Origin of the sequence: Microcoleus sp. B3-D2, assembly GCF_036705345.1 — a bacterium.
Lineage (GTDB): Bacteria > Cyanobacteriota > Cyanobacteriia > Cyanobacteriales > Microcoleaceae > Microcoleus.
This window is the reverse complement of sequence record NZ_JAUBUG010000007.1, coordinates 1-82,671: the sequence shown is the minus strand read 5'-3', so window position 1 is coordinate 82,671 and position 82,671 is coordinate 1. Positions and strand designations below refer to the sequence as shown.

At 46.5% G+C, this 82,671-nt stretch carries 67 protein-coding genes, 1 tRNA gene and 1 pseudogene; 32 read left to right on the top strand and 37 right to left on the bottom strand.

Annotated elements, in window-relative coordinates:
• Window positions 1–700, top strand: a 700-nt coding sequence (locus QUB14_RS04495) for a tetratricopeptide repeat protein (RefSeq protein ID WP_333297085.1), incomplete at its 5' end; no start/stop codon positions are given.
• Window positions 701–725: 25 nt separating this feature from the next.
• Here the strand turns inward: QUB14_RS04495 and QUB14_RS04490 are convergent.
• Together QUB14_RS04490 and QUB14_RS04485 are read right to left on the bottom strand one after the other, a co-directional pair.
• Window positions 726–1,661 (bottom strand): DUF1350 family protein, encoded by a 936-nt coding sequence (locus tag QUB14_RS04490; protein WP_333214577.1) that lies wholly within the window; start codon window positions 1,659–1,661, stop codon window positions 726–728.
• 99 nt (window positions 1,662–1,760) lie between these two features.
• Entirely contained in the window at window positions 1,761–2,579 is an 819-nt protein-coding gene (locus tag QUB14_RS04485) for a hypothetical protein (RefSeq protein ID WP_333214579.1), read from the bottom strand.
• A 434-nt stretch (window positions 2,580–3,013) separates the two neighbouring features.
• Between QUB14_RS04485 and QUB14_RS04480 the strand changes: the two genes are divergently transcribed.
• The 7 genes from QUB14_RS04480 to QUB14_RS04450 all read left to right on the top strand — a co-directional run bounded on the left by QUB14_RS04480 (window position 3,014) and on the right by QUB14_RS04450 (window position 8,838).
• The gene (locus QUB14_RS04480; RefSeq protein ID WP_333062727.1) at window positions 3,014–3,232 is read left to right on the top strand and encodes a DUF3285 domain-containing protein; all 219 of its coding nucleotides are present in this window, start codon (window positions 3,014–3,016) and stop codon (window positions 3,230–3,232) included.
• A 206-nt stretch (window positions 3,233–3,438) separates the two neighbouring features.
• Window positions 3,439–3,975, top strand: coding sequence for an rRNA maturation RNase YbeY (gene ybeY / locus QUB14_RS04475; protein WP_190737469.1), 537 nt, complete (start codon window positions 3,439–3,441; stop codon window positions 3,973–3,975).
• A 161-nt stretch (window positions 3,976–4,136) separates the two neighbouring features.
• Entirely contained in the window at window positions 4,137–4,649 is a 513-nt protein-coding gene (locus QUB14_RS04470; RefSeq protein WP_190662636.1) for a diacylglycerol kinase family protein, read from the top strand.
• Between the two features lie 178 nt (window positions 4,650–4,827).
• Window positions 4,828–5,415: an aminodeoxychorismate/anthranilate synthase component II gene (locus tag QUB14_RS04465; RefSeq protein WP_333214582.1), complete on the top strand. Its 588-nt coding sequence runs from the start codon at window positions 4,828–4,830 to the stop codon at window positions 5,413–5,415.
• Between the two features lie 429 nt (window positions 5,416–5,844).
• Window positions 5,845–7,131 carry an RNA-guided endonuclease IscB gene (gene iscB / locus QUB14_RS04460; protein WP_190741180.1) on the top strand — a complete coding sequence of 429 codons (1,287 nt, stop codon included), beginning with the start codon at window positions 5,845–5,847 and terminating at the stop codon, window positions 7,129–7,131.
• Between the two features lie 87 nt (window positions 7,132–7,218).
• Window positions 7,219–8,001: an MBL fold metallo-hydrolase gene (locus tag QUB14_RS04455; RefSeq protein WP_333214585.1), complete on the top strand. Its 783-nt coding sequence runs from the start codon at window positions 7,219–7,221 to the stop codon at window positions 7,999–8,001.
• Between the two features lie 165 nt (window positions 8,002–8,166).
• Window positions 8,167–8,838, top strand: a complete 672-nt coding sequence (locus QUB14_RS04450; protein WP_333214587.1) for a fasciclin domain-containing protein — start codon at window positions 8,167–8,169, stop codon at window positions 8,836–8,838.
• Window positions 8,839–8,976: 138 nt separating this feature from the next.
• Here the strand turns inward: QUB14_RS04450 and QUB14_RS04445 are convergent, their stop codons facing one another.
• Together QUB14_RS04445 and QUB14_RS04440 are read right to left on the bottom strand one after the other, a co-directional pair.
• Window positions 8,977–9,912 (bottom strand): cobalamin-binding protein, encoded by a 936-nt coding sequence (locus QUB14_RS04445; protein ID WP_333214589.1) that lies wholly within the window; start codon window positions 9,910–9,912, stop codon window positions 8,977–8,979.
• Window positions 9,913–10,001: 89 nt separating this feature from the next.
• A complete protein-coding gene (locus QUB14_RS04440) occupies window positions 10,002–12,686 on the bottom strand; it encodes a phospholipid carrier-dependent glycosyltransferase (protein ID WP_333214590.1) in 2,685 nt (894 codons plus the stop codon).
• A 133-nt stretch (window positions 12,687–12,819) separates the two neighbouring features.
• Between QUB14_RS04440 and QUB14_RS04435 the strand changes: the two genes are divergently transcribed.
• Window positions 12,820–12,892: transfer RNA gene (locus QUB14_RS04435), tRNA-Phe, on the top strand.
• Between the two features lie 86 nt (window positions 12,893–12,978).
• Here QUB14_RS04435 and QUB14_RS04430 read toward each other — a convergent pair.
• From QUB14_RS04430 to QUB14_RS04420, 3 genes are all read right to left on the bottom strand, one after another.
• Complete coding sequence (locus QUB14_RS04430; RefSeq protein WP_333214593.1) at window positions 12,979–13,278, bottom strand: type II toxin-antitoxin system RelE/ParE family toxin; 300 nt, start codon at window positions 13,276–13,278, stop codon at window positions 12,979–12,981.
• A complete protein-coding gene (locus QUB14_RS04425) occupies window positions 13,275–13,541 on the bottom strand; it encodes a hypothetical protein (protein WP_333138405.1) in 267 nt (88 codons plus the stop codon). Before QUB14_RS04425 ends, QUB14_RS04430 begins: the two co-directional genes overlap by 4 nt.
• Before the next feature lie 111 nt (window positions 13,542–13,652).
• Complete coding sequence (locus QUB14_RS04420) at window positions 13,653–15,026, bottom strand: DUF4339 domain-containing protein (RefSeq protein WP_333214595.1); 1,374 nt, start codon at window positions 15,024–15,026, stop codon at window positions 13,653–13,655.
• 407 nt (window positions 15,027–15,433) lie between these two features.
• Here QUB14_RS04420 and ribBA point away from each other — a divergent pair, with 407 nt between their 5' ends.
• From ribBA to QUB14_RS04385, 8 genes are all read left to right on the top strand, one after another.
• A complete protein-coding gene (ribBA, locus tag QUB14_RS04415; RefSeq protein ID WP_333214597.1) occupies window positions 15,434–17,125 on the top strand; it encodes a bifunctional 3,4-dihydroxy-2-butanone-4-phosphate synthase/GTP cyclohydrolase II in 1,692 nt (563 codons plus the stop codon).
• Window positions 17,126–17,390: 265 nt separating this feature from the next.
• Window positions 17,391–17,561 (top strand): HAD domain-containing protein, encoded by a 171-nt coding sequence (locus QUB14_RS28695; protein WP_333214599.1) that lies wholly within the window; start codon window positions 17,391–17,393, stop codon window positions 17,559–17,561.
• On the top strand, window positions 17,506–17,847 hold the full coding sequence (locus QUB14_RS04410) for an HAD domain-containing protein (protein WP_333214600.1): 342 nt from the start codon (window positions 17,506–17,508) through the stop codon (window positions 17,845–17,847). The genes QUB14_RS28695 and QUB14_RS04410 overlap by 56 nt, the downstream gene beginning before the upstream one ends.
• Window positions 17,848–18,277: 430 nt before the next feature.
• Window positions 18,278–19,717, top strand: coding sequence for a pentapeptide repeat-containing protein (locus QUB14_RS04405; RefSeq protein ID WP_333214602.1), 1,440 nt, complete (start codon window positions 18,278–18,280; stop codon window positions 19,715–19,717).
• 98 nt (window positions 19,718–19,815) lie between these two features.
• Window positions 19,816–21,549: an ATP-binding protein gene (locus QUB14_RS04400; protein WP_190662648.1), complete on the top strand. Its 1,734-nt coding sequence runs from the start codon at window positions 19,816–19,818 to the stop codon at window positions 21,547–21,549.
• 871 nt (window positions 21,550–22,420) lie between these two features.
• Window positions 22,421–23,425, top strand: a complete 1,005-nt coding sequence (locus QUB14_RS04395; protein WP_190662649.1) for an RNA polymerase sigma factor, RpoD/SigA family — start codon at window positions 22,421–22,423, stop codon at window positions 23,423–23,425.
• A gap of 464 nt (window positions 23,426–23,889) precedes the next feature.
• The gene (locus QUB14_RS04390; protein ID WP_333214605.1) at window positions 23,890–24,387 is read left to right on the top strand and encodes a hypothetical protein; all 498 of its coding nucleotides are present in this window, start codon (window positions 23,890–23,892) and stop codon (window positions 24,385–24,387) included.
• Between the two features lie 195 nt (window positions 24,388–24,582).
• On the top strand, window positions 24,583–27,120 hold the full coding sequence (locus tag QUB14_RS04385) for a CHASE4 domain-containing protein (RefSeq protein ID WP_333214607.1): 2,538 nt from the start codon (window positions 24,583–24,585) through the stop codon (window positions 27,118–27,120).
• Between the two features lie 49 nt (window positions 27,121–27,169).
• On the opposite strand, the gene cobO is transcribed toward QUB14_RS04385, so the two are convergent.
• The 3 genes from cobO to QUB14_RS04370 all read right to left on the bottom strand — a co-directional run bounded on the left by cobO (window position 27,170) and on the right by QUB14_RS04370 (window position 29,340).
• Entirely contained in the window at window positions 27,170–27,793 is a 624-nt protein-coding gene (gene cobO / locus QUB14_RS04380; RefSeq protein ID WP_333214609.1) for a cob(I)yrinic acid a,c-diamide adenosyltransferase, read from the bottom strand.
• Window positions 27,794–27,852: 59 nt separating this feature from the next.
• Window positions 27,853–28,431 carry a Uma2 family endonuclease gene (locus QUB14_RS04375; RefSeq protein ID WP_333214611.1) on the bottom strand — a complete coding sequence of 193 codons (579 nt, stop codon included), beginning with the start codon at window positions 28,429–28,431 and terminating at the stop codon, window positions 27,853–27,855.
• Between the two features lie 291 nt (window positions 28,432–28,722).
• Window positions 28,723–29,340, bottom strand: a complete 618-nt coding sequence (locus QUB14_RS04370; protein WP_333214614.1) for a hypothetical protein — start codon at window positions 29,338–29,340, stop codon at window positions 28,723–28,725.
• 117 nt (window positions 29,341–29,457) lie between these two features.
• On the opposite strand from QUB14_RS04370, the gene QUB14_RS04365 reads away from it, so the two are divergent.
• From QUB14_RS04365 to rimM, 3 genes are all read left to right on the top strand, one after another.
• Window positions 29,458–30,732 carry a molybdenum cofactor synthesis domain-containing protein gene (locus QUB14_RS04365; protein WP_333214616.1) on the top strand — a complete coding sequence of 425 codons (1,275 nt, stop codon included), beginning with the start codon at window positions 29,458–29,460 and terminating at the stop codon, window positions 30,730–30,732.
• A 151-nt stretch (window positions 30,733–30,883) separates the two neighbouring features.
• Window positions 30,884–31,516, top strand: a complete 633-nt coding sequence (locus QUB14_RS04360) for a response regulator transcription factor (RefSeq protein WP_333214618.1) — start codon at window positions 30,884–30,886, stop codon at window positions 31,514–31,516.
• A gap of 171 nt (window positions 31,517–31,687) precedes the next feature.
• A complete protein-coding gene (rimM, locus tag QUB14_RS04355; protein ID WP_333214620.1) occupies window positions 31,688–32,329 on the top strand; it encodes a ribosome maturation factor RimM in 642 nt (213 codons plus the stop codon).
• 170 nt (window positions 32,330–32,499) lie between these two features.
• Here the strand turns inward: rimM and QUB14_RS04350 are convergent, their stop codons facing one another.
• The 11 genes and pseudogenes from QUB14_RS04350 to QUB14_RS04300 all read right to left on the bottom strand — a co-directional run.
• Window positions 32,500–32,958 carry a phosphate-starvation-inducible PsiE family protein gene (locus tag QUB14_RS04350; RefSeq protein ID WP_333214622.1) on the bottom strand — a complete coding sequence of 153 codons (459 nt, stop codon included), beginning with the start codon at window positions 32,956–32,958 and terminating at the stop codon, window positions 32,500–32,502.
• Window positions 32,959–33,318: 360 nt separating this feature from the next.
• On the bottom strand, window positions 33,319–33,630 hold the full coding sequence (locus tag QUB14_RS04345) for an RNA recognition motif domain-containing protein (protein ID WP_332948676.1): 312 nt from the start codon (window positions 33,628–33,630) through the stop codon (window positions 33,319–33,321).
• Between the two features lie 16 nt (window positions 33,631–33,646).
• Window positions 33,647–34,093: a hypothetical protein gene (locus QUB14_RS04340; RefSeq protein WP_333214624.1), complete on the bottom strand. Its 447-nt coding sequence runs from the start codon at window positions 34,091–34,093 to the stop codon at window positions 33,647–33,649.
• Entirely contained in the window at window positions 34,080–34,235 is a 156-nt protein-coding gene (locus QUB14_RS04335) for a hypothetical protein (RefSeq protein WP_333214627.1), read from the bottom strand. The genes QUB14_RS04340 and QUB14_RS04335 overlap by 14 nt, the downstream gene beginning before the upstream one ends.
• A 19-nt stretch (window positions 34,236–34,254) precedes the next feature.
• Window positions 34,255–36,450, bottom strand: coding sequence for a nitrate reductase (locus QUB14_RS04330; protein ID WP_333214629.1), 2,196 nt, complete (start codon window positions 36,448–36,450; stop codon window positions 34,255–34,257).
• A gap of 373 nt (window positions 36,451–36,823) precedes the next feature.
• On the bottom strand, window positions 36,824–38,554 hold the full coding sequence (locus QUB14_RS04325; RefSeq protein WP_333214631.1) for a nitrate ABC transporter ATP-binding protein: 1,731 nt from the start codon (window positions 38,552–38,554) through the stop codon (window positions 36,824–36,826).
• A 104-nt stretch (window positions 38,555–38,658) separates the two neighbouring features.
• Window positions 38,659–40,683 carry a nitrate ABC transporter ATP-binding protein gene (locus QUB14_RS04320; RefSeq protein WP_333214633.1) on the bottom strand — a complete coding sequence of 675 codons (2,025 nt, stop codon included), beginning with the start codon at window positions 40,681–40,683 and terminating at the stop codon, window positions 38,659–38,661.
• 223 nt (window positions 40,684–40,906) lie between these two features.
• Complete coding sequence (gene ntrB, locus QUB14_RS04315) at window positions 40,907–41,776, bottom strand: nitrate ABC transporter permease (RefSeq protein ID WP_333214635.1); 870 nt, start codon at window positions 41,774–41,776, stop codon at window positions 40,907–40,909.
• A gap of 180 nt (window positions 41,777–41,956) precedes the next feature.
• Window positions 41,957–43,291 carry a CmpA/NrtA family ABC transporter substrate-binding protein gene (locus QUB14_RS04310; protein ID WP_333214637.1) on the bottom strand — a complete coding sequence of 445 codons (1,335 nt, stop codon included), beginning with the start codon at window positions 43,289–43,291 and terminating at the stop codon, window positions 41,957–41,959.
• Window positions 43,292–43,382: 91 nt separating this feature from the next.
• The gene (locus tag QUB14_RS04305; protein ID WP_333214695.1) at window positions 43,383–43,712 is read right to left on the bottom strand and encodes a 2Fe-2S iron-sulfur cluster binding domain-containing protein; all 330 of its coding nucleotides are present in this window, start codon (window positions 43,710–43,712) and stop codon (window positions 43,383–43,385) included.
• A gap of 18 nt (window positions 43,713–43,730) precedes the next feature.
• Window positions 43,731–45,269, bottom strand: a pseudogene (locus QUB14_RS04300) (ferredoxin--nitrite reductase); the annotation flags it as partial.
• Window positions 45,270–45,881: 612 nt separating this feature from the next.
• On the opposite strand from QUB14_RS04300, the gene QUB14_RS04295 reads away from it, so the two are divergent.
• Together QUB14_RS04295 and QUB14_RS04290 are read left to right on the top strand one after the other, a co-directional pair.
• Complete coding sequence (locus QUB14_RS04295; protein WP_333214639.1) at window positions 45,882–46,097, top strand: hypothetical protein; 216 nt, start codon at window positions 45,882–45,884, stop codon at window positions 46,095–46,097.
• Between the two features lie 899 nt (window positions 46,098–46,996).
• Window positions 46,997–47,884 (top strand): PEP-CTERM sorting domain-containing protein, encoded by an 888-nt coding sequence (locus QUB14_RS04290; protein WP_333214641.1) that lies wholly within the window; start codon window positions 46,997–46,999, stop codon window positions 47,882–47,884.
• A gap of 96 nt (window positions 47,885–47,980) precedes the next feature.
• Here the strand turns inward: QUB14_RS04290 and QUB14_RS04285 are convergent, their stop codons facing one another.
• Complete coding sequence (locus QUB14_RS04285; protein ID WP_333214643.1) at window positions 47,981–50,635, bottom strand: C39 family peptidase; 2,655 nt, start codon at window positions 50,633–50,635, stop codon at window positions 47,981–47,983.
• A 434-nt stretch (window positions 50,636–51,069) separates the two neighbouring features.
• Complete coding sequence (locus QUB14_RS04280; protein WP_333214645.1) at window positions 51,070–51,510, bottom strand: peroxiredoxin; 441 nt, start codon at window positions 51,508–51,510, stop codon at window positions 51,070–51,072.
• A gap of 608 nt (window positions 51,511–52,118) precedes the next feature.
• Between QUB14_RS04280 and QUB14_RS04275 the strand changes: the two genes are divergently transcribed.
• The 3 genes from QUB14_RS04275 (at window position 52,119) to ileS (ending at window position 57,342) form a co-directional block, all read left to right on the top strand.
• Window positions 52,119–52,529, top strand: coding sequence for an Npun_F0494 family protein (locus QUB14_RS04275; protein ID WP_333214647.1), 411 nt, complete (start codon window positions 52,119–52,121; stop codon window positions 52,527–52,529).
• Window positions 52,530–52,896: 367 nt separating this feature from the next.
• The gene (locus QUB14_RS04270) at window positions 52,897–53,460 is read left to right on the top strand and encodes a Uma2 family endonuclease (RefSeq protein WP_333214649.1); all 564 of its coding nucleotides are present in this window, start codon (window positions 52,897–52,899) and stop codon (window positions 53,458–53,460) included.
• 264 nt (window positions 53,461–53,724) lie between these two features.
• Window positions 53,725–57,342, top strand: coding sequence for an isoleucine--tRNA ligase (ileS, locus tag QUB14_RS04265; RefSeq protein WP_333214651.1), 3,618 nt, complete (start codon window positions 53,725–53,727; stop codon window positions 57,340–57,342).
• 83 nt (window positions 57,343–57,425) lie between these two features.
• Here ileS and QUB14_RS04260 read toward each other — a convergent pair whose 3' ends face one another.
• The 8 genes from QUB14_RS04260 to QUB14_RS04225 all read right to left on the bottom strand — a co-directional run bounded on the left by QUB14_RS04260 (window position 57,426) and on the right by QUB14_RS04225 (window position 63,478).
• The gene (locus tag QUB14_RS04260; RefSeq protein ID WP_333214653.1) at window positions 57,426–57,722 is read right to left on the bottom strand and encodes a hypothetical protein; all 297 of its coding nucleotides are present in this window, start codon (window positions 57,720–57,722) and stop codon (window positions 57,426–57,428) included.
• Between the two features lie 18 nt (window positions 57,723–57,740).
• Window positions 57,741–58,076 (bottom strand): XisI protein, encoded by a 336-nt coding sequence (locus QUB14_RS04255; protein WP_333214656.1) that lies wholly within the window; start codon window positions 58,074–58,076, stop codon window positions 57,741–57,743.
• Complete coding sequence (locus QUB14_RS04250) at window positions 58,064–58,480, bottom strand: XisH family protein (RefSeq protein ID WP_333201260.1); 417 nt, start codon at window positions 58,478–58,480, stop codon at window positions 58,064–58,066. The genes QUB14_RS04255 and QUB14_RS04250 overlap by 13 nt, the downstream gene beginning before the upstream one ends.
• A 67-nt stretch (window positions 58,481–58,547) precedes the next feature.
• A complete protein-coding gene (locus QUB14_RS04245) occupies window positions 58,548–59,060 on the bottom strand; it encodes a dihydrofolate reductase family protein (protein WP_333214658.1) in 513 nt (170 codons plus the stop codon).
• A 66-nt stretch (window positions 59,061–59,126) separates the two neighbouring features.
• Entirely contained in the window at window positions 59,127–62,513 is a 3,387-nt protein-coding gene (locus tag QUB14_RS04240) for a leucine-rich repeat domain-containing protein (protein WP_333214660.1), read from the bottom strand.
• A 63-nt stretch (window positions 62,514–62,576) separates the two neighbouring features.
• Window positions 62,577–63,038: a DUF5615 family PIN-like protein gene (locus QUB14_RS04235; protein ID WP_333214662.1), complete on the bottom strand. Its 462-nt coding sequence runs from the start codon at window positions 63,036–63,038 to the stop codon at window positions 62,577–62,579.
• Window positions 62,965–63,285 carry a DUF433 domain-containing protein gene (locus tag QUB14_RS04230; protein WP_333075148.1) on the bottom strand — a complete coding sequence of 107 codons (321 nt, stop codon included), beginning with the start codon at window positions 63,283–63,285 and terminating at the stop codon, window positions 62,965–62,967. Before QUB14_RS04230 ends, QUB14_RS04235 begins: the two co-directional genes overlap by 74 nt.
• Before the next feature lie 37 nt (window positions 63,286–63,322).
• The gene (locus tag QUB14_RS04225) at window positions 63,323–63,478 is read right to left on the bottom strand and encodes a hypothetical protein (RefSeq protein ID WP_333214664.1); all 156 of its coding nucleotides are present in this window, start codon (window positions 63,476–63,478) and stop codon (window positions 63,323–63,325) included.
• A gap of 193 nt (window positions 63,479–63,671) precedes the next feature.
• On the opposite strand from QUB14_RS04225, the gene QUB14_RS04220 reads away from it, so the two are divergent.
• On the top strand, window positions 63,672–64,556 hold the full coding sequence (locus QUB14_RS04220; protein WP_333214666.1) for an aspartoacylase: 885 nt from the start codon (window positions 63,672–63,674) through the stop codon (window positions 64,554–64,556).
• On the opposite strand, the gene QUB14_RS04215 is transcribed toward QUB14_RS04220, so the two are convergent.
• Window positions 64,553–65,266: a phosphatase PAP2 family protein gene (locus QUB14_RS04215; protein ID WP_333214668.1), complete on the bottom strand. Its 714-nt coding sequence runs from the start codon at window positions 65,264–65,266 to the stop codon at window positions 64,553–64,555. The two genes, QUB14_RS04220 and QUB14_RS04215, sit on opposite strands and share 4 nt — an antisense overlap.
• A 160-nt stretch (window positions 65,267–65,426) precedes the next feature.
• On the opposite strand from QUB14_RS04215, the gene QUB14_RS04210 reads away from it, so the two are divergent.
• Complete coding sequence (locus QUB14_RS04210) at window positions 65,427–66,506, top strand: M23 family metallopeptidase (protein WP_333214670.1); 1,080 nt, start codon at window positions 65,427–65,429, stop codon at window positions 66,504–66,506.
• A 237-nt stretch (window positions 66,507–66,743) separates the two neighbouring features.
• Window positions 66,744–67,355 (top strand): hypothetical protein, encoded by a 612-nt coding sequence (locus QUB14_RS04205; RefSeq protein WP_333214672.1) that lies wholly within the window; start codon window positions 66,744–66,746, stop codon window positions 67,353–67,355.
• A 187-nt stretch (window positions 67,356–67,542) separates the two neighbouring features.
• Here the strand turns inward: QUB14_RS04205 and QUB14_RS04200 are convergent, their stop codons facing one another.
• Window positions 67,543–67,776, bottom strand: coding sequence for a hypothetical protein (locus QUB14_RS04200; RefSeq protein ID WP_190662685.1), 234 nt, complete (start codon window positions 67,774–67,776; stop codon window positions 67,543–67,545).
• Window positions 67,777–67,969: 193 nt separating this feature from the next.
• Between QUB14_RS04200 and QUB14_RS04195 the strand changes: the two genes are divergently transcribed.
• Window positions 67,970–70,111 carry a flavin-dependent dehydrogenase gene (locus QUB14_RS04195; RefSeq protein WP_333214674.1) on the top strand — a complete coding sequence of 714 codons (2,142 nt, stop codon included), beginning with the start codon at window positions 67,970–67,972 and terminating at the stop codon, window positions 70,109–70,111.
• A gap of 38 nt (window positions 70,112–70,149) precedes the next feature.
• On the opposite strand, the gene QUB14_RS04190 is transcribed toward QUB14_RS04195, so the two are convergent.
• The 3 genes from QUB14_RS04190 to QUB14_RS04180 all read right to left on the bottom strand — a co-directional run bounded on the left by QUB14_RS04190 (window position 70,150) and on the right by QUB14_RS04180 (window position 72,737).
• Window positions 70,150–71,481 (bottom strand): hypothetical protein, encoded by a 1,332-nt coding sequence (locus QUB14_RS04190; protein WP_333214675.1) that lies wholly within the window; start codon window positions 71,479–71,481, stop codon window positions 70,150–70,152.
• A gap of 274 nt (window positions 71,482–71,755) precedes the next feature.
• Window positions 71,756–72,418 (bottom strand): (2Fe-2S) ferredoxin domain-containing protein, encoded by a 663-nt coding sequence (locus QUB14_RS04185; RefSeq protein WP_333214677.1) that lies wholly within the window; start codon window positions 72,416–72,418, stop codon window positions 71,756–71,758.
• 67 nt (window positions 72,419–72,485) lie between these two features.
• Window positions 72,486–72,737: an Asr1405/Asl0597 family protein gene (locus QUB14_RS04180; protein WP_006632870.1), complete on the bottom strand. Its 252-nt coding sequence runs from the start codon at window positions 72,735–72,737 to the stop codon at window positions 72,486–72,488.
• A 355-nt stretch (window positions 72,738–73,092) separates the two neighbouring features.
• Here QUB14_RS04180 and QUB14_RS04175 point away from each other — a divergent pair, with 355 nt between their 5' ends.
• Window positions 73,093–73,635: a Dps family protein gene (locus QUB14_RS04175; RefSeq protein WP_006632871.1), complete on the top strand. Its 543-nt coding sequence runs from the start codon at window positions 73,093–73,095 to the stop codon at window positions 73,633–73,635.
• Between the two features lie 127 nt (window positions 73,636–73,762).
• Here QUB14_RS04175 and chlP read toward each other — a convergent pair whose 3' ends face one another.
• Complete coding sequence (gene chlP / locus QUB14_RS04170; RefSeq protein ID WP_333214679.1) at window positions 73,763–74,983, bottom strand: geranylgeranyl reductase; 1,221 nt, start codon at window positions 74,981–74,983, stop codon at window positions 73,763–73,765.
• A gap of 522 nt (window positions 74,984–75,505) precedes the next feature.
• Between chlP and QUB14_RS04165 the strand changes: the two genes are divergently transcribed.
• Window positions 75,506–75,892 (top strand): hypothetical protein, encoded by a 387-nt coding sequence (locus QUB14_RS04165; RefSeq protein ID WP_333214681.1) that lies wholly within the window; start codon window positions 75,506–75,508, stop codon window positions 75,890–75,892.
• Window positions 75,893–76,975: 1,083 nt separating this feature from the next.
• Window positions 76,976–82,345, top strand: a complete 5,370-nt coding sequence (locus tag QUB14_RS04155) for an AAA family ATPase (RefSeq protein ID WP_333214685.1) — start codon at window positions 76,976–76,978, stop codon at window positions 82,343–82,345.
• Window positions 82,346–82,671 lie beyond the last annotated feature (326 nt).

Below are 82,671 nucleotides of genomic sequence, written 5' to 3'. Positions count from 1 at the left end.
TTATGAACAATCTCTGGAACTTGAGGAAAAGATTGGCAATGTTCAAGGGAAAGCTGCTAGTTTGCACCAACTAGCAGAAATTTATGCCGATCAAGGGGAAGTAGCCCGGGCGATCGCACTTTATGAAGAATCTCTCGAACTTAAGGAACAGAGTGGCAATGTTCAAGGGAAAGCTGCTACTTTGCACCAACTAGCAGGAATTTATGCGGATCAAGGGGAAGTAGCTAAGGCGATCGCATTTTATGAACAATCTCTCGAACTTCACGAAAAGATTGGCCATCTTCAAGGGAAAGCTGCTACTTTGCACCAACTAGCAGGAATTTATGCGGATCAAGGGGAAATAGCCAAGGCGATCGCATTTTATGAACAATCTCTCGAACTTCACGAAAAGATTGGCCATCTTCAAGGGAAAGCTGCTACTTTGCACCAACTAGCAGGAATTTATGCGGATCAAGGGGAAATAGCCAAGGCGATCGCATTTTATGAACAATCTCTCGAACTTGAGGAAAAAATTGGCAATGTTCGAGGAAACGCCGCTACTTTCGCCATGTTAGGACAGTTGTTGGCATCGCAGGGAGATTTTGACAAAGCCTTGAATTATTTACAGGAATCTTTGGACATTTTGCAGCATTTGCGATCGCCAGAGGCGGAAACAGTGAGGAAGATTATTGCTAGGGTTCAGCAGGTGGCTGGAGATTGATGGTGAGTTGGCAGTTTATACAATATTAAGCGCCTAACCGCTTTTTCAAAGCATCCAAAAAATGAACAGACCAATATTCAAGAAATCGGCTTTTCAGAGGTTTGATGAATTTATCCCAAGGATTGAGGTCAACAATATAATTACCGATTTTGATACCAATCGGCTCTAAATGTTTGCCTGGTATTTCCTGGTTCAATAAAGGCAACTTTCTATTACTTAGCTGTTGTATGAGCCAAAGTACATCGCTGTTTTTTTGTTGTTCGGGACTTTTGTTAATATCATTGGTAGAACCAGCAATATCATCTCGGTCGAAAGAAATTATTGCAGTCAAATTAAACAGAGAACTATTAGCAATAAAGCATTGAGTTTGTTCTCTGGTTGGTAGCACTCCTAAACGGAATTTATCTAACAGTTTTGCTAGCGATCGCACTGGAATAGCGCTCTCTGTATTGCTGATATCAGGAGCAATTAATAAGGACGGCTGGTCTTTAATTGAAGGTCGGTGGATGCCCAGGTTTTCGATTAATCTTTGAATCCGTTCGTAGTCAGGGCGCTCGCAGAATTTCTCCACAATATTTGGATACCGATCGTCGCTTAAAAATTCTAAAAGAGCAATATACTTGCATCCCAGACTGTGACCAACCCAAAAATAACTCGATGGTTCTTGATAAATTTCGCTTTCATAGCCTAATCTTTGAGCAATTTCGGTCAGTTCTGTTCTCAGTATCTCCTGCTCTTTTAATAACCCAATAGCGATCGGCCAGTGACGAAAAGTAAATCTAAATGGCAAAGCAACTACGGTATAACCTTCTTCAAACAACTGCTGTAAAAAATATCGATAAAACAAAGTTGGCAAACTACCAAAAAAAGTTCCACCAATAAATTGAACAACACCTTTGGGCTGCGGATGAACAGCCACCCAACTAAAAGAAACAGGCTGAAATTTAAATGAGTTCGACATTTGAATAAAGCTCAGTGAGTGTATAAGTAGGCTTAATTAAACGTAATCAAACGTAAGGTGGGCATTGCCCACCCTACAGTTACTTACCCTTTAACAGTTCTAGCCGCGAGACATTCTGACAGGAATATCGAATTTATCCATCACTGTATTTAGCTCTTTCAAATTCACATCATTGGCATCGAGTTGGGCCAGCAGTTGCACTAGCAGTTGAGCTTTTTCTGAATTGTCTGGTTCCAAAGTAGCCAAGTCCAAATTACCGTTGCGTAACTCTTCCAAAATTGGGCCAACAATTGGTAAATCGATGATAATTGGTTTACCTGGTTCAGGGGTAATCTCGTTCAAGCCTTTTCCACTGGCGATCGCTAAAGTGTAATTAATTTGATCGAAGTCTGGTAAAGTGGGAGTTTCTGATGGGAAATCGTTTGGCAAGAAAGTACCGCGAATTTCGGGATTCAATAACACCTTGACTGGTTTCTTGCTTTGGGGTACAGGCTTTGGAAAGATGGAGCGCGCTGGCACAAATAGCGAGACATAGCCACGCACTTCCAACAAACCTGGAGTCAGAGTTTTTGGCAGAATGGGCAACAATTGAACAGATGCAGTTTTGTGAGCGGGTATTGTAAAAAATGCGCGATATACCTTCGGTTTCCCTGGCTGCTGAGTCAGAGGTACCTCGATGTTAGTGCCTTCAACGTCAACAACTAAGAAAGCGTTGTTGAGCAAGATTTTATTAGGATCAGCCGGCACGGGCAAGCTGATGGTAAACTCAATCCGATATCGCAAGTCGATCGCTTCGAGATTGGAGATGGTGAGAAAGTATCCCTGAACGATTCGACGAGCCACTGGGATGAGTTGTGGAGGGATGCCCATCACAGGTGCGATCGGTGCGGTGAGGATTTCAAAGGTGGAAACTTCCATGTTTGTGTCCGAGTAATTGAACTTTTAGCTTGGGTTATTTAGCCGGAAAATTTTGTTTCTGTTTTTCCGTGGCTATATCTATGAATAACTGCCCGTCGAGGTTGGTTAACAGTCGCTTTTTCTGGTGACACTCATTTGAGTTAACTCAAATGAGTGTCGCTTGATTGTGCGACTTGACAATTTAAAATTTTTTGTTAAAGCGCACAGGAACACGGCTCGGGAATTTAATTTATCCTCGTGTATGTGAAGATGAAAAGAAAATATCGAATTGATTATCAGGGCGATCGCACATTAATCTGTTGGTATAATCCCCCTTTAATGGGTCCGGCGCGATCGAAAAGCTCAAAACACCTACACAAAACGTTACATATTTGTTACCATCGGGACGAGCCTATCCTCGGCAGCCTCTCTATTAACCTTCTAAACTAACCACTATGAGTCAACCTCCCTCAGCAATTCCCGCCTCCGAAGAGTCCGCCGAAACCCAGACAGCGCCGACTAACACTGCACCTCCACCTAGTTATGTCAAACTGGCGATGCGGAACATGGTTCGCAAGCGGGCGACTTCTCTGTTTCATTTTGCTTTGACAGCGGCGGGACTTTTAGGCGTACTCGTCGGTTTGGCTTTTCTCGATCGCTATTTCAATTCTTAATAGGGGATTCCAACAATCAGCCTCTAATTTCTGGTGATGTTTTTGATCTTTCTTAATCGGGAGTTAAGCTGATTGTTCTGCCTGCCTGTTGCCATCTCTAACAGATTACTGTATCTTTCCAGCAACAGCAAAATCCCCTGCCGTTCGATCGCGCAATTGGAATTTGTAAAAAAATTGAATAAATCCCTTGACAGGAGAGCAAAAAAATGTTAATAGAGGTGAACGTCGAAGACTGTTACGGGATCGCCCAGCAGTCAGCCGACGCTTCCAACCTCCCTGAGAGTGCAGCCAGCGGGGAGATTTCAGCCGAAACCTGGGAAAATTGGTTTAGCGTTTGGCTGGAAAACCAGGAGGCAGATGTGCCAGTGGCTCCGGGCTACGAAGTCAGTCTGCGTTTAACCGCCGATCCAGAGATGCAAGCCCTCAACCTCCAGTACCGCCAGCTCGATCGATCGACCGATGTGTTAGCTTTCGCAGCTTTAGAGGTAGACTGTCCTCAGTTAGAGGAAATGCAGTCATCTGAACCCCTATACTTGGGTGATATCGTCATCTCGATCGATACAGCTAACCGACAAGCCCAGCAGCAAGGACATCCCCTGAAGACCGAACTCGCTTGGCTAGCAGCCCACGGTTTTCTGCATCTTTTGGGCTGGGATCACCCGGATGAAGAAAGTCTGACTCAAATGCTCGATCGACAAGAAAAATTGCTGCAGGCGATCGGTCTTACGATCCAAACAGCATAACTTAAGTTGATGGTTACTTGACAAATCATGTCAAGCTCAACATAACTTTCTGAAATTAAACCAAAACTTTAGTAAAAACTTAGGAAAGTTACCTAGACTAGATGAAGTCAATTTTAAAAGTCTAACTTTCATTCATCTCTGTAACTTAAAGTTGGTAGTTTATGACACTAGATAGACCCTCAATTTCATCACAAATCGCACAGTTTCTGCCCATGCCTCAAGACTCTTCTAGCCAGACAGTCCAGGAGCCGAAAAAAGCCTTGAAATACAATCGAGAGCTGTCCTGGAAAATCGCATCTAGCTTAGCTACGAGTTTTAGATACGCTTGGGGGGGTCTGAGTTATGCTTTTGAAACTCAGCGCAATTTTCGGATTCACACAGTTATAGGAACATTGGCGATCGGACTCGGGCTATTTTTGCAACTCAAACCTGTAGAAATATCTGTGATCGGCGTCACCATTGGCATAGTTTTAGCCATGGAACTGTTGAATACGGCGATCGAATCGGTGGTAGACTTGACAGTCGGGCAATCTTACCACGAACTAGCCAAAATTGCCAAAGACTGCGGTGCGGGAGCGGTTCTGGTATCGGCAATGGCTGCGATCATAGTCGGTGCTGCACTTCTGCTGCCTCCTTTGTGGGCAGTCGTTCAAATTGCGATCGCCCGTCAGTAACTTATTGGGCGATCGCAAATTTTAGGTTTTAGATGACCAATTTGAGATTTTTAGTTTTATTCGTCTATATTGCAGCTATTTTTATCTTCGGCATCTATCTAAAATCTTGAAACCCTTGCTTTCAGGCAGCGAGTCAATCTAAAATCTAAAATCTAAAACCTAAAATCTAACTTAACCCGTGATTATAGTCATCGATAACTACGACAGCTTTACATACAATTTGGTACAGTATCTAGGAGAACTCGGTGCTGAGTTGCCCGTAGCAAGCGAAGTGCAAGTCTACCGCAACGACCAAATTTCTTTAGCAGAAATTCGCCAATTACAGCCTGCCGCAGTGGTGATTTCTCCAGGCCCGGGGCGGCCGGAAGATGCGGGAATTTCTCTGGAATTAATCAAAGAATTGGGCCCGAATTTACCAATTTTAGGCGTGTGCCTCGGACATCAAAGTATCGGTCAAGTATTCGGCGGCAAAATTGTTTCTGCGCCCGTGTTGATGCACGGCAAAACTTCTCAGGTAGAACACGCAGGAGTCGGAGTTTTTCAGGGCGTCGAATCGCCGATGATTGCAACTCGCTATCACAGTTTGGTAATTGAAAAGCAGAGTTGTCCAGAAGTGTTAGAAATTACGGCTTGGGTTGAAGACGGAACTATTATGGGTGTGCGGCACCGGGAATATCCGCACATTGAAGGTGTACAGTTTCACCCGGAAAGTATTTTGACGACTTCGGGGAAGCAATTATTGCGAAATTTCTTGGAACGGCTTTAGTTTGGTTTTGAATTTTGAGTGTTTGTCTGAATCTTTCCGGTGGACAATTCGCACCATACGGTTCAAATTCTGTGAAGCTTTCGGGTGGGCAATCGGCACCTTACGGTAAAAGTAGGGTGTACATTTCGCACCATACGGTGTTTTGTGGTATAACAACAAGCGACGAACACCCGACAACCCCAACCACAAGGTAAGCAACCCCGGTCTAAAGACACGGGGCTTTAGCAAACAAGCTAAAGCCGTGCTTACCCGCCTAAGTCTTAATTGACTACGTTATTCAGGTCATAACACCGGAGAATGCGACGCTAGTTTTCCGCTCTGTTGTTTGCAATTAAACAGTTCTAAGGTCACTGGAACAGTGTTGCAAGCGCAAAAAGCCTTTATAACTTTGGCAAAGCGAACTTTACGAGGAATCGAAGAGACACAACAATGTCTATCCTAAAACCCAACTACGTCTTTGTTCTAGATGCTAACCGCAAACCATTAACACCATGCAAACCATCTTTGGCGCGTAAATTGCTAAAGGTTGGTAAAGCTAAAGTTTTCAGGCTTTACCCTTTCACACTCCTCTTGAAAAAAGAAGTAACTGAAGACCCGCAGCCTGTAACTCTGAAGATTGACCCCGGCTCAAAAGTTACTGGACTTGCCATACTTCTAGATTCTAGTCTAATCTGGGTGGCCGAACTAACCCATCGTGGTCAAGCAATTAAAACATCGCTAGAGTCGCGTCGTTCTCTGCGGCGCGGTCGCAGAAGTCGGCACACAAGATATCGTCAAGCGAGATTTTTAAACCGGACTAAACCCAAAGGTTGGTTGGCTCCTAGCCTTCGACACCGCGTAGAGACAACTTTAACTTGGGTCAACAAGTTATCAAAACTTGCACCAGTTAAAACAATCTTTCAAGAATTAGTCAGATTTGATTTACAGAAGATAGAAAACCCGGAGATTTCAGGAGTTGAGTATCAGCAGGGTGTGTTAGCTGGTTACGAAGTTCGCGAGTATTTACTCAATAAATGGGAGAGACGATGTGCTTACTGTAGCGCGGAAAATGTACCGCTACAAGTTGAGCACATTCATCCTAAAGCGTCGGGCGGAACAAATAGAATATCTAATCTATGCTTAGCCTGTGAACCTTGCAATACCAAGAAAGGGACTCAGGATATCAAGATATTCTTAGCAAAAAAGCCCGATGATTTGAAGAAAATCTTGGCACAAGCTAAGCGCCCATTAAAAGATGCCACTGCTGTCAACTCAACCCGATGGGCTTTGTTGGATGGCCTAAAAGAGACAGGCAAAGTGATTATCACGGGTTCTGGCGGGTTGACCAAATTCAACCGCATACGGTTGGAATTACCAAAAACCCACTTTTTTGATGCTGCTTGCGTAGGTGATACGCCTAATATTTCCGTATTAGCAAATCAGCCCCTAAATATCAAAGCTACGGGCCATGGTTCAAGGCAGATGTGTCGCACAGATAAGTTTGGATTTCCTTCTCGGTACGTTCCTAGATTCAAGTTTGTCAAGGGTTTTCAGACAGGCGACATTATAAAAGCCGTTGTTACTTCGGGCAAGAAGGTGGGAACTTATACAGGTAGGGTCGCTGTTCGCTCATCTGGTAGTTTTAATGTGTCAGCAGTCCAGGGATTAATTCAAGGAATCAATCACAAATATTGTTTTTCTATTCATCAAAAGGATGGATATAACTATGGATTTTAAAAGTCTTGACGGGACACTAAAGTATCCCGTGTCTCTTTTCCTCCCAGGGCTAAAGCCACTGGGTTTCCAAGCTCGCGTGAGGTTTTTATGAAACGGCGACAATTAATACGTTACGCACAGACGGGTTTGCTAGCAGCTTTCTTCACTGGTTTGCCATCTGGATGGGAAAGCTATCAAGCTCAAACTGCTGATTCTTTGTCGGTTCAGTGGTTGGGCCACACTTGCTTCTTGTTCTCCGGAGGCGGTGCGAGGGTGCTGGTGAATCCTTTTCGCCCCCTGGGCTGTACCGCAGGCTATCGCTCTCCTAAAGTGCCAACAGATTTGATTCTGATTAGCAGCCGGTTGCTCGATGAAGGGGCGATCGACGGATTTGCCGGCAATCCCGGCCTTTTGTACGAACCAGGGGCTTACAGGTCTAACGGGCTGCGGATTCAAGGGATTCGGACGGAAAAAGACCGTGAGGGAGGAAGGCGATTTGGGGTCAATGTGGCTTGGCTGTGGCAGCAAGCGGGGGTTAAGATTTTACACTTGGGCGGAGTTGCTGGCCCGATCGGCATTGAAGAGCAAATCTTGATCGGGCGGCCCGATGTAGTGCTGATTCCCGTGGGCGGGGGGCCGAAAGCTTACACTCCGGCGGAAGCGAAGCAAACTTTGCAACTTCTCAAACCAAAGATGGTGATTCCGACACATTTCAAAACCCAAGCCGCCGATGCTGCTGCGTGCGATTTAGTGCCGCTAGATGAATTCTTGGCGCTGATGGATGGTACGCCGGTGCGCCGATTGAATAATGACACGATTTCGATCAAAGCTGCTGACTTACCCCAAACTGGTTCGGTGATTGAGGTTTTGAGTTACAGATTTAGCGGTTGATGCCTGATTGCTCAGCTTGCGTTATAGTAAGGAAGTTTTGTTCGATCGGGGATGCAAGAGAATTTTCTCTCTACCTTAGCCTCTGGCAACCTTGCTTTTTGTCGAGATTTGGCTAACATAACAATTCATGTTCACTGTTTTATCTCCTAAGGAAATGCAAGCGCAATGAAAAATCAAAATTTACCTAGCTGGATGAAACAACTGACAGGTTTCGCAGGAGTAATCGGCGCTAGCGCGTTGATTGGTTTCCCGGCTTTGGCTCACATCACCTCCAACACCAATGTTGCTAATGCAACTCAAACTCCACAACTTGCAGAAAAGGTGAAAACCGCTGCTTCACCGGCACCAACTGGCGCTACACAGGCACCAACTGGCGCTACACAGGCACCAACTGGCACTTCACCGGCACCAACTGCCGCTACTAAGGATATTGTTGCTATTGCATCTGGCGACGCTCAATTTAAGACGCTGACGAAGGCTTTGGGCTCTGCTGGTTTGGTTACAACTTTACAAGGAAAAGGCCCTTTCACTGTTTTTGCTCCGACAGACGCGGCATTTGCTGCTTTGCCAAAAGGTACTGTGGATGATTTGCTCAAACCGGCCAACAAAGCCAAACTTACTAAGATTTTAACTTACCACGTTGTTCCGGGTTCGGTTTTATCTACTAGCCTGAAATCCGGCGATGTTAAAAGTGTTGAAGGCAGCTCGCTCAACGTGGCAGTTAGCGCAGGTAAAGTTACTGTCAGCGGCGCTAATGTTGTGAAAGCTGATATCAAAGCTAGCAACGGCGTGATTCACGTAATTGACAAGGTGCTGATGCCGCCTGATGCGAAGTAAGACTAGCGGTTTTTGCATCAATTGAGATCGGATTCGCTTAAATGAAGGCGAAGTAAGGACACAACAATGTTGTGTCCTTATTTGTATGGCAGACAATTCAGAATTAATACAGATAAAGCTATAGCTAGCTGCGGGTACTTACAAAAATGGCTGCCAACCCTTACCCCGATAGCCAAAATCGAAGATTTCGGGATGAAGAATTTCTGCTAAAATTTCTAACGAATCAACCAATCTCGGCCCCGGTCGATTAAAGTAAGAATTGCCGTCAGTTATGTAAACTTTCCCGGTTTTTACTGCTTGCAAATTAGCCCATTCTGCGTATTTAGTTATCTGCATTGCTTCGCTGCGAGTGCGGTTTAAATCAAAGCCGCAAGGCATGAAAATAATTACATCGGGATTAGCTTCTACTAGCGATTCCCATTTTAACCAAGGGGAATGTTCGCCGACAATTCCAAATAGCGAATTGCCTCCCGCCATTGCCACTAATTCGGGAATCCAGTTACCCGCAGCCATCAAAGGCTCAATCCACTCGATGCAGGCTACTTTTGGAAGTCTCTCTTTTGTGGTAAGAATAGATGAGGCTTGTGTTTTCGAGGTAATAGCATCGATGCGGGATTGCAAAAGATCGATCGCACTTTTGCCATCTACGCCCAAAGCATCAGCAACTCGCTGAATATCCGTCCAGATTTCTGCTAGCAGATTCGGCTGCAAAGAAATAATTTCCGGCTTGCTGTGTACCAGCGTGCTTACTGCTTGTTCAACCTCTGTCAGAGAACAAGCGCAGACTTCACATTGAGCTTGAGTAATAATGTGAGTCGGCTGCAATTTTTCCAAAGTATCTATTTCTACTTTATAGACACTCAGCGCATTTTTCAACAATTCTGTCACGCGGTTGTGAATTTCGCTGCTAGTTCCTTCGGGATTGAATTTAGGCTGAGTGCAAACAGGTAAATTTTGGATTTCTGGGGGATAATCGCATTCGTGGGAACGGCCCACAATGGCATCGGTTAATCCTAAAACTGCTACAATTTCGGTGGCACTGGGAATTAGAGAAACTATTCTGAGTTGGTTCATTGATTTTCTGTTTTTTACAGATTTAGAAGCACAGGCGTTACAGATTTAGAAGCACAGGCGGGACGCCCGTGCCACACTAAAAGGGATTGTTAAAGTTTTAGTTTTTTTAAGTATTGCAAATCTTGCCATGCTTGAATGAGATTACCTTGCATCAGAGCGGCTACACCGTTTAAAACTCTAATTTCCGGTAGATTGGAGTTGAGAGCGAGAGCTGGTTTTAATGCTGTTTGAGCAGCTTTGGGATGCCAGCCGTACAGGTGTACGAAAGCGAGATAGGCGTAAGCGTAGGGGTTTTTTGAGTCGAGTTGGGTGACTTTTTCTAAGGCTGCGATCGCACTTTTGACATTCTGCTGCAATACCCGAGAAAATGCCAAAGCATAAGCCAATTCTAGATTATTTGGTTCCTGCTGCAACCGATATTCTAACGCTTGTTCCGCTTGCACGGTATAATCTTGAATTGGATCGTACTGATTGATGCGCCCAATCTGCTCGAACACGGGTTCTAAACCGGGCAATCCTTTGGGTAAATTAACCGCCATCGCCCGCAATTGAGTCACCAAATCTAACTCAGGCTTATCTGTACTATCCTCGTTTCCAGGCTCTGCCTGAGAACGCATATCCAGAGGCTCTGCCTCGATCTTAACACTAACTGTCGGCACATTAATCGGATAAGTTTCGCCAGTTTTACGATTTAGATAAGTAGCTTGCAGATTGTAAGTTCCCGGTGCAATATTAGCAGGAGGAAGCATCGCCGTGCGATCGACAACTCGAAACCCCACAGCAAATTTATCCGCTTCCAGCATCCCCGGATGCAAAGTCGCTTGGGCGATCGCGCGATCGTGTAAAATCCTGAAAGTCTGTCCCGGTGGAATATCGCCAGACTGCTGATTTTGCCACGTTACCAACACTAAACCAGACTGCAACTGCTGCCAAGGCCCAGACCAAGTATAAGTAACCGGCAGCGCGACTCCGGGAACTGCTTTTGCAGCGACAGTAACTCGATCTAATTGTACTTGCGATCGCCCTTCATTCAACGGCTGTATTTCGACAGGCTGCACTCGCTTGCGATAAAGATTTAAATTAGTATAATCTGGCAAAATCCAAGTTTTTTCTAACTGAAAGTTCTCACCTTTTTCAATGGCGGTTACGGCGGCATTTTGAGCTTTTTTAATCCTTTCGCGAATCGAACCTTGCGGGCCACTTTTAGTTACGAACCAAGAAAGCGATCGCACATCTTGCGGCACTTGTTGTAAATTCGTTCCCACCTGCCGCCCGTAAACCTGAAAATTAGCCAAAGCACCGTAAAAATTCAAATTATGCTGGTTAATTTCCGGCGTCGAAGGCAACACGCCTAAAGTAGATTGCAAATAAGGTTCCCTATCAATAATTTCTGCAATTACCTCTCGGTGCGGCCACTCTTTCCCCAAGTAAGGATAGTTAGAATTGCCGGGACTGATAATTTGCACTAAGCTATGTCCAAAAGCCCCTCCCAGCGGCCACATATGGAACAGCATCGCCAGAATTGCCAAGCCAATTGTACCCCAGCGAATTTGTCGTCCCCACCGAGAAGGCCACAGCGTTAAACAGTAGGCTAAGAAAATAGATAAAACTGGCAAATAAGGTATCACATATCGGTCGTCTTTGTTGATATTTAGAGAATTAATTAAATAAGCTCCTCCCCAGAAAACAGCCAGCCAGCGACAGGAGTTGAGATGCAAGATTGACGAACTATCTTGCCGACGACGCCAATAAAGTATCAATCCTACTAAGGGAATAAGTAACAGAGGCCAAGAAACGTGTTCGGGTAAGTGTTGACCGTAGTAAATCCAAGCGTCGATCGTATTGAGGGCCGGATCTCCTTCGGCGATCGCAGAATCCAGCGTTGCCCGTTTTCCCCCGGTCAAAATTAACAGCCAATTGGTTTTCGCCCACGGCCCAAACACAGCCGCCGACAGCAACAAACTACCCGTTAATTGACCTAATCTCCCCCAAGCTTTTTGCCGCACAGCACCCACAGCCAGCCACACAATCGGGGTAAACAGAAATAATACGGTAGTGTGTTTAACTAATATTGATAAACCGAGAGAAATTCCAAAGGCGATCGCCCAAAAGAAAGATGACGCGGAGAGTGAGGAAGTGGGGGAGGGGGAGAGGGGGAGATCCGGAGAATGGGGAAAATCTTCCTTGATTTCTCTTTCTTCTTCCTTCTTCCTTCTTTCTTCTTCCTTCTTCCTTCTTCCTTCTTCCTTCTTCCTTCTTCCTTCAGAAGCCTTCCACATTGTCAGACAATAGAAAGCAAAACTAATCGCAGCAGTGAGGGGATAGTCGAGTAAAAATTGCAAGCGGAACCGATAAAGTCCCGGTAACAAAACGCAAATTGCAGCGGCCCACAAACCGACTTGCCGGTTAAATAGTTGGACGCCCAGACTGTAGACTGAGGCGAGGAGAATTGCACTAAATAATAAATGAACGAGGGTTGCCCGATCGCCCCCAGTACCGAAAACCTGAAGAAACGGAACCGTTAAGATGTATGCCAAGGGCGGAATTTTCGTCGAAAGCAGCCAGAAGTTTGTCCACCACTCCCCGGAAAGCCACTGAGGATGCTGCAACGCCTGCAAGTATTTCAGGGTGCTAGTCAGGTAGTCTGCTTGATCCCACGCCGGGACAGAGCGATCGAGGGCAAACCAGAGGCGATCGCTAATTGCCCCCAGCAGCCAAATTATGCCTAAGACAAGCAGACTCTTGCCCTCGCTGTCCCGATGTTGCTGTGCCATTGCGATTCTTGGATTTTAGGTTGCAGCTTTTAGCTTACAGGCGGGCGGTTCCGGGCGATCGAAAAATTAATTGAGAAAAGTGCTTGCTAAATTTTGTATGTGTCTGCTAAGATAGTAAAGCGCGAAAAAACAAGCCGGGATAGCTCAGTTGGTAGAGCAGTGGACTGAAAATCCACGTGTCACGAGTTCAAGTCTCGTTCCTGGCATCGCAAAGCCCTCACAAAGTTGAGGGCTTTTTATTTGGGAAACTTGAACTATCAGGATTTGGCGGATGTACAGGAACCCCGAACGCTCAGTTTTCCTCGGGAAACATTGCTTCCAAGTCTTGGAAACCGCTCACCACCCGCAAAATTTCGATCCCATTCTCAACCACCCGATAAAAGATAATATAGCCATCCAGCGGTACCCCCCGGAGTCCAGACTTAATGCGATCGTAATTGCGCCCCATATTCGGAAATTTGACTAAGTTGTCACACTTTTTGACAAACTCCCGAAGCAACCGCTCCCCAGCCTCAATATTGCGCGCCACAAAATAATCACCAATGGCATTCAAGTCTCGGGTTGCTGTGGGAGAGACAAAGCATCGGCTCATCCCTGAACCTCTCGTGCCTTGCGAAACTTTTCCTGCAATTGCTCGATCGCAGTCTCTAAGGGGATTCCCTCACCCCGCGATAGTTCCGCCTCCGCTTCCTCCACCGAAGAGCGCACCTCCTCCACCCACTCCCAATAATGCTGGCGTGTTTGCGTCAAAGTTTGGAGGGCTTTTGTAATCACCTCTTCCGGCGAGCTAAACTGCCCCAGTGCTAACTGCGCTTCGATCAATTTCACCTGCTCAGGACTCAAAGTAATATTCATAAAAATCTCCGGGAGTCTCGCTGACACAAATCCCTTTTCTAACAATAGCGCTACTTTCTGGGCAGTGCGATCGTCTTAAGCGCCGATGGACGTGCGGTGACGTGTACTGTCTTATTTTTGAGTGAGGTACGACGCTAATTCTGGAATTTCACCGGCGCGCTGCCACTCCGCTTCCCCGCGCCGCACTTTGCTTCGGGCTGTGATTTCCTGAACCTCCCATAATTGCAATCTGGTATAGGGCCCCTTGGCTTCACCGCTGCGAAACACATACCATTGAGGAACTTCAGGAGTGGGCTGAGTCGATCGTCTTACTGACTTCATCCGATTCATTCCAGTTGTGGCTTTGAGCTGGTTGAGTTCTTGTTCTACCGGATTCGGAGGCGGTGAGTTAGAATTGGGCGATCGCTTTTTCTTAGCTGAACTCTGACTTTTCTTAGCCTCCGGCTTACCTCTAGCAATTTCTACTTCGCGCGGCCACCCCCAGAAATGCCACACCGCCACCCACACTAGCGCCACGGCAGATCCTAAAATCTCTTCTTGTGTTTCTGACCATTCTGAAGACTCTCCAAACAACAGAAAAGCGATCGCACCGAGTACGATCGCTATGAGGTTTAGGTAAATTAGGTTGGTAGCGTCGTTAGCGGCTAAGTGCCAACTTGTTGTGTGCCGAACAAAAGATTGGCTGGTTGCTGTCCTGTTGTGTTTCCAGGCTTTGCGGGCTTGAAGGCGACTGTAACCAGGAGAGTCGGCGGGCCACCACGTCGCGGCCCAATTAACTAGATGCGCTGACAAATACTGCAAAGCTGCATATCCCACTATCCCGCTCAGCAGTACGCAAATAACTAACAGAAAGGTTGTCAGCGGCAGTAGCTGTTTTGGCACGATTTCGGCCGTCGCAACAGTTAACAGAAAAAACGGAGTACCAGTTAATACTGGAACTAACAAAAGTTCAAGTATCTTTAGAAGCTCTGCATAGAAAATCCATAAGAATTTAAAAAGATTTTTAAGCAGCTTTGCAAAGCGGAAGTGATACAGGTAAGCAGATGCGATCGCAGTTCCTAGAATTAAAGAAATGAGAGCGCCCGAAGAGCTGTTCACTGGTAGCATAAAAATGGCGATAGCCGGAATTCCCATCAAAATCGCAGCAGGTAGCATCAGAAATGCGATAATGCCTTCCCTCCAGTGCTGCCACGCCAATATTGCAGGTGGTTGCTGATTGTGCCTGCGGATTTCCACCCACTCGGTAACCTTTGTTACTCCCCAGTGATAAAAAGCAAATAACAAGATTTGGCATAACCAAGCAAATGTTATTACGGCTTGAAAGTCAGAGCTCCTGATGGTGTACCAGTACGCCCTGCTAAATCGGTAGGAATAGTAGTAAGCATTGGGCCACAGTAAAGAAACAATCAGCCAAAAGCTAATGCTTAAGGCAAATCCTCTTGCCCATGATGTAGGATCGGGGAGGAATTTCGGCCAATTATTCATGGTTGGGATAATTTGACGGGATATCAATATTGTCCCATCGGGCGGAGCTTTAAAATCTCAGCCTTCCTTAAAAAATCATCTACTCCATTAGCTACAATCTCGCAGTAATCGACCCTAATTTCAATATTGCTTTTGCCCGATCGCACATTGTCTCCAAACAATCAACATTATAATTAAGCAATTAGGAGCTTGGAAGTACGGTTTACTTAAAATATTCGCGATCTCAGTCAAGCTCATGAAATATTGGGGAGAGATTTTGTTGACAAGATGCAATAATTATAGTAAGTGACTTTAAAAAGATTGTCAAACTCATCTGCACTGGGGAATCGCCCTGTCGGAAACAAAAGGTTACAATCACAAATACATTCTATTTCCATAACATTACTGTTTATAGCTTGAACTCCTCAGTGCCAAATAACAACTCCTCAACTCAATCCTTTCAATTTGACTCGATCGACAGCGCCCTCGCAGACCTCAAAGCAGGCCGCATGGTGGTAGTAGTCGATGACGAAAATCGCGAAAACGAAGGCGACGTGATTTGTGCCGCCCAATTCGCCACCCCCGACAACATCAATTTTATGGCTGTGAACGCGCGGGGTTTGATTTGTCTGGCCTTGAGTGGCGAAAGGCTCGATCGCCTGGAACTGCCCCTGATGGTCAGCAAAAACACTGACAACAACCAAACTGCCTTCACCGTCAGCATCGATGCAGTCAACGGCGTCAGTACCGGTATCTCCGCCGAAGACAGGGCCCGCACCATCCAAGTAGCCATCCACCCGGACACCAAACCTCAAGACTTGCGCCGTCCCGGTCACATTTTTCCCCTGCGGGCGATCGACGGTGGCGTCCTCAAACGCGCCGGCCACACCGAAGCTTCGGTTGACCTCGCCAGACTCGCCGGCTTGTATCCCAGCGGCGTCATCTGCGAAATTCAAAACCCCGACGGTTCGATGGCGAGGTTGCCCGAATTAATCGAGTACGCCAAAACCCACAACCTCAAAATAATCAGTATTGCCGACTTAATTAGCTACCGGCTCAAGCACGATCGATTCGTCCGCCGCGAAACCGTCGCCAAATTGCCCACTCAATTCGGCGAGTTTATGATTTACGCCTACCGCGACACCCAAGACAATTCAGAACACGTTGCTATTGTCAAGGGCGACCCGGCAGAATTTAAAGACAAACCCGTGATGGTGCGGGTGCATTCCGAATGCCTGACCGGCGATGCTTTCGGTTCCCTGCGCTGCGACTGCCGGATGCAACTGCAAGCGGCACTGAAAATGATCGAAAATGTCGGTTCTGGCGTCATAGTTTACTTGCGCCAAGAAGGTCGGGGTATTGGATTGGTAAATAAACTAAAAGCTTACTCGCTGCAAGACTTGGGATTGGATACTGTAGAAGCCAACGAACGGTTGGGATTTCCCGCCGACTTGCGGAACTACGGCGTCGGAGCACAAATGCTCAACGATTTGGGAGTAAAAAAAATTCGGTTGATTACCAACAACCCGCGCAAAATTGCAGGTTTGAAAGGTTACGGGATTGAAGTAGCAGATCGCGTCCCCTTACTAATTGAAGCCACAGATTACAACTCGATCTATCTGGCAACAAAAGCCGAAAAACTCGGTCATATGCTACTGCAAACTTATTTAGTAACAGTGGCGATTCAGTGGAACGAAAAAGCAGAGGGAAAAGAGGAAGATTCCGCAATCCAAAATCGGTACGAACACCTCGAAAAACTGCGGCATTTGGCGGCTAACCAGCACTTGCTGCTGCAAGAAGAAGCGCGGCCGGTGGGAATAGCCCTTTTCGGAGAATGCTCCCTCATCGTTCACCTCGGCTTCGATCAACCCGGACTCGCAGCTCCCGACTGGTACAAAGATCCAAACCATCCTTACGTCAAGGCGATCGGTCAAATTTTGGGCGAAATCAGCACTGAGCCGAATTTGCAAACATTAGAATTCCTGGTTTCCTCCGGTGGAGATCCGCTCAAAACCCTGCAAGTCCAGCTCGATCGCCAGACATTCCTTTTGTCGGAATTAACCGGAATTTGCGATCGGCTCGAACCTCAAAAAATCTACAGTTTTGCTCCTCTTGCCTGAAGGCAGAAGGTAGAAGCCAACCCCCCCTATCCCAGCAGGGGGGAAGGCAGAAGCCAAGAAAAACTGTGAATTTCAGAACAATACTTGTTGATACCAGCATCTTCCTTTCGTCAGAAAGCAGCCACCAATAAAAACAGTGAATAACTATGTTGATTGCAGTCTAACAAATCGATATAGCGAACACTTGAGAGAGAAGCTTCGAGGCACATTTATATTATTAAGCAGTATTAATACTCATTAAATTATTCACTAGGACTTTTAGTTAATGTTAATTTTTTTAGACATTGATGGTGTACTTATTCCTGACCGAAGACATGAAACATCGAGTTTGCAAACAGATATAATGAAATTTAATTCAGCTTGCCTTAATCAATTTGAAAATGTCCTTCGTTCCTATCTATCATGCGCGAGTAGTAATTTCATCATCCTGGCGTGAAATATTCCCCTTCGAGGTAATCCCGCCATTATTTTCACCAGATCTCGCTATCCGTATTATCGGATTCACCCCTTTTCTAAATCCCAAAAATATTCACCAACACAAATATCTACGCCACCAGGAAGTTCTTGAGTATCTTCGACAAAATCAAGCAGAAAACTCACGTTGGGTAGCCATTGACGATATTCCAGAACACTATCCGCCAGATGCACCAGTTGTGGCTATTGATGATTACAATGGTTTTGACCAGAACTCAGCAAAGGTACTTTCAGAATATCTAACTTGATTTCAAAGGTTAGGAAAAAAGTATCGGAATAGAGAGGGTAAGGAACCCCACGCTTAAAAGCGGGGGCTTTCAAGACAGTCCGGCTCTGTGAGCGGGATTGAACCGAAAGCCCAAACCTTACCAGAGACAGGATCAGACCTACGTTTTTTGAGTCACGATACCGGAAAATGCGACGCTAGTTTTCCGCTCTATCGCTGAGAGTTAAACAGGCCTAATGGGGTTAAACCAGTGCTTTCAGCCTAACAAGCTCACTAAACATTCTCGAAGCGAACATTACCCCGAAAGGGAGATTGAGGTAACGATACCTCACCGGAGAGGCAACCATACCTCTCCAACCCCGAAAGGGGATTCAAGGCGACAGTCGTCGCAGCCGCCTTCCTCCCCATGCCTCAAGTCAGGGGCTTCCCGCTCGTTTTTTGGTGAATTTGACATGGAAATGAACGTTGGTGACTTTCTGCACCGACTCGACCTCAGGGGACAAGCACTTAAAGGCACCAACCTCGGCGGTGCGGAACTCCGGGGAGCCAACCTCAGAGGCACCGATCTCCGAGAAACTAACCTCAGCGGCGCTATGCTCAGGTATGCAGACCTGATTGAAGCCGACCTCAGCGGCGCTAATCTCAGCGGGGCGGATTTAGCTGAATCATTTCTTAATTTAGCTAACCTCACTAGAGCTGATTTGACCGGGGCTGTCCTCCGAGAAGCTAATCTCGTAGGAGCCGAATTCACGGGCGCCAACCTCAAACAAGCAAGTTTGATCAAAGCTAATTTAGTTGGAGCAAATCTCCACGAAGCCAACTTAACCAGAGCCAACCTCAGTGGGGCCGATTTGCGCGGTTCTCAGTTGAGCGGCGCCATTTTAGACAAGGCGGTATACAACAACCGGACTATCTTTCCCGAGGATATTGATCCGGGTGCAATGGGAGCATTTTTGCTAACTCCCAATGCTTCGCTCCCTGGCTTAAATCTGGCTATGGTAGATTTGACCGAAGCCGATTTAAAAGGAGCCGATTTGCGGCGGACAAACTTATACAAAGCTATTTTATTTGGCGCAAAACTCGATCGGGCCAACTTAGCAGGAGCCAACCTCAGCGCAGCGGACTTGAGGGAAGCTAGTTTGAGCGGCACAATTTTGGAGAAAGCTGTTTACAGCAACAAAACATTGTTTTCAGAAGGCATTGACCCCGCTCTGGGCGGAGCTTATTTAATTGCTCCCAATGTATCGCTGCAAGGGGTAAACTTAACCGGAGCCGACTTAAACGGGTCAGATTTAAGCGGAGCTAATTTGAGCGGTTCTAACTTAAGTTCGGTTAATCTCAAAAATGTAGACTTCAGTAGAGCTAGCTTAAAAAAAGCTTACCTCAAAGGTGCAAACTTGGAGCAAACAGATTTGAGAGGAGCCGATTTAAGCGGCGCAATTTTACACCAAGTAAACTTGAGTTCTGCTGACCTCCGGCGTGTAGACTTAACAAGGGCTGACCTCAGCGGCGCTAATTTAAGCGATGCCGATTTGAGGGAGACAGATTTCACGGGGGCTACTTTGCTGTTCGCTAACTTGAGCGGGGCAGACTTGAGAGGGGTAGACTTGACAAAAGCTGACCTCAGCGGCGCTAACTTAACCGAAGCTGACCTCCGAAAAGCAGATTTGATGAGAGTAAATTTGGAGGGAGCAGATTTAACTGAGGCAGACTTGAGCGATGCTCATTTATTCCGAGTTAATCTCAGAGGTGCTAACCTGAAAGGTACTAACCTCAAAGGCGCCAGTTTAAAAGCGGTATTTTTGACCGATGCTTATTTGAGCGAAACCGATTTGGCCAATATAGATCTGAGTCCGAGTTTTTTTGAATTGCCACTAGGATCGGAATGGTAATTAGTTGACTGTTAACAATCGAAAATCTAAAATAAAAAATCGCCCGTCGAAAAGTGCTCGATTATTAACAATCTAAAATCTAAAATCTAAAATCTAAAATGGATCGACCGTTAGGCTCTGTTATTCAAGGTTCTCTGAGCAAGGGATTAGAAGTGCGACTGCACGCCGACGTTTCGGTGGAAGATATGAGGGTGGGGAAATTTCTAGTAGTGCGGGGGGTGCGATCGCACTTTTTCTGTATGCTCACCGACGTGTCTCTCGGAACTTCTAGCGCCCGCATTTTATCCAATCCTCCCAATCCCGACGACGATTTTCTTCTCGCAGTGCTAGCCGGTAGCAGCACCTACGGTACGATCGAACTGTCGCCGATGTTGATGTTGACTGCTGAACGAGAAAAACAGCAGGCAATTTTCGACCCTACGAAAAACGGCGGAGTCCGCGAGAATAAGCTGGCGTTAGGAAATTTGGCTTCTTTTGAGTCACAAACCGGTGCGGATATTGAGTTGCTGCCTGTCAAAACTATTCCCAGCCACTTTTCCCAGGTGTTTGATGCCAAAGAAACTGATTTTCGGGCAGTTTTTGGCTGGGAAGATGACCCGTACCGCCGCAATTTTGCGATCGGCAAACCGATTGACATGGACGTTGCTGTGTGCTTGGATTTAGACCGATTTGTGGAACGCAGCAACGGGGTTTTTGGCAAGTCGGGAACGGGAAAATCTTTTCTGACGCGCTTGCTGTTGTCGGGAATTATTCGCAAGCAAGCTGCTGTCAATCTAATTTTTGATATGCACTCGGAGTACGGGTGGGAAGCAGTTTCGGAAGGGAAAAAGTTCAGCACTGTTAAAGGTTTGCGGCAGTTGTTTCCCGATAAAATTCAGATTTATACCCTCGATCCGGAATCGACAAAACGCCGGGGAGTCCGCGACGCTCAAGAGTTATTTTTGAGTTTCGATGAAATAGAAGTGGAAGATATCGCGTTGGTACAGCGCGAGTTGAATTTGTCGGAAGCTAGTATCGAAAATGCGATTATTTTGCGAAACGAGTTGGGCAGCAGTTGGATCAATAAGTTGCTGGAAATGAGCAATGAAGATATTTCAATGTTTTGCGAAGAGAAGCGGGGAAATAAATCTTCAATTATGGCTTTGCAGCGGAAATTAGAGCGGTTGAACGATTTGAAATATATTCGGAAACGCTGTCCAAAAAATTATGTGACTGAAGTTTTGCAGTGTTTGGATGGCGGGAAGAATGTAGTAATAGAGTTCGGTTCGCACTCGGATTTGCTGTCGTATATGTTGGCGGCAAACGTGATTACTCGCCGCATTCACGGATCTTACGTGCGAAAAGCTGAGAAGTTTTTGCAGAGCAAAAATCCGTGCGATCGCCCGCAGCCATTGGTGATTACCATTGAAGAAGCTCACCGCTTTCTCGATCCGGCGATCGTGCGATCGACTATTTTCGGTACGATCGCCCGAGAAATGCGAAAATACTTTGTCACCCTGCTGATTGTAGACCAGCGTCCTTCTGGCATCGACGCCGAAGTCATGTCGCAAGTCGGAACGCGCATTACTGCTTTGCTAAACGATGATAAAGACATCGAGGCTATTTTTACCGGCGTTTCGGGAGGGCAGAGTTTGCGTTCAGTTTTGGCAAAACTCGACTCCAAACAGCAAGCATTAGTTTTGGGACACGCCGTACCCATGCCCGTAGTCGTGCAAACTCGCCCCTATGACGAGCAATTCTACAGAGAAATTGGGGATATTGACTGGCAAGAAATGCCCGATGAACAAGTATTTGCCGAGGCAGAATCTGCTAAAATGGATTTGGGATTTTAGATTGACAACTCCTAGATTCATTACAGAACTTAGGCAAATGTTACTGTAAATTAGTCTTTCCGAACAATTGGCGATCGCTGGTAATGACAGAAATATCTAATTTTTGCCTTATAAACGAAAAAGTGCGATCGAACGTCAAAAAAATTAGGCCCCAGCTTTCCGTCAGAAGCTTTTCCCCTTTCACCCCCTCACCCCTCATCCCTAACTGCCCAAAATTTGCCTAAGCTTAAACATGGAGATGATGGAGCCTCGCAGCACAATGAAAGTCAAACAGGGCAACAGCCAGCCTTTATACACCTTGTCGTTACTCGTAGCCGAATTGGATTAACATATTTAAATAAAAATGTCAATAAATATTTTAAACAGTTACTCCCCTCTAATACGGCGATCGAGTTCGGTTATCTCGCATCCCAGCATCTAGGCAGCGAGAAAATTTCAAGCGATGATGGAACAGAGAGCAAAACAAAGCCCTCGAATTGCATGAGTCTGTTTGCATGAGTATTGTGAAGTTAAGTGGCAGTTAAAACTAACAGGGAATTCAAAACCTTAAGGAAAAATGTAGAATCTTGACCTTAAGACAGAGGTTTTTACCCTTTACGATCCTCAAAATTGGGAATAATATTGAGAAAACTAAACTCTTGCTCCACTTCGCCTTGAACTAGCCGTTAAAGCTAGCGAGCTACCGGAAATCGACGGGGATTACTGAAAAATCCAGCATAAAAGTAATCCCAAACAAAAAGCTTCTACCGATCGTCACCGATAAACAGGAGGGGAAACATCCCCTTTGTCGCAGTCTTTATCCCACTTGCAAAAGTGGGACAGGGTATCACCAACTTTTTATCTGTTGTTACAAGGAGTGCAATACTCACCCATGTCCACCATAACCCCCAAAAACAAAACAGTGAAAGCCGATCGCATGGGCAGCCGGCCATACTCCTCAACGGATACGGTTCGTACCTATCTGCACGAGATCGGTCGCGTACCTCTGCTAACCCGAGAAGAAGAAATTGTTTTCGGGAAGCAGGTGCAGCAAATGATGAAATTAATCGAAGCAAAACAAGCACTTGCTAAAGAATGGCAGCGGGATCTGACGGATCAAGAGTGGGCTGCCGAAATGGAGTTGACCGAACCTGAACTTAGCCGGATCTTGCACATAGGGCGGCGCGCCAAGCAAAAGATGATTGAAGCGAATTTGCGGCTAGTAGTCGCGATCGCCAAAAAATACCAGAAACGCAATATGGAATTCTTGGATTTAATCCAAGAAGGCACCCTCGGTTTAGAACGAGGAGTCGAAAAATTTGACCCGATGCGGGGATACAAATTTTCTACCTATGCCTATTGGTGGATTCGGCAAGCAATTACCCGCGCGATCGCCCAACACGCCCGCACAATTCGATTGCCAATTCACATCACCGAAAAACTCAACAAAATCAAAAAAGTGCAGCGGGAACTTACCCAGCAGTTGGGCCGGTCTCCCTCCCCCGGGGAAATTGCCGCGGCCTTGGAACTGCACCCTTCCCAAATTCGGGAATACCTGCTGATGGCAAGACATCCAGTTTCTTTGGACTTGCGGGTAGGAGACAACCAAGATACCGAACTGCAAGAACTCTTAGAAGACGAAACTGCATCTCCCGACAACTACATTACCTCGGAATTACTGCGGCAAGACCTCGATACTTTGATATCAGAACTGACCCCCCAGCAGCGAGATGTGATAATTCTGCGCTTCGGTTTGGAAGACGGCACAGAAATGTCTCTGGCGAAAGTGGGAGAACGCCTCAATCTCAGCCGGGAACGGGTGCGGCAGCTAGAACATCAAGCCCTCGCCCACCTGCGCCGCCGCCAATCTCAAGTCCGAGAATACTTGGCTAGTTAGTCACTAAAAAAGTTGAGATTTTGGGAAATCTCAACTTTTTTTACGTTTATACCAGTTTGAAAAAAGAATGTAACTGTAAGCCCGTGATTCACACAATTAGGCAAGAGGTCATTCCCAATTATTCCATTCTTTAATCTAAAACACGACTTACGCACTATCGAGCTTAAATCAAGGGTTTGAGATTGCTTCACTACGTTGTCTTCGGACATAAAATCGTAGTATATGCGTCCAGGACTATAAAATTTAAAATCTAAAATGGTATTATTTGACGGGTCGATCGCCCGATCGGGGCGGACGCAAAATTTGTCAAAACTAATCTTACATTTAAGTTCAGGAACCGGGCGGGCGATTGTTCCTTCAAGTTAATAGCCAACATTAAGCCAAATACCCGGTTTCTCTACGATCTTTGTGAAACTGGTACAAGAGGCGCTTGGAACCAGCTATTTTAAATTTTGGGGTCTGGAGTGGTTTTGACTTATTTGATATTGACAGGAAGTTTAGAAGCGATCGCGATCGTGCTTGCTCTCTCGCCCGGTAACTTGAGCATCGCATTCCCCGCACGCCGCGCACAGGACTCGGACATCAAATCCGGCGTTTTAACCTCGCAATCTCCCCCAAATCCTGCGCCAGATACAGCTAGCACAGGTTTAGCAGATGGCATTTACCTCTACGGCCAGTCGAGCAAGCCAGAGGAAATTAAACAAGAATATTTTGTATTTGAAATGCGGCAGAGTAAGGTAGTCGGAGCTTTTTACCTGCCTCGGTCTGCTTTTTACTGTTTTTACGGCACAAGCGATCGAACTCAGTTAAATTTAACAGTAGTTGACAGTTACGACGGCAGTCGCTCTCCCTACTCCGTAAATCTGCAACAGTATTACCCAATTTCCACCATCAGCGAAAACGATCGGCGCATCTTGGGTACTTGCAAAGAATCTCACAAACAGCAGGTGTGGGAAAAGTAGGAAACTCGCGCTGCGCCACAAGTCAATCGATTTTAGATTTTAGATTTTAGATTTTAGATTTTAGAATTGAAGAAAGCAACCCCACTGATACATCGGGGGCCCCCGGACCAAATTGCTTTCGCTCAGGGTTCAGGAAACAGCAGTAAAATTGCTCCTGAGTTTAGAATTTCGGACGGACACCACACACATGGCAAGATGAAACTGCGTCGGAAAACACTATCGATCGTTGGCATTACCATCGCTGCATTGACTGGCATTCTGTATGTCGCCTCCTCAAGCATCCTCTTGGGCAGCCTGATCAAAGCAGAGGAACAAGAAGCCACACAGGTTGTCAAGGGAGTGCTCAGCGTATTCGGGCAAACGGCAGACGACTTCAACTCGCGCTTTGCCGACTGGTCGGCCTGGAACGACACCTACGATTTTATCCAAAACCGCAACTCAAAATTCATTGCCTCCAATTTAATTCCAGAAGGGCTGGCTAATATAAGAGTTAATATAGCCGTATTTGTCAATACTTCTGGCCAAATAGTTTACGGTAGGGGTTTAGACAGCGAAAAGCTGAAATTAACGCCTGTTCCAGAAGCATTAAAACGGCGCATTTCTCTCAGCGACCCGCTGTTGCAGCACCGCAACGCCAAAAGCAGCCTCGCTGGTATCCTGCTGCTACCGTCAGGGCCAATACTGATTACTTCCCGGCCAATTGTCAGGACTAAAAGCACCGGCCCGATCCGAGGTACGCTGATATTCGGGCGCAACTTGGATGCTGCGGGCATTGCGAAGCTTTCTAAAATTACTCGCTTGCCGCTAATCGTACACAGCGTTAATGAGCCTGGGTTGCCTGCTGACTTTCAGAAAGCGCGGGAGAAACTGTCGGAAAAAAAGCCGATTTTGGTGCGTCCTTTAAGCGAAGAGTCGATCGCGGGTTACACTTTGATCCGCGATATTTACAACCAACCTGCGCTGCTATTGCGGGTGGATATCCCCAGAGAAATATATCGGCAAGGTCAAATTAGTTTGCTGTACCTGCTGGGGTCTGTAGCGTTAGCGGGAGTTGGGTTGGTCGGGTGCACTCTGCTACTGCTAGAGCGTCTGGTGCTATCTCGGTTGAGCGGTTTGGCGAAAGCAGTGAACCGCATCAGCAGCAGCCAAGACCTCTCGGTGCGACTGCCGGTGACGGGGGAAGATGAGTTGTCCGACCTTGCCCATACTATCAATGGAATGTTGAGTGCGATCGCGATCGCCGAAAGCGAACAACTTGAGGAAAAAGCCCGCTATCGAGCCGTAGTCGAGCAAGCTACAGATTGTATTTTCCTATGGGACGCTCAAACCAAACGCCTTTTGGAAGCCAATACAGCGTTTAGAGACTTGCTCGATTACAGTCTGGATGCGATTTCGCAACTAACTATTTACGATATCATCGCTTACTCTAAAGACATAATTGACAACAATATCGAGTTGCTGCTGACGAACAAACAATTCAGAATTGGCGAAGTTCTCTACCGCCGCCGAGACGGTTCCTGCGTGGACGTGGAAGTGAGCGGGAGCGTGATTTCCTACGGCGGCCGCGAGATTATTTGCACGGTTGTCCGCGACATTACCGAGCGCAAACAAGCCGAAGCCGAACTGCGAGCCTCCGAAGAACGCTACAGACTTTTGTTTAAAAATAACCCCCATCCGATGTGGGTTTACGATTTAGAAACTCTAGAATTTATAGCCGTCAATCAGGCTGCTGTCCAACACTACGGCTACACTCGCGACGAATTTCTCAACATGACCGTTGCGGACATTCGTCCCTCCCAAGAGCTGCCGAGATTGCTAGAAAATATCTCCCAAGTAGATGCCGGTATTGAGTTTGCAGGTGTGTGGCAGCACCAGAAAAAAGACGGAACAATTATTGATGTAGAAATTACTTCTTATGCTCTGGTATTTGATAGCAGAAATGCTGAATTAGTGCTTGCTCACGACGTGACCGACCGCTTGCAAGCCGAGGCAGAACTCTACAAGGCAAAGGAAGCCGCAGAAGCAGCTAGTTTGGCTAAAAGTCAGTTTTTGGCTAACATGAGCCACGAACTGCGAACTCCTCTGAATGCGATTATAGGTTACAGCGAGATTCTGCAAGAAGAGGCTTTAGATTTGGGCGAAGAAAATTTTGTATCGGATTTGGAGAGAATTCACAATTCAGGCCAGCTTTTACTTTCCTTAATTAATGATATTCTGGACTTGTCGAAGATTGAAGCCGGTCACGCGGAACTTGAATTAGAAACTTTTGACGTTTCGGAGGCAGTTCAAGATGTAGTCAGAACTGTTGAACCGCTATTTTTGCGAAACACTAATCGCCTGAATGTGGAGTGTCCTAATAATATTGGCGAATTGTATTCCGATCAAACTAAGTTTACTCAAATTTTGTTTAATTTGCTCAGTAATGCAGCTAAGTTTACTCATAAAGGAACAGTTACACTCAGCGTTGAAAGAATAAAAAATAACGAGAATAGTGGGAACTGGGAACAGTTAATTATTAAGTGTACTGATACGGGGATTGGGATTACTCCTGAACAGCTACAAAAGTTATTTCAACCTTTTACGCAAGCTGATGCTTCGACTACCCGCAAGTACGGAGGTACGGGTTTGGGCTTGGCAATAGCGCAGAAATACTCTCAGATGCTGGGGGGAGAAATTACTGTGAGTAGCGAGTTTGGCAAGGGGTCAACTTTTACTCTGATGTTGCCAGCATAGCTCTTTTTTAAATTTTAGAGGGGCGCAAAAGTCTTGACTACAAACAACATTAATACTCAATGCCTGGTTGAGCTTTAATCCCTTGTTCTCGGAATGGATGCTTAACTAAAGTCATTTCTGTCACCAAGTCTGCCCGTTCAATTAGCGCTGGCGGGGCGCCTCTGCCTGTTAAAATAATGTGGGTTTCTTCTGGTTTTTGTTCTAACCCGGAAAGCACTTGCTCGACTTGCAAATAACCTAGTTTTAAGGCTATATTGACTTCATCTAGAAGAACTAATTTAAATTCGGGATTGCAGATGAAAGTTAGGGATTTTTCCCAGGCTTTTTGAGCTGTTTCGATATCTCGATCGCGGTTTTGCGTGTCCCAGGTAAAGCCTTCCCCCATTGCGTGAAATTCTAGCTGTTTTTCCCAGAGTTGAAAAACGGCTTTTTCTGCGGGTTCCCAAGCTCCCTTAATAAATTGTACTATAGCGACGCGGTATCCGTGACCGAGCGATCGCACAACCATTCCCAAAGCGGCTGTAGTTTTGCCTTTCCCGTTACCAGTATTGACTATAATTAAACCTTTTTCTTTTGAGGAGTTAGCGATTCGCTGCGCCTGGACTTCTTGGCGGCGCTGCATTTTCTGTTTGTGCTGTTCGGCTGTTAGGGAAGTTGTTTCTTTAGTTTCCATTAGATTTTTTTTAACCGCAGATGAACGCCAATAGACGCTGATGGATGCAGACTTTTTAGTTATTGCCAGACTAGCTGCAAGTTTAGCACGAAACCGGGCAAAACATCTTCTCCTGAAAGTTCGGCGGGAGATTCCAGTATTTCTACTTCTTGTCCTTGGCGATAGATTTCGACTCGGCGGCTTTTGCGGTTGATTAACCAACCTAGTTTTACTTGGTTGTTCATGTATTCTTGCATTTTGTCTTGGGTATCTTTTAAACTATCGGTGGGCGACATTAATTCCAAGACAAAATCTGGGGCGATGGGAGGGAATTTTTGTTTTTGTTCGGGAGTAAGTGCGTCCCATCTTTCCTTTTTTATCCAAGAGACATCGGGAGAACGATTTGCACCGCTGGGCAGTTTGAAGCAAGTTGAAGAATCGAAACAAATTCCCAGTTTGGTTTGTCGGTTCCAAATCACAAAATCTGCATTAATTTCTGAGTTATAACTTCCGGTTTCTCCTCCCGTAGGTGGCATGATGATTATTTCTCCTTTGGCGTTGCGTTCAAATTTGACATCGGGGTTTTCGCGACACAGTTGATAAAATTGGTCGTCGGTTAGTTTAACTATCGAGTTGAAGTTGATGGTAACTGCTATCATGGTATTTTATCAGGATGCGTTGGAATTTTTAAGCCACATAATCTATCTATAGCAATCCTAAATGATTTGCGTAATTATTGTAGGGGCAATCCCCCCGTGGTTGCCCCGATAGATAGGGGGTAGGCAAAGAAAGGCACTACCCCTACAAATTTATCTGAATGATTTAGGATTGCTATATGCGGATAAATGCCGAGCGATGCAGATGAGGTAAATATTATTGATGTGGGAAGGAAGATTTGAGTGGTAGTTTTTGGGAGGCAGTGGTGATATCATTATATCATCTACTTATAACTAACTCTCAAAATTTTTATAAAAAGCTTTGAGGAGGAAACACTTACAGACATACCAATAATAAAACGCAATGTTGATTTCGCTAAACAATTTAGGTACTCCCTCTAGTAAACTGGAGACTATCTTGTTTTTTAAATGCAGGGAATCCACGCCGATCGCAAAAAACAACAAGCCCAAACCAGCTAACAGTATTTGGTAGGGAGTAAACTGTAGTTCTCGCCGAAAAAACCATCCGTAGGATGACAAAACAACGGCGTACAAAAGACTTACTCCTAGCTTGGGAATTCCCAGTGCTACCATATATATATGAATTCTGTAAATTTCATTTAGTAAAAATCCACCTGTTAACAAAGCCGAAAAGAGAATAAATCGATTTTCTGAAGTGCGCGGTTGAATACTTTGAGCTAATTTATAGGTAAAAGTACAAACAATGACTGGTACAGAACATAAAATCTGGAAAGTCCGAGTTAACAAGGCGACATTGGGATTGGGGGAAAAATAAGGGTGAAAAAATAAATCGCTGACTTTTAAGCCGGAAAGTTGAGTAAAAATTATCAGCAGCGCCACTAGGAAGAAGGATAAACAATTTAGTCGGACAACCAAGCGAGAAATAGTCATCAGCAATTAATACCAAAAATTAGGTTTACTGCCAAAGTACAAAAAAATTATATCACCAATATCTCTGGAGATTTTGCTAAACTTAATCATGAGTGTTATCAAAATAAGGAGACAGTCATGCTGTCAGTGAAAGAAGCAGAATCGATCGTTCTAAATTTGGCGCAACCCCTCGACAGTCAGCGGGATGTAGAAACTGTAGACTTGCTGGCAGCATCGGGGCGCATTTTGGCAGCAGCCGTCACTGGTTCCCGGGATTTTCCTTATTGGGACAATTCGGCAATGGATGGGTACGCGGTGCGCTTTGCTGATGTGGAAAACTGTAGCGCCGAAAAACCTGTGGTACTCGAAGTAGTTGAAGAGATTCCAGCCGGATATCAGCCTCAAAATACCGTCCAATCGGGGCAAGCGGCGCGAATTTTTACGGGTGCTATGATGCCAGCGGGTGCTGATACGGTGGTAATGCAGGAAGAAACAAGGCGTGAGGGCGATCGCATTTTTATCTTAGTTTCTCCTGAAAAACCGCAAGCATTTGTCAGGCCGGGAGGCGCTTTTTATCAAGCAGGAACACCTTTGCTAACTCCCGGTACAGTTATCAACGCCCCAGAAATGGCGGTGTTAGCAACTGCCCAGTGCATTCAAGTTCCCGTTTATCGGCGGCTGCGGGTGGCAATTTTTTCTACTGGTGACGAATTGGTATCGCCTGACGAACCTTTGGCACCGGGGAAACTGGTAGACTCGAATCAGTATGCTTTGACAGTTTTGTTGGTCCAAATGGGATTTGAACCGATTCGATTGGGGATTGTTCCTGATAATGAAGATGCCTTAAACAAGGCGATATCCCGGGCTGTTGCGACGGCGGATGTGGTGCTTTCTACGGGGGGCGTCTCGGTAGGAGACTACGATTATGTCGAGAAAATTTTGGCGAATTTGGGAGGAAAAGTTCACATTAGTTCTGTGGCGATTAAGCCGGGGAAACCTTTAACGGTTGCTGAGTTTAAACGAGGTGAAAAAAGTGATGATTCTCCGAGTTTTAGTTCGGATTGTCTCTATTTTGGTTTGCCGGGAAATCCGGTTTCGGCTTTAGTCTGCTGTTGGCGGTTTGTTGTGCCTGCTTTGAGAAAGATGTCTGGGCTTGCGGCGGATGCTTGGGGGCCGGAGTTTGTCAAAGCTAGGTGTAATGCTGAATTGCGATCGCCTGGCCGGCGCGAAACTTATGTTTGGGGTAAACTACATTTAGTTGCGGGAGTGTGGGAATTTGAACCTGCTAGCGGCAGCCAAAATTCAGCGAATTTAATTAACCTCGCCAATACAAGTGGTTTAGCAGTTTTGCCACCAACGGACACCTGGATTGTACCGGGCGAATTCGTGGAGGTTTTAAAAGTTAGTCATTAGTTAGTTGTTATTTGTTATTTGTTATTTGTTCGGTATAAGCTCATGTAAAATATTAACAACTAAGTAATCTTCCTTCTTCCCTCTTCCTTCTTCCTTCTTCCCTCTTCCTTCTTCCTTCTTCCCTCTTCCTTCTTCCTTCTTCCCTCGTATTATGAGAATTTTAATTGTTGAAGATGACCCGATGATGCAACTGGGATTAGAGCAAGTTTTAGCCGATTCCCCAGAAATAGAAATAGTAGGACAAGCAGAAGACGGCTATTTAGGCGTAGCAGCCGCACTGAAACTAAAACCTGATATTATTGTAATGGATATCGGTTTGCCGCGGCTGGACGGCATAGCAGCGACGCAGCAAATTAAAGCACAACTGCCAGAAGTTAGAGTAGTAATGTTAACTTCTCACACGGCAGAAACTGAAATTATTGCTGCCCTTTCTAGTGGTGCTGATGCTTATTGTATTAAAGGTGCTTCCATAGATAGGCTGTTAGCAGCAATTGCAGCCGCAGCAGAGGGGGCTACATACCTTGACCCTCAAATTGCGCGCACTGTCATCGAGCACCTCAAACCCCCGATACCTGCCTCTACAACTACTTTTGGTCAGTTGTCGCAGCGGGAATTGGAGGTGTTAAAATTAATGGTGGAAGGTAACAGCAATCCGGAGATAGCAGCGGCGCTTTACTTGAGTCCAAATACGATTAAAACTCACGTTCGCGGTATTATGAATAAGTTGGCAGTGGATGACCGCGTGCAAGCAGCAGTTGTAGCGCTGAGAACTGGATTAGTGTAAAGAAGGAAGAAGGAAGAAGGAAGAGGGAAGAAGGAAGAGGGAAGAGGCAAGAAGGAATAAAAATAATTCAACATTTTTCAGTTGCTTTCTTCCCAATTCCCCATTGCGGATTCCCAATTCCCAACACCAAATTCCCATTATCAATTACTAGCAATTTGAGTGATATAATCTATGTCTGAGTGGATAGAAATTGGTAAAATTGTAGCAGCTCAAGGTTTGGACGGGGAAGTGCGAGTCTATCCCGATTCGGATTTCCCGGAAAGGTTTATCGAACCGGGGAAGCGGTGGATTTTGCGCCCTAACAAAAGTGAACCGGAACCGATCGAGTTTTTGGGCGGTCGCTACATTCCCGGCAAAGGGCTGTATGCTGTAGAGCTAGAGGGTGTGGAAGACCGCGATAGTGCTGAGGCGCTGCGGGGCTGTAAGTTGTTTGTTGAAAAGACCGATCGACCTTACCTAGAATCTGATGAGTTTTACGTCCAAGATTTGATCGGTATGGAAGTTTTTAACCAGTTAACCGGGGAAATCCTAGGCAAGGTAAGTGATATTATTCCTGCAGGTAACGACCTTTTAGAAGTAGAAACGAATCTAACGCCGCCGGAAACTGTCGCCGCAGAATTAGAAAAGCCAAAACAGCCGGAAACTCCCAAAGCCAACGCTGACCCCAGAAATACCCGCAAACCACGGAATATTCGCGTTAAAGAGCCTAAATCCACAAAAATTTTGATTCCTTTTGTGGAAGAGATTGTGCCAGTTGTGGACTTAGAACAAGGCAGAATTGAAATTATGCCTCCTCCTGGTTTATTGGAATAATATCATTTCTGGTCAATCGACCGGATATGATAGAGCAATTCTAAATAAGTCGTAAATTTTTTACCTCACCCCAACCCTCCCCTTGGTAAGGGGAGGCAGTAAGCAATTCACGAATGATGCGAGGATTGCTATATTAGTTATTTAAAATTCCCACTTCTCAATTCCCGATATTACTCTTTTTCTTTATTTGTGTACCGCACTATCAAGTAACTGATAGAAAGCGCGAAAATTGCCGTCGCCAAACCAATCAAGTCGGTTGCTGTTTTCTTTTCCAGGTCAAGAATGATGATTTTTCGAGATACTGCTATCAAAGAAGTTACAATAACTAGCTCTACTTGAATTACGTGCTTTTTCAGATAAGCTGTAATATTTTCCAAGATTTCCAGAGCAATTAAAACATTTAAAAATAACCCAAATATGACAAACAACGTGTCTTTTAACAAATTATCACTGTGGTTTACCAATTCTTTTGCTAAAAACACCAGCAAATCGCAAACGCTGACGATAATTACCAAAATCATCGCCAGTGATAAAATTTTCGATATTATTACCTCTACACTTTCCGTAAAATGCAGAAAATTTTCTTCATTCCCTAACTTAGAAATTTGCCTAAATATTTTTTTCAGCATACCGGTGATTTAGTCATCTTTCTTGATGATTCTGTCATTGTTCGGTACACTTTGCAAGGGTTTAACTCTGGGATTGCCTAGTTTCGCTGTGCCACCCTGGTGCTGGACAAGGGTTCTTTATCTACCTGTTATATTTTATAATTTTTCGTGTCACCTAGGAATCGATCGCACGCGATCGAACTCCTGATTAATAATTTTTGTCATAAAAAAGCCTCAAACTATTGTCTAGCAATATTTTGAGGCTTTCAAGGCGAGGTGCAATCACTGAACTAACTATCCATTCTCAACAGAGAATGATTGTTGATTCCCAGCTTGCTCCGACGCAATATACAAGATAGCTAAAAATTTAGCTCGGGTGGTTTAGTAGCGACGAGAATTGCCACCGCGATCGTTGTTACCCCAGTTACCGCTGTTAGAAGAACCACGTTCTTCGCGGGGTTTTGCCTTATTGACCTTGAGGTCGCGACCCATCCACTCAGCACCGTCAAGAGCCTCAATGGCTGCGGCTTCTTCTGCTTCAGTAGACATTTCTACAAAAGCGAAGCCCCGCATCCGACCTGTTTCCCGGTCAGCAGGCAACTGAACGCGCTTTACTGTTCCGTACTCTCCAAAAGTTTGGTTGAGGTGCTCCTGCGTTACTTCGTAGGATAAATTGCCGACATAGATTGACATTGAACATTCTCCAGAATCAGAGTGTGTAGAGATTTAAATCCGGAGGAACGCCGATCGAACGAACTGTACTGCCGAAAATAAAGCCTTGTAAAACCATCATAGCACCTTGAGGTGCAAACGGCAATTGTCTGACTCGATTAATTAAAAAGAAAGCAGAAGCTATTCGCCAGAAGGCATTCTGCGGAAGCAAAAACCCCCAATCAAGAAGGAACAACTCAGAATAAATAAATTTAATTTTTCTTGTTCCCGGGCTCTGCCGGGGAAACCCAGTTTTTAGGCTGTCTAATGGCATAACGATTTTAGGTTTTAGATCTGGGATTTGGGATTTAAGATTTATGTGTAGGGCGCGTCTGGACACAAAATTGCTCGATCGAAAGAGGTTGTTACCCGAAAAACGGATACAAGCCTCCGACTCCTGTCTTGGAGAGAGCCCAATTTTAGACTCTTGTTCAAAATCCCACATCTATCTGTGGAGTAAATCTCAAATCGTTCGGCTCAGAGCGATTGACTAAGCGCTTGTCGAACGTCTCGCCGAACATCAACCCGGTTCCTCCCCATGTCGATCGCCCGGGGCTTCCCGCTCGTTCTTCGGTGAGTTGTAACATCCCGTAGTTGGACGGCAGCTCAAGAAGTGACGGCGAGGGTGGATTTTGCCCAATTAAATTCCTCAACTTCTGCTGCAACTTCTGATCCAACTTCCGCCGCAGTTTCTGCCCCAACCAGCACCAACTGCACCGCACAAGCTTTTAACTCGGGCTGTTTGGAATCTGGACAGCTTGCAGCATGAGTCATAGCATTGGCTTCAGCACCTTCAGCCCACAGAGAACCCCAGTGCATGGGTACAAATAGCGTACCCGGGGCGATCGCCTTTGTGAGTTTTGCCGGAAACTGCGCCTTGCCGCGGCGCGATCGAACTTCCAGCAAATCCCCCTCCTTAATCTGCAATTTGGCAGCATCGCGGGGGTGAATTTCCAAAAACGGGTCCGGGTGCAATTGATTAATTTTTTCTGTTCTACCCGTCCGCGTCATCGTGTGCCAGTGTCCGTAAACTCTTCCTGTCGTTAACACAAACGGATAGTTCGGATCGGGAGGTTCTGCCAGTCCCCGGGAGTGATAGGCCGAAAATCTCGCCCGCGCATCAGGAGTGTGAAAACGCCTGTCAGTATACAGCCGTTTCGCTTCGTTCGCTGGATGCACAGGCTCGTTTTCCCGGCAAGGCCACTGCTGTGGCCCTTCTTGGCGGATGTATTCGTGGCTCAGACCGGTCATGTCGCAAGGCTGGCCGCGCGTCAACTGCGCGTACTCTGTAAAAACCTCCGCACTGTTCTCGAAAGCAAAGTGTTCGGCAAAACCCAACCGCCGTCCCACCTCGGCGAAAATGCTCCAGTCGTCGCGGGCTTCCCCGGAGGGAGTGTCGAAACCGGGACAAAAGGTAACGCGGCGTTCGGAATTTGTCATTACTCCGGTTTTTTCGCTCCACTGCGTTGCCGGCAGCAGGATGTGAGCGTAGGCCGAGGTTTCAGTGGGATAGTAAGCTTCTTGATAAATAGTAAAGGGCGATCGCAGCAAAGCGGCTTTAGTGCGTTCCAAATCCGGCATACTCACCACCGGATTAGTAGCTGCAATCCACAGCAACTCGACATCGCCAGTTTCCAAACCGGTAATCATCTCCCAAGCTGTGCGGCCCGGATTCGGGGAAATGCTTCCCGGTGCGATTCCCCAAAACTCCTCGACTTGGGTTCTGTGTTCGGTATTTTTCACAAATCGGTAGCCTGGGAGCAAGTGAGAGAGTCCTCCGGCTTCCCGCCCTCCCATCGCGTTTGGCTGCCCGGTGAGGGAAAACGGGCCACTTCCCGGTTTGCCGATTTGACCGGTCATCAAGTGCAAATTAATCAGCGATCGCACCTTTGCCGTGCCTTCCGACGACTGGTTCATCCCCATCGACCACAGCGACAAAACCCGCTGCGACTGTTCCCAGTAGTTGGCCGCCGTTTCTAACTCGCTGACAGTAATGCCGCAGCGCGAGGCTACAAACTCCGGCGTGTAGCTGCTAATAACCTCAGCAAAAGCTGAAAAATTCGCCGTGCATTCTTCAATAAACTCAGGATCTATTGCTTGCCTGCCTAACAGCAAATATGCAATTCCGTTAAGCAAATCTATATCTGTACCTGGTTTAATTGCTAAGTGCAAATCCGCCGCTTCAGCAGTCGGAGTCCGCCTTGGATCTACCACAATCATCTTGACATTGGGATTTTTTTTGTGGTATTTTGCTAATCGATTAAATACAATCGGATGGCATTCCGCTGTATTGCTGCCGATAATAAAAGCGCAATCTGTTAATTCTAAATCGTCGTAACAGCAAGGCGGCCCGTCCGAGCCAAAGCTTTGAACGTATCCAGAGACTGCTGAAGACATACACAAGCGAGAATTAGCATCAAAATTATTAGTACCCAGACAACCTTTCATTAGTTTCTGGGCAATATAATAATCTTCTGTTGCGAATTGACCCGAACCGTAAACGCACAAAGCATCGGGGCCGCTGGTGCTGCGAATTGTTTGGATGCGATTAACAATTGCATCAAGAGCTTCGTCCCAGCTAGCGCGGCGGAACGGTTGGTCGAGAGTATCTCGCATCATTGGATACAGTAGCCGATCGCTCCGAATGGACTCTGCTACGGTTGCTCCCTTAATACAAACCATGCCCTGACTCGATGGGTGATTGCGATCGCCCCGCACTTTCCAACTTTGTTTTTTGTCGGGAACAACTTCTAGACCGCAACCTACACCGCAGTAAGGGCAAAGAGTTTTTATAGTTTCCATCTGTTGATTTTAGATGCTAATTTTTGAAAGCTAATAGGTAATTCGTAATTTGTCATTATAGCCGGAACAGAGGGCTCCTGCAAATAACATATCAATTATTACTAAATTTTCCCATATATACTTCCCAGAAACGGACAATACCCTGATTTAAAATTACCCGCTATCTTACTAAAAATCGCGCTTGCTCTGGCTTGTAGTCAGCTTCTGGCTGCTACTAAATCTTCCTCAAACAGAGGAAATTCTAACCTAACTCTTGTCACCCCCAAGAAGGGGGGCTAAGAGGAATTTTTGCCTAGTTAAAACAGCGACCGCTACTACTTTTGACCTAGTTGTTGATAGCAATGTGAGATTTAATGGGGGACTATTATGCCGCCTACTTCCCTGATTTTACTTCAAATACGCCACCGTTGGTGGGGCTAAAAGTTACTTGGAACTCAGCAGTTTTTTCAGCACCTGCTGCGGCATCGACAGGAGTTTGCAAAACAGGCAGAGGAGTTTCTTTGACGAAATCTTTAGCTGCTTTATTTGTGGGATCGAACTGTAGGATATCGCCGTTTTGTTTTACTTTGACCCGATAAGTCAAACTTTCGGTAAACGTTGGAGTTGTTCTCCATTTTTGGTCGATTTGTGCATACAACTTCTGTCCGATCGCATCGAGTTCGGCTTGGTCAGAAATCTCTGATGTGGCACTGGTTGCTGCATTGGGCGCGACGGCGCTGTTAGCAGCAGCAGCGATGGCTGCAGGGCTGGCATTCGGTGCAGGACTTGCAGCAGCGATGGCTGCAGAGCTGGCATTCGGTGCAGGACTTGCAGCAGCGATGGGTGCAGGACTTGCAGCAGCGATGGGCGCAGGACTTGCAGCAGCAGCGATGGGTGCAGGGCTAGCATTCGGTGTGGCGATGATCGAACTTGCTGCGATTTGCGGGCTGGCGGGAGAACTCACAACCGCCGCCGCAGTCGCCGCCGGAGGTGTAGTTTCTGCTAGTTTCGCTTGCTTTAGCTGGCTGGAAACAGCAGACATATTGACTGCGGCTAAAGTAGCCATTCCTAACAACCACGAGGCAGCCAGGATGCCGCGTTTTTTTGGCGAGGCTTCTGGGGCTTCTGCAGCGTGATGCACAAAAGGCCCAGGGGCGATCGGCCTGTTAGCAGTCTCCGCAAGCGCAGGCTTTTTGCTAGCAGGTAATGGCATCGGTAGCGCGACCGCTTCTGTCTCCGAGTCCGTTGCTTCACCTTCTTCGTGGTGCGCGTAGCGAGAAAACAAGAACTCCAAAGCAAAGTTGCGAAGTTCGTAGTATTTCGGGTCTTCCATAATCCGCGCCCGGTTGCGGGGACGGCTGAACGGAACGTGCATATCTTCGCCGATGGAAGCTGCTGGCCCGTTGGTCATCATCACGATGCGATCGGCCAAAAACAAAGCCTCATCAATATCGTGAGTAATCATAATGACGGTAATTTTTTCCTTCCGCCAAATTTTCAGCAATTCTTCCTGCAACTCTTCTCGGGTAATCGGGTCTAGAGCTCCGAAAGGTTCGTCCAAAATCAACAGTTTGGGACGAGTTGCCAGAGCTCTGGCGATCGCCACCCGCTGTTTCATCCCCCCGGACAATTGGCCCGGTCTTTTGTTACAAGCTTCGGTCAGCCCCACTAATTCCAAGTGTTCCTTGACGATCGTATTGTGTTCGTCTGCGGACTTTTCCGGGTAAACATTTTCAACGCCGAGGTGAATGTTTTCAGTAGCAGTCAGCCACGGTAGCAGCGAGTAGTTTTGAAATACCACCATGCGATCGGGGCCTGGTTCAGTAATCTGCGAACCTTCCAGGGCCACTTCTCCGTTTGTCGGCCCGTTGAATCCCGCGATCATGTTCAGCAAAGTTGATTTGCCGCAGCCCGAGTGACCGATCAAACAAATAAATTCGCCTTCATTAATAGTCAGGTTTACACCGTCTAGAACGACGTAAGGGCCTTTAGGAGTTTCGTAGACTTTCGATACGTCTTTAATAGTAAGAAAGTCTTGCTTGGGCGTTTGAATTGTCGTTTTTTGGGGGGTGTTTAGAGTTTGCATTTTTTCAGGATTTGGATTTTGGGTCGGGGAATTAGACATGACAACTTTCGATTGAGAATTTGAAATTAGGGATTGAGGAAGGGGAAAATGTGGAGTCTTGTTTCCTGATTTCTTGCTCCTCATTCCCTCTTCCTATTTGCTGGTTATGCTGGCAGTTTGATGGAACACTGACTGCCTATTTGTTCAATTAAGATTTCTTCAATGCGGACGGCGCGCTTAATTTTGACATTCTGAAGATATTGGATCGGGTCGTCTAGATTAAACACAGTGCCGTCAAATAGCTCGATCGTCCGGCGATCTCTGGCGATATCCGGCAAGCCCAATTCGCGCACTGCTTGACCGAAAACATCGGGCCGCAAAACTCGATCGACCACTTCCACCCAGTTTTTCGGGAACGGGATCAGTCCCCAGCGAGCCATCTGCGCCATCACCCACACCATTTCTAGGCGGTCTGGAAAATTGGTTTTGTCAACGTAGAACTGGTTGAAGTTGTAGAGCATTTCTGGTTCTTTCTCCGTACCGGAGTTGTACGGATCGATGAACCCTGGACGGATGTCTTTCGGATCGGCGCCGATGTATTGTTCTTGGCTAATCAATCCTAGGACTTCTTCGCGGTTGCGGCGGTCGTCGCAGTAGTCGCAGGCTTCCAGAAGCGCTTTGACGAGGGCGAGGTGGGTTTGAGGATATTTCTGAGCCCAGTCTTCGGTAACACCGAGAACTTTTTCGACGTGTCCGGGCAGAATATCGAGGGAACGGGCCATGACAAAACCCGTGCCGCTGTTGACTGCGTGGGAGTTCCAGGGGTCGCCTGAGCAGTAGCCGTCAATGTTGCCTGCTTTTAAATTCGATACCATCTGCGGGGGAGGAATCACGTTCAAGCCCACGTCGAGGTCGGGGTCGATGCCACCGGCTGCCAGCCAGTAGCGGAACAGCAGATTGTGCATGGAGGCGGAGTGTACCATGCCCAAGGTGTGAACTTTATCGGGACTCTTGGCGATCGCAGCTTTGAAATCCTCTAATGTCCGAATGCCTTGTCTGTAAAGGTCTTTGCTGAAAACAATCGAATTGCCGTTGCGAGAAAGCGTCATGGCGCTACAGATGGGCACAGGGGCTTCACCGTCGAGCCCCAACAGCATACCGATCGGCATTCCTGCGACCATTTGCGCCGCGTCCAGCCGTCCTTCGGCGACTCCTTTGGCGATCGCTTTCCAGCTAGGTTCGCGGCTGAGGGTGACTTCTTCCAAGCCGTGGGCTTTGAAAAATCCTTTTTCTTTAGCGACTACTAAGGGGGCGCAGTCGGTGAGGGGAATAAAGCCGATGTCGAGGTTAATTTTTTCCAAGCCGTTGCGGGCGATGACAGCGGGTTGTTGTTTGGCCCGGCGCTGTTTGACCCGCTTTTGCTGGTTGAGGAAGTAAACCATTTCGTTACGCAGTGCGTAGTAACTCGGATGGTTGACAACTTCCATGCGTTTGCGGGGGCGGGGAATGTTCACCTCGAGGATTTGCCCGATTTGGGCTTCCGGGCCGTTGGTGAGCATCACAATGCGATCGCTCAGCAATAAAGCTTCGTCCACGTCGTGAGTTACCATCACGCTGGTGACTTTGCTTTCCTCGCAAATTTTCATCAACTGGTCTTGCAAACCGCCGCGAGTTAAGGCATCGAGGGCGCCGAAGGGTTCGTCTAGCAGCAGCAATTTCGGGCGAATCGCTAGGGCGCGGGCGATCGCAACTCTTTGTTTCATCCCCCCAGAAATTTCGCCCGGGCGTTTGTCGGCGGCGTGTCCGAGTCCGACTAATTTAATGTGGTGTTCTATCACCAACTCGCGATCTTCTTGAGAGTTACCGCTGTAAATTTCATTTACTGCTAGGGCAATATTTTCGCGTACCGTCAGCCAAGGTAGCAGCGAGTAATTTTGAAACACCACCATTCTGTCCGGGCCTGGATCGCGGACTTCGCGTCCTTCTAAAGTAATCCCGCCTTGACTTGCTTTGTCGAGGCCGGCGATGATATTTAGCAGTGTAGATTTGCCGCAGCCAGAGTGTCCGATTAAGGTGATGAATTCTCCCTTTTTAATTTTCAGTTCGATATTTTTAAGAGCGATGTATTGCTCTCCATTGGGCAAGTTAAATACGCGGTCAACGTGGTCTACTTCAACAAATACTGACATGGCAATTTTAGGTTAGTTTGTAATTTGTATGATGCTGATTATTAATTGGGCATTGGGCATTGGGCATTGGCCATTGGGCATTGGGCATTGGCCATTGGGCATTGGCCATTAATTTATAACTAATTTCTAGCAGTTTGTAGTGGGCAACCATTCCCCATTCCCCATGCCGGATGCCCGATGCCGGATGCCCTATGCCCTATGCCCTATGCCCTATGCCCAAATTCTATTTCTGTTCTTCAGGAACAACTTTGGAAGCGATGAAACCCACCATTCTGTCTAAAATCAAACCGACGATTCCTACATAAAGCACTGCTAGAATCACTGCACTGAGTCGAGAACTGTTGTAAGAGTCCCAGATGAAGAAGCCGATGCCGACGCCGCCGACTAACATTTCGGCAGCTACGATCGCCAGCCAAGACAAACCGATACCAATTCTCAAGCCAGTGAAGATGTAAGGAACTGAAGAGGGGAGCAGGATTTTCCAGAAGTATTTTTGGTTAGGGAGGCGCAAGACGCGGGCGACGTTTCTGTAGTCTTGGGGTATTTGTTGAACGCCTACTGTGGTGTTAATTAGAATCGGCCATATTGCTGTAATTAAGATTACGAAAAGAGCTGAAACTTCGTTAGCTTTCATCCCCATGCCTTCAAAGGGATTGAACTGTTGAAATACAGCCAGGGCGATCGGCAGCCAAGCCAGGGGCGGGATAGTTCTGAATACTTGAAACAGCGGGTCTAAAGCATCGAACATTAAGGAGTTGGTGCCGATGAGGATGCCCAAACTGATGCCGAGAACTGCGGCCAAAGTAAAGCCGATCGCCACCCGCTGCAAGCTAGCCAAAATTTGCCAGAACAAGCCTTTGTCTGTACCGCCGTTGTCGAAGAAAGGATTGATAATCAGCTCCCAGGTTTCTTGGACAGCTTTGATTGGTCCCGGCAAGCTGGACTCGGGACTGTGGCAGAGGATTTGCCAGATTATGAGCAGAACTGTAATTGCTACCAGCGGGCGGATGATTTTTCGGCGGTTTTTTTGAACGTGATCCAGAACGAAATTTACTGGATTTTTGCTTTTAGTAACAGCGAGATTTGTTGCCATTTTTGTTTTTGCAGTTTTGTGAATAATCGATTATTTGTAGATACTTGGAACAGAGTTCAACTGGTTTTGCCCCTGGAACGAACCCTGCGTTTCACTCGATCCAACACCGTCAATTTTAGGTATTTGTCAACTGTTAACAGTCAACAGTCAACACTCAACAGTCAACAGTCAACAAACTAATTATGCTTTTTTGATTGCCAGACCCTTCAGATATTCTTCGGGTTTTTCTGGGTCAAACTTCACGCCGTCAAAGAAGGTTTCGACACCGCGAGAAGTGGTAGCAGGAATTTGGGCTGCGGGAACGCCAAGTGTTGTCGCTGCTGCTTTCCAAATATCTTCGCGGTTAACTTTATCAACCGTGGCTTTGATGTCGGTAGTTGCCGGGATATAACCCCAGCGAATATTTTCAGTTAAGAACCAAGCATCGTGACTCTTGTAGGGATAAGAAGCATTATCAGCCCAGAATTTCATAGCTACTGGGCTGGCAGCTTCAATGCGGCCGGTACCGTAGTCAACTTGACCTTTAGAGCGACCGATAATATCTGCTACTGGAACTTTTAACCACTTATCTTGAGAGATGATTTGGCACATCTCATCGTGATTTTCTGCCTTGTCGCACCACTGCTGGGCTTCCAGTACGGCCATTGTAATTGCTTTAGCAGCTTTGGGGTTTTTCTCAACCCACTCTCCTCTTAAAGCTAAAGCTTTTTCTGGGTGGTCTTTCCAAAGTTCTCCGGTTAATAAGGCGGTGTATCCTACCTTTTGAGTAACTAGCTGAGCATTCCAAGGTTCGCCTACGCAAAAGGCTTCCATGCTGCCAGATTTCATGTTCGCTACCATTTGGGGCGGCGGTATGGGAATCACGGAAACATCTGTATCTGGATTAATACCGCCGGCTGCTAGCCAGTAGCGCATCCACAAGTCGTGGGTACCGCCGGGAAAAGTTATAGCAACAGGAACGTTTTGATTGCCAAAAGCTGCTTTCAGGGGTGCGCTGTCTGTACCTACTTTTAAATCTAGGTATTTTTTGCTGAGGGAAATTGCTTGACCGTTAGTATTTAACCGCGCCACAATGTTCATCGGCACTGGCTGATTGCCTTTGGTAATAGTGCCTAATGTCATGTGGTAAGGCATCGGGGATAAAATGTGGGCTCCGTCAATGCCGCCTTTGTCGGAACCGAGTTCTAAGTTGTCGCGAGTAACTGGCCAAGATGCTTGTTTAGTAACTTGTACGTCTTTCATGCCGTACTTGGCAAATAACCCTTTTTCTTGGGCAATGATTAAGGGTGCTGAGTCGGTGAGGGCGATGAATCCGAGTTTGGCTGCGGTAACTTCTGGGGCGTCGGCGGGGTTGATGTTGACTGCTGGGGCGGCGCTGGGTGATGGGCCGCCGGCTGCGGGGGTGGCACTTCCGTTAGATGTGGTGGAACTGGAACTGCAACCGTGGGCTAGGAGGGTGCCGGCTGCTGTTGCTCCGGCGGTGATGATGAATTTTCTTCTAGAAAGGTTGCTCATTTGTCTTGAATTGTTGTTGTACTTTGAGATGGTGGAAATGTGAGATGTGAGATTGATTCGCGACCTTCGCATCGCATCTCACATTATGAGATTAGGCGTCGATCGTCACTCTGCCGATCGCCCGCGCGCTGCAAGTTAAAATGAACCCTGGTTCTAAGCCGGCGGCCGCTTCGGGGTGGCTGTCGTAGGCCGCAATATTACCTTCTAGGAGTTTCTGCTTACAAGTGCCACAAACTCCCTTTCGGCAATCGCTGTCAAGTTCGACCCCGGCCCGTTCGGCAACGTCGAGAATGTACTCATCTTCGCTGCAAGCAACTTCTTTGCCCGATCGAGCGAAAATGACAGTAGATGTCTGAGGTTTGGGTGCCTGGGCTGCCGCTTCGCCCTCCTCAACCGTCAATTGCAGTTGCCGGTGCAGCACAGCTACATCGCCTGTAATCTCTTTGGGAACTGCCCCAAACTGCTCGACTAACAGTTGATGCAGCAGCGGTTGGAGGTCTTCGCAAGGGATGCCTTTTTGGACGCAAGTACCCAAATGAGCGTCTTTGCCGACTGTGCCTCCCATGTAAATGTCTACACCTTCGAGGGTTTTGCCGTTCTTGCGAACTTTGGTTCCCATCAAACCGATGTCTGCCACTTGGGGTTGACCGCAGGAATTGGGGCAACCCGTCCAGTGAATTCTGACCGGTTTGGGAAGTGAAAGTTCGACTTCGAGTTCCTCAATCATTGCCACGGCGCGGCTTTTGGTTTCGATGAGGGCGAAGTTGCAAAACTTGGCGCCGGTGCAGGAAACCAAGGCTCGCGTCAGGGGTGCGGGGTCGATGGAAAAACGCTGCAACAGCGGTTCTTTGACTAGCGATTCAATCCGCGAGTCTGGAACGTTGGGAATAATCACGTTTTCTTCGACGGTGAGCCTGAGTTCGCCACTACCGTAAACCTCGGCGATTCTGGCCAAATCGAACAAATCCGATGCTTGCAGCCGTCCGACAGGAACGTGCAGCCCTACATAGTTGAGCCCTGATTGTTTTTGGGGGTAGATGCCGATGTGGTCGCGTTTGTCCCAGGTGATTTCATCTTTGAGGGCGGCGGCGGGCAAAGTGCGACCTAATTCTTGTTCGACTGCGGCTCGGAATTGTTCGATTCCGAGTTCGTCAATCAGCCACATCAGCCGCGATTTTTGGCGGTTTGCTCTCGGGCCTTGATCGCGAAACACAGTTAATATGGCTTTGCACAAATCTACAACGTCGCTGGGACTTGCCCATGCGTTGAGAGGAATTGCAGCTTCGCAGCGTTTGGCGGAGAAGAAACCGCCGACTAAAACGTTAAAGCCGATGTTGCCGTCTTTGTAAGCGGGTACGAAGGCGATGTCGTTGATTTCTGCGTGGACTGAGTTGTCGCGGCAGCCTGCGATCGCAATATTAAACTTTCTCGGCAAATTTGAAAACGCGGGGTTGCCTTCGCCGCTGTTCGTAATCATGTCTTGGACTTGGTTCGCCAGTTCCCGCGTATCTATCAGTTCGTCGGCGTCCAGGCCCGCGACTGGGGAACCCGTGATGTTGCGTACATTGTCCATGCCAGACTGGATGCTGGTCATGCCCGCTTCTTTGAGGCGGCGGAAGATGTCGGGTACGTCTTCGATGCGAATTCCGCGCAATTGCAGGTTTTGTCTGGTGGTGATGTCGGCGCTGCCGTCGTCGCCGTAGCGTTGGACGATTTCTGCTAGCGTTCTGGTTTGATTGCTAGTAATGATGCCGTTGGGCAAGCGCAGCCGCATCATGAATTTGCCCGGAGTTACTGGCCGAAAGAAAATGCCGAGCCATTTGAGGCGGTGCTCGCGATCTGTTTCGTCCATTGCTTCCCAGCCGATTGCGGCGAAGTGGTCGAGTTCGCCTTTTAATGCTAAGCCATCTTTTTCGGCTTTGAGTTTTTCAAACTTGTTCAGGCTCGCTTGGGCTTTGGGTTCTACTGTTTGGGTCATCGGTTTACCCTCGCTGCTGGCTTGTGTGGGGAGGTATTGACTTGGAGCATAAAGTGTGTGTTTCCTGCTAACCTTAGTGACTGTATGGATTTAAAACTGTATATTTAGTTACTAGATGGAATTTCTTTTAAGCATGGTTGGTCTTCTGTAAAATTGAGCTTGACTGGGCGCTAGCTCGAACGTTGCCAAACTATTTATGGTTATAGTTGTTACCGATGATTCGGTCGATCGCTGCGTTTCGATGCACCTTTGTTATGAGCTAATGTAAGGCCCACGATTGTAAATATTCGTAGCTATTTTTACAAAATATTGAGTTTTATGAATATTTCGCATACTGCCGATGCGTTTTATACATGGCAAATGGGTAAAGAGACCCACAAAACCGAAAAATCTCTCTAAATCTTTAGATTTAGGAGGGGAGAGGGGGAAATTGGAATATCTAAGATTAATTTTGTGAGTGCGATCGCAGACTTAAAACGAGCTCGTCACAACATTAGAGCGGTCGCTGTCACACAGTTTGCCTCAAAACATCACATTATGTGCTATGGCAGCGTCACTATTAATTTTCGGAGAACGAGAGATGATACAAGTATCGAATTCAGGGAACGTCTCATGCTTTTAGTTCAACTTATCCCCGGCGCTATTTCCGAAATGCTTGCCTCTGTTAGCGATACGGGTTGTTTGACTTTAGCCGATCGCTACGGCTTGATGGCCGCTGTTTTGGACGACTCTCTCGACGATGAATACAGACATTCGATCAACCGCCTGCTGCGTTCTGTGATTAAGGGAAGAGTCAAGATAGTCAACGAACTGTCGGCGATATATTAACAGCATTTAAAAATTTGATTGATTTATGCAGCGCATAAGAGTGCAGAAACCACCGGTCGAGTTAGAAGGAACCCACGATGCCTGCAGCGGATGTAGGGCAGGAAGTTGATTAGGTGTTCTAAAAACGTGCGATCGCTTTTGCCGTAGGATTTTTTTTGATTATCCAATTCTCGCTTTGTGCGGCACTTACAGAAAAAGTGCTGATTCACAGTTTTGACGCTCAATTGAGAGCCTGTTGGGTGGAACGCTTAGGGTAAAATTAGTAAAATTGTTGGGCGCGATCGACATTTGAGGACTTTGAGGAATGAAGTCATCACAACAAACGTAATTATAATTATTCAACATCTCCAGAAAAGCCTGTCTTGAACAGGCAGGATGCCTGTTCCACAATAATTATTGGAGAGGTCTCTTGAACAGGGCTGGAAATGAAAGACAATTTATGAAAATTATTAATCAAACAATCCAAATATTAACAGAATCCGACATCGGCATCTACAACATCACGCCCACTTTTGTCAAAATTCATTGGTAATTGATAAAAAATCAATTAAGTCGATCGGCCAGAAAAACAATAATATCTTGTAGGGGCCCGTCAAGTCTGGACATTGACTTGCAGACTGTTTATGGCTGGACTCAACCGCCTAAACCCGGTAGTCAGTGTATTTTCACCTATACAAGACTTATGCAGCCATACTTTATACTGTGCCTGCATAAATCTTGTATTTAGTTACTGCCATTGGTTAGTTTTTTTAACCAATATAGTTGATATAATGCGATCGCCCGACCAAATTTTTAGCAATATTTTAATATTTTCAGGCGAAATATATGATTGACTGAAAATTAAAAACAGTCGAGCGAGCAGACTTGACAATTTAACAATGATTCCCAGGGAGCATTTTATGAAATCCATTGCTAAAAACAGCATCCACTGGACTTACTCAGTGGCTATTTTCTGTGCCATTTTCGCACTACAGCAACAAAAAGCTACAGCAGCAACGCTCTCTAACGGCTGGAATTATGCGCTCGATTCCTTCAACGACGGCGTGACAGGGCCCCAAATCGGCGGCGGCGAATTTGAATTTTACGGCATCGCCATCAAAGAAACATCAGATACAGCTTTCATCGCCATCAACTCCAATCTAAGTTTAGCAGGATATGCCGACCCGCTAGCTCAAAGAGGCAACATCAACTACGGCGATTTATTCTTCAATTTTTCCGGCCAAAACTTCAATACAGCTAACGCAAACGGCAGCTTGTTTGGTATCCGCTTTGCTGCCGGAAATGACTCCGGCGTGGCGACAACAGGCGTTTACAGAAATGTTACAGCGAAAAACGTCACCCAAACTAACTCTGGCTTTAGCAATTTAAATCAATTCAATACGGTAGTGGCATCTCAAGGTGGAACCCCATCAATGGGCGATTTAGCGGCCACAGACCCATATTTCCAACAAACAGGAAACTCGACTATTCTCAACTCCATAGCTACCGGTACAAAAGTAGGAGAAATCAATTTTTTAACCCCAGCAACTTTGAGTGTCCTCGGTCTTAATTTCGCTCAGTTTAATGCCGTGGGTTCTCAAACAATTGGATTCAGTTTTAATAAATCCTCAATGCCTTCGGGGAACTATATTGCTAACTTTTTTGCCGAGTGCGCTAACGATGCGATCGCTATTCAAGGCTCGTTTGAGGCTGTACCCGAACCTTCTACTTGGTTTGGTACTTTAGTAGGATTGAGCTTTTTAGGTATTGGCGCAGCAAAACGCAAAATTAAGCGCAATATTTCCTAAGTTAGGTAGGGTGTGCATTAAGTACCTTACGAATAGCTGCTATGCACACCTTACGAATAGGCGGAGTGCCTCACAAATTGCCAACAGTAGAGTAGATTAGCGAGAGATAAAATGTGCCCAAACATTCCCATCTGGCCCAGCAACTTGATTGACGTAACTGTAGGGATACATCAACTTTCTCCCCTCAGTATCGCTGTAACCAGTGAGTGCATCTCCCCAAGGATCTTGCACTATATAACCCTGAGAATTGTAGCCAATTAAAGTAAGAATGTGACCGGCCGCAGTAAAATCTCCCGCTAAAACTACTGGCCGCCGATTTAGCAATTCCGATCGCACCTCGGCCCACGTGCGAGTCGTACTAAAACTCGTCTTAAACCCGTAGGCCTGAATCAGCGCCGAAAGCACGTTGTGATCGGTTTGAGAACCCTGGCCGGCATAATCGAAACACCACTGCAACAACTCATCCTCCAACTGTCCGCCCCCCTCAGAACGAAGGCCGTAATAATAAAGCACCATGGCGATCGCAGTTACATTGCAAGTAGACCAATCAAAACGCGGATTGTCCCGCTGCGAAAAATACGGCACGTTCAATTCCACATTGTTCGGAACCGGATCGAAAATTTTATCTCCCCGCTTGAACTGAACAAAACTAGGAAAAACATAACCTGTATTGCCAAAATTCGGCAGTTCTTCAGTCAGGGAAACTTTCAGGTGAGATGCTTCCGCACCGTAGCTGTTCACGCCGTAAACTCGACCTAAAGGCAGCGTAGTTCTCTCGGTACTGCTCAGGCTAGCAGAATCTACCGGCCGTTTTTTAAACACAGTTGCTTGCAGGATTGTCATCGTCAAAGCACCGGGGTCAAAGGCAACTTCTTTGCCGTCTTTTTTTATTTTAACGTCCTGCCAATAAATAAATCCGATATTGCCGAAACCGGGAATTGGTTGGGCGAGAGTTACTCGGAAATGCCCCAAAATGCAGGCATAACCAGTGATCGCATAGGTGCTGCCTAAAGTTATTTGAGCAACTTGATTTGCAGGCAGTTTCGATGAATCTTCTGGTTGACCTTTAATCTGAGTTGTTTGAATTACCAACAGTTGAGCGCTGACGTTGCTATTCGGTACGTCAGCCAGGTCAAATTTTAAGATTTGAGTACCTTTGGCCAACTGAACGTCGGGTTCGTAAAAATAGCCAAAAGTGCCGATCGGCCAAATTGCTGAATCCAGAACCACCTTGAGATGCCCGTCAATAAATCCGTATTTGCTAACGGCCAACGTCTGGCCTGCTTTGACAAAAACTTTTTGCTGATTGTTGAGCCGGGAAGAATCAAGGGGAGCTACCTTAAACAAAGTGTCAGAAACTATCTTTAAGGTCAAACCTTGTCCGACAGTTAGCGGATCGGAAGTTACGGTAATGTAAATTATTTGGCTGCCAGTAACGTTGCCTTTGCTGTCAGTTGCCCGCAACCTGAGCCACCGAGATCCCGCTACGCTAAATCCTTTAGACAAATTAACTTGCCAAGTGCTGGTCTCTAGGTTTAGAGTGACGGTTAGGGGAAATGTATCCTCAGCTATCACGTCAATTTTTGCTGCTTGTTGCCGGTCAAAAGTACCCCGAAGGACGATCGGCTGATTTACTAAAACTTCTGACGGCCCTTGATAAGTTAAATTTACAGCGGGATTAAAAGATTTACCACCGCGGCTGAATTGCACAAAATCGGGATAAATGAAACCCGTATTGCCAAATTGCGGCAAATTCTCGGTCAGCGAGACTTTTATGTGGCTTTGTTCGATCGAGAATCCGGCAATTCCGTAAATCATTCCCGCCGGCAAGGTAGTTTTTTCTTGGGGTGGCAGGCTAGCCGCATTTAGCGGGCGCTTTTTAAACACAGTCGTTTTGATGATTGTCATCGTAACTGCATTTCTATCATACTCAATTCCCCTGCCGTCTCGCAAAATTTGGACGTGCTGCCAGTACAGAAATCCTGAAGTTCCTAAGTTAGGAACTGCCCGAGCAAAAGCGACTCGGAAATGGTTTTCCACGCAAGCGTAGCCGAGAATATTGAAAGTTTCTCCCGCGTTAAATTGTAATTTCTGAGTTGCTCCTAAAGTTCCAGAATCTACGGGGGTGAACTTTAACCAGGTCTTTTTTATCACCCACAGTAACTGCATTCCAGGCGGCGGAACCGGCAACTCAGCGCGATCGAATATGAGAATTTTTGCGCCTTTGGTTATAACTACGTGTTTTTCGTAGAAAAAGCCAGAGGTTCCCACCGGAGGAATTGGATTATTTAGTTGAACATTTAGGTGACCGTCTTCTAACTCGTAGTCCCTAATTTGATAAGTTTTACCTGCTGGTATTTCGGCTTTTTGCAGGTTGTTGAGATTGCTTGCAGGCAGTGTTCCGACTTTGAATGCGGTATCTCTGAGAGTAATTAACGTGAAGAATTGAGCGGGTGACTGAGAAGCAGGATTAACTTTGATGTTAATTGTTTGTTGGCCGATAACTTTGCCGGTCTTATCAGTTGCCTTCACCTGCAGTGTGCGAGTTCCGGCGCTATCGAATCCTTTTTCTAAACTGATGTGCCAAAAGCCTCTAGAGAGATTGATCCCCACATTCAGCGGATTTGAGCCTTCTGCTGCTGAAATCGCTGCCACTAGATTTTTGTCAAAACTGCCAACTAAGACAGTGGCTCTATTGGCCTCAATTTCTCGCGGGCCTAAGTAACTCAAAATAATGTTGTTGGTTGTCATTATATATCCCTCTACCTACTTAGTTATTCAGCTAAAGCAAGGATAACTTCTGATTTTATCAAACACAATGACCCGAACCAGGACAAAATCGCCCCTAGATTCAGCCTACGGGCGGTTAATGCCTTTTCCAGTATAAGTTTTTAATTATTGGCGGGAGTTGCGTCACAAATCTAACTTTAGACGTACCATAAGCACCTTAACCGAATAGATGCCTGGTTGAGCGGATTTGTGGTGCAAGTTTTGAGGGAAGGAATTTAGTCCAAGTAGGTTGCTTCCCCCTGTATCCTTGACCCCTCACTTGCTGAGTCAGGACTTACGAAAAAAACCCGGTTCCTACCAGAATATTGCTTATAGCAACGAGGCATCTAGGAAGAAACCGGGTTTTTAGCCGTTTGGTGCATCCAGGAAGGTTAGTGCGATCGGCTAAAATTCGACTAAACTATGGTGACCAGAATATCTTGAGCGTGAGTGTCAACTTTCATGGTTTCCCCTTCATAAACCTGAATGATTTTGCCGGTGCCGTCGATGACGAAAGTAACGCGCTTGGCATAATCGCCTTTCTCGACATCGTAAGCTTTGGTAATCGTGCCATCAACATCTGCTAATAGCTGGAAAGGCAAACCGTATTTTTCTGTGAACTTTTGGTGCGATTCCTCGTTGTCTCGGCTGACACCGAGAATTACAAGATCTTTGCCCTTGTATTCTTCATAAGCTGCTTTGAAGCTTTGGGCTTGTCTTGTGCAACCGGGGGTGTCATCTTTAGGGTAGAAATACAAGATGACGGTTTTACCGGTGAAGTCGGAGAGGGAGACGGTGTTGCCGTTTGTGTCTTTGGCGGTAAACTGAGGGGCAGCGCACCCAACTGGTAATGTCATAGTTTTGTTTTTCTTGGAATTTATAAATGTATTTTAATTGATTTTGGACTGCTGCTGTCAATCTTGTGAATGCGAGATTCGGGATTGAGTGCGGGAAACGGAAAATTCGCGCTTTGAAATAGTTCGGCTGGCTTATTTTCTGCGTTGACTTGCGAGCGATCGCGTGTTAGATTCTCGGCGTTTTATTAGAAGTTTCTTAGGTAATTAAAATTGCTTACTCAAGTAAAATATGAGAAGTTTCTACACGGTGATTTTCCGAATAAGTGCTGAGGAGGGGTTTTATATCTGTTGATAAAATGGAGGGTGGGACAAGGCAATGCTCCCGAGCAATCTCTTGATAAATTCAAACAATAATTGAATTTATTGGCGAACTGTATGAATGTGGATATGATGTTGGGTTCACCCGTTTTCCTATTCATCACTTACACAAATTTTTGAGTTTTTAAGAGGCACAAACTCAAAATGGTTATGAATTAAAAAAAGTTTAGGGCTAAAAATATTTCTTTCTGTTCAAAGCCTGTCTGAATTTTTATATAAGTTTCATAACTCCCATTTTGCTCTAAATCTGCAATCATAAAAAATATAGTAGCTACTCAAAAGTTCTCGCAATGACTTTTATCCCCTCCGAAGCGTTTAAATCTATTAGTTATCCCGACCGCACCGTCAAAAGAGCCGATCGCGCCGTCCGGTGCAGCCCTTTTCAATTACACTTCTTCCAGACCATCCGCGATAACAGTGTTTTCCTAACTGCGATCGCCTCAAATTCAGGTGTCGAAAGCGGCTACACCCGATCGCCCGTATCCGAACTCGTAGCCGAAAACTCCCTACTCTGGCTGATTCAAGTCGGCGTGTTGCGGCGGGAAGTAGACGGACAAGGGATTACCGACAGTTTTCGCCTCACGCCCCTAGGCCGCCAACTCGTGGAAAAATGGGAACAGCAAGGACAGGGAGTGCCGGCCGCGTCATTGTGCGATCGCATGGGAAATGCCGTTAGCCGCGGGTTGGGAGTATTTCTATGAGGGGTTTTCACTTGCGCTAGTCCGACAGTCCGACAGGGAATGAATTCCCTGTCTCATAGCGAAAGTCGGTTAAAACCGACTGCAAGTGTCAATTCAATTCGATGTTGAGTTTCGCATAAAACCGACTGCAAGTCTAAATTCAAATTGAGGTTGAGTGTCGCATTTCACCTTAATCAACCTCCTCAGTCCTCTTGCAGAGGACTTGCGCTATGAGACAGGGATTTCAATCCCTGTCGGACTCGCCGTCAAACGAGTTAGACCCCTTAAAGCCGTCAAGCGAAGGAGGGGGTTTTAGACCCATTTTCTTGATAAATTAAATGCCCGATCGCTTAACTAATACAAATTAAACTTAAATCAAATAAAAATAATGGTTCAAACCGCTTCTAAACCTTTGAGTCTCGATGAATTTCTCCAACTGTCGGAAACCAAACCCGCTAGCGAATTCATCGACGGTCAAATTATCCAGAAACCTATGCCCCAAGGAAAACACAGCACAATTCAAAGCGATTTGGGTGGTGACATCAACCGGGTGCTCAAACCCCAACGTATCGCCCGCGCCTATTCAGAATTGCGCTGTACCTTTGGCGGTCGATCGACTGTACCCGATCTTGCAGTCTTTACCTGGGAACGCATTCCCCGCGACGAAAACGGCGAAGTAGCCAACACTTTCGCCATCGCCCCCGACTGGACAATCGAAATTCTTTCCCCCGACCAAAGTCAAACAAAAGTCGTCCGCAACATTCTCCACAGTCTCGCCCACGGGACTCAGATGGGCTGGCTGATTGACCCGGAAGAAGAACTGGTATTTGTCTATTTGGCCGATCGCACCATAGCAGTTTTTGAAGAACCGGGCGATCGCATCCCCGTTCCAACCTTTGCCGAATCCTTTAATCTCACCGTCGGTGAAATGTTCAGTTGGCTGACTCAGTAGCGCCACCTCGATTTATGAATGATTTAACCGCAGAGGGCGCAGAGGGCGGGGAGGAGGGAGAAGAGAGATCGCCCTACGGATTTGCTCCGATCAAATGTGCGGTCGATCGCTTATACTAAAATATCTGGTTGTCAGCTCTTCAATGACGAGAGATGACTAAAGTGGTCACTACAAACTTAATTATGATTATTTAACCGGACTTGATATCATCTTTCAAATAACCGCTAACTACTAACAACTAACTACATAAAACGTTTCTCAAAAATGGAAGCTAAATCTTACAAAGACACGGTAAACCTGCCCAAAACCAAGTTTGATATGCGCGCCAACGCCGTCAAACGGGAACCAGAATTGCAACAATTTTGGGCAGATCAAGAAATCTACGATCGCCTTTCGGAAAATAACCCAGGCGACTTGTTCATCCTCCACGACGGGCCCCCCTACGCCAACGGACAACTCCACATCGGCCACGCCCTCAACAAAATCCTCAAAGACTTTATCAACCGCTACCAAATGCTTCGCGGCAAAAAAGTCCGCTACGTGCCGGGTTGGGATTGTCATGGATTGCCGATCGAACTTAAAGTATTGCAAAACATGAAATCGGACGATCGGCTAAATCTTACCCCGATCGAACTCCGCCGCAAAGCCTCCGCCTTCGCGCAGCAAACAATGGAACAGCAGCGCGAATCCTTCCAGCGCTACGGCGTTTGGGGCGACTGGAAACACCCGTATTTAACCATGAAACCCGAATACGAAGCCGCTCAAATCGGCGTTTTCGGTCAAATGGTGCTCAAAGGCTACATCTACCGCGGCTTCAAACCTGTTCACTGGAGCCCGAGCTCGAAAACAGCCCTCGCCGAAGCGGAATTGGAATATCCCGAAGGCCACACGTCGCGCAGCATCTACGTCGGCTTTCATGTGAAAAAATTGTCAAAATCCTTGCAGTCGAAGAAGGCGGGCACGGGGACACCGCCCCTACAGCGCTATATGCCGAGCCTCTGGGCGGCAATTTGGACGACTACCCCCTGGACAATTCCGGCAAACTTGGCGATCGCAGTTAATCCCGAACTGACTTATGCCGTGGTGGAACCGCCGGCAAATTCCCACATCGCCCAACAATTTATGTTAGTAGCTGTCGATGCGGTCGATCGGCTGTCGGCAACTTTTAACACTCAATTAAAAATACTTGCCACCTTCAAAGGCAAAGAATTAGAAGGTTGCATCTACAAACACCCGCTGTTCGATCGCGAAAGTCCAATTGTTGCCGGCGGCGACTACATTACCGCTGATTCCGGGACGGGATTGGTGCACACTGCACCGGGGCACGGACAAGAAGACTTTATCGTAGGAAAACGCTGCGGTTTGCCAGTTTTAACGCCCGTAGACGAGAACGGAAATTTCACCGCAGAAGCAGGACAGTTTGCAGGTTTAAATGTCCTCGGAAACGGCAATGCCGCAGTCATTGATGCCCTTGCAGAAGCAAATTGTTTGATTAAAGAGGAAAGTTACGCTCACTCTTATCCTTACGATTGGCGCACGAAAAAGCCGACCATTTTTCGGGCGACGGAACAGTGGTTTGCATCCGTTGAAGGGTTCCGAGATGAAGCCTTAAAAGCGATCGCGGATGTGAATTGGATTCCCGCCCAAGGGGAAAATCGGATTACTGCAATGGTGGGCGATCGATCGGATTGGTGTATTTCTCGTCAGCGGACTTGGGGCGTTCCGATTCCCGTATTCTACGACGAAGAAACCAACGAACCGCTGTTAAATGAAGAAACGATCGCCCATGTGCAAGCCCTTTTTGCCGAAAAAGGTTCCGATGCTTGGTGGGAATTGTCGATCGATGAATTGCTGCCGGAATCTTACCGCAACAACGGCCGCACTTACCGCAAGGGAACCGACACGATGGATGTGTGGTTTGACTCGGGTTCTTCCTGGGCCGCAGTTGCCCAAGGTCGATCGGAATTAAACTATCCTGCTGATATCTATTTGGAAGGTTCAGACCAGCATCGCGGCTGGTTTCAATCGAGCTTGCTTACCAGTGTAGCAACTAACGGCGTTGCTCCTTACAAAACAGTTTTGACTCACGGTTTTGTGCTCGATGAAAAAGGCCGGAAGATGAGCAAATCTGAAGGCAATGTCGTCGATCCAGCAGCCGTAATTAAGGAATATGGAGCCGATGTTTTGCGGTTGTGGGTGTCTTCGGTAGACTACTCGGCAGACGTGCCGTTGGGCAAAAACATTCTCAAACAGCAGTCGGATGTTTACCGCAAAATTCGCAATACAGCTAAGTTTTTGCTGGGAAATTTGCACGACTTTGACCCCGCAAAAGATGGCGTTGCTTACGAGGAATTGCCGGAACTCGACCGCTATATGCTGCATAGAATGGGCGAAGTTTTTGCGGAAGTTCAAGAGGCTTTTGAAAGCTTCCAATTTTCCCGCTTTTTCCAAACTGTGCAGAATTTCTGCACGGTGGATTTGTCGAATTTTTACTTGGATATTGCAAAAGACAGACTTTACATCAGCGCGACAGATACCCTTCGCCGCCGCAGTTGTCAGACGGTGATTGCAATTGCTGTGGAGAATTTAGCAAGGGCGATCGCACCTGTTTTGTGTCACATGGCTGAGGATATTTGGCAGTACCTTCCCTATCCGACTCCTTACAAGTCCGTGTTTGAAGCCGGCTGGGTGCAAATTGATGCTTCATGGCACAATCCAGAATTGGCTACTCGCTGGCAGTATTTGCGACAAGTGCGCGGCGAAGTTAACAAGGTTTTGGAAAAAGCCCGGATGGAAAAGGCGATCGGTTCTTCTTTGGAAGCTAAGGTTTTGCTGTACGTTCCCGATGTTGAGAAAAGAGAGCAATTGCAAGCTTTGAATCCCAGCAGCGAAGAATTGGTGGATTATGTGCGATCGCAAAATTCAGTCATCGAGTTAGCAGCAGAGGAGAAAGCAAAAGCAGCACAAGATAAACAGGAAGAACAAGCGGCAAAAGTTGCCAAAGTCTTGACAGAAAACACAGTTTATGTTGAGGCGGAAACGATCGCAGAAAAGGGCGATCGGCCTTCTCAGATAGTAGAGTATTCGGTCCCGGAACTGCCGGCTTCAGATTCGCAGCCAATCTTAGATCAAGCGCTCCAATTTGTGGCTAATTTGCCTGAATACGCGGGCAACTTTGTCACAGAATACCAAAAAGCGCTGGTAACACTTGGGCTGTTAGCCTCTGTGGTGATAACGGGTAGAGTAACGCTGGCGATTTTGGATACGATGAATCAGATTCCGCTTTTGGGAGGCTTATTGGAAGTCATCGGCATCTTATTTACAATCTGGTTTGCTTTCCGTCACTTGCTGTTTGCCGCCAACCGTCAACAACTGGGTCAAAAGATTGATTTTATGACAGCAGATGTGGTGGGGCGGACAAACACGCTTGTGCTTGTAGAAACAGAGGCGATCGTACTCGCACCGCCACTAGAGACAGCGCTTGTGCTTGTAGAAGAAACACAGGCGATCGTACAAACAGCCCCAGCCGAGACAGCGCTTGTAGAAACACCCCAAATCCCGGAAGCAGAATTAGTTGCGATCGAACCCAAACCAGAAATTCCTGCTGAAATAGCTGTAACGCACGATTCTACAATGACCGGCAAGGGTGTAGACGAACTGCGGTATTTGTTCATTACTTCGGAAGTTGAACTGGTAGAATCGAATGCAATCCTGCAAGAATTGCCGTACAGTTATCAGTCTCCAGAGTTGGCGATTGGTGTAGTGAAAGCAGACGGGGAAAAGTGCGATCGCTGCTGGAATTACTCGACTCACGTCAGCGAGTCGATCGAACATCCGCTAATTTGCGAACGCTGCGTGTCAGCAGTAGACGACAAATTCTAACGTAGGCTGCGCTTCGGGAAAAATTATTGAGTTTGTGGTAGCCACATTCAGCCCGAAGCGCACCTTACAATGACTTCATTTGCTTATTTCTGATTAAAAAAACCGCAGACGATTTCACCAGGGTTGTTTTGTCCAAACGCCAAAACAGTTCCATCTTTCTTAACTGTAGTGCGATCGCGGCAATTGTAGACTTCTAGAGGCTTTTTCACTCCATCAACACTAAGAATTACCCTGTATTCCCAATAATTTTTTGCACTGCGTTTGATATCGACAATGCAAATCTCGCTTTTTTGATAATTGCGGCATATAGAGGCCTCAGCAGGAAGGGCATTCCAGAAAAAAGATATTAATAGGAAAAAGTAGCAAACACATTTCATCATCTGCGATCGCCTTTTCCTTTACGCTACTCCGAAGCCAGTATGCGGACGCTTGTAAGGTGGATGCAACCCCAACACAATATCATCCTCAGACACTCCCATCTCCACAAATTCCCGTGCAATATCCACTTCTGTCATATTGCGCTGAATCCAAATTTTGCTGTCCTTAATATCCAAATGAATGAAACAGTTGTAGATCCGCTTTAGCCCCTCCCAGCCAACATCTAGTAACTGATAGTGGTCATGTTCCCAATCAAAAACAAGCTGGCATTCAACGTCTGAATTAGGCTTTTCTATCGTTGCTTGTTGAGTGAGCAATTTGCGGATACACTGGCGGTAATGTTCTACTCTTTCCATTCCACAATTACCTCCTTTTGCGGATCGTAAACGACGAGTTTAAGTTGATACACATTGACCGCTTCTTGTATAAATGGCTCTTGAAAAAACGAGTCAAAAGTATCAAAGGGTACTGCTAGATACAGTGTTCTGTCCGGTTCTTTGATTTGTAAGGCAAGCCGATAATTCAAAAATTGACCCAAGGCGAGATGAAAGTCAGTAATTGCAGAGTTGTTGAGGAAGCTTTTAATTTCAACAGCAATTTTTTGCCCTAATTTTTCCGCCGCCAAAATCTTCTCTGCGGCTAAATCAATCTCAAACTTAACACCCTGAATTTTGACGATCAGCGGATCTGCGGTGATTTCCCACTCCTCCTTCTGAAGCGCTTTTTTTACAGCATCGTGAAATAAATCTCTAGCAGCCATTTCTCCCTCATACAGCTTCTATATCTATCTTATAGCAGCGAAAGCGCGCAAGCTGCTGCGATCGCCCTCAAGTGGCGACATCATAAGATAGCTGAACCATACCAGAACTGTATGTCTGACATCCTGTTAACTGCAAAGCTGTAGTGTTTATGGGATTAGTAAATAAAGGAATTCCTTCGCCCAAAATAATCGGGTGCACCGAGAGAATGACCTCGTTGACAAAATTTTGATTCAGGAAATCGCGAATCAGCAGAGAACCTCCCACCAACCAAATGTTCTTGCCCTCAAGCAAGCGTAAGTCATTGACAAAACTCTCTAAATCTGTTACCACTTCGACATCAGAAGTTGCTTGAAAATCTAGATTTTTTGTAAAAACATAACTCTTTTTTTCCTGGTACGGATACTCGCCAAAAGTTAGAACTTGTTCATAAGTTTTTCGACCCATGAGAACCGTATCGATGCTATCTAAGAAGTTACTATAACCGTAATTTTGGTCTGTAAACAGCCAGTCAATATCGCCATTCGATCGGGCGATATAACCGTCCAGACTAGATGCAATGAATAGTACAATATTACGCATGGCAACACCGAGGTTTTGGGAATGATTGGGGCGAGTATCGCCCCAATTACCTTAATTTTAAATGATTTAGTGTCGTGACGGTAGCTTGAGTTCGATACCCAGCTTTTGACCGACATCGATCGCCTTATCAGCAAAATCAGTCATTCCTGCGATCGGAATTGCGATCGCAGTACCCGCCGCTACAAGAGCTGTTAACCTTTTCTTTAATTTGGTTTTATTCCATTGGCTTTCGGGTTTTTTGATTTCGGCTTCGACATCTTCAATATCAATAATTATCTCATCGCGGATGTCTTCGGGAAACTGAGCGGCGGTTTCACGCATTGATGAAATCAGTTTCAGGATTTCTGCCGTATTGGCGTTATTGTTTTGCAGGGACTGATTGCCCGCAACTTCGGCACTGTTCGACGAACCGCCGATATTGCCGGAAAAGTTAGAACCTTGAAAAGCACCTTGAAAGTTGTTGGTTTCAGAAGAATTTTGAGTCATTTTTGCTTCGGCTTTATTAATAATTGGTCTACTAACAGCTCGTTTAGCGATATCTACAAGGTCGTCATATTCTCTTCCGTATTTTTCCATTTCTCGATCGCCCATTTGCTTTCTGCGCCGAAGTTCGATCGACTCATAGCCATCCAGCAACTGCCGCAAATCGAGTTTGAGTTTAAGTTTACCGACACGTACTGTATTCTCGCCCATATCCTCCAGCCCTAGCAATTCATCATAATCCAGCGGATCGGCATCGGGATAACCGGGAACCGGCACCCATTGACTGATTTCCAGATTGGCAAAAGAATTGTGGATTTTGGTAAACGTATCGCGAATCATGCTGAGGAAAGAACGCCGCGTCGATTCCCGCCCGCTAACGGCAATAAAGATTTTCTTATCTTCCGGGTCAGATTTGATCCGGGCGATGTTGTACACCTCAGCGCCTTCCCTGTACTCCAGCATAACCCCCGTGCGCCAGTGGGTGCAGTTGTGGATTTTCTCGTGCATGAGGACGATGAAGCGCGAGAGGATGCTGTCGGGGAGGATGCGGTAGTGATATTGAAATTCCAGCGTTTCGCCTTGGAGTTTGGTATTTTCCGGTTGTTCTTTGGGCAAGATGCCGGGGATGAGGAAAGTCGGCGCGGGACAATGGCTGACGGGGAAGCAGAGTTCAAATTCGCCCATCAACCCGGTGAGGCAGTGGTAGCGGTGGCTGGGATATTTAGTTGAATCCAGGATGCGGCTGAGGTCGGCGTAGGTGAGAATGCCTTTGGTTTTGACTTTGAGTGCGTCGTCGCTGAGGAGGGCATAGATGCCTTCTGTCACCCAGTGGGGATTGAGGATGTTGGTGTTTTGCAGGATCGGGTGTTCGCGGAAGTTGAGGACAATGCCCAGGTTGTGCAGCAGTCCGATCAGTTGGGTTTTGTCGGTTTCTTCCCAGATGTTTTCTTTGCCGCAGATACTGGCGTATTCGCTGATGCTGATGATGTCTTTGTCTAGGTTTTCCAGGCGCTGCTTGACTTGGAACCAGCTTAGCGGCAAAAGATCGTAGACTTCTTTGAGTTCGGAGATTTCGGTGTGGATGGCGTTGCGGAGTTCGTCGATGCCGGTTCCGCTTTGGCAGGAAGTTTCGATAATCGCTTTGATGTTGGGATATTTGTCGCGCAAGGCTTTGCGGTTGAGATCCAGGGGTTGTTCGTCGCATTTGTTGCCGACGATGATGACGGGGGATGCGTCGCCGAAGCTTTCGATCAGTTTCAACCAGTATTCGAGGCGGTTTTCGTCTTCGCTGGTGCGGCAGTTGCACACGAGGAGGTAGAGGCTGCGTTTGGTAAGGAAAAATTGGTGGGTGGCGTGGTAGATTTCTTGTCCGCCGAAGTCCCAGACGTTGAGTTTGACTGGTTTGGTGTTGACTGTAATTTTCCAGTCTGTGATGTTGAGTCCGTCGGTTTGGGACTCGTTGGGGTTGTATTTGTTGTCGGTGAGGCGGTTGATCAGGGAGGTTTTGCCGACGCTGCCTTGCCCGACGAGAAGGACTTTGGCTTCGTTGAGGGGGAGAACTTCGCCGCTGCGGAGTTGGCGCAGGTAGTTGAAGATGGCGGCGGGAGTACCGGGTTCTTCTCTCCGGTTGGCAGGCCCCAGAACTTCTGGAGAAATGGGCAGGGGATTGCGACGGAGGTCGAGTTTTTCAAGTTTTGGCAGTGTTTCTAAGCATTCAGGAATCTTTTCAATCTGATTGTTACTAAGGTCAAGCCATGTCAGATTGGACAGTTGGGCGATCGCATCTGGGATTTGTGTAATCTGATTCTCATTGAGGTCAAGCTTTTTCAGATTGGACAGTTTGCCGATGACTTCTGGGATGGATGTAATCTGATTGTCTCTGAGGAAAAGCCCTGTCAGATTGGACAGTTTGCCGATGACTTCTGGGATGGATGTAATCTGATTGTTACTGAGGACAAGCTGTGTCAGATTCGACAGTTTGCCCATGACTTCTGGGATGGATGTAATCTGATTATTACTGAGGTCAAGCTCTGTCAGATTGGACAGTTTGCCGATGACTTCTGGGATGGATGTAATCTGATTGTTACTGAGGTCAAGCTGTGTCAAATTCGACAGTTGACCGATGACTTCTGGGATGGATGTAATCTGATTGTTCCAGAGGACAAGCTGTGTCAGATTGGACAGTTTGCCGATGACTTCTGGGATGGATGTAATCTGATTGTTACTGAGGTCAAGCCTTTTCAAATTCGACAGTTTGCCGATGACTTCTGGGATGGATGTAATCTGATTGTTACTGAGGGCAAGCCCTGTCAGATTCGATAGTTTGCCGATGACTTCTGGGATGGATGTAATCTGATTGTTCCAGACGTAAAGCAGTGTCAGATTCGACAGTTTGCCGATGACTTCTGGGATGGATATAATCTGATTGTTACTGAGGTTAAGCTTTGTCAGGCTCGACAGTTGACCGATGACTTCTGGGATGGATATAATCTGATTGTTACTGAGGACAAGCTGTGTCAGACTCGACAGTTTGCCGATGACTTCTGGGATGGATGTAATCTGATTGTTACTGAGGTCAAGCCCTGTCAAATTCGACAGTTTGCCTATGACTTCTGGGATGGATGTTAAACCAATACTGGTTAAATTTAAACTCTCTAACTGCTTCATTTCCAGCAGCACTTCTGGCATCGTTCCGAATGGATTGCCGCTGAGGTCGATCGATCGCAAATTTAAGAGCGAGCGTAATTGCTCTGGCAGTGTTCTGAATTGATTGGTAATTAGTTTCGGAGTCAGTTTACCATCAACAAATTCCCAGTCTTCCGTCTTTTTCCCCAACACCAACGTCTCAAGCTGCGTGCACTTCCCAATCTCCGGCGGCAATTCCTCCAAGTCGAACCCCGACAAATCCAGTTCCGTCAATTTTTCCTCGGCTGCTCGGTCAATTCGCCGCACTGCTTCCTCTCGCGTCATGCCCTTTGTCTCTCGGTAGGATTCATTTTATTGTGACAGGAATTTTCGCTTGGTGGGGGGGAATTATCGCCCGTACTCTTGAACCACAAAAACCGGATGACTCAACCCAGGCTGATTCTGCTTTTTGATGCGAATCAGGCGATCGAACAGCGAATCAACATCCTGAAGATAGGCATGAAGAATAGTAACTTGTCCCAAGTAATCTCGATCGTCTTTACACACAATAATTCCTGCATGATGTTCACCGCGACGGTGTAGCGCCACAAAATCATCGCGATTGAAGCTAATTACCGCCCGATTTTGTTCAGTAGCAAATCGGAGAACCTCGTCATCAGGAATCCCTTGATTCGCCTGACCAGCATCATAGGAAGTTAAAACATCACAGTCAAGGCTACGCAAATGCTCGACCATTGCGATCGGGAAATTTTCATTAGAATACAGCCTCACCCTTTCAATCATCGGTTTGATGAGAAACAATAATGCGATCGATTTCTTCCCGGTGGCGATCGTAATAACGCCAAGCATTCTCTAAATCGCGATCCGACAAACCTGGATAATTCCGAAGTAACTCAGCCTCATGGGCCCCCTGTTGGTGAAGCGAAACCAGTGTCCAAACAGGAATGCGGGTGTTGCGAATCCGGGCATTTCCTCCACAGACTCCAGGCGTACTCTGAATCGCCCTAGCTGAGAGTTTTTCTTGAAACAGCAAACTCTCTTCAGGTGTCAGCGACTCAATGACTTGAATTAAGGAGTCAACCAACTGAATGTTCATAGCTGGTAATTTACAGAATATATAATAGTGCGCTCGCTCAAACTATCATAGCAAATTTCCCCAACACCAACCTCTCAAGCGGAGCGCACTTGCCAATCTGTGGCGGCAATTCCTCCAACCCGGCCAAATCCAATTCTGTCTGGCCTTCATCTGCGGCTTTGTCGATTAACTGCAACCACTCCTCTCGCGTCATATCCTTTGTCTTTCGGTAGTCTTCATTTTATTGTGACAGAACCAGATAAACTGGGTTTCCAAGGTCTGCGTGTGATACCTACTTACTTAAACTTTAGCTAATCTAAATATAAACAAATAATAAACCTCAATCTGATGTTTTTTCTCAACAGATGACAAAGGGTGATAAACTGGGGATAGGAAGTTATTTGTCTATGAACCAAATTAAACGTGTTGCCATAGTGGGAGGAACCCACGGAAACGAACTCACAGGAATTTACCTCGTGAAGAAATTCGATCGCGCGCCAGAGTTAATTGGGCGATCGACTTTTGAAACAATCGCCCTGCTAGCCAATCCCAAAGCTTGCGAAATCGGGACACGCTACATCGATATTGACCTCAACCGCTGCTTTCGACAGCAAGATTTAGAAAATCCCCATCTCTCCAGCTATGAAGCGCAGCGGGCGAAAGAAATCTACCGCCTTTTTAGTTCAAAAAACACTCATCTGCCAAACTTAATTATCGATTTGCACAGCACAACATCCAACATGGGGCTAACATTTATTCTCGCCAGCCATCATCCATTTAACCTGCAACTAGCAGCTTATTTAACCTCTGTGTATCCCCACCTCAAGGTACTCGCTTCTACAACCAACAATCATGATAGTCTTTTGCTGCGATCGCTTTCCGAATTAGGCGGTACGCTGGAAGTTGGTGCAGTGCCGCAAGGCGTCTTGGATGCGTCTTTATTTCAGCAAACTGAGCAAGTGGTGTGCCGAATTTTAGACTGCGTAGAAGCCTACAATCAAGGCACAATGCCTGCTGCAAAAAATCCCCTGACTATTTATCACACCATTGGGGCGATCGACTATCCCAGAAACGACAACAGAGAAATTCAGGCAATGATTCATCCTCATCTGCAATCCAGAGATTATGAAGCCCTGAATCCCGGCGATCCGATGTTTTTGACCTTTGATGGTGAGTCGGTCTTGTATGAAGGTAAATCAACCGTTTATCCAATTTTCATTAACGAGGCCGCTTATTACGAAAAAGGAATTGCCATGTGTTTTACCCAAAAGCAAATTGTTGTTAGTCATTAGTCATTAGTCATTTCTAGAGACGGATCTGGTGACAAAAACTCCTCTTTAGAAGCCGTAGTCAAAGAACGCAATTCCTTCCATATTTCCAAACTGAGAATACAGGTAATCAGCCACACCAAACCAGCCGTATAACCAGCAATAACATCGGTAGGCCAGTGAACTCCTAGATAAAGCCGACTCAAACCAATAGCAGCAACTAATACAACTGTCAAGCTGTAAATCCACCAGCGCTGCTTGGGAAAGCGCGTACCCAAGAAATATCCTAGCAAACCGTAAATAACCATTGAAATCATCGCGTGTCCGCTAGGAAAACTGTAAAAGCGAACGTCAACAACGCGCTCCCAAAGTTGAGGTCGAGCGCGGGCAAAAAGTTTTTTTAACAGTAAATTTAAACCGATCGCCCCCCCACCGGTGATCGCAATAGTTGCGGCTTCGGATCGGTGATTGCGCGCTAGCAAAACAATACCCAAGCTCAGACAAATCGCTAGCAGCAACTTCGGCTCGCCCACAAAGGTAAAGCCCAGCATTACTCGATCGCGCAGCGGAGTGTGAAGGCTCCTGAGATATAGTAAAATAGATGTATCGAAAGCGTAACTTTGTTTTCCCAACACGTCTTCGGCAAGGGTGGAAAATCCCCACATCCCCAAAGCAGCAACAGCAAGCCCGGCCAGCCGAATTATCGAAATGAGCGATCGAATTTTAGAACGCATTTTCTAAGTAATTAAAATTTTAAAATTTCCAACTCAAAATAATACCACAAGTATCGGAAACGAAAACGCCTTACCAATCGTCTAGATTCTTGAGCAACTATATTCTGAACCATTAATTGATTTTTCACTACCCACCTCAGCTTTTACATCCCATCGGCGAATGACTATACTCTCCACCAAATACATTTCTGCAATTTTGTTGACCTTGGGGTTGACAAGTCTTTCTAGCTGTGCTAGTAACAGCGGAGTAAGTGCGCCGATCGCCGAAGCCCACACGATCGCCCAGCGTCTCGTCTCGACCGCAGTCGCCCAAAAGCCGAACAACCCGCAATTCGGCCAGCCGATCGACTGTACCCTAGGCAAAGACTGTTTTGTATTGCTGTATTTTGATCGAGAGCCCGGCCCCACTGCCGTCGATTTTGGCTGCGGGCGCCAAACCTACGACGGCCACGACGGCACAGACTTTGCCATTCCCGACGCCAAAGCAATGGCAAAAGGAGTTCCAGTTATTGCCTCCGCTGCGGGCAAAGTTTTGCGAGCACGAGATGGTGTGGTCGATCGGCGTTTACAAAACGATACAGACAAAGCCAGCATCGCAGGCACAGAATGCGGCAACGGCATGGTAATCGACCACGGCGCCGGCTGGGAAGCCCAATACTGCCACCTCCGCAAAGGCAGCGTTGCCGTCAAACCAGGGACGCAGGTACAAAAAGGCACTGTTTTGGGCATGGTGGGAAACTCTGGAATGGCATCTTTCCCCCACGTACACGTAACTTTTCGCTATCAAGGCAAGCCCGTAGATCCGTTTGTCGGCCCCGACGCGAAGGTAGGCTGCAACATCGCCCGCAATCCTATTTGGGACAAGCCTCTAGACTATATTTCCACAGGTTTAATTAGGGCCGGTTTTGCCAATAAGCCGCCCGATATTAACGCCCTCTGGGAAGGACAATTTTCCGAGACTCAACTCCCTGCAAACAGTCCAGCTTTGTTGTTTTGGGTGCAAAGTTACGGAGTGCTCAAGGGCGATCGCGAACAATACAAATTATTTGCCCCCAACGGCACAACCATCGCCGATCAGACCAATGAAATTAAAGCCCCCAGCCGCACTTGGTTGGGTTATGTCGGCAAAAGAAACAGTACAAATTCTCCTCTGACTCCCGGAGTTTGGCGGGCAGAATACCGGTTGATGCGGGGCGATCGAGTTTTGACAGAAGTCAAGCGAGAAGTTGAGTTGCGTTAGTCGCCAAGTTACTCATACCAAATTACTTTGAAAACGAGCATCAAATATGTTAAAATAACAAAAATATTTTTTCATTTTTGATGGTCAAATTTTGGGAGCATCTCATATTTGTAAAAACACTTCTTCTGGCTCTTTACTTCTGACTCTTTCCTCCTGGCTCCTGGCTCCTAACTCCTATTTCTAGCTTGGCTGCTTTCATTGAGATGCTCCCCACATTTTCCTTGCCTCATAATAAAAATGTCATACAGCCAATTCACCAACCTAGAAATGATAGAAACCAACTTTGGCATAACCATTGCTGACAAAGTTGGTATTTTTGCCGATTTACCCGACGCCGAGTATAGCGATCTTCTCAGCCAAACTCTGCAAGAAAACATTTCTTTAGCTTTAGCAATTAATACCGAAAAAGCTCGCTCAGAATTAATTGTCACACCTATTTTAGTAGAACTTAGAAAGCAGTTTAAGTATCAAATTAGCTTTTTTTCAGGAAAAGAGTTTAATGTAGATTTAGAAAAAGGATTAACGGGTTTCTGTGATTTTATGATTAGTCGTTCTCCCGAACAACTCCTAATCAAAGCCCCCGTTGTCGCCTTAGTAGAAGCTAAAAATGATAATATCCAAGCTGGGCTTCCACAATGTATGGCAGAAATGATTGCCGCTCAAATCTTTAATGAAAGAAGAAACAATAATATTTCCGAAATATATGGAGTAGTCACAACAGGAACTAATTGGAAATTTTTACGGCTTAGTAATCAAGTTATGGAAGTTGATTTAAATGATTATTTTATTGATAATATTAGTAAAATAATTGGCATCTTAAAATATTTGATCGATGCAGCTAACCTATGAAACTGGGAGCCAATTTATGAAATTTGCTCAATAGAGATAAATTTAACAATGACTTAACCAGAATTTTTACAAGATCACAAATTATCCGGGACAATCTAGCTTTCATCAGCTTGTTGTCGCCGGCTCGATCACTCCTCCTTCCCCGTCGAACGCGAGCGTTCGGGAGGGTGGTTTGGATGTGGAAAATTTAGGGCAAATTGTTCCAAGCTTGAGCCACAATGTCGCTCAGCCATAGCCTCTGAGCAAAATCGAGCAGATTGTCGTCGGCGAGTACCTCAGCCTTTAATTCATCCAAAGACTGAGAGCGCGATCGAGCTATTTGGATCACACCCGCGATCGCCGACGCCACCAATTCTTCATTCAGTGGCTGCTGTCGCAAAGCAATCATTTCTTGAGGATTCGTAGGAATGGGATAATTCATAGGAGTGCATACCAAAGGGAGTAGATATTCAGCCGTTGCGGGCCAACCGAGAGCAAGAGCGATCGAAAACCTAAAAATCTGAGAACATTGTAAACTTATTTAAAACTCAATAAGTATTCGGGAGTATAGCCTACTTTGCTCCCTTGTCAACTCCCCCATCTTTATTAATTTATTCAGAATTGAGAGCCTAATCATGCAAGAAATTCTTTATCTAGAAGTCCCGACACCGGATACAGCAGCCGTCTGCACTTGGTTGCAGCACGAATTCGATCCCGGAATCGGAGAAAAAATTATTACTGCTGACGGCTTTCGCCTGCTTTCACCAGCCACAACAGCCGAGGTTCTCAAGTCTGGAACTCAAAAGGCCAATCCAAAACCTGCCTTGGCTGACACAAATTCAGGAAACCAAAATTGGCGATCGACAGAACTTTCCACCTTTGTCTGGTCACTGCAGCGCACCACTTATTTAAAAGTCTTTCGTCTAGAAGAGGCGCCTGCGGGAGAAAAAAAGTTCCTGGAAGCTCTGAATCTTGCTGTGAAAAACAAGTTTCCCGATCGCTACCCGGAACCCCCTGTCATAGACCTCTCCAAACAGTCAATTTTTGAGGCTCTTGCTCCCTATTACCCCCTCACCGTCAAATACTTCCAAAAAATGCCTGAAGGCGAATACGACCTCAAGCGCGTCTACTGGTGGGAGCAACGTTGGCGCGAAAGCACTCGCAATCCTCAAAAGCCAAAACAAGTAGTGTTTTTGAAGGAAGAGGGAACAGGGAAGAAGGAAGAGGGAACAGGGAAGAAGGCAGAAGACACTATTTTGGTGTCTGATTCTGGCGATACTTTTTACGACTTAATTTATATTGGCGGGGCATTAGGAGTGATTCACGCCGCAGTCATGGCGAAATTGGGCTACCGGGTGCTGCTAGTTGAACGAATGCCTTTCGGGCGAATGAATCGCGAGTGGAATATTTCGCGGGATGAAATTCAAAGCTTAATTGATTTGGGTTTATTTACTGCTGCCGAAATCGAAACTTTGATTGCCCGAGAATACAAAGATGGCTACAACAAGTTTTTTGATGCTAACAATCCGCCCGTTGCTCAAGCACCAGTTTTGCACACACCAAAGGTACTCAATGTAGCTTTGGACGGCGAAAAATTGCTGAATTTAGCGGGAGTTAAGCTAACAGAAGCGGGTGGGGAAATCTGGGACGAAACTGAGTTTATCAGAGCCGATGTTGAAGCAGAAAAAGTAGTAGTTCAAGGCCGCCACTTGCCGACAAAAGCCGATCGCACTGCATTAGGACGGCTGCTGGTGGATGCAATGGGTTCGGCTTCTCCCATCGCTTGGCAATTGAACGAAGGGCGGACTTTTGACAGCGTTTGTCCGACAGTGGGAGCAGTCATCGACGCAGGATTTGAGCCGGGAGTATGGGATTCCGAGTACGGGGATGTACTCTACACTCACGGGGACATTTCCCGAGGGCGCCAGCTCATTTGGGAGTTGTTTCCCGGCGCCGGCACAGAACTGACAGTTTATCTATTTCACTACCACCAAGTACATCCAGAGAATCCCGGTTCTTTGCTGGAAATGTACGAGGATTTTTTCACAATTTTGCCGGAATACCGGCGCTGCGATGTCGATAAATTGGTGTGGAAAAAACCGACCTTTGGTTATATTCCGGGGCATTTTAGCAGCAACAGCAGCGATCGAGCCGTGGCGGTCGATCGCCTAGTCTCGATCGGCGACGCAGCATCCTTGCAATCTCCCCTCGTTTTCACCGGCTTCGGCTCTCTTGTCCGCAATCTTTTCCGTTTAACAGACCTTTTGGATACAGCATTAAAGCACAATTTGTTGACGGCCAATCACTTAAACCAAATTCGCGCCTACCAGAGCAATGTTTCAGTAACTTGGCTATTTTCTAAAGGCATGATGGTTCCTACCGGGAGCAGTTTGCCGCCTCAAAGAATTAATTCAATTCTCAATACCTTTTTCGGTATTTTGGCAGGACAAAAGCTCACCGTAGCCGAAACTTTTATCAAAGACAGAATCGACTGGCTAACTTTCAATCGACTGGCGCTCGAAGCAGCCGGAAAAAACCCTTCTCTCCTCTTGTGGATTTTAGATTTTGTCACCTTGAGGGATATTTGGCGCTGGCTGGGAAGTTACGTGAATTTTACTCTGCTGGCTGTGGCCAGTTTGCTGTTCGGATGGCTTCCCAGCTTCGCTCGCAGGGTACAACCTTGGTTGGAGCCCCGGTATCCGGCTGTTTGGCTGTGGCTGTTGGCTACCAGCTATGCTCTCACCTACGGCCTGGGAAAGGCGAGAAAAGAGTTTTGAGTTTTGAGTTGTGACTCAAAACTAGCAACTTCAATTCGCTATCGAAAACTCGGCAATTCAATTTCAGCTAGCGATCGGCGTTTTTTAGAAGCCCGCAGCGGACTGGCAATCAAGCTCAGCCAGTCTGGTTGGGCGACTGCTGTGGGTTTTGCCACACTCGATCGCACTTCTTGAATGCCAAAGGTTTCAACAGAGTTCAAAATTTGAAAAGCCCTGGCCAATTCTTGGGCGTCCACTTTGGTAGCAGTTTCGGGTTCAGGCTCAGCCACCGGCAGTTCAGGTTCCGCAACCGGTTCGGCCAAGTCAGTTGCCGGCTCATCAGGCTGGTAGGTTTCGCTCTTGTGCAATTGAATGCCGGATACTTCGGCTAATTTGTTGAGTTCCTGATTGGCTGGGGCTTCAGGCTCGATCGCATCGACAACAACCGCTACCTCTGGATGCTCTTCGGTTTCGGACCAAGGTTGGACAGGGGAAGCGTTAAAGGCTGGCGGCAGCGGAACTTGAGAGCTTTTGACCGTCGCGAGCAAAGATTCTAATTGCGCGCTGGCGCTATCCTCTGCATTGTCAGGCGACTCGCTCCTCGGCGACTTTACCTGCGGCCTGTCCAAACTTCTTTCCAAGGCAGCTTTGAATTGCAGAGTGTGGCGCTGCTGGCGGTGCAAGCGGGCTCGCAATTCCCTGCAAATATTTTCTGTGGCTACTAACTGGTGTAACTGTTCGTTGTAGCGCTGCACAGTAGACGCACATTCTCGCTCAACAGTCGCTAGCCTGACTTGGCTGGTTGCCAACTGACTTCTTAAATTTTCGACTAAAATTTCTTGACTTTGGAGGGTTTGATGGGAAACTTCCACTTTGCCAAACAGCCGCGTCAATTGTTCTTGAGTATTTTCGAGTTCTGCTGTCCGCTGTTCTAGCAAAGTTTCGCGATTCTGCAATGTTTTTTGGGACTCTTCGAGAGCTGTTTCTAGCTGGGCGATGCGCTGTAAAAGGTCGCGGTTGCATTCGTGCAGCGCTTGCATTAGGGTGACTGGGGTCGATCCTTTGCCCTTGGCCTGTTCGGCATTCCCAAGCATATTTTTTAGATTGTCTGAAATCGGGGGCGAGCCCGCCTCAGTCGGCTGTGTCGGAGATTGCGAATTTTTTGTTTCAGGTATTGTAGGAATTGCATCTACACTGATGGCGTTGGGAAAATCTACTGTTTGCCAGTCTTCTTCTGGCTGTTGGGGAACCGTTGCGGGAGGGTCTGTCGCATCGGGGGCGATCGGCTCAAAACCCCCAGCAGCAGCAAAATCTGAGTGCAATGGTTCGGTATCGGATGGAACAGCAGGGTGCGGTTGGTGCTGATGGGCTCGAAGATCAGCTTCTGACATGGCTTTTTATCCCAATACTCACAGGGTCTCAGATACAGTCTATCCTTAGAGATTCTCCAGAAGGAAGCCCCTAAGTGATAGTTTTTGGCATTTTTCCGATTTTTTGGGACGATAACCTCTGAATCGAGTGGCGCGATCGAACTACAACCCGAACTCAAATTCAGGCGTAAGATGCGCCTAGGATCACCATACAGATGTGAGTTTTTCGCCCAGAGTCCTATCAAAATAATTTTTCCCGATCTCTAACGCACTGTTGCGGCATCCGTGCGATCGCCTAAGCTTTAACAACTGCACAATGTTTGTCAATGATTGCTGGAACTTCTGCAGGTGCAATGCGGCTGTAGCGAGTTTTGTCCGGCATCACAACTATATTTGGACCCGCTTTACACTGTTTGAGACATCCGGTTCCCTGTACTGTCACTTTGTCTTCTAAACCGCGCGCATTCAAAGCATTTTCTAAAGCTTTACAGACTCCTCCAGCGCCCCGCTTCAGGCAGTCTGATTTTTGACATACTAATATTTTGGTTTGGGTTTTTGCCGGAGCTTTTACAGTTTGAGCTGCTGTGGCAGAGGTGAATTCGCTTTTGCCGATCGCGCGATCGTCGGATGTCAATACCGCAACAGGCCCATTGGTGGAGTCTAGCTGTTCTGGCGATCGATCGTTTTGACCTTGAGCCAGCTTGAGGCTGCGAGCTTTAAGTTTTATTTTACCGTTTTTCAAGTTGATTTCTTTCTCACCTACAACTTCAACTTTCAAACCGGGCGTCAAAACAGGTAACAGAAATGACCGCAATTCCTTGCACAGTTTAACAAGATATTCTACTCCCCGAGCATTGCTAATTCGCAAATATTTAAGTTTGCAGCCATCTTCAATAATCAGGCCGAGGATTTCTCCCTCTAAACTGAATTCGGAAACTTGCTTGCCAGACTTATACATTGTTATGACTCCTTTAAATCCGTTACATCCGTTACATCTTGTACACTGAGCTTTGCCGAACTTCCTTCTACCTTGAAGCCTTTTGCCAGCAGCACTCCAGCCATTCCACCAGTTCGTCCCGAGGGGCACTGACTTGCCTCAACACGCTCATTAACTGAGCCGCTTGTTTAGCTGTGTTGACTTTTGCCCGCAAAGGTTGGTCAACCGCACACCAGCAGGGAATTTCTAGTTCTTGCAAGCGTTTGTAAACTTGCCACCTATCTAGCCAACTAACTTGCACAATGTCACAAACTTCTAATTCTGGATCTGCTGGATTCATTTTTTAACAACAGTAATAATTTGCATTAATTTTTACCCTGAATGGTAGCGGGTAGAACTTAAAAGCCAGATTTCAGCAGAACATCAAAGATGATCGAAAGCCCTTCCTGAAAAATTCTGCCTTTTGCCCTCTGCCTTCTGCCTTCAGAAGGTTCGCCCCACTTTCAGGAAGCGTTCAGAACTAGGATCTTGTTCAAGCATAACCCAACTGCTAATAATTCTCAATAGGTTTACAAAAAAAATTTCCTACTCTATAAAATCTTCTACTATCGAGGCAGACGCTGCTTGACTGGTAGATTTACGGTGCTAGACTGACTCTATTGGCAACAAAACTGCCTATTGAGAGGAGAACACACATGGCTGAGACTCAGAGTGCATTGAGACCGTTTGGACACATAGCCGAAAACCCAGTTCTACTGGAACATTCAGTCACAGCACCGATTTGTGAAGGAATGAACGCGCTGCTGGCCAGTTTCCAGGCTCTATACCTGCAATATCAAAAACATCATTTTGTGGTGGAAGGGGCAGAATTTTACTCGTTGCACAAATTCTTTGAAGAAAGCTACGGAGAAGCTCAAGATAGCGTCCACGAGTTGGGCGAACGGTTAAACGGGTTGGGCGGCATACCAGCAGCTAGCTTTAGCAAGTTAGCCGAGTTGTGCTGTTTTGAGCCGGAAGCCGACGGCGTATATTCCTGCCGCCAAATGCTAGAACACGATTTAATTGCGGAGCAAGCTATCCTCGGTTTGCTGCGGCGTCAAGCAGGACAAGCAGAAAGTTTGGGCGATCGAGCTACGCGCTACCTCTACGAAAAAATCCTGCTGAAAACAGAAGAGCGAGCCTATCACATTTCGCACTTCCTAGCCCCCGATACCTTAGTGCAGTTGAACTTGAACTAACAATTCTTCTTCTTCCTCTTCCTTCGCGCCCTTTGCGCCTTCGCGGTTCGTTACCTTAGATCAAAAAAAAGCGGGCAGTTTTGTGACTGCCCGCTTTTTTATACAAAGTGCGCTTGTCCGGAGGGGATTAAGGCGCTAAAGCATTGCCGCGCAACAAGCTACCAATGGTTTTGGCGGTAATCTTCATCTGGATGAAAGGATTTGCTGGTACTACTGTTTTATACAAGTAGCTATCGAATGTGAGTTTCTGCACATCGCGATCGGCACACATTTCCACAAAAGCTTCGCGGGTAGCATCGGAACGGTAAAACACGCGCTGCAAAATGTCCAGAACTTTGTAAGTAATGCCGTAGGCTTTATCCCACCGTTTCAGGTAAAGCTTGATTTCCTCTTCAGTCGGAATGCGCGCGCCTTTATTGGAAATCTCCACAATAGTTTCGGCGCACATCCGGCCAGACTTGGCGGCAAAATAGATACCTTCGCCAGAAGACTTGGTAACATAACCTGCGGCGTCGCCTACGAGAGCAACTCGGCCGACAACCCGGCGGGGACGCGGATGTTCCGGGATGGGGTGAGCTTCCACTTTAATAATCTCACCGCCCATCAGTTTTTTGGCAGCGCGGGCGCGGACGCCTGCTTGCAGCTTTTTGATGCTGGCTTGATTTACTTTCATCGTGCCGGTACCGACGGCTACGTGGTCGTATTTGGGGAACACCCAAGCGTAGAAATCGGTAGATACGTCGTCGCCGACGTACATTTCGGCTAAGTCTTCGTAGTAAGCCATTTTATCTTCCGGCAGGCGGATGCGCTCTTGGAAGGCGATCGCATAATTGTAGTCGCCAGCGTCGATCGCCTTTGCTACGCGGGAGTTAGCGCCGTCAGCCCCGATTACCAAATCCACCTTCAGAGTTTTCTGAATTCCCATTGCGCTGCCGTCGGAGTGGTCGGCATAGTGGAGAGTATAGGGGTCTGTATTGTTGCCGGGAATTTCTAATTTGTGAACGGTGCCGTTAATCAGTTTTGCACCCAACGAAGCGGCGCGATCGCGCATGAAGCCATCGAGCACTTCGCGGCGGCACATACCGATGTATTCGTGTGCGTTTTCAATATTGATGTCCACCTCGACGTTGGAGGGGGAGATCATTTTCATTTTTCTGACTTGGCGGTCAATAATACTTTGCGGCAAGTCAAATTCGCTGACCATGCACAGGGGAATCGCCCCACCGCAGGGTTTGGCGTTGTCTAATTTACGCTCGAATAGGTATGTTTCGATTCCTGCTTTTACCAATGTTTCGGCGGCGGAAGAACCCGCAGGGCCTGAACCTACTACTGCAACCCTTAGTGTCAAAGCTTTTCTCTCCAGTTTTTTTCTATAGGCATTACTCAGGTGTGATGGTATCACGGAGTTTGGATGCGGTGGCGTGAAGCAGGGGAGATTTCAATGAAATGAAACAGAGCTTAACAGTTCGATACGAAAATCGGGTTTCCGGCAGTAGGTGCGATCGAATATCTTAAATTTTTTAGTGTAGATGAAGGTAGATGGACGGTGATGTGCGATCGAACATTTTTCCCTATTTTCTAAGAACAGGCTTCCCTAGCCTGTTCCACAAAGAATGAATTTTCTGCTTGTGGGCCGTTGCTCCTAGCCCGCCCGGACATGAACAGGCTTGCCTAGCCTGTTCCACAAACAGTGAATTTTCTGCTTGTGGGCCGTTGCTCCTAGCCCGCCCGCCCTGAACAGGCTTTCCGGCCTGTTCCACAAAGAGTGCATTTGGTTTTTGTGGGCCGTTGCTCCTAGCCCGCCCCTAAGAGGTTAGAACCAGTCCAATAAGTTACATTAAAGTTACTTGCACTTATATCTAAAATTCTTATGCTCGGTAATTTTCAACAAAGCAACCTGCGGATTGAGCTTGAAGCTTCCGAAACAGCGATTAGAGACAGCTTGTTGCGTCCGAGTCAATTGCAGCAGTGGATGTGGCCGCAGCAGTTGTCTAGCGGTTTGCCGGAAGAATTTGCTCAAGGTTTGACCTTTACAAGTTGGCTGGGCCCCGTGGCAGTTCAGCATCACGTTGATATTGCACAGCCGAATTGTCTGCGGCTGTTATTGAGTCAGGGAATTGACGGATTTCACGAGTGGTATTGGGGCGATGGTTGGGTGCAGTCTCGGTTGGAGGGAGTGTCGCTGCTGCCGCTGAATTTGGGGCAAACGGCTAGTTTACTCCGGCTGCGGGAGTTTGTAGCCGGCAAGGGGAAGTAGATCAATGACTCTCCAAAATCCTTAGAACAAAGTCTGGTAGTCCTGCATAGCAACGAAAAATCCTCAACACTTTTAGGGGTCAAGAAGTGTTGTAATCATGGATAAAATACCAGAAGACCCCACATGATTGGAAAGCTTTTTAGATTAGGAAAGACTCTTTCTTACAACAATAGCGAGATATCCTGTAAATCAGGGAGTTCTTGCATCTTTCGATATCAGAAGTTTTGCCCGTATCTTTCCGACAGATTTGTGTCGCTGGCGAGGCAAAACTTTTTTATATGCGACCAAAAAATCTGTATAATAGACGGCACATTGTCTGTCAACTGCTTGGAGGGAATCCGACAAACCTTTAGCACCCATTTCAACTCGACTTCGTATATATAGCCATCCTAAATCATTGGTGAATTTCTTACTCCCTCCCCGCGAGTTCGGGGAGGGTTGGGGTGGGGTAAAAAATTTACGACTCATGTAGGATTGCTATAAACCGCTAGAATTTCTTTGGTTAAGGCATCAATTGGCAGGTCTTTCCACTGCTTCCCTTATTGCGTACAAACGACTACATTTCATCATGTTGGAGCGTTAGCTTGTCTTGGTTTTTTGACTTTACTTGAACTTTCCGGGGGACTGATGCTAATTGTTGAAAAAGACATAGTATTGGAACCAGCGGGGGGACACCCTCGTGACTTTGACAATCGCGACTCAAGATATTTTTTCTAATAAAAGCCGATCTCTCAATTTTTTTGTTTCTTCTGAAATCCTTGGATGTCTGGGATTTTAAAGAAACTGCCTGTGACAATATATACATTTAAAGTTTTGCTTAGCGCTGGGGGTGGGAAAATTTTTAACGATGTTTGGATAACCGAAACGGGGACAATTCATGGAGTTGAGAATTAACCAGGCTTAGATACGTAGGCATTATAACTCATTACCCTTACTCTGCCAGACCACCTGAAAGCCACTTTGCTGCCGAAAAACTAAGAGTGTGTTATAAAAACATAATTTGTTCCTTTCTAAAGCGCTATTCTCGACACAACGAACCCGGTGCGTTTTGACTTGGGTTTAATTTTTAGAAAAAAAATAAATATGCTCTCCATTCCAGGCATTGCCGTCCAGACACTTATCTATGAAAGTGCCAACTCTCTGGTTTACCGGGCCATCCGGAAAGCGGATAACCAGCGGATTATCCTCAAACTTCTCAAAGAGAGCTACCCCACACCTCAAGAGTTGCTACGCTACCGCACCGAATACCGAATCACCCGAGAGCTGAAAGAGGCGGGAGTCGTGCGAGTCTATGACTTGCAAAAATACCAAAACAGCCTCGTGATTCTTGTGGAGGACTTTGGCGGGGAATCCTTGAAAATATGGATGCAGCAGCGAAAGTTTAGCCTCAAGGAATTTCTGCTCCTGGCGATCGCAGCCACTGAAACTTTAGGACAAATTCACAGCGCCAATATCATCCACAAAGATATTAACCCCTCAAATATTGTTTATAACCCGGAAACAGGACAGCTCAAAATTATCGACTTTGGCATTTCCACTCAGCTAACGCGAGAAATGCCAACCCTGAAAAATCCCAACGTTTTAGAAGGAACCCTCGCTTACATCTCGCCGGAACAAACTGGTAGGATGAATCGCTCTATCGATTACCGCACTGACTTTTACTCTCTCGGTGTCACCTTCTACGAATTGCTGACAGGAAAACTCCCTTTTGAGACAGAAGACGCTTTAGAGCTAGTTCACTGCCACATTGCCAGACAACCAGTTCCACCGCACGAAATCGAGCCAGAAATTCCCCTAATTGTCTCGCAAATTGTCAGCAAGCTGATGGCAAAAAATGCGGAAAATCGCTATCAAACTGCATTGGGTCTCAAGCATGATTTAGAAATGTGTCTGGTTCAATTACAAGAAACCGATAGCATAGAAGAATTTGACTTGGGCACGCTGGATCTTACAGACCATTTCCTGATTCCAGAAAAGTTATACGGCAGAGAAACAGAAGTTTTTCATCTATTAACGGCTTTTGAAAGAGTTCGTAATGCTAGTGCCGAAATGATGCTAGTCGCTGGCTTATCGGGCATTGGTAAAACCGCAGTCGTGAACGAAGTCCACAAGCCGATCGCCAGACAGGGTGGCTATTTTATCAAAGGCAAGTACGACCAATTCCAACGCAATATTCCTTTCAGTGCATTTGTGCAAGCATTTCGGGAATTGATGGGACAATTATTATCAGAAAGTGACGCTCAGCTACACAGATGGAAAACCTTGATCCTCACCGCAGTAGGCGAGAGTGGGCAAGTCTTGATTGACGTAATTCCTGAATTAGAACACATCATTGGGGCTCAAAGTCCTGCACTAGAATTGTCGGGGAGTGCCGCCCAAAATCGCTTCAATCTGCTGATGCAGAAATTTGTGCAAGTATTTACCCAAGCAGAACATCCCTTAGTGATGTTTCTGGACGATTTGCAGTGGGCAGATTCGGCATCTTTGAAGTTATTACAACTATTGATGGAAGATACGGGGCATCTGTTAGTATTGGGTGCTTATCGGGATAATGAGGTATCACCGGCTCATCCGTTTATGTTGACTGTGGATGAGATTGTGAAGTCGGGAGCCACGGTGAATACGATTACCCTGCAACCGTTGAGTTTAGCAGATCTCAATCAGTTGGTAGCAGAGACGCTGATTTGCGATTTATCTTTAGCCGGACCTCTGACAGAATTGGTTTATCACAAAACCCAAGGTAATCCCTTTTTCTCGACTCAATTCCTCAAAGCCTTGTATGAAGATGGTCAAATTATTTTTAACCCCCCTCAATCCCCTCTTAGTAAGGGGGGCAGTAAAGGGGGGTGGCAGTGCGATATTAATCAACTTAAATTGGCCGACGCCTCGGATGTGGTGGAGTTTATGGCGGCGCAATTGCAGAAGTTGCCGAAAGAAACTCAGGATGTCCTAAAACTGGCGGCTTGCATTGGGGCGCAGTTTGATTTAGATACATTGGCAGTAGTCAGCGAAGAATTACCAGAACAAACGGAATCAGCGCTGTGGAAAGCCTTGCAAGAAGGACTCATTTTAGTGATTTCAGAAGGCTATAACTTCATTCAAGCAGATGGTCAATCCCCGAATCAGTCTGTTGCTAATCCCACTTATAAGTTCCTGCACGATCGCGTCCAGCAAGCGGCTTATTCATTGATTCCCGACGACCAAAAACAAGCTACTCATCTGAAAATAGGACAGTTACTGCTACAAAGTTCTTCCGAGATAGAAACAGAAGAAAAAATCTTTGATATAGTGGGGCATTTAAATCAAGGAATTGAGTTGATCGATCAATTAAGTGAACGCTCAGACTTAGCCAAACTCAACTTAGAAGCTGGACGTAAGGCCAGAAATTCTACCGCCTACGCTGCGGCCAATATCTATCTACAAACGGGAATTGAGCTACTGACACCTCAATGCTGGCAAACTCAATATGAATTGGCGCTAAATCTTTATGTTGCGGCTGCTGAAATTGCCTATTTGAATGGTGACTTTGATCGTATGGAACAGATGGCAGCACTGGTTTTGCAAGAAGCCCAAACAATTTTAGATCGAGTTAAAATTTACGAAATTCAAATTGCCGCTCAGACAGCTCAGAGCAAGGTATTAGAAACGATCGCAGTAGCAAGAGAGGCACTCTTACAATTGGGGATTGAACTCCCTGCCGAACCCGATCAAGCCAAGATTGGCAAAGCGCTACAAGCCCTTGCGGCCCTCCTCGGCGACCGAAAGATTGAGGAATTGGTTGACCTATCTGTGATGACAAATCCACAGACTCAGGCAGCTATGCAACTGTCTGGTATGTTGTTTCCACCCATTTTCCAGGGAATGCCCGGTTTGCTGCCCCTGCTGAGCTCAACGATGGTGAGTTTATCGCTCTCCTTTGGGAATGCACCCGCCTCGACAGTGGGTTATGCGATGCACGGGATGGTTTTCTGTGCCTTTTTACAAGAGGTGGAAACGGGCTATGGCTTTGGGCAATTGGCACTTTCATTGCTCGATCGGTTGAATGTGCCCGAATTCAAGTCCACAGTTCTACTTTTGTTTGGTGGCTGGATTCAGCATCGCCAAGAATCTCTTTTGGCAACGATACCGACGCTGAAAGAGGGCTATAGGTTTGGCATGGAAACAGGCGACTTTGTAAACGCTGGCTACAACATATATATTTGTTTTTATACTCATTTATTCGCTGGTGTAGAACTAGACACTTGGGAACCAGAAATAGCAAGTTACAGGGCTGTCATGGCGAAGTTGAAACAATATTCTGCTCGGGTTTATTTGGATATGATTCAGCAGACGGTGCAAAACTTGAGGGAAACCCATATTCGGCCGGATTTGTTAATAGGCTCTGCCTACGATGAAACGGTGATGATTCCCAAGCACTATCAGGATAATGAATTCACGGCGATCGCCTGTGCCTGCATCTTCAAACTGCTGCTTGCTTACTGCTATGGCAATTACACGGCTGCCCTAGACCACATTTCCCAAGTCAAACAGTATTTGATGGGAGTATCTGGATCTGCTTTTGTTCCAATTTTTCATTTTTATGCCGCCCTGACGCACCTGGCACTTTTTCGGGCACAGCCAGCAATTGAGCAAACTGAAATTCTTGCCTTAGTGGAAAGTCATCAAAGCACGCTGCAACAGTGGGCCCAAAATGCTCCGATGAATTATCTGCATAAATGGCACTTAGTTGAAGCAGAACGGCAACGGGTGTTGGGAAATAAATCCGAGGCGATTGAAATGTACGATCGCGCCATTTCTGGAGCCAAAGAAAACAAATATGTTAATGACGAAGCCCTGGCAAACGAAATCGCAGCCAAATTCTACTCGGAATGGGGCAAAACAAAAGTTGCTCAAGCCTACATCTTTGAGGCGTATTATTGTTATGTTGAATGGGGAGCCACTGCTAAGGTAACGGATTTAGAAACGCGATATCCCCACTTATTCGCGGTAACTCAACCGGGAAGGAACAACACTCAAACTACCGTAGCAATGACAACGACTGGTTCGGGAAATCACCTAGATATCACCGCAGTCATGAAGGCTTCTCAGGCGATTTCGGGAGAAATTATGCTAGATAAGCTACTGTCTAGCTTGATGAAAATTTTGATTGAAAATGCAGGGGGGCAACGAGGATATCTGATTTTGTTAAGCCAGGGAAAACTATTAATTGAAGCTGAAGGAACAATAAATTCCGCACAAGTGACCGTGTTGCATTCAATCCCCGTTGAAACCTGTCAAGAACTTTCCAAAGCGATTGTCTATTATGTGGCTCGCACTCAAGAAAGCGTCGTACTGGATGATGCTGCGCGATCGGGACAATTTACTAACGACCCCTACATCCAAAAGCATCAGCCCAAATCAATTTTATGTGTGCCGCTGATTAACCAATCTCAAATCATCAGTATTGTTTACCTAGAAAATAATCTGACAGCGGGAGCTTTTACCCCTGAAAGAGTGGAACTATTAAAAGTGTTATCTGGACAGGCGGCGATCTCGATTCAAAATTCTAAGCTTTATACAGAAGTACGCGAAAATGAAAGCAGGCTGGCTCAACTCAACAAAGCTTACGAGCGATTTGTTCCCCATCAATTCCTCCAGTTTTTAGAGAAATCAAGCATCATTGATGTGGAATTGGGCGACCAAGTGCAGTTAGAAATGTCGGTGTTGTTTTCCGACATTCGCGACTTTACCACGCTTTCGGAAACTATGACGCCGGAGGATAATTTCAAATTTATCAATTCTTATCTCAGTCGCATGGAACCCGTCATTAATGAAAATAAGGGGTTTATCGATAAATATATTGGCGATGCGATTATGGCGCTGTTTAGCGGTGAGGCGGATAATGCGGTGAAAGCGGGAATTGCTATGCTGCACCGTCTCGTTGAATACAATAAATACTGCGCCAACGCTGGCTGTGCCCAGATTCAGATTGGGATTGGGATTAATACGGGTTCTTTGATGCTGGGAACGGTGGGCGGGCCAAATCGCATGGATGGGACAGTAATTAGCGATGCGGTTAATTTAGCTTCTCGCGTGGAAAGTTTGACAAAAAATTATGGGGTGGCGCTGTTAATTACCCAGCCAACTTATGCGCGCCTGAAAAATCCATCTCTGTACACAATCCGCACTCTAGACACGGTAAAAGTTAAGGGAAAATCCGAAGCTGTGACGATTTATGAGGTGTTTGATGCAGATCCCCCAGAAATTAAACAAGCCAAGTTAGCTACGCTGGAATTGTTTGCAGAAGCTAGGGCACTTTACTCGGAAGGGAAGTTATTTGAAGCGGCGCGGCTGTTTTCCGAGTGTTGGCGTCAGAATCCGGGCGATCGCGTTGCTAAAATTTACTGGGAACGCTGTGAGTCTGCATTGGTGACTCGCACAAAAATCAAAGACAGGCTACACCATTTACATTAAGCGGTTGCTATACCTGAACATCACAGCAAAAGTGCGATCGACTGTTGACGCACCATACAAACTAGGCGATCGAAATCGGGTAGGTATGTTGTTGCGCTAAAGCGCTAAAGCGCCACAACATACGAAGTCTAAAAAGTTACTGCCTCAACTATACTGCTGGCAGTAACTCCTTTCAATACAGCTAAATATTCCCCTGTTACCTGATACTGAATTATCGTATCGCTAACATGAGCGCCTGTTCCTTGAGAAATATTTAGGGCTTGCTGAATAAGTTAAGAAAAATCACGATAGCAATTGAGGAATGATTCAAGTTCAGCGACACATAA

Bases quoted from the DNA above. Each gene is read 5' to 3' on its own strand.
- QUB14_RS04490 (WP_333214577.1), bottom strand. From the start codon at position 1,661: ATGTCGAACTCATTTAAATTTCAGCCTGTTTCTTTTAGTTGGGTGGCT.
- QUB14_RS04485 (WP_333214579.1), bottom strand. From the start codon at position 2,579: ATGGAAGTTTCCACCTTTGAAATCCTCACCGCACCGATCGCACCTGTG.
- QUB14_RS04480 (WP_333062727.1), top strand. From the start codon at position 3,014: ATGAGTCAACCTCCCTCAGCAATTCCCGCCTCCGAAGAGTCCGCCGAA.
- ybeY (WP_190737469.1), top strand. From the start codon at position 3,439: ATGTTAATAGAGGTGAACGTCGAAGACTGTTACGGGATCGCCCAGCAG.
- QUB14_RS04470 (WP_190662636.1), top strand. From the start codon at position 4,137: ATGACACTAGATAGACCCTCAATTTCATCACAAATCGCACAGTTTCTG.
- iscB (WP_190741180.1), top strand. From the start codon at position 5,845: ATGTCTATCCTAAAACCCAACTACGTCTTTGTTCTAGATGCTAACCGC.
- QUB14_RS04455 (WP_333214585.1), top strand. From the start codon at position 7,219: ATGAAACGGCGACAATTAATACGTTACGCACAGACGGGTTTGCTAGCA.
- QUB14_RS04450 (WP_333214587.1), top strand. From the start codon at position 8,167: ATGAAAAATCAAAATTTACCTAGCTGGATGAAACAACTGACAGGTTTC.
- QUB14_RS04445 (WP_333214589.1), bottom strand. From the start codon at position 9,912: ATGAACCAACTCAGAATAGTTTCTCTAATTCCCAGTGCCACCGAAATT.
- QUB14_RS04440 (WP_333214590.1), bottom strand. From the start codon at position 12,686: ATGGCACAGCAACATCGGGACAGCGAGGGCAAGAGTCTGCTTGTCTTA.
- QUB14_RS04430 (WP_333214593.1), bottom strand. From the start codon at position 13,278: ATGAGCCGATGCTTTGTCTCTCCCACAGCAACCCGAGACTTGAATGCC.
- QUB14_RS04425 (WP_333138405.1), bottom strand. From the start codon at position 13,541: ATGAATATTACTTTGAGTCCTGAGCAGGTGAAATTGATCGAAGCGCAG.
- QUB14_RS04420 (WP_333214595.1), bottom strand. From the start codon at position 15,026: ATGAATAATTGGCCGAAATTCCTCCCCGATCCTACATCATGGGCAAGA.
- QUB14_RS28695 (WP_333214599.1), top strand. From the start codon at position 17,391: ATGTTAATTTTTTTAGACATTGATGGTGTACTTATTCCTGACCGAAGA.
- QUB14_RS04410 (WP_333214600.1), top strand. From the start codon at position 17,506: ATGTCCTTCGTTCCTATCTATCATGCGCGAGTAGTAATTTCATCATCC.
- QUB14_RS04405 (WP_333214602.1), top strand. From the start codon at position 18,278: ATGGAAATGAACGTTGGTGACTTTCTGCACCGACTCGACCTCAGGGGA.
- QUB14_RS04400 (WP_190662648.1), top strand. From the start codon at position 19,816: ATGGATCGACCGTTAGGCTCTGTTATTCAAGGTTCTCTGAGCAAGGGA.
- QUB14_RS04395 (WP_190662649.1), top strand. From the start codon at position 22,421: ATGTCCACCATAACCCCCAAAAACAAAACAGTGAAAGCCGATCGCATG.
- QUB14_RS04385 (WP_333214607.1), top strand. From the start codon at position 24,583: ATGAAACTGCGTCGGAAAACACTATCGATCGTTGGCATTACCATCGCT.
- cobO (WP_333214609.1), bottom strand. From the start codon at position 27,793: ATGGAAACTAAAGAAACAACTTCCCTAACAGCCGAACAGCACAAACAG.
- QUB14_RS04375 (WP_333214611.1), bottom strand. From the start codon at position 28,431: ATGATAGCAGTTACCATCAACTTCAACTCGATAGTTAAACTAACCGAC.
- QUB14_RS04370 (WP_333214614.1), bottom strand. From the start codon at position 29,340: ATGACTATTTCTCGCTTGGTTGTCCGACTAAATTGTTTATCCTTCTTC.
- QUB14_RS04365 (WP_333214616.1), top strand. From the start codon at position 29,458: ATGCTGTCAGTGAAAGAAGCAGAATCGATCGTTCTAAATTTGGCGCAA.
- QUB14_RS04360 (WP_333214618.1), top strand. From the start codon at position 30,884: ATGAGAATTTTAATTGTTGAAGATGACCCGATGATGCAACTGGGATTA.
- rimM (WP_333214620.1), top strand. From the start codon at position 31,688: ATGTCTGAGTGGATAGAAATTGGTAAAATTGTAGCAGCTCAAGGTTTG.
- QUB14_RS04350 (WP_333214622.1), bottom strand. From the start codon at position 32,958: ATGCTGAAAAAAATATTTAGGCAAATTTCTAAGTTAGGGAATGAAGAA.
- QUB14_RS04345 (WP_332948676.1), bottom strand. From the start codon at position 33,630: ATGTCAATCTATGTCGGCAATTTATCCTACGAAGTAACGCAGGAGCAC.
- QUB14_RS04340 (WP_333214624.1), bottom strand. From the start codon at position 34,093: ATGTGGGATTTTGAACAAGAGTCTAAAATTGGGCTCTCTCCAAGACAG.
- QUB14_RS04335 (WP_333214627.1), bottom strand. From the start codon at position 34,235: ATGTTACAACTCACCGAAGAACGAGCGGGAAGCCCCGGGCGATCGACA.
- QUB14_RS04330 (WP_333214629.1), bottom strand. From the start codon at position 36,450: ATGGAAACTATAAAAACTCTTTGCCCTTACTGCGGTGTAGGTTGCGGT.
- QUB14_RS04325 (WP_333214631.1), bottom strand. From the start codon at position 38,554: ATGTCTAATTCCCCGACCCAAAATCCAAATCCTGAAAAAATGCAAACT.
- QUB14_RS04320 (WP_333214633.1), bottom strand. From the start codon at position 40,683: ATGTCAGTATTTGTTGAAGTAGACCACGTTGACCGCGTATTTAACTTG.
- ntrB (WP_333214635.1), bottom strand. From the start codon at position 41,776: ATGGCAACAAATCTCGCTGTTACTAAAAGCAAAAATCCAGTAAATTTC.
- QUB14_RS04310 (WP_333214637.1), bottom strand. From the start codon at position 43,291: ATGAGCAACCTTTCTAGAAGAAAATTCATCATCACCGCCGGAGCAACA.
- QUB14_RS04295 (WP_333214639.1), top strand. From the start codon at position 45,882: ATGCTTTTAGTTCAACTTATCCCCGGCGCTATTTCCGAAATGCTTGCC.
- QUB14_RS04290 (WP_333214641.1), top strand. From the start codon at position 46,997: ATGAAATCCATTGCTAAAAACAGCATCCACTGGACTTACTCAGTGGCT.
- QUB14_RS04285 (WP_333214643.1), bottom strand. From the start codon at position 50,635: ATGACAACCAACAACATTATTTTGAGTTACTTAGGCCCGCGAGAAATT.
- QUB14_RS04280 (WP_333214645.1), bottom strand. From the start codon at position 51,510: ATGACATTACCAGTTGGGTGCGCTGCCCCTCAGTTTACCGCCAAAGAC.
- QUB14_RS04275 (WP_333214647.1), top strand. From the start codon at position 52,119: ATGACTTTTATCCCCTCCGAAGCGTTTAAATCTATTAGTTATCCCGAC.
- QUB14_RS04270 (WP_333214649.1), top strand. From the start codon at position 52,897: ATGGTTCAAACCGCTTCTAAACCTTTGAGTCTCGATGAATTTCTCCAA.
- ileS (WP_333214651.1), top strand. From the start codon at position 53,725: ATGGAAGCTAAATCTTACAAAGACACGGTAAACCTGCCCAAAACCAAG.
- QUB14_RS04260 (WP_333214653.1), bottom strand. From the start codon at position 57,722: ATGATGAAATGTGTTTGCTACTTTTTCCTATTAATATCTTTTTTCTGG.
- QUB14_RS04255 (WP_333214656.1), bottom strand. From the start codon at position 58,076: ATGGAAAGAGTAGAACATTACCGCCAGTGTATCCGCAAATTGCTCACT.
- QUB14_RS04250 (WP_333201260.1), bottom strand. From the start codon at position 58,480: ATGGCTGCTAGAGATTTATTTCACGATGCTGTAAAAAAAGCGCTTCAG.
- QUB14_RS04245 (WP_333214658.1), bottom strand. From the start codon at position 59,060: ATGCGTAATATTGTACTATTCATTGCATCTAGTCTGGACGGTTATATC.
- QUB14_RS04240 (WP_333214660.1), bottom strand. From the start codon at position 62,513: ATGACGCGAGAGGAAGCAGTGCGGCGAATTGACCGAGCAGCCGAGGAA.
- QUB14_RS04235 (WP_333214662.1), bottom strand. From the start codon at position 63,038: ATGCTTGGCGTTATTACGATCGCCACCGGGAAGAAATCGATCGCATTA.
- QUB14_RS04230 (WP_333075148.1), bottom strand. From the start codon at position 63,285: ATGAACATTCAGTTGGTTGACTCCTTAATTCAAGTCATTGAGTCGCTG.
- QUB14_RS04225 (WP_333214664.1), bottom strand. From the start codon at position 63,478: ATGACGCGAGAGGAGTGGTTGCAGTTAATCGACAAAGCCGCAGATGAA.
- QUB14_RS04220 (WP_333214666.1), top strand. From the start codon at position 63,672: ATGAACCAAATTAAACGTGTTGCCATAGTGGGAGGAACCCACGGAAAC.
- QUB14_RS04215 (WP_333214668.1), bottom strand. From the start codon at position 65,266: ATGCGTTCTAAAATTCGATCGCTCATTTCGATAATTCGGCTGGCCGGG.
- QUB14_RS04210 (WP_333214670.1), top strand. From the start codon at position 65,427: ATGACTATACTCTCCACCAAATACATTTCTGCAATTTTGTTGACCTTG.
- QUB14_RS04205 (WP_333214672.1), top strand. From the start codon at position 66,744: ATGTCATACAGCCAATTCACCAACCTAGAAATGATAGAAACCAACTTT.
- QUB14_RS04200 (WP_190662685.1), bottom strand. From the start codon at position 67,776: ATGAATTATCCCATTCCTACGAATCCTCAAGAAATGATTGCTTTGCGA.
- QUB14_RS04195 (WP_333214674.1), top strand. From the start codon at position 67,970: ATGCAAGAAATTCTTTATCTAGAAGTCCCGACACCGGATACAGCAGCC.
- QUB14_RS04190 (WP_333214675.1), bottom strand. From the start codon at position 71,481: ATGTCAGAAGCTGATCTTCGAGCCCATCAGCACCAACCGCACCCTGCT.
- QUB14_RS04185 (WP_333214677.1), bottom strand. From the start codon at position 72,418: ATGTATAAGTCTGGCAAGCAAGTTTCCGAATTCAGTTTAGAGGGAGAA.
- QUB14_RS04180 (WP_006632870.1), bottom strand. From the start codon at position 72,737: ATGAATCCAGCAGATCCAGAATTAGAAGTTTGTGACATTGTGCAAGTT.
- QUB14_RS04175 (WP_006632871.1), top strand. From the start codon at position 73,093: ATGGCTGAGACTCAGAGTGCATTGAGACCGTTTGGACACATAGCCGAA.
- QUB14_RS04165 (WP_333214681.1), top strand. From the start codon at position 75,506: ATGCTCGGTAATTTTCAACAAAGCAACCTGCGGATTGAGCTTGAAGCT.
- QUB14_RS04155 (WP_333214685.1), top strand. From the start codon at position 76,976: ATGCTCTCCATTCCAGGCATTGCCGTCCAGACACTTATCTATGAAAGT.